Source organism: Sphingobium sp. D43FB (genome assembly GCF_002312805.1).
Taxonomy (GTDB): domain Bacteria; phylum Pseudomonadota; class Alphaproteobacteria; order Sphingomonadales; family Sphingomonadaceae; genus Sphingobium.
Map to the genome: position 1 here is coordinate 228,347 of NZ_NMUA01000001.1, position 115,343 is coordinate 343,689.

96 protein-coding genes and 4 tRNA genes (2 of these 100 running past the window's edge) are annotated in these 115,343 nt (G+C 63.7%); 39 read left to right on the forward strand and 61 right to left on the reverse strand.

Features of this window, described 5'->3' with window-relative positions; translation table 11 throughout:
• From mazG to SxD43FB_RS01115, 12 genes are all read right to left on the reverse strand, one after another.
• Positions 1-79, reverse strand: the 5' portion of a protein-coding gene (gene mazG, locus SxD43FB_RS01060; RefSeq protein ID WP_096060617.1) for a nucleoside triphosphate pyrophosphohydrolase. The gene continues 701 nt to the left of window position 1, outside the view; the window shows 79 of its 780 coding nt (coding positions 1-79); the start codon lies at positions 77-79; the stop codon falls past the left edge of the window.
• Between the two features lie 237 nt (positions 80-316).
• Entirely contained in the window at positions 317-1,735 is a 1,419-nt protein-coding gene (locus SxD43FB_RS01065) for an ISNCY family transposase (RefSeq protein WP_096060618.1), read from the reverse strand.
• A gap of 141 nt (positions 1,736-1,876) precedes the next feature.
• Positions 1,877-3,172: an MFS transporter gene (locus SxD43FB_RS01070; RefSeq protein ID WP_096060619.1), complete on the reverse strand. Its 1,296-nt coding sequence runs from the start codon at positions 3,170-3,172 to the stop codon at positions 1,877-1,879.
• On the reverse strand, positions 3,169-3,789 hold the full coding sequence (locus SxD43FB_RS01075; protein ID WP_096060620.1) for a TIGR02281 family clan AA aspartic protease: 621 nt from the start codon (positions 3,787-3,789) through the stop codon (positions 3,169-3,171). Before SxD43FB_RS01075 ends, SxD43FB_RS01070 begins: the two co-directional genes overlap by 4 nt.
• Positions 3,789-4,580 carry an MBL fold metallo-hydrolase gene (locus tag SxD43FB_RS01080; protein WP_096060621.1) on the reverse strand — a complete coding sequence of 264 codons (792 nt, stop codon included), beginning with the start codon at positions 4,578-4,580 and terminating at the stop codon, positions 3,789-3,791. Before SxD43FB_RS01080 ends, SxD43FB_RS01075 begins: the two co-directional genes overlap by 1 nt.
• Positions 4,577-5,350 (reverse strand): TatD family hydrolase, encoded by a 774-nt coding sequence (locus tag SxD43FB_RS01085; protein WP_069066696.1) that lies wholly within the window; start codon positions 5,348-5,350, stop codon positions 4,577-4,579. Before SxD43FB_RS01085 ends, SxD43FB_RS01080 begins: the two co-directional genes overlap by 4 nt.
• A gap of 5 nt (positions 5,351-5,355) precedes the next feature.
• Positions 5,356-6,918, reverse strand: a complete 1,563-nt coding sequence (gene metG, locus SxD43FB_RS01090; RefSeq protein WP_096060622.1) for a methionine--tRNA ligase — start codon at positions 6,916-6,918, stop codon at positions 5,356-5,358.
• Positions 6,919-6,962: 44 nt separating this feature from the next.
• A complete protein-coding gene (locus tag SxD43FB_RS01095) occupies positions 6,963-7,934 on the reverse strand; it encodes an AAA family ATPase (RefSeq protein WP_096060623.1) in 972 nt (323 codons plus the stop codon).
• Complete coding sequence (gene tmk / locus SxD43FB_RS01100) at positions 7,931-8,557, reverse strand: dTMP kinase (protein ID WP_096060624.1); 627 nt, start codon at positions 8,555-8,557, stop codon at positions 7,931-7,933. Before tmk ends, SxD43FB_RS01095 begins: the two co-directional genes overlap by 4 nt.
• Entirely contained in the window at positions 8,554-9,717 is a 1,164-nt protein-coding gene (locus tag SxD43FB_RS01105; protein ID WP_096060625.1) for a D-alanyl-D-alanine carboxypeptidase family protein, read from the reverse strand. Before SxD43FB_RS01105 ends, tmk begins: the two co-directional genes overlap by 4 nt.
• Positions 9,718-9,762: 45 nt before the next feature.
• Complete coding sequence (locus SxD43FB_RS01110; protein ID WP_255245571.1) at positions 9,763-10,599, reverse strand: SPOR domain-containing protein; 837 nt, start codon at positions 10,597-10,599, stop codon at positions 9,763-9,765.
• Between the two features lie 37 nt (positions 10,600-10,636).
• On the reverse strand, positions 10,637-11,686 hold the full coding sequence (locus tag SxD43FB_RS01115; protein ID WP_096060627.1) for a lytic murein transglycosylase: 1,050 nt from the start codon (positions 11,684-11,686) through the stop codon (positions 10,637-10,639).
• 134 nt (positions 11,687-11,820) lie between these two features.
• Between SxD43FB_RS01115 and SxD43FB_RS01120 the strand changes: the two genes are divergently transcribed.
• Positions 11,821-11,910: transfer RNA gene (locus SxD43FB_RS01120), tRNA-Ser, on the forward strand.
• A gap of 91 nt (positions 11,911-12,001) precedes the next feature.
• On the opposite strand, the gene SxD43FB_RS01125 is transcribed toward SxD43FB_RS01120, so the two are convergent.
• The 3 genes from SxD43FB_RS01125 to SxD43FB_RS01135 form a co-directional block, all read right to left on the reverse strand.
• A complete protein-coding gene (locus SxD43FB_RS01125; protein ID WP_096060628.1) occupies positions 12,002-13,069 on the reverse strand; it encodes a hypothetical protein in 1,068 nt (355 codons plus the stop codon).
• A gap of 36 nt (positions 13,070-13,105) precedes the next feature.
• Positions 13,106-13,804, reverse strand: a complete 699-nt coding sequence (locus tag SxD43FB_RS01130) for an SH3 domain-containing protein (protein ID WP_255245572.1) — start codon at positions 13,802-13,804, stop codon at positions 13,106-13,108.
• Between the two features lie 373 nt (positions 13,805-14,177).
• Positions 14,178-14,262 (reverse strand) — tRNA-Leu (locus SxD43FB_RS01135).
• 208 nt (positions 14,263-14,470) lie between these two features.
• On the opposite strand from SxD43FB_RS01135, the gene zwf reads away from it, so the two are divergent.
• The 5 genes from zwf (at position 14,471) to SxD43FB_RS01160 (ending at position 20,020) form a co-directional block, all read left to right on the forward strand.
• Complete coding sequence (zwf, locus tag SxD43FB_RS01140; protein ID WP_096060630.1) at positions 14,471-15,934, forward strand: glucose-6-phosphate dehydrogenase; 1,464 nt, start codon at positions 14,471-14,473, stop codon at positions 15,932-15,934.
• Positions 15,927-17,753: a phosphogluconate dehydratase gene (edd, locus tag SxD43FB_RS01145; protein WP_096060631.1), complete on the forward strand. Its 1,827-nt coding sequence runs from the start codon at positions 15,927-15,929 to the stop codon at positions 17,751-17,753. The genes zwf and edd overlap by 8 nt, the downstream gene beginning before the upstream one ends.
• Before the next feature lie 116 nt (positions 17,754-17,869).
• Complete coding sequence (glk, locus tag SxD43FB_RS01150; protein WP_096060632.1) at positions 17,870-18,850, forward strand: glucokinase; 981 nt, start codon at positions 17,870-17,872, stop codon at positions 18,848-18,850.
• Complete coding sequence (eda, locus tag SxD43FB_RS01155; protein ID WP_096060633.1) at positions 18,847-19,467, forward strand: bifunctional 4-hydroxy-2-oxoglutarate aldolase/2-dehydro-3-deoxy-phosphogluconate aldolase; 621 nt, start codon at positions 18,847-18,849, stop codon at positions 19,465-19,467. The genes glk and eda overlap by 4 nt, the downstream gene beginning before the upstream one ends.
• A gap of 40 nt (positions 19,468-19,507) precedes the next feature.
• Positions 19,508-20,020, forward strand: a complete 513-nt coding sequence (locus SxD43FB_RS01160) for a hypothetical protein (RefSeq protein ID WP_096060746.1) — start codon at positions 19,508-19,510, stop codon at positions 20,018-20,020.
• A gap of 7 nt (positions 20,021-20,027) precedes the next feature.
• Here SxD43FB_RS01160 and SxD43FB_RS01165 read toward each other — a convergent pair whose 3' ends face one another.
• The 3 genes from SxD43FB_RS01165 to SxD43FB_RS01175 all read right to left on the reverse strand — a co-directional run bounded on the left by SxD43FB_RS01165 (position 20,028) and on the right by SxD43FB_RS01175 (position 23,365).
• The gene (locus SxD43FB_RS01165; protein ID WP_096060634.1) at positions 20,028-20,603 is read right to left on the reverse strand and encodes a gamma carbonic anhydrase family protein; all 576 of its coding nucleotides are present in this window, start codon (positions 20,601-20,603) and stop codon (positions 20,028-20,030) included.
• Between the two features lies 1 nt (position 20,604).
• Positions 20,605-21,600: a porphobilinogen synthase gene (hemB, locus tag SxD43FB_RS01170; protein ID WP_096060635.1), complete on the reverse strand. Its 996-nt coding sequence runs from the start codon at positions 21,598-21,600 to the stop codon at positions 20,605-20,607.
• Between the two features lie 181 nt (positions 21,601-21,781).
• The gene (locus tag SxD43FB_RS01175) at positions 21,782-23,365 is read right to left on the reverse strand and encodes a M28 family metallopeptidase (protein ID WP_096060636.1); all 1,584 of its coding nucleotides are present in this window, start codon (positions 23,363-23,365) and stop codon (positions 21,782-21,784) included.
• A gap of 114 nt (positions 23,366-23,479) precedes the next feature.
• Between SxD43FB_RS01175 and SxD43FB_RS01180 the strand changes: the two genes are divergently transcribed.
• Both SxD43FB_RS01180 and SxD43FB_RS01185 read left to right on the forward strand, forming a co-directional pair.
• A complete protein-coding gene (locus SxD43FB_RS01180; protein WP_096060637.1) occupies positions 23,480-24,190 on the forward strand; it encodes a DUF2807 domain-containing protein in 711 nt (236 codons plus the stop codon).
• Positions 24,191-24,285: 95 nt separating this feature from the next.
• Positions 24,286-26,073, forward strand: a complete 1,788-nt coding sequence (locus tag SxD43FB_RS01185) for a cation:proton antiporter (protein WP_096060638.1) — start codon at positions 24,286-24,288, stop codon at positions 26,071-26,073.
• On the opposite strand, the gene SxD43FB_RS01190 is transcribed toward SxD43FB_RS01185, so the two are convergent.
• The 4 genes from SxD43FB_RS01190 to SxD43FB_RS01205 all read right to left on the reverse strand — a co-directional run bounded on the left by SxD43FB_RS01190 (position 26,070) and on the right by SxD43FB_RS01205 (position 32,858).
• Positions 26,070-27,014 carry a glutaminase gene (locus SxD43FB_RS01190; protein WP_096060639.1) on the reverse strand — a complete coding sequence of 315 codons (945 nt, stop codon included), beginning with the start codon at positions 27,012-27,014 and terminating at the stop codon, positions 26,070-26,072. The two genes, SxD43FB_RS01185 and SxD43FB_RS01190, sit on opposite strands and share 4 nt — an antisense overlap.
• A gap of 112 nt (positions 27,015-27,126) precedes the next feature.
• Positions 27,127-28,527, reverse strand: a complete 1,401-nt coding sequence (locus tag SxD43FB_RS01195) for an efflux transporter outer membrane subunit (protein ID WP_096060640.1) — start codon at positions 28,525-28,527, stop codon at positions 27,127-27,129.
• Between the two features lie 2 nt (positions 28,528-28,529).
• The gene (locus SxD43FB_RS01200) at positions 28,530-31,682 is read right to left on the reverse strand and encodes an efflux RND transporter permease subunit (RefSeq protein ID WP_096060641.1); all 3,153 of its coding nucleotides are present in this window, start codon (positions 31,680-31,682) and stop codon (positions 28,530-28,532) included.
• A 3-nt stretch (positions 31,683-31,685) separates the two neighbouring features.
• Positions 31,686-32,858, reverse strand: a complete 1,173-nt coding sequence (locus tag SxD43FB_RS01205) for an efflux RND transporter periplasmic adaptor subunit (protein WP_096060642.1) — start codon at positions 32,856-32,858, stop codon at positions 31,686-31,688.
• Positions 32,859-33,038: 180 nt separating this feature from the next.
• Between SxD43FB_RS01205 and SxD43FB_RS01210 the strand changes: the two genes are divergently transcribed.
• Positions 33,039-33,584: a TetR/AcrR family transcriptional regulator gene (locus SxD43FB_RS01210; RefSeq protein ID WP_176482649.1), complete on the forward strand. Its 546-nt coding sequence runs from the start codon at positions 33,039-33,041 to the stop codon at positions 33,582-33,584.
• 4 nt (positions 33,585-33,588) lie between these two features.
• Here the strand turns inward: SxD43FB_RS01210 and SxD43FB_RS01215 are convergent, their stop codons facing one another.
• From SxD43FB_RS01215 to SxD43FB_RS01230, 4 genes are all read right to left on the reverse strand, one after another.
• Positions 33,589-34,713 (reverse strand): glycosyltransferase family 1 protein, encoded by a 1,125-nt coding sequence (locus SxD43FB_RS01215; RefSeq protein ID WP_096060748.1) that lies wholly within the window; start codon positions 34,711-34,713, stop codon positions 33,589-33,591.
• Between the two features lie 84 nt (positions 34,714-34,797).
• On the reverse strand, positions 34,798-37,689 hold the full coding sequence (locus SxD43FB_RS01220) for a M16 family metallopeptidase (protein WP_096060643.1): 2,892 nt from the start codon (positions 37,687-37,689) through the stop codon (positions 34,798-34,800).
• A gap of 122 nt (positions 37,690-37,811) precedes the next feature.
• Complete coding sequence (locus tag SxD43FB_RS01225) at positions 37,812-39,197, reverse strand: DEAD/DEAH box helicase (RefSeq protein ID WP_096060644.1); 1,386 nt, start codon at positions 39,195-39,197, stop codon at positions 37,812-37,814.
• A 306-nt stretch (positions 39,198-39,503) separates the two neighbouring features.
• Positions 39,504-39,974: a pyridoxamine 5'-phosphate oxidase family protein gene (locus SxD43FB_RS01230; protein ID WP_069066658.1), complete on the reverse strand. Its 471-nt coding sequence runs from the start codon at positions 39,972-39,974 to the stop codon at positions 39,504-39,506.
• A gap of 95 nt (positions 39,975-40,069) precedes the next feature.
• Here SxD43FB_RS01230 and SxD43FB_RS01235 point away from each other — a divergent pair, with 95 nt between their 5' ends.
• The 11 genes from SxD43FB_RS01235 to SxD43FB_RS01285 all read left to right on the forward strand — a co-directional run bounded on the left by SxD43FB_RS01235 (position 40,070) and on the right by SxD43FB_RS01285 (position 49,333).
• Entirely contained in the window at positions 40,070-40,645 is a 576-nt protein-coding gene (locus SxD43FB_RS01235) for a NifU family protein (RefSeq protein WP_096060645.1), read from the forward strand.
• An 86-nt stretch (positions 40,646-40,731) separates the two neighbouring features.
• Positions 40,732-41,361, forward strand: coding sequence for a tRNA (adenosine(37)-N6)-threonylcarbamoyltransferase complex dimerization subunit type 1 TsaB (tsaB, locus tag SxD43FB_RS01240; RefSeq protein ID WP_096060646.1), 630 nt, complete (start codon positions 40,732-40,734; stop codon positions 41,359-41,361).
• On the forward strand, positions 41,358-41,837 hold the full coding sequence (gene rimI, locus SxD43FB_RS01245) for a ribosomal protein S18-alanine N-acetyltransferase (protein WP_037474564.1): 480 nt from the start codon (positions 41,358-41,360) through the stop codon (positions 41,835-41,837). Before tsaB ends, rimI begins: the two co-directional genes overlap by 4 nt.
• A 113-nt stretch (positions 41,838-41,950) precedes the next feature.
• A complete protein-coding gene (locus tag SxD43FB_RS01250) occupies positions 41,951-42,379 on the forward strand; it encodes a MucR family transcriptional regulator (RefSeq protein ID WP_096060647.1) in 429 nt (142 codons plus the stop codon).
• 136 nt (positions 42,380-42,515) lie between these two features.
• On the forward strand, positions 42,516-42,938 hold the full coding sequence (locus SxD43FB_RS01255; RefSeq protein WP_037474568.1) for a Fur family transcriptional regulator: 423 nt from the start codon (positions 42,516-42,518) through the stop codon (positions 42,936-42,938).
• A gap of 2 nt (positions 42,939-42,940) precedes the next feature.
• On the forward strand, positions 42,941-43,699 hold the full coding sequence (locus SxD43FB_RS01260; RefSeq protein WP_096060648.1) for a lysophospholipid acyltransferase family protein: 759 nt from the start codon (positions 42,941-42,943) through the stop codon (positions 43,697-43,699).
• Positions 43,700-43,708: 9 nt separating this feature from the next.
• Positions 43,709-45,058: a tRNA (N6-isopentenyl adenosine(37)-C2)-methylthiotransferase MiaB gene (miaB, locus tag SxD43FB_RS01265; protein WP_096060649.1), complete on the forward strand. Its 1,350-nt coding sequence runs from the start codon at positions 43,709-43,711 to the stop codon at positions 45,056-45,058.
• Between the two features lie 100 nt (positions 45,059-45,158).
• A complete protein-coding gene (locus tag SxD43FB_RS01270) occupies positions 45,159-46,163 on the forward strand; it encodes a PhoH family protein (RefSeq protein WP_096060650.1) in 1,005 nt (334 codons plus the stop codon).
• Between the two features lie 125 nt (positions 46,164-46,288).
• The gene (gene ybeY / locus SxD43FB_RS01275) at positions 46,289-46,804 is read left to right on the forward strand and encodes an rRNA maturation RNase YbeY (RefSeq protein WP_096060651.1); all 516 of its coding nucleotides are present in this window, start codon (positions 46,289-46,291) and stop codon (positions 46,802-46,804) included.
• A gap of 8 nt (positions 46,805-46,812) precedes the next feature.
• Positions 46,813-47,757: a hemolysin family protein gene (locus tag SxD43FB_RS01280; RefSeq protein WP_096060652.1), complete on the forward strand. Its 945-nt coding sequence runs from the start codon at positions 46,813-46,815 to the stop codon at positions 47,755-47,757.
• A 133-nt stretch (positions 47,758-47,890) separates the two neighbouring features.
• Positions 47,891-49,333 carry a DUF2142 domain-containing protein gene (locus SxD43FB_RS01285; RefSeq protein ID WP_255245560.1) on the forward strand — a complete coding sequence of 481 codons (1,443 nt, stop codon included), beginning with the start codon at positions 47,891-47,893 and terminating at the stop codon, positions 49,331-49,333.
• On the opposite strand, the gene SxD43FB_RS01290 is transcribed toward SxD43FB_RS01285, so the two are convergent.
• From SxD43FB_RS01290 to SxD43FB_RS01305, 4 genes are read right to left on the reverse strand one after another with little or no spacing between them, the layout of a single operon-like run.
• Positions 49,313-49,945, reverse strand: a complete 633-nt coding sequence (locus SxD43FB_RS01290; RefSeq protein WP_096060654.1) for a phosphatase PAP2 family protein — start codon at positions 49,943-49,945, stop codon at positions 49,313-49,315. The two genes, SxD43FB_RS01285 and SxD43FB_RS01290, sit on opposite strands and share 21 nt — an antisense overlap.
• The gene (gene lpdA, locus SxD43FB_RS01295; RefSeq protein ID WP_037474584.1) at positions 49,923-51,338 is read right to left on the reverse strand and encodes a dihydrolipoyl dehydrogenase; all 1,416 of its coding nucleotides are present in this window, start codon (positions 51,336-51,338) and stop codon (positions 49,923-49,925) included. Before lpdA ends, SxD43FB_RS01290 begins: the two co-directional genes overlap by 23 nt.
• Before the next feature lie 22 nt (positions 51,339-51,360).
• Positions 51,361-51,762 (reverse strand): acyl-CoA thioesterase, encoded by a 402-nt coding sequence (locus SxD43FB_RS01300; protein WP_037474587.1) that lies wholly within the window; start codon positions 51,760-51,762, stop codon positions 51,361-51,363.
• The gene (locus SxD43FB_RS01305) at positions 51,762-53,057 is read right to left on the reverse strand and encodes a pyruvate dehydrogenase complex dihydrolipoamide acetyltransferase (RefSeq protein ID WP_096060655.1); all 1,296 of its coding nucleotides are present in this window, start codon (positions 53,055-53,057) and stop codon (positions 51,762-51,764) included. The genes SxD43FB_RS01300 and SxD43FB_RS01305 overlap by 1 nt, the downstream gene beginning before the upstream one ends.
• A gap of 186 nt (positions 53,058-53,243) precedes the next feature.
• On the opposite strand from SxD43FB_RS01305, the gene SxD43FB_RS01310 reads away from it, so the two are divergent.
• Complete coding sequence (locus tag SxD43FB_RS01310) at positions 53,244-53,699, forward strand: universal stress protein (RefSeq protein WP_069067086.1); 456 nt, start codon at positions 53,244-53,246, stop codon at positions 53,697-53,699.
• 322 nt (positions 53,700-54,021) lie between these two features.
• Here the strand turns inward: SxD43FB_RS01310 and rnr are convergent, their stop codons facing one another.
• Entirely contained in the window at positions 54,022-56,322 is a 2,301-nt protein-coding gene (gene rnr / locus SxD43FB_RS01315) for a ribonuclease R (protein ID WP_096060656.1), read from the reverse strand.
• A gap of 105 nt (positions 56,323-56,427) precedes the next feature.
• Here rnr and SxD43FB_RS01320 point away from each other — a divergent pair, with 105 nt between their 5' ends.
• The gene (locus SxD43FB_RS01320) at positions 56,428-57,492 is read left to right on the forward strand and encodes a PA0069 family radical SAM protein (RefSeq protein ID WP_096060657.1); all 1,065 of its coding nucleotides are present in this window, start codon (positions 56,428-56,430) and stop codon (positions 57,490-57,492) included.
• On the opposite strand, the gene dnaE is transcribed toward SxD43FB_RS01320, so the two are convergent.
• Positions 57,493-61,038, reverse strand: a complete 3,546-nt coding sequence (dnaE, locus tag SxD43FB_RS01325; protein ID WP_096060658.1) for a DNA polymerase III subunit alpha — start codon at positions 61,036-61,038, stop codon at positions 57,493-57,495.
• Between the two features lie 46 nt (positions 61,039-61,084).
• Positions 61,085-61,225 carry a hypothetical protein gene (locus tag SxD43FB_RS25080; RefSeq protein ID WP_176482637.1) on the reverse strand — a complete coding sequence of 47 codons (141 nt, stop codon included), beginning with the start codon at positions 61,223-61,225 and terminating at the stop codon, positions 61,085-61,087.
• A 1-nt stretch (position 61,226) separates the two neighbouring features.
• Between SxD43FB_RS25080 and SxD43FB_RS01330 the strand changes: the two genes are divergently transcribed.
• Positions 61,227-62,339, forward strand: a complete 1,113-nt coding sequence (locus SxD43FB_RS01330) for a Yip1 family protein (RefSeq protein ID WP_255245561.1) — start codon at positions 61,227-61,229, stop codon at positions 62,337-62,339.
• A gap of 40 nt (positions 62,340-62,379) precedes the next feature.
• Here SxD43FB_RS01330 and SxD43FB_RS01335 read toward each other — a convergent pair whose 3' ends face one another.
• Positions 62,380-63,057, reverse strand: coding sequence for an ABC transporter ATP-binding protein (locus SxD43FB_RS01335; protein ID WP_069066643.1), 678 nt, complete (start codon positions 63,055-63,057; stop codon positions 62,380-62,382).
• Positions 63,050-64,300: a lipoprotein-releasing ABC transporter permease subunit gene (locus tag SxD43FB_RS01340; protein ID WP_096060660.1), complete on the reverse strand. Its 1,251-nt coding sequence runs from the start codon at positions 64,298-64,300 to the stop codon at positions 63,050-63,052. The genes SxD43FB_RS01335 and SxD43FB_RS01340 overlap by 8 nt, the downstream gene beginning before the upstream one ends.
• 519 nt (positions 64,301-64,819) lie before the next feature.
• On the opposite strand from SxD43FB_RS01340, the gene SxD43FB_RS01345 reads away from it, so the two are divergent.
• Positions 64,820-65,293 carry an Hsp20 family protein gene (locus tag SxD43FB_RS01345; RefSeq protein ID WP_171899275.1) on the forward strand — a complete coding sequence of 158 codons (474 nt, stop codon included), beginning with the start codon at positions 64,820-64,822 and terminating at the stop codon, positions 65,291-65,293.
• Positions 65,294-65,349: 56 nt separating this feature from the next.
• On the opposite strand, the gene SxD43FB_RS01350 is transcribed toward SxD43FB_RS01345, so the two are convergent.
• The 8 genes from SxD43FB_RS01350 to ccmC form a co-directional block, all read right to left on the reverse strand.
• Positions 65,350-67,275, reverse strand: coding sequence for a potassium transporter Kup (locus tag SxD43FB_RS01350; RefSeq protein WP_037474617.1), 1,926 nt, complete (start codon positions 67,273-67,275; stop codon positions 65,350-65,352).
• A 127-nt stretch (positions 67,276-67,402) separates the two neighbouring features.
• Positions 67,403-68,044 carry a cytochrome C biosynthesis protein gene (locus SxD43FB_RS01355; protein WP_096060661.1) on the reverse strand — a complete coding sequence of 214 codons (642 nt, stop codon included), beginning with the start codon at positions 68,042-68,044 and terminating at the stop codon, positions 67,403-67,405.
• Positions 68,041-68,451 carry a cytochrome c-type biogenesis protein gene (locus SxD43FB_RS01360; RefSeq protein WP_096060662.1) on the reverse strand — a complete coding sequence of 137 codons (411 nt, stop codon included), beginning with the start codon at positions 68,449-68,451 and terminating at the stop codon, positions 68,041-68,043. The genes SxD43FB_RS01355 and SxD43FB_RS01360 overlap by 4 nt, the downstream gene beginning before the upstream one ends.
• Positions 68,448-68,975 carry a redoxin family protein gene (locus SxD43FB_RS01365; protein WP_096060749.1) on the reverse strand — a complete coding sequence of 176 codons (528 nt, stop codon included), beginning with the start codon at positions 68,973-68,975 and terminating at the stop codon, positions 68,448-68,450. Before SxD43FB_RS01365 ends, SxD43FB_RS01360 begins: the two co-directional genes overlap by 4 nt.
• Positions 68,972-70,900, reverse strand: coding sequence for a heme lyase CcmF/NrfE family subunit (locus tag SxD43FB_RS01370; protein ID WP_096060663.1), 1,929 nt, complete (start codon positions 70,898-70,900; stop codon positions 68,972-68,974). The genes SxD43FB_RS01365 and SxD43FB_RS01370 overlap by 4 nt, the downstream gene beginning before the upstream one ends.
• Positions 70,901-71,060: 160 nt before the next feature.
• Positions 71,061-71,507, reverse strand: coding sequence for a cytochrome c maturation protein CcmE (gene ccmE, locus SxD43FB_RS01375; RefSeq protein WP_069066639.1), 447 nt, complete (start codon positions 71,505-71,507; stop codon positions 71,061-71,063).
• Complete coding sequence (locus SxD43FB_RS25775; RefSeq protein ID WP_255245562.1) at positions 71,504-71,635, reverse strand: hypothetical protein; 132 nt, start codon at positions 71,633-71,635, stop codon at positions 71,504-71,506. The genes ccmE and SxD43FB_RS25775 overlap by 4 nt, the downstream gene beginning before the upstream one ends.
• Before the next feature lie 5 nt (positions 71,636-71,640).
• Positions 71,641-72,369, reverse strand: a complete 729-nt coding sequence (ccmC, locus tag SxD43FB_RS01380) for a heme ABC transporter permease CcmC (protein WP_037474633.1) — start codon at positions 72,367-72,369, stop codon at positions 71,641-71,643.
• A gap of 196 nt (positions 72,370-72,565) precedes the next feature.
• Here ccmC and purF point away from each other — a divergent pair, with 196 nt between their 5' ends.
• Together purF and SxD43FB_RS01390 are read left to right on the forward strand one after the other, a co-directional pair.
• The gene (gene purF, locus SxD43FB_RS01385) at positions 72,566-74,044 is read left to right on the forward strand and encodes an amidophosphoribosyltransferase (RefSeq protein WP_037474635.1); all 1,479 of its coding nucleotides are present in this window, start codon (positions 72,566-72,568) and stop codon (positions 74,042-74,044) included.
• Positions 74,045-74,188: 144 nt separating this feature from the next.
• Positions 74,189-74,914 (forward strand): SDR family NAD(P)-dependent oxidoreductase, encoded by a 726-nt coding sequence (locus SxD43FB_RS01390; RefSeq protein ID WP_096060664.1) that lies wholly within the window; start codon positions 74,189-74,191, stop codon positions 74,912-74,914.
• Between the two features lie 46 nt (positions 74,915-74,960).
• Here SxD43FB_RS01390 and SxD43FB_RS01395 read toward each other — a convergent pair whose 3' ends face one another.
• Together SxD43FB_RS01395 and SxD43FB_RS01400 are read right to left on the reverse strand one after the other, a co-directional pair.
• Positions 74,961-76,226 carry a cyclopropane-fatty-acyl-phospholipid synthase family protein gene (locus SxD43FB_RS01395; RefSeq protein ID WP_096060665.1) on the reverse strand — a complete coding sequence of 422 codons (1,266 nt, stop codon included), beginning with the start codon at positions 76,224-76,226 and terminating at the stop codon, positions 74,961-74,963.
• Positions 76,227-76,262: 36 nt separating this feature from the next.
• On the reverse strand, positions 76,263-77,645 hold the full coding sequence (locus SxD43FB_RS01400; RefSeq protein ID WP_255245563.1) for a deoxyribodipyrimidine photo-lyase: 1,383 nt from the start codon (positions 77,643-77,645) through the stop codon (positions 76,263-76,265).
• Between the two features lie 187 nt (positions 77,646-77,832).
• On the opposite strand from SxD43FB_RS01400, the gene SxD43FB_RS01405 reads away from it, so the two are divergent.
• The 7 genes from SxD43FB_RS01405 to SxD43FB_RS01435 all read left to right on the forward strand — a co-directional run bounded on the left by SxD43FB_RS01405 (position 77,833) and on the right by SxD43FB_RS01435 (position 84,601).
• On the forward strand, positions 77,833-78,318 hold the full coding sequence (locus tag SxD43FB_RS01405; RefSeq protein ID WP_096060667.1) for an RNA pyrophosphohydrolase: 486 nt from the start codon (positions 77,833-77,835) through the stop codon (positions 78,316-78,318).
• A gap of 89 nt (positions 78,319-78,407) precedes the next feature.
• A complete protein-coding gene (locus tag SxD43FB_RS01410) occupies positions 78,408-79,307 on the forward strand; it encodes a DUF481 domain-containing protein (RefSeq protein ID WP_096060668.1) in 900 nt (299 codons plus the stop codon).
• Between the two features lie 46 nt (positions 79,308-79,353).
• Complete coding sequence (locus SxD43FB_RS01415; RefSeq protein ID WP_096060669.1) at positions 79,354-80,565, forward strand: hydrolase; 1,212 nt, start codon at positions 79,354-79,356, stop codon at positions 80,563-80,565.
• 18 nt (positions 80,566-80,583) lie between these two features.
• Positions 80,584-81,600 carry an arginine N-succinyltransferase gene (locus SxD43FB_RS01420; RefSeq protein ID WP_176482643.1) on the forward strand — a complete coding sequence of 339 codons (1,017 nt, stop codon included), beginning with the start codon at positions 80,584-80,586 and terminating at the stop codon, positions 81,598-81,600.
• Positions 81,597-82,856: an N-succinylarginine dihydrolase gene (locus tag SxD43FB_RS01425; RefSeq protein WP_096060671.1), complete on the forward strand. Its 1,260-nt coding sequence runs from the start codon at positions 81,597-81,599 to the stop codon at positions 82,854-82,856. The genes SxD43FB_RS01420 and SxD43FB_RS01425 overlap by 4 nt, the downstream gene beginning before the upstream one ends.
• Positions 82,857-82,887: 31 nt before the next feature.
• Positions 82,888-83,106, forward strand: a complete 219-nt coding sequence (locus tag SxD43FB_RS01430) for a hypothetical protein (protein WP_043151364.1) — start codon at positions 82,888-82,890, stop codon at positions 83,104-83,106.
• A gap of 46 nt (positions 83,107-83,152) precedes the next feature.
• Positions 83,153-84,601, forward strand: coding sequence for a cobyric acid synthase (locus tag SxD43FB_RS01435; RefSeq protein WP_096060750.1), 1,449 nt, complete (start codon positions 83,153-83,155; stop codon positions 84,599-84,601).
• A gap of 19 nt (positions 84,602-84,620) precedes the next feature.
• Here SxD43FB_RS01435 and SxD43FB_RS01440 read toward each other — a convergent pair.
• Both SxD43FB_RS01440 and SxD43FB_RS01445 read right to left on the reverse strand, forming a co-directional pair.
• Positions 84,621-84,697, reverse strand: a tRNA-Arg gene (locus tag SxD43FB_RS01440).
• Between the two features lie 56 nt (positions 84,698-84,753).
• Positions 84,754-84,830: transfer RNA gene (locus tag SxD43FB_RS01445), tRNA-Arg, on the reverse strand.
• A gap of 140 nt (positions 84,831-84,970) precedes the next feature.
• On the opposite strand from SxD43FB_RS01445, the gene SxD43FB_RS01450 reads away from it, so the two are divergent.
• The gene (locus SxD43FB_RS01450) at positions 84,971-85,450 is read left to right on the forward strand and encodes a hypothetical protein (RefSeq protein ID WP_096060672.1); all 480 of its coding nucleotides are present in this window, start codon (positions 84,971-84,973) and stop codon (positions 85,448-85,450) included.
• Between the two features lie 53 nt (positions 85,451-85,503).
• Here SxD43FB_RS01450 and ppdK read toward each other — a convergent pair whose 3' ends face one another.
• From ppdK to SxD43FB_RS01465, 3 genes are all read right to left on the reverse strand, one after another.
• Complete coding sequence (gene ppdK, locus SxD43FB_RS01455; protein ID WP_096060673.1) at positions 85,504-88,206, reverse strand: pyruvate, phosphate dikinase; 2,703 nt, start codon at positions 88,204-88,206, stop codon at positions 85,504-85,506.
• A 138-nt stretch (positions 88,207-88,344) separates the two neighbouring features.
• Positions 88,345-90,882, reverse strand: a complete 2,538-nt coding sequence (gene glyS / locus SxD43FB_RS01460; protein ID WP_096060674.1) for a glycine--tRNA ligase subunit beta — start codon at positions 90,880-90,882, stop codon at positions 88,345-88,347.
• A gap of 112 nt (positions 90,883-90,994) precedes the next feature.
• Positions 90,995-91,894: a glycine--tRNA ligase subunit alpha gene (locus SxD43FB_RS01465; RefSeq protein WP_096060751.1), complete on the reverse strand. Its 900-nt coding sequence runs from the start codon at positions 91,892-91,894 to the stop codon at positions 90,995-90,997.
• Positions 91,895-92,030: 136 nt separating this feature from the next.
• On the opposite strand from SxD43FB_RS01465, the gene SxD43FB_RS01470 reads away from it, so the two are divergent.
• The 4 genes from SxD43FB_RS01470 to pth all read left to right on the forward strand — a co-directional run bounded on the left by SxD43FB_RS01470 (position 92,031) and on the right by pth (position 95,481).
• Entirely contained in the window at positions 92,031-92,936 is a 906-nt protein-coding gene (locus SxD43FB_RS01470; protein ID WP_096060675.1) for a TraB/GumN family protein, read from the forward strand.
• 6 nt (positions 92,937-92,942) lie between these two features.
• On the forward strand, positions 92,943-93,830 hold the full coding sequence (locus SxD43FB_RS01475) for a TraB/GumN family protein (protein ID WP_096060676.1): 888 nt from the start codon (positions 92,943-92,945) through the stop codon (positions 93,828-93,830).
• A 247-nt stretch (positions 93,831-94,077) separates the two neighbouring features.
• Complete coding sequence (locus SxD43FB_RS01480) at positions 94,078-94,701, forward strand: 50S ribosomal protein L25/general stress protein Ctc (protein WP_069066626.1); 624 nt, start codon at positions 94,078-94,080, stop codon at positions 94,699-94,701.
• Positions 94,702-94,911: 210 nt separating this feature from the next.
• Positions 94,912-95,481 (forward strand): aminoacyl-tRNA hydrolase, encoded by a 570-nt coding sequence (pth, locus tag SxD43FB_RS01485; RefSeq protein WP_096060677.1) that lies wholly within the window; start codon positions 94,912-94,914, stop codon positions 95,479-95,481.
• A gap of 83 nt (positions 95,482-95,564) precedes the next feature.
• Here pth and SxD43FB_RS26285 read toward each other — a convergent pair whose 3' ends face one another.
• The 6 genes from SxD43FB_RS26285 to alaS all read right to left on the reverse strand — a co-directional run bounded on the left by SxD43FB_RS26285 (position 95,565) and on the right by alaS (position 106,749).
• Positions 95,565-98,777 carry a M10 family metallopeptidase gene (locus SxD43FB_RS26285; RefSeq protein WP_096060678.1) on the reverse strand — a complete coding sequence of 1,071 codons (3,213 nt, stop codon included), beginning with the start codon at positions 98,775-98,777 and terminating at the stop codon, positions 95,565-95,567.
• Positions 98,778-99,079: 302 nt separating this feature from the next.
• On the reverse strand, positions 99,080-99,250 hold the full coding sequence (locus SxD43FB_RS25085) for a hypothetical protein (RefSeq protein ID WP_096060679.1): 171 nt from the start codon (positions 99,248-99,250) through the stop codon (positions 99,080-99,082).
• A 191-nt stretch (positions 99,251-99,441) separates the two neighbouring features.
• The gene (locus tag SxD43FB_RS01500) at positions 99,442-100,746 is read right to left on the reverse strand and encodes an HlyD family type I secretion periplasmic adaptor subunit (protein ID WP_096060680.1); all 1,305 of its coding nucleotides are present in this window, start codon (positions 100,744-100,746) and stop codon (positions 99,442-99,444) included.
• On the reverse strand, positions 100,743-102,470 hold the full coding sequence (locus SxD43FB_RS01505) for an ATP-binding cassette domain-containing protein (protein WP_096060681.1): 1,728 nt from the start codon (positions 102,468-102,470) through the stop codon (positions 100,743-100,745). The genes SxD43FB_RS01500 and SxD43FB_RS01505 overlap by 4 nt, the downstream gene beginning before the upstream one ends.
• The gene (locus SxD43FB_RS01510) at positions 102,467-103,852 is read right to left on the reverse strand and encodes a TolC family protein (RefSeq protein ID WP_255245564.1); all 1,386 of its coding nucleotides are present in this window, start codon (positions 103,850-103,852) and stop codon (positions 102,467-102,469) included. Before SxD43FB_RS01510 ends, SxD43FB_RS01505 begins: the two co-directional genes overlap by 4 nt.
• Before the next feature lie 242 nt (positions 103,853-104,094).
• Positions 104,095-106,749, reverse strand: coding sequence for an alanine--tRNA ligase (alaS, locus tag SxD43FB_RS01515; RefSeq protein WP_096060683.1), 2,655 nt, complete (start codon positions 106,747-106,749; stop codon positions 104,095-104,097).
• 149 nt (positions 106,750-106,898) lie between these two features.
• On the opposite strand from alaS, the gene SxD43FB_RS01520 reads away from it, so the two are divergent.
• The gene (locus SxD43FB_RS01520; RefSeq protein ID WP_096060684.1) at positions 106,899-107,963 is read left to right on the forward strand and encodes an SDR family oxidoreductase; all 1,065 of its coding nucleotides are present in this window, start codon (positions 106,899-106,901) and stop codon (positions 107,961-107,963) included.
• A 25-nt stretch (positions 107,964-107,988) separates the two neighbouring features.
• On the opposite strand, the gene rsgA is transcribed toward SxD43FB_RS01520, so the two are convergent.
• The 5 genes from rsgA to SxD43FB_RS01545 all read right to left on the reverse strand — a co-directional run.
• On the reverse strand, positions 107,989-109,014 hold the full coding sequence (gene rsgA / locus SxD43FB_RS01525) for a ribosome small subunit-dependent GTPase A (protein ID WP_255245565.1): 1,026 nt from the start codon (positions 109,012-109,014) through the stop codon (positions 107,989-107,991).
• 175 nt (positions 109,015-109,189) lie between these two features.
• The gene (locus SxD43FB_RS01530; protein WP_096060686.1) at positions 109,190-110,605 is read right to left on the reverse strand and encodes a TolC family protein; all 1,416 of its coding nucleotides are present in this window, start codon (positions 110,603-110,605) and stop codon (positions 109,190-109,192) included.
• An 11-nt stretch (positions 110,606-110,616) separates the two neighbouring features.
• Positions 110,617-113,805, reverse strand: coding sequence for a multidrug efflux RND transporter permease subunit (locus SxD43FB_RS01535; protein ID WP_096060687.1), 3,189 nt, complete (start codon positions 113,803-113,805; stop codon positions 110,617-110,619).
• 24 nt (positions 113,806-113,829) lie between these two features.
• On the reverse strand, positions 113,830-115,101 hold the full coding sequence (locus tag SxD43FB_RS01540; protein ID WP_096060688.1) for an efflux RND transporter periplasmic adaptor subunit: 1,272 nt from the start codon (positions 115,099-115,101) through the stop codon (positions 113,830-113,832).
• 131 nt (positions 115,102-115,232) lie between these two features.
• A protein-coding gene (locus tag SxD43FB_RS01545; RefSeq protein WP_255245566.1) for a hypothetical protein crosses the window boundary here: on the reverse strand, positions 115,233-115,343 show its final stretch. It continues 150 nt past the right edge of the window; only the last 111 of its 261 coding nucleotides appear in the window; its start codon lies off the right edge, out of view — the gene reads right to left on this strand; the stop codon is at positions 115,233-115,235.

The window sequence follows — 115,343 nt, forward strand, 5'->3', positions numbered from 1 at the left end:
GGCAGCCGGTGTTCGGGTCACGCAACCGCGCCATGACGGTGGCAAGCGGCATGATGTCGGCGGGACTGGCTTGGGACATGGGTGGTTCCGGCTATTGGAGAGGTTGATCCAGCCGATAGGGCGTGTGGCGAGCTATGGCCAGCCTTGATCATTGTTCCTGCCATTTAGAGAAGTCACAATTTCTGCCATATAGAAATGTCACACGTTGAGGAAAGCAGGGGCTGCGTGGAGCCCTCGGGATAGCGCAGCGCAGACCCTGCTGATGCGCTGATCTTGGGGTAGTGGCCATGGACCCGCTGCCCTGCAGTGGGCCCGGTCATGTCCTCTGCACGAACCTGAGCGTGCCGCGTTCGTGCAACGCCTCATCACTGAGCCTGGGACCGCGCTTGAGCTTCGAGCCGCCCAGTTTGCGGCGATCGATCTTCGCGGGTGGTTCCGGCTCGGGGAACAGATGCATGGGTTGGTCACGGCGGGCAGGGGGGTCATTGTTGCGTTTGCGATGATGCGGCATGATCGCCTGCATCTGCCGGGCCAGCAGCAACGCTGCGTCCAGATGCTTGTTCTCGACAATGGCAGGCTGGTTCACCTGCCGCATCTTGTCGAACTGACGATAGGGCAGGACATGGCCCTCATGCTCGATCTCCAGTCGACCGTCGGGATATTCGCAGACCGTCACCCGCTTGCGCGCCAGCTTTTCGCTGACATCGTTCGGCTCCAGGATGAACATCGCCTTGTTGTAGTGCAGCGTCAGCGCTGCCGTCACCGTTCGCTGCTCCCGCCAGACCATGATCGAGCGCAGATCGTCATGCGGTGCAAGCGGGCGGTGCAGATCGCGGACATCGAAGGCAGGGCGGGCAAACCGCTCGTTGTGCCTGGCCATATAACTGTCGAGGAAAGCGTTTGCGTCCGCGATCGACGAGATACCCTCCAGTCGCATCGCTTTCACCAGGCGATCCTGCAAGGTGGCGTTGGCCCGCTCGACGCGGCCCTTGGCCTGTGGCGAGTTGGCGCAGATGATCTCGATGTTCAGGGCATCCAGCGCACGGCCAAAATGCGTCATCCCGTCGCCACGCGCGGCGCTGGCCCGCGCGTTCCGGAAAACACTGTGCTTGTCGGAATAAAAGGCCACCGGCTTGCCGTGCCGTTCGATATACGCGCGGGTCGCCTCCATGTAAGCGAAGGTGCTCTCGCTCTCGACCATCCTGAGGTGCATCAGTTCGCTGGTCGCGTCGTCGATATAGACCAGCAATGTGCATTGCGGGCCGCGGTCTTCGAACCACCAATGTTTTGAGCCGTCGATCTGGATCAGTTCGCCCCGACAATCCCGGCGGTAGCGCGGCTGATATGGGCGAGGACGGCGAGCCTGACGATCCTTCCAAATCCCGGCCTCGATCATCATCTGCCGCAGCTTCTCACGCGAAATCCGGAGATCATGCCGTTCGGCCAAATACTCCGCAGCCAATGTAGGCCCAAAATCATGATAATGGGTCCGAACCAGTGCGACAATCTGATCTCTGATGGCATCATCCAAGCGCCGGTTACTTGGTCGACCACGGCGGCGCGACAAAAGCCCGGATGATCCATCGTCAAGGTAACGCGTCAGCAGTCGATGGGCGTGGCGGCGGCTGACGCTCATCAGCCTTGCGGCCTGGGTGACGGTCATGCGACCTGAAACCACATGCATCAGCGTCTCGACCCGCGAAAGCTCCTCGGTACTCATACGCAACACCGCCATGCTCAATACCTCCGAACAGCCGGAGGGCACGGTAGCCCAAGTGAGACATCTCTACTTTGCGCAACTGTGACATTTGAACGTTGCTGCTACAATCATAAAGTCTGATAATAAGGATTATGTTAAATATGGTGCGACGTTGTCTCAGTCTTCCTGGATCTGGCTATGCGCCTGGGTGTCGCGCATCCGTACATAGACCACGAGCGAAATGGCGATCATCACCGTGACATAGATGTAGAAAGCTTGCTCCATGCCCGCCTGTTTGAACCACAAGGCGACGAACTCCGCCGTCCCGCCGAACAGCGTATTGGCCAAGGCATAAGGCAATGCCACGCCCAGCGCCCTGATGTGCGCCGGGAACAGTTCGGCCTTCACCACGGCGTTGATCGACGTATAGCCGGTGACGATGATCAGCCCCGCCATCACCAGCAGACCGGCGATCAGCGGGTCTTTGGTCACGGCCAGAGTCGCGAAGATCGGATAGGTGCACAGGACTCCCATGACGCCGAAGCCGATCATCAGCGGCTTGCGCCCGATCCGGTCGGACAGAGCGCCCGCGACCGGCTGGAGCAGCATGAAGGCGAACAGGGTCACGGCGTTGATCTGCGAGGCCGTTTCCCGGCTAAGGCCACTGGTGTTGACCAGGAATTTCTGCATGTAGATTGAATAAGCGTAAAAGGCGATCGTGCCGCCAGCGGTCAGCAGCATCACCGTCAGCGTTTCGCGCGGATGATTGGTGATGAGTTCGACGAAGCCGGATTTGGGCGCACCTGCCGCTTTCGCCACGGCAAAGCTCTGCGTCTCGGCAAGGCCACGCCGCAGCCAGAAGACGATCACTGCCAGTCCGCCGCCGATAAAAAAGGGTATGCGCCAGCCCCAGGCGTCCAACTGCGCCTCGGTCAGCGTCGCCTGCAACAGCAGCAACACGCAGATGGCGACCAACTGTCCGGCGATCAGCGTGACATATTGGAAACTGGAAAAGAAGCCGCGCCGGTTCTTGCCCGCCATCTCCGATAAATAGGTCGCGCTCGCGCCATATTCGCCGCCGATCGACAGGCCCTGCATCAGGCGCGCTAATACGAGCAGCAGCGGCGCGGCGACGCCGATCGTCTCATAGCCCGGCGTCACCGCGATCAGCAGCGACCCGGCGCACATCAGCGCGACCGACAGCGTGAGGCCGCTCTTTCGGCCATGCCGGTCGGCATAGACGCCCATCAGCCATGCGCCGATCGGCCGCATCAGGAAACCGACGGCGAATATCCCGGCGGCGCTCAGCAATTGGGCGGTGCGATCCTGGCTGGGGAAGAAATGCGGCGCGAAATAGAGGGTGAAGGCGGCATAGGCATACCAGTCATACCATTCGACCAGATTGCCGGTGGAGCCGCCGATAATGGCCTTGAGCCGCTGGCGCTGGGTGGGTGGTGCAAGCGATGGCGTCACGGCGTCAACACCATCTCGCCATTCTGCACACCCCAGCTTTTGAGGCGGGAGAGCATGTTCATGCCGATGACATTGATCTCTCCGAACGCGGGCGAGACGACAACGGGCAGGTCGCTGGCCGTCACCGGGCCGATGGCCAGCGTGGCGATGCTCGATCGGCGCGCTGCGACCTTGCCGTTTGCGGTGGTCATGACGACACCGGGCTCGCCGATGTCGTAATTGAGGCCTGCCGCACGGGCGGTCGGTTCCGACAGCGCGGTGACGGTCGCGCCGCTGTCGATCAGGAAACGGGCGGGCGTGCCGTTGATGCTGGCTTCGACCCAATAATGGCCATCACGGGCCACGGGAATACGGATGGCCTGTCCCTCGGCGCGGACGGGAGGTAGCGTGGGCGGTGCATCGCTGACCGGCCCGCCCTCCTCCGCCCAGCGGCCGGTGAGATAGCCCTGCTGCTGCGCCAGGGTGAACAGCCCGAACAGCCCCGCGAAGATCGCGACCCATAGCAAAGCCAGGCGCAACAAAGATCCCCAGGCCAGCCTTCGCCCGATCAGCGCTGATCCGACCAGCACGAGCGCCAGCACATACCAGAGGGTTGATGCTGCCTGATCGCCGTCCATCAATCCCCCTGCTCTGCCGTCGCCAGTTCCACGGTCATGCCGTCATAGCCGGGTTCGACGCCTGTGGGGAGTGTCCGCCGCAGCGTCGCATAATCCATACTCTGGTCCATATGCGTCAATATGGCCTGGCCGGGCTTGGTTTGTGCGATGCCGTCCAAAGTAAGGGCAAGGTGCGGATGGGTCGGGTGCGGCTTTTCGCGCAGGGCATCGACCACCCAGACATCGAGCCGGTCATAGAGCGCTAGCATGGCGGGCGTCAGGTCATGGAAATCGGTGGCATAGCCGATCGAACGGCCGCCATGGGTGAAACGAAAGCCGGTGGACCAGATGTCGCCATGGGGCTGATCGACGCAGGCAATGTCGATGTCACCGATCCGCAGGCTGTCGGGCAGGATATGCGGCGTGATGGTCGGATGATAGCCGTTGCGCCCTTCAAAGGCGTAGGCGAAGCGCTGCGCCAACAGGCGAAGCGTCTGTTCGCGCGCATAGCCGGGCACGGGCGAACGGCGATGGTGGAAGAGTTGGCGGACATCGTCGATGCCATGACTGTGATCGGCATGATCGTGCGTCCACAGGATGGCGTCGATCTGGACCACGTCGGCGGCGAGCAATTGCGCGCGCATGTCGGGCGAGGTGTCGATCAGGATACGGGTTGTCGGGCTTTCGACCAGGATGGACACGCGGCTGCGGCGGTTTTTCGGCTCGGTCGGGTCGCAAGTGCCCCAATCATTGCCAATGCGCGGCACACCTGACGAGGTGCCACTGCCCAGGACGGTCAGTTTGAAGCTCATGCCACCTTCTTGAACAAGGTGCGGAAATTGGCGGAGGTGGCGGCGGCCAATTGCTCGATGCTTTCGCCGCGCAGGGTCGCGAGGAAGCGCGCGGTGTCCGCCACGAAGGCCGGTTCGCACGGGCGACCACGATGGGGCACCGGGGCGAGGAAGGGCGAGTCGGTTTCCACCAGCAGCCGATCGAGCGGTAGACGCGCCGCCGTTTCCTGCAGATCCTTCGCGCTCTTGAAGGTCACGATGCCCGAAATGCTGATGTAGAAGCCCAATTCCATCGCCGCATCGGCAAAGGCGCCGCTGGCGGTGAAACAGTGGATGACGCCAGGATAGGCCCCCTTCCCCATTTCGTCGCGCATGATCGCCAGCGTATCCTCCTCCGCATCGCGGGTATGGACGATCAGCGGCAGGCCGGTGTCGCGCGACGCGGCGATATGCGCGCGAAAACTCTTCTGCTGCCGGTCACGGTCGCTATGGTCGTAATAATAATCGAGGCCGGTTTCGCCGATGCCGACGACGCGCGGATGCGCGGCGCGCTCGACCAGCTTGGCGGTATCGACATGCGGATGCTCGTCGGCTTCATGCGGGTGGATGCCGACCGTCGCCCAGACGTCGGGCGCGCGGATCGCGGTGTCGAGAACGGCGTCCCACTCGCTTTCGCGGGTGGCGATATTGAGCATCAGGTCGATGCCGGCCGCGCGGGCGCGTTCCAGCACATTCTCCTGATCCTCGATCAAGCCCTTGTAATTCAAGTGACAATGGCTGTCGATCAGCATGGCGATCAGGCGTCCGCTTCGGTCAGTTCGAGACGGGGGAAGAGCGGTTTAGGGGCGGCAAGGGTGAAGCCGCTCGCGCGAAGGGCGGCATACCAGTCGCTGCCGATGATCGCGTAACCGCGCTGTTCGGCCGACAAGCCCATCTGGTCCAGCAGGTTCGTAGCGCTGCTGGGGATGATGGGCTGGACCATGATGGCAAGGCTGGCGATGGCGTCGTACAAGGTCGCCAGTACGGCCTCCATCCGGGCGGGGTCGGTCTTGCGCAGCGCCCAGGGTGCCTGCGCGTCGATATAGGCGTTGCAGGCGAATACGGCGCGCATCCAGGCTTCGATCGCGACCGATGGCGCGAGGTCGGCCATGGCGGTCTGGAATGTCGCGGCGGCTTCGGCGATGGTCGCGAGCAGGTCGCTATCCACATCTTGCGGCGCGGGCTGGGGCAAGCGGCCTTCGAGATTCTTCGCGATGAAGCTCAGCGTTCGCTGCGCCAAATTGCCGAAGCTGTTGGCCAGGTCGCTATTGGCGCGGGCGACGATCGCTTCGGCGCTGTAGCTGCCATCATTGCCGAACGTCACTTCGGACAACAGGAAATAGCGCAACTGATCGACGCCGAAACGCTCCGCCAGCGCGATCGGATCGGCAACATTGCCAACCGACTTGGACATTTTCTCGCCGCGGTTGAGCAGGAAGCCGTGGCCGAATATCTGGCTGGGCAAGGGCAGCTTCGCACTCATCAAGAAGGCTGGCCAGTAAACGGTATGGAAACGCACAATATCCTTGCCGATGATGTGGGTGATATCACCCCCCTCGGCCCAATAGCGCGCCATTCGCGCCGCATCGTCGGGATAGCCGCAACCAGTCAGATAGTTGGTGAGCGCATCGACCCAGACATACATGACATGGCCATCGCTGCCCGGCACCTTCACGCCCCAATCGAAGCTGGTGCGCGAGATGCTGAGGTCGCTCAGGCCGCCTTCGACGAAGCGCAGAATTTCGTTGCGGCGGCTGTCGGGCTGGATGAAACCGGGCTGGCTTTCATAGAGGGCCAGCAGCCGATCCTGATAGGCGGACAGGCGGAAGAACCAGCTCTCCTCGACCGTCCATTCGACCGGCGTGCCCTGGGGCGAGAGTTTGATACCCCCTTCCCCTTCGACGATTTCCTTCTCGTCATAAAAGGCTTCGTCGCGGACCGAATACCAGCCCTCATAGCGGCCAAGATAGAGGTCGCCATTGGCCTCCATCGCCTGCCAGATCGCCTGGCTGGCGCGGTGATGATCGGGTTCGCTGGTGCGGATGAAGCGATCATGACTGATGTTAAGAACCGAGGCCATGTGCTGGAAATGCGCGGCCATTTCATCGGCAAGCGCGCGCGGCTCGATACCGCGGGTGCGCGCCGCCTGGTCCATTTTCAGGCCATGTTCGTCGGTGCCGGTCTGGAAAAACACATCGCGGCCCATCATCCGCTGGAAACGGGCGATCGCGTCGGTGGCGATCACCTCATAGGCGTGGCCGATATGCGGACGGCCATTGGGATAGCTGATGGCGGTGGTGATGGTATAGGGTTTGGACATGGCGCCTTCCCTAGCGGCTGTTCGCCTGCGCGCAAAGTCGCTTTTCAGGCGGCGCGCGGTGCCAGCGCCGCGACATGGCCCGCCAGTTCGAACACGACCGCCGCCGGATCGAGCGACAGGATGATCGCCCCGCCCGCCAGCCGCCGCGCTTCCTCCCAATGGTCGAGCGCCACGCCAAGGGCGGGACCATTGCGATGCCGTGCCGCTTCGGCGAGGAAAGCGGGCGCGCGTTCCAAGAAGGCCTCATAGCGGGGACGGGCTGGCTTGGTCGCCAGTGTCTTGGCGAGCAGGAGCCGCTCCCGGTTGCCGGGATCGCCATCGGTCGCGATCAACGTCAAAGCGGCTTCGATTTCCGCCAGATTAAGCCCGGCATAGCGCAATGCCTTGCCCGGCGATCCTTCCCCTGCCCGCACCAGCGCGTCCATTTCCGCAGGCGACAATTCCCCCTCTCCCGCGCGCAATACCGATCGCATCGCCGTATCGTCCAGCGGATCGAAGCGCAGCGTGCGGCAGCGCGAGCGGATGGTCGGCAACAGGCGGCCCGGTGCATGGCTGACCAGCAGGAACAGCATGTCGGCGGGCGGCTCCTCTAGCGTCTTGAGCAGCGCGTTGGCAGCGCCGCGTTCCAGATCGTCGGCGCTGTCGATCACCACGATGCGGCGCGTCGACAAGGACGGGGCCGATTGAAGCAGCCGCCCCAGTCCGCGCACCTGATCGACGCTGATATTGCGCGCGGTGACGCCATCCTTTTCGAGCGGCGCAAGTTCGGCATAGTCGGGATGGGCACCGGCGTCGATCAGATGGCGAACCCGATGGTCGTCGGGCACGGCGAGCCCCTCCCCCTCGACCTTCGGCCCGGCGGCGTCGGCAAGCAGGCGCAGGGCGAGCGCGCGCGCGAAGCTGCCCTTGCCGATGCCGCGTGGGCCGCTCAATATCCAGCCATGATGCATCCGCCCGCTGGCCGCCGCGCCGATCAGCAAACGGGCCTGCGCGTCATGGCCAATCAGTGACGTCATGGCAGCAGGTCGGCCAGCGCTTCGAGCAAGCGGGCGGTGACGGCATCCGCTGCGCCCGATGCATCGACAGGCCGGAAACGGCCCGGTTCTTCGACGGCGAAGCGGGTGAAGGCGTCCGCGACGGCGCGATGGAAGGTGCGATCCCGCCCGCCGATCCGGTCGGACATGTCGCCATCGCGGGCGCGCGCGCGGGTTTCGGCTTCCGCTTGCGGCAGGGTCAGGAACAAGGTCCGATCGGGCAGAAACCCGGCGCTGCCGATCCGATGTAGCGCCACTATGTCGGCGTCGGTCAGGTCGCCCTGCCCCTGATAGGCGCGGCTCGAATCGAGATAGCGGTCGGACAGCACCCACCCGCCCCGCGCCAAGGCGGGACGGATCGTCTTTTCGCCATGGTCGGCGCGCGCGGCGGCAAAAAGCAAGGCTTCGGCGCGCGGGCTCCAGCGATCAGCGCCGCCCGTCAGCAGTAGCGCGCGGATCGCTTCCGCGCCTTCGCTACCGCCCGGCTCCCGGGTTTCGACAACCTCCAGCCCGCGCGCGCGCAGGGCAGCCGCGAGCGCGCGAAGCTGGGTCGATTTCCCCGCGCCCTCTCCGCCTTCCAGCGTGATGAAGCGGCCCGGACTCACCCGAACAGCGACTTCATGCCATTCCAGATGCGGCCGAACATTCCGGCTTCCGCCACATCTTCACCCGCGACCAGTGGCATGACCTGCGGCGGCGTGTCGGGCGTCTGCACGATGAGCTGGGCGATCTGCTGGCCCTTGGCGATCGGCGCCTTGATAGGCCCTGTATAGACGACCTTGACCTTGACGTTGGCCGACGCGGTGCGGGGCAGCGTCACCGCCATATTATGCGGCGCGACCAAGGGCACGGTCGTCGCGCTGCCCAACTGGACCTCGGCGGTTTCCACCACCGCGCCCTTCTTGAACAAAGGCTGCGCCTTCCAGGCCTTGAAGCCCCAATCCATGAAGCGCACCGATTCGCCGATGCGGCCATTGAAGCTGGTCAGGCCGGCGACGACCATGACCAGGCGGCGGCCATCCTGTTCGGCCGACCCGGTAAAGCCATAGCCCGCTTCCTGCGTGTGCCCAGTCTTGAGGCCGTCGGCACCGGCGATCTTGCCCAAAATCGGGTTGCGATTGCCCTGGCTGATGTCGGCCCCACCCATCGTCTTGCCCCAGGTGAAGGAGCGCGCGGCGTAGAAGCGCTTGTAGAGGTCGGGCGTTTCCTCGATCGTCGCCTGCGCCAGGCTGGCGAGATCTTCGGCTGTGACATAGGTCACGCCTTCGTCCGGCCAGCCATTGCTGGTGCCGAAATGGCTGTTGGCGAGGCCCAGCCGCTTCGCTTCCTCGTTCATCTGCGCGACGAACGCCTGTTCGGTGCCGGCAATCCCTTCGGCCAGCACGACGCAGGCGTCATTGCCCGAGAGGGTGACGATGCCATGCAGCAGATTTTCCACCGAGACTTGTTCGCCTGCCGACAGGAACATGGTCGATCCGGCCTGCGGTCCGTGCCACTGTTTCCAGGTTTCCGGGCGCACGGTGAACATCGTGTCGAGCTTCAATTCGCCGCGCTGGATCAGGCGGAAGGCGACATGCGCCGTCATCATTTTCGCCATGGAGGCCGGCGGCATGCGCGTCTGGCCGCCCTTGTTATAAAGCACCGCGCCCGACGACAGATCCTTCATATAGGCGATCGGTGCTTCGCTGCTGTAAGGCGGCGCGGCGGCAGTCAGGGGCTGGGTCAACAGCCCGGCGAAGAGGAGGACTGCAACGGACTTGTTCATGACACTGCCTTCAATGGAATGGAATCGTGCGGCGCTGCGCCGGGTCTATCGGGCGTCATTAGCGATGATGGGCGCATTCTCAAAGCCCCCTGCTGCGGCCGCCCGGACGCCCGCCTGCGCCGCGGTTCGGGTGGGATAGGGACCAAAGCGCACGCGCCACAGGCTGCCGCCCTCGATGGCGGTTGCGCCGATGCGTTTGGCGAGCGTTTCTGCGCGGTTGCGGGAAGAGAAGGCGCCTACCTGCACGACATAGCCGCCCTTGGTCGTGACGGGTGGCGCGGGGGACGTCGGGTGCGTTTTGGGCGATAGGGGTGCGCTGGCGACTGGCTGGCGCGGCGGCAATTTGGCCCGCAAAGGCGCCAGCAGCGCGGCGGGCGTTTCCAGTCGTTCGGCGGCGCGTTGTTGGGCGCGAAGCAACGCGCGATCCTGTTCCGGTGGATTGACGCGGCGCACCCGTACGGGCACTGCACCCGCCCCGATGATCCCCAATTGCTCCGCCGCGCCGCGCGACAGGTCGATGAGGCGATCATTGGCGAATGGCCCGCGATCATTGATGCGCACCAAAATGGTTTTGCCGCTATCGAGCGCCGTCACCTCGACATAGCTGGGCAAAGGCAAGGTCTTGTGTGCGGCGGTGATCGCCAAAGGCATGAAGGCTTCGCCGTTGGCGGTCTTGTTGCCCTGCAATTCTTCCCCATACCAACCGGCATAGCCGACCGCGTCATAATTGGGCGCGTCTTCGGGCGTGTAGGTGACGCCCGCCACGGTGTAAGGTGCCCCGATCGTGACCGGCTCGTCGGCGACCATCGGCATCTGTGGCACCGGGCGCGGCGTGGTCGTTGGCGGCGCCAGTGGTGGCTCTGCGCCACAGGAGGCCAGCATCAGCAGCATTCCGACTGCCGCTGACGGCGCGCCTGCCCTATTGTTTGACCGCATCGGCCAGCAACCCCACGGACAGGGCGTAGAAATTGGAGCAATTATAGTCGAGGATCGCCCGGTAATTGCCGGTCAGCAAATAGGCGGTCTTGCCCGGCCCATCCGGCTCCAGCAGCGTCGCCATCACATTATCGGCCGGCCAACTGTCCCGCGCCAAGGACATGCCTAGCCTGCGCCATTCCCCGATAGTCAGCCAACGGCTATGCCGGTTGAACACGCGCGGGCAGCGCGCAGGCTGCGTCCGGGCCGTAACGGCTGCGCGGTTGAAACCGCTCGGCACATTGACCGCCACGCCCCAGGGTTGCCCGGCGCGCCAGCCCGACTGCACAAAATAATTGGCGATCGACGCCAGGGCATCAGCCTCGCTGGTCCAGATGTCGGCCTTGCCATCGCCATCGCCATCGCGCGCCAGGCGCAGATAGACGCTGGGCAGGAATTGCGGATAGCCCGTTGCGCCCGCCCAACTGCCGACCAGGCGGCTGCGCGGCACACCATTGTCCAGCATCTTGAGCGTCGCCAGCAATTCCGGTTCGAACAGCGTCCGCCGACGCCCTTCCCACGACAGGGTCGCGAGCGAACGGATCAGATCAAAGTCGCCGGTATAGGAGCCATAATTGGTCTCATGGCCATAGATCGCGACCATAATCTCTTCAGGCACGCCGGTTTCCGCCTCGATCCGGGCGAGACGCGCGCGATTGTTGCGATAGGCGATCCGGCCGCGATTGATCCGCGCGGAATCGACATGTTTCACCCGATAGGGCTCGAAATTCGGGATCGGCGAATAGGCGCCGCCACCCGGTTGGCTCTGGTCGAGTTCGATGACGCGCGGATTGGGGGTCAGCGTGGCAAACACGCTATCAAGCGTCGCATCCCGGATTCCCATCCCCCGCGCCTTGGGCCGGATGCTGTCGAGATAGGCGCGGAACGCCGGGCTGTCCTGCGCGACAGCTTGGCTCGGCGCGACGCTACAGGCGGCGACGCCAGTCAGACCAAGCAGCAGCGAAAATATGGATGTACGCAAAGAATCTCCCATGGCCCCGTTGTTGCACAGGCAAGAGGCGAGGTGAATCCCTTAATGGCGCTTCGGCCCCAAGAAAGGGATGAACCGATCGATCGACGATTTTTGCGCTTGGCAACGGCGTCCGGCGCGTTAGGAAGCGGGATAACGGAAGTGTGGCCGAGTGGTTTAAGGCAGCGGTCTTGAAAACCGCCGTGGGTGTAAGCTCACCGTGGGTTCGAATCCCACCGCTTCCGCCAAGGCGCGGTCGCATTGGATTGTTCTGGATATCATCGAGCAGTTACGCGTCAGACCCTTGTGTCATATCCAGTCTATGCCGTGCGACCACCCCTAGCCGACCGGCCGATCCGGGCTCGCGCTGGAGGCCACTACACCATCATATTCCAGTTCATCGTCGTCCGGTGCGTGTTCTTCGTCCTCGGCAGGGTCGGCTGCGGCCTTAAGGGTCGCAGCATTTCCGCTGGAAATGGAGGGTGTACTGCCATGGCTCGACGCGCGCGGAGCCGAGGTGGACCCGGTCATGTCACGCTCATTCTGGGCTTTTCCAGCGGGCGCAGTGGTCGGGGGTGTCGCCCGCTTTCCAGCCAATCCGATGCTCGACAGGAAATCGGCCGCCAAGCGCTCGGTGAAACCGGCGGCGAACGCAATGATGAACAACCCTTCCGAACTTGTTCGGACGGCGGTATTGGAAAGCGAGACTTCCACGAACTGCCCCAGGAACAGGGCGGTCAGCAAGGTAGCGGAGGTCGCCCCTACAAAAACACGCAGGACGGCATCGCTGATATTGTCCCATGGCTGCGTGTCGACGCGAACCTCGCGCGCGCGCAGTTGCAGCGCTATCGAGAACAGGGCTCCCAATGCACCGACCGCCGCCGCATTCCAATATTTCGGCCACCCGCCGCCGATTTTTGGAATGCCAAAGGCGTTCACGAACCATGAACTGCCGATGATCCAGGCGAGGATGATCGTGGCGAACGTCGCCATTGCGGCCCACAGCAGATACCAGGTGCGCGTGTCGGACGCGCGATCTTCCGTCAGATTGACCAATATTTTCTCCAGGTCGGACGTCGCCCGCGGCAAGTCCCCCTGCATCGCGACCACGAGCGCCCGACCCAGTTGATCGGTGTATTTGCTGACCTTCGCCTGCTGATAGGAGGAAGGGTCGAGCGCAAGATCCGCCAAGATCGCCGAAATCTCACTGCGCAACGACGCCAGGGGTGTGAGCGAACTACGCTGGTTGACGCCTTCACCGTCATCGTCGGCGAACTGGATCATGACCTGCTTGGCGTTGCGATAAACGGCAAAGCGCGTCGAGACTTTGCCATAAATCTCCAACACGGTCTGTCCCGCAAAGTCAGGCTTTCCAACTTCTGCATCCTGCACCCTGAAATCGCTCATGGATGTCCCCTTCCCCGCACCCCAGCGGTAACCATGTCAGGCAGGTGCCAAATAGGCACCGAAGACAAAGCCGTCATACAGCCCGTCATTCTGTAGATCGATCCGCCACCAGGCGTTCGTGCGCTCAAGCGGATCGCACCAAACATGCATGCCTGCCGCGAGCTTTCCGACGATTGGAGCCTCCGTGCTGGGACCAGCGCGCACGTTGAGGCCACCGCGCGCCACCACGATATGCGCCGTGCTGGATGGCATTGCCGGACCCGAACGCAACGGCGTATCGAGCGGCGCCAGGGCTTGCCCTCGCCGTGCCCTGCCTTTCGCAAAAGCATCACGCAGCCATTTCGGGGCTGTTCCAAGCTTGCCGCCCGCGCCCCATACGGCCTCTGCGCCATAGCCGACATGGATCGTCAACGGCCCCATATAGTCCACGCCCGCGCCAATGCCGGTCGCGCCTGATTGGCTGGCATAACTCACGAACGCCTCAAAAAATGGGAGGTCCGCCGACTTCACGAAAGACAGGGATCGTCCGTCAATCTCCAATTGCAGATCGGCGGCCCAGCCCAGATCGTGCCGGGTGGACCCCGTGCGACGACCCGCTGTCCCTTTCGCAGCCTGACCACCGGAGATGACGCGAACGACGTCGATGCCGCAATGACTGGCGCAGTCTTTCAAAAGATCTGCCAGCTTGGGTTGGATCGGCAGGGAGCGAATCTTGCCAGCGGTCGCATCGATCACTTCGGTCAACGCAATGCCTCCCTTGTCAATCGTTCGATATTACAGCACAGCGGAATCTCATTATAATGAAAGCAGATAGTGCCAATAACATTGGTACCATTTTCATAGAAAATAGCAGATCAATATTGAATAATCGGCACATATGCGCTCGATTACTTCACTATTCATGAGTGTGAAGGGCAGTTGGATTATCGTCTACCGGAAACTGATCTAAAATGGACCAAATCATCCTGTGAATGTCGTGAAGTCCAACAATGCGGCCTTCCGATGACACCCGCTTAACCCAAAAGGGTGGAAACGGTGGAGCGCAACAAGGCACTGGCAGCGCGCAGGTGGCAGCGCCTTGAACATCGACGATCATTTTGTTGGAATATGGTGCGGGCGGTCGGAATCGAACCGACACTCCTTGCGGAACCGGATTTTGAGTCCGGCGCGTCTACCAGTTTCACCACGCCCGCACGGCTGGGAGAGGCCAAATGGCAAAATCCGACGCGGGCGTCCAGCCGAAAATGGCTTTGGCTGTCGCCAACATCAATTGGCGACGGTTTTCGGCATATGTTGCGATGCGGGCCAAGGGGCGATAGCCTGACTTGCGCTATGATCCGCCCGCGTTATAAGTGCCGCTTCGTGCAGACATAGATAATTTCAACGGAGAAGGACCATCCTTTGACCGAATCGTCTGCCACGTTCCTGTTATTTGGTGCCACCGGTGATCTGGCGCGCCGCATGATCTTCCCCTCGCTTTACAATCTGTTGGCGGATGGCCTGCTGCCCGACGATTTCCTGATCGTCGCGTCGGCACGGTCGCCGATGAGCGACGAGGGTTTTCGGGCCGATGTTGATGCCGCATTGCGCCAATTTCTGGCGTCGGATCGCTATGATGCCGAGACCGCCGCGACATTTGGCCAGATGATCGTCTATCAACCGGTCGAGGCGGGCAAAGCGGACCAGTTCACCGCGCTAGCCGAGCGGATCGACGGGCGGTTGGAGCGCGGCCTGTCGGTCTATCTTTCCACCCCCCCGTCCCTGTTCGCGCCCACCGCGCAAGGCCTAGCCGAAGCGGGTCTCATCACGCCGCTGACGCGGATCGCGATGGAAAAGCCGATCGGCAAGGACCTGGCTTCTTCCAAGGAGGTCAATGACGGCATCGGCGCGATGTTCGCCGAAGAGCAGATTTTCCGCGTCGACCATTATCTGGGCAAGGAAACGGTCCAGAACCTGCTGGCGCTGCGCTTCGGCAATGTCATGTTCGAGCCGCTGTGGAATGCCACCGCGATCGACCATGTCCAGATCACGGTGGGTGAAACCGTGGGGCTGGAAGGCCGCGTATCCTATTATGACGGCGTCGGCGCGCTGCGCGACATGGTCCAGAATCACATGCTGCAGATCCTGTCCATCATCGCGATGGAGCCGCCCGCGCGCATGGACCCGACCGCCGTGCGCGACGAGAAGGTGAAGGCGCTGCGGTCGTTGCGCCCCATGACGGCGGAAACGGTCAAGACGCATAGCGTGCGCGGCCAATATACGCCGGGCGCCGTCGGTGGCCAGATCGTGACCGGCTATGCCGATGAACTCGGCCAGCCATCGGACACCGAAACCTTCGTGGCCTTGAAGGCGCATATCGACAATTGGCGCTGGCAGGGCGTGCCCTTCTACCTGCGCACCGGCAAGCGGATGCCCGCGCGCCAGTCCGAAATCATGATCCAGTTCAAACCGGTGCGCCACTCCATCTTTGGCCGTGACGGGCATGGCACCGGACTGGAGCCCAACACGCTGATCATCCGGTTGCAGCCGGAGGAATATATCCGCCTGCTCATCATGTCGAAGCGGCCGGGGCTGGAGCGGCAGGTTCTATTGGACGAAGTGACGCTCGACGTATCACTGACCGCCGCCTTTGCCGGGCAGCGTCGCCGCATCGCCTATGAACGGCTGATCCTGGACCTGCTGGCGGGGGACCAGACCCTGTTCGTGCGCCGCGACGAGGTGGAGGCGCAATGGGCCTGGATCGATTCGATTATTGGCGGATGGAAGGACGCCAATATGAAGCCCGCCGCCTATTCATCGGGGAACTGGGGGCCGTCATCGGCCATTGCCCTTATCGAACGTGACGGAGCAAGCTGGCATGAGTGAACTACACCCCGTAATCGCCAAGGTGACCGAGCGCATCGTCGCGCGCAGTGCCAAGCGGCGGCGCGCCTATCTCGACCTGATCGAGCGCGGCCGCGAAGCGGGCACCAATCGCGATCAATTGTCCTGCGGCAATCTGGCGCACGGCTTTGCCGCAAGCGGCGAGGACAAGCCCGCGATCCGCACAGGCCAGGCGATGAATATCGGCATCGTCACCGCCTATAACGACATGCTGTCGGCGCATCAGCCCTATGGTCGCTATCCCGAACAGATCAAGATCGCCGCGCGCGAAGTGGGCGCCACGGCGCAGGTCGCAGGCGGTGTGCCCGCCATGTGCGATGGCGTGACGCAGGGCCAGTCGGGCATGGAATTGTCGCTGTTCAGCCGCGACACCATCGCGCTGTCGACCGCCGTGTCGCTCAGCCATGCGATGTTCGAGGGCGTTGCGCTGCTCGGCATTTGCGACAAGATCGTGCCGGGTCTGTTGATGGGGGCGCTGCGCTTTGGCCATCTGCCCACCATCCTGATCCCCGCCGGGCCGATGCCATCCGGCCTCGCCAACAAGGAAAAGGTCCGCATCCGGCAGCTTTACGCCGAAGGCAAGGTCGGCCGCGACGAATTGCTGGAGTCCGAAAGCGCCAGCTATCATGGCGCGGGCACCTGTACTTTCTATGGCACGGCCAACTCTAACCAGATGATGATGGAAGTCATGGGCCTGCACATGCCCTGCGCCTCCTTCGTCAATCCGGGCACGAAGCTGCGCAGCGAACTGACCCGTGCGGCCACGCATCGGCTGACCAGCATCGGGTGGGACGGCGAGGATTATCGTCCGCTGGGCCATTGCGTCGATGAAAAGGCGATCGTCAACGCCATCATCGGCCTGATGGCGACCGGCGGATCGACCAATCATGCGATCCACTTGCCCGCAATCGCGCGGGCCGCTGGCATCAGCATCGATTGGACCGATTTTGCGGAAATATCGGACGTCGTGCCGCTGCTGGCGCGGGTCTATCCCAATGGATCGGGCGATGTGAACCATTTTCATGCGGCAGGCGGCATGAGCTTCATCATCCGCGAGCTGCTCGACAATGGCCTGCTCCACCGTGACATCCTGACCGTCGCGCGCGGCGATCTGACCGATTATGGCAAGGAGCCGGTGCTGGAGGATGAAGCGCTGCAATGGCGCGACGTGCCCGCGTCGCGCGATGAGAATATGCTGCGGCCGGTTTCCAATCCGTTCAGCGCGGATGGCGGCATGCGTTTGCTGGCGGGCAATCTTGGCCGTTGCGTGATGAAGGTCAGCGCGGTCGATCCGGCGTTGTGGACGATCGAAGCGCCTGCCGCCGTCTTCCATACGCAGGACGACGTGTTGCGCGCCTTCAAGGCGGGCGAACTGGAGCGGGATGTCGTCGTCGTCGTCCGCTTCCAGGGTCCAAAGGCGAACGGCATGCCTGAGTTGCACAAACTGACTCCGGCGCTGGGCGTGCTGCAGGATCGCGGGTTCAAGGTCGCGCTGGTGACCGACGGACGCATGTCCGGCGCATCCGGCAAGGTGCCCGCCGCCATCCATCTGTCACCCGAAGCCCTGGGCGGTGGCGCCATCGCCAAGCTGCGCGATGGCGACATGGTGCGGGTCTGCGCGCAGCAGGGCGTGATCGAGGCGCTGGTCGATGCGGCGGAATGGGACGCGCGCGATATGCCGCCTGCCCCGCCCGCGCCCTATGATACCGGCCGGGAGCTGTTCGCCCTGTTCCGCCATCATAGCGACCTGGCGGAACAAGGCGCATCGCCGCTGCTGGCGGCGATGGAAACCGAAATCTAAAATCCACCGTCATGCCAGCGAAAGCTGGCATCTCCCTTCTTCCCCCTTGCGGTGACCGAAGAAAGGGAGATCCCAGCTTTCGCTGGGATGACGGATAAAAAGAGTGGGATGCCCAGATGACCGACATCATCGCCGCCGACATTGGCGGCACCAATGCGCGCTTTGCCCGTGCATCGTTCGACGACCGCGGCGTGCCTACTCTCGGCACCGTGCGCAAATATAAGGTCGCCGACTATCCCAGCCTGCAATCCTGCTGGCAGGCGTTCGTCGATGACGAGACGGCGGCCGACCCCACGCCGCTGCCGGACGCCGCCGCCATCGCCTTTGCCACTGCCATCGGGCGGGACGTCATCAAGCTGACCAACAGCAATTGGGTGATCCGCGCCGACACGCTGGCCGAAGATCTGGGCGTAAGCCATGTGCAGTTGGTCAATGATTTCGAGGCGGTGGCCCATGCCGTGTCCCGTCTGCCCGACGAAAACTTGCCGCTGCTGTTCGGCGAGGACCGGCCCTTCCCGCGCGATGGCGGGGTAACGATCCTTGGCCCCGGAACGGGCCTTGGCGTCGCGATGATCGCCTATGACGAGGGTCATCCCCATGTCATCGCGACCGAAGGCGGGCATCTCGACTTCGCGCCGCTCGACCATATGGAGGAGAAAATCCTCTCCTATCTGCGCGACAAATTCCTGCGCGTATCGACCGAGCGGATCGTGTCGGGGCCGGGCCTCAACTATATCTACAAGGCGATGGCGACGATCGGCCACGATCGCGTCATGCTGATGGAAGACCCCGAATTGTGGCAAACTGCGCTCGATGGGACCGATCCTTTCGCCCGCGCCGCGCTTGAACGCTTTTGCCTGTGCTACGGGTCGGTCGCGGGCGACCTGGCGCTGGCGCATGGCCCCCATGCCGTCGTGCTGGCGGGCGGGCTGACGCAGCGGATGCGCGACTTCCTGCCGCACAGTGGTTTCCATACCCGTTTCAAGGCCAAGGGCCGGTTCGAAAGCCTGATGGCGAGCGTGCCGATCCGCCTGGCCGTCCATGATGAAATCGGCCTGTTCGGGGCCGCCGCCGCCTTCAGGGAGATGAAGAAATGAGCAAGCTGACCGTCGAACAGGTGATGGAACTCGCACCGGTCATTCCGGTGCTGGTGGTCGATCGGGTGGAAGATGCGCTCACGATCGCGCGCGCGCTGGTCGCGGGCGGTCTGCCCGCGCTGGAAGTGACGCTGCGCACCCCCGCCGCGCTGGACGTCATCCGCGAGATGAGCAAGGTCGAGGGTGCCATCGTCGGCGCGGGCACGGTGCTGAACCCTGCCGATCTCGATGCCGCGATGGAAGCGGGCGCGCGCTTCATCGTCAGCCCCGGCCTCACCAAGCCCTTGGGCAAGGCAGCGATCGGGGCGAAAATCCCCTTCCTGCCCGGCACGGCAACGGCGGGCGACATCATGCGGGGGCTGGACATGGGGCTGACCCATTTCAAATTCTTCCCCGCCGAAACATCCGGCGGCCTGCCCGCGCTCAAGGCCTTGGCCGCGCCGTTGCACATGGCGCGTTTTTGCCCGACCGGCGGCATCACCGCCAAATCCGCGCCCGAATGGCTCGCCCAGCCCTTCATCAAATGCGTTGGCGGCAGCTGGATCGTGCCCAAGGGGCCAGTCGATGGCGCAAAGATCGAGGCGCTGGCGAGGGAAGCCGCTGCGCTTCCCCGCTGACGCCATTGCGCCTGCCCGCCCGCCTGCCTAGATGGATGCCATGAACCCGCGCCGCCTTCTTGCCACGCTTGCCCTGCTGCTGTCTGGTTGTACCGGATCGCAGCAGGCCTATCCTTCGCTCGCCAAGCGCGCAGTAGAAGGGGCCCCGATGGCGGAGATTGCGCCGCCCCCTGCCCCGATCGCGGCTGATGCGCCGCTGACAGCGGAAATCGCCCGCTATGTGGCGCAGGCGGACAAGGGGCGCAGCGCCTTCGATGACGCCTTTGTCCGGGCTGATCGGGCAACAAAGGCCGCGTCGGGCACAGCCGTATCGAGCGACGCATGGGTTGCGGCGCAAGTCGCGATCAGCGCGCTCGAATCGGCGCGCAATGACAGCGTGTCGGCGCTCGCCAGCCTCGATACCCTCTATGTCCAGCGCAGCAATGCCATTGCCGATGGCCGGGAACGGGGCGGCCTGGCGGAAATCGACACGGCCCGCGCCGCGACGCTGGCGATGGTGGACAGCCAGAATGACCGGATCGACGCAATGAAGGGCCGCCTCGCGCAGCCCTGACCAGCCGTCAGTCCAGGGCGTCCTTCACCGCGCCCCTATGCGCCTTGGCATAATGGACATAGCGGTCCGCGCCGCCGCGCAACTGCACCAGCGCATCATCCGACAGGTCGCGCATATATTTGGCCGGACGCCCCGCCCATAGCTGGCGATGGGGTAGCGTCTTGCCGGGCGACAGCAACGCGCCCGCCGCCAGCATCCCGTCGCTTTCGATCGTGCATCCGTCCATGACGATCGCGCCCAGCCCGACGAAGGAGCGATCCTGCAGGGTGCAGCCATGGACCATCGCCATATGGCCGATCAGCACATCTTCACCGATAATCGTCGGCCAGCCTTCGGTCGGGCGACTGATGCCGTCACCGGGGCTGTCGCAATGGATCACGCTGCCGTCCTGCACATTGCTGCGCGCGCCGATGCGTATTCGGTTCACGTCGGCGCGGATGACACAATTATACCAGATGCTGGCATCCTCGCCGATCTCGACATCGCCGATGATGCGACATCCCGGCGCGATGAAGGCGCTGGGGTGGATCAGCGGTGTCTTTCCGTTGAACGGGATGATGGAGACATCGGGATAGTCGCGCATCTTATGCTCCCAGCAGGCGTGCGGCGTGCAGCGCATGATAGGTCAGCACGCCCGAACAGCCCGCCCGCTTGAACGCCATCAGCGTTTCGAGGATCAGCGCATCGCGATCGCCCGCACCAGCAGCGGCGGCATGTTCGATCATCGCATATTCGCCCGACACCTGATAAGCGAAGACCGGCACTTCGAACCGTTCCTTCACCCGTCGGACGATGTCGAGATAAGGCAGACCGGGCTTGATCATCACGCTGTCCGCCCCTTCGGCGAGGTCGAGCGCCACTTCGCGCAAGGCTTCCTCGCAATTGGCCGGGTCCATCTGATAATTTTTCTTGTCGCCTTTTAGCAGTCCGCGCGATCCTACCGCGTCGCGGAAAGGGCCATAAAAGGCACTCGCATATTTGGCGGCATAGGCCATGATCTGGACATTGGCGTGGCCGCTTTGCTCCAGCGCCGCGCGGATCGCGCCGACCCGGCCGTCCATCATGTCGCTCGGCGCGATAATGTCTGCGCCCGCCGCCGCCTGGTTGAGCGACTGGCCGATCAGCACATCGACTGTGGCGTCATTGACGACATAGCCGGTGCCGTCGAGCAACCCGTCCTGGCCATGGGCAGTATAGGGGTCGAGCGCCACGTCGGTCAGGATACCGATGTCGGGCACCGCATCCTTGATCGCGCGGATCGCCCGGCACATCAGATTATCGGGATTGAGCGCCTCGGCCCCATCGTCGCTGCGCCGGTCGGGCTGGGTGTTGGGGAATAGCGCAAGGCAGGGAATGCCCGCGTCGCGCGCGTCGCGGGCGCGGTCGACGATGCCGTCCACCGACCAGCGCGACACGCCGGGCAGCGCAGCAATCGGCTCTTCGACCTGCTGCCCTTCGGTCACGAACAGCGGCCAGATGAAATCGCTTGGCGACAACCGGTTTTCAGCAAACATCGCCCGGCTCCAAGCCGAGGCACGAGTGCGGCGCAAGCGCAGCGCCGGATAGGGGGCATGGGTCATGCCGCCGGTCTAGGCGCGGGACGGCAGGGGATCAAGGGCAAGCCGGGATCGGCGGCGAACCGGTGGTCGATTGGAAAGTCGGACGCGATGGCAGGAAGAGCGATTATCCTTTGAACGACCCTGGGCGGCCTTATTCCCCCTCCCGCAAGCGGGCGGGGTAGAAAGCCGTCATCCCATCCCCCTATTTCGCGAACCGTTTGAAGAAACTATCCTCATTCCACGTCGGCCGCTCCGCCGCGTTCGCCACCTGCAACGTCACCGCCGTCACATAGGCGTTCAGTTTCGCCGTTTCGGCAGGCATCACCGGCTGGTTTAAATCATCGAACGGCGAATGATAGAGGTTCGCGCGCCAGGCTTTTTCCGTTTCGGCTTCGGGCGTGCCCGCTTTGAAGCCATATTTGAAGAAGAGCGCGGGGATGCCTTCGCGGATGAAGGCATATTGGTCGGAGCGGATGAAGACGTTGCGGTCCGGGAAGGGATCGGGCGTGATCGGGAGGTTCATCGTCGCGCTGACCGTCTGCGCCACGCCCCCCAGCGAGCTTTGGTCATAGCCGACTGGCGTTACGCTGGTCAGCGGGAAGATGGGCAGCGCCATGTCGAAATTGAGGTTTGCGACGATGCTCTTCTGCGGCACGGTCGGTCGCCGCGCGAAATAGCGTGATCCAAGCAGGCCCTTCTCTTCGGCCGTGACGATGGCGAAGAGGATCGACCGTTTGGGCTTCACCTTGCTCGCCTTGAGCGCCTTGGCGATTTCCAGCAGGCTGGCGACGCCCGACGCATTGTCGAACGCGCCATTATAGATGGCGTCGCCCTTCATCGGCGTGCCAATGCCATAACCGTCGAGATGTGCGGACATGACGACATAATCATTGCGCAATGCAGGGTCGCTGCCGGGTAGGACCGCGACCAGATTTGGCGAAGACAGATCCCGCCGGGTTGCTACGACCTGCGCCTTGAGCCGCAAGGCGAGCGGGAAGGACGCCATTGGCGCGGAGGCATCGGCGGCGGCAGCGATGGTTGCGAAATCCTGTCCCGACCCGGCAAATAGGGCAGCGGACTTGGCGGGATCAAGCTGCGCGCCCAGGAACGGCGTCCGCGTCTCACGCAGCGCCGCATCGCGATAATAAAGCGCCGGCGCACCGGCCAGCGCCACCCGCCGCGTCCAGGGTATCTCGACCTGTTTGGGCGTGACCAGCATGATCATGCCGACCGCACCCTGCGCCGCCAGCCATTGCGCCCGCTCCGACCGGGCATGGGATTTGAGCGCGCCCGAAATCGTCGTCGGCCCACCCGACAGGACGACCACCATCTTGCCCTTTAGGTCCAGTCCGGCAAAATCGTCATGGCCAACTTCCGGCAGATGCAGACCATAGCCCGCGAACACCATCGGCGCGTCGATGCTTTCGGGAACCGGCCCACCGCCGCCGGAGAAAATGAGATCGCCCGGCACCGCCAGCGGCACATCCCCCTGCGGCCCGACCAGCACGGCGCTGCTGCGGTCGGACTGAATCCGCTGCTCCACGAAATCGACGGGCTGCTTATACCCGTCCACGCCAGCGGGCTTCAGGCCAAGCGCCTTGAACTGGCCGATCACATAGTCGGCGGCGCGATCATAGCCCGGCGTACCGGTCCCGCGCCCCTCCATCGCATCGTCGGCCAATATCTGCACATGCGCCCACCAGGCCGCGCCGTCATCCTCCTGCGCCAGCACCGGCGCGGACAAGGCCAGCGAAAGAAGCGGGAGAGCGGAAAAAAGCGCGCGCATGACGGGATGCTCCTCTATGAACCAGGCGCTATCTTGCCCTATCTGGTGAGACGAACAAGGGGGTGGGAACCGCTAACGACCTGTGTTCCTTGCCGATAGACCATGATCCGGGAGATGATTTTGCCACGCCCCCTTTTGCTGATGCCCCTGCTGCTTGGCCTATCCTCGTTGGCCCTGCCCGCTCAGGCCGCGACGCGCGGCTTTACCATCACCAGTTTCGATGCGATCCGCGTGGATGCGCCCGTGACCGTGGTCGTCAAGACCGGCAGCGGCGCGTCCGCGCGGGCGGAGGGCGACCAGGGCGCGCTCGACCGGTTGAAGGTCGATGTGTCGGGGCGGCTGTTGATCGTCACCATGGCGCGGCCACGATCTGGCGAGAAGAGCGGCGGCGCGGCAACCTTGCGGCTATCCACGGGCATGATCGATCGCATCGTTCTGACTGGTGGCGGTTCGGTGACGGTCGACCGCATGAAGGGATTGCAGGGCCAGATCGTGCTAGGCGGCAATGGCGATGTCGGCGTGGCCGATGTCGCGCTCGACCGGATCGACGTGTCGCTGGCAGGCGGCGGTCGGGCGACGCTTGGCGGTCGGACGGGTGTGGCCAACATCCGGGTGAATGGACCTGGGGCGGTCGCCGCTGAAGGGCTGCGGGCGCGGCAGGCAAGCGTCGCCAATGATGGACCGGGCAGCGTCACGCTGACCGCCGAGGTGACCGCAAAGGTGGTATCGACGGGGTCGGGTGATGTGACCATCGGCGGCAAACCCGCCTGCACCGTGGACAATCGCGGCACCGGACGAATCCAATGCGGTGACGAAAGCCATTAGGCGCAATATTTGCGGACAGGGCAAATGCTGCGCTGCATCGCGATTTTTCAACCAAAAGACTGGATATTGCGCCGACTTGGCGCAATGGTGCGCGCATGGTTGGCGCAATAAATCCTCACAGTTTCAGCGACTCTCTCGTCATTCTCGGCGCGGCGGGGCTGGTCATCCCTGGCTTCTCGCGCTTTCGCATCAGCCCGGTGATCGGCTTCATCCTGGTTGGGCTGGCAGTGGGACCGAACGGCCTTGGCGCGCTCGTCGGGCAATATCCTTGGCTCTATCATGTGACGATCTCCAATCAGGAGGCGATCGAGCCCTTTGCCGAGTTGGGCGTCATATTATTGCTCTTCTCGATCGGGCTGGAACTGAGTTTCCGCCGATTATGGACGATGCGAACGCAGGTATTCGGCGTCGGCGCGGCGGAACTGATCCTGAGCGCCGTGCTGATCGCGACGGGCCTTTATCTGCTCGGTCAGCCCACGGCTGGCGCGATCGGCCTCGGCTTGGCCCTCGCGCTTTCATCCACCGCCGTGGTGCTGCCGATGGTGGGCACCCAGAGCGCGGTCGGGCGTGCCGCCTTTTCGATGCTGTTGTTCGAGGATCTGGCGCTGGTCCCGATCATCTTCATGCTCGGCGCATTGGCCCCTTCCGTCGCCGCCAGCCCGGACGGGGCGTGGAGCGCGATGGGCGACACGCTGCTGCGCGGCGGCATCACCATCGCCTTCATGCTGGTGATGGGCCGTTTCCTGCTGCCCCATGTGTTCAGTCAGGCGGCACGCACCAAAAGCCCCGAAGTGTTCCTGGCGGCTAGCCTATTGGTGGTCATCGTCTCCAGCCTCGCCACCTCGCTCGCGGGCCTGTCGCCGATCGTGGGCGCCTTGCTCGCGGGCCTGCTGATCGCCGAGACGGACTATCATGGCGAAGTCGAAGTGATGACCGCGCCGTTCAAGGGGCTGGCGCTCGGCGTCTTCCTGATCACCGTCGGCATGAGCCTGGACCTGCGCGTCATCCTCGCCAACTGGCAGAGCCTGTTGATGGCGGTCGTTGGCGTCGTGTTCGCCAAGACGCTGGTGACCTCGGCGCTCCTCTATTTCTCCGGCGCGCGCAAGGGCACCGCGCTGGAGGTCGGCGTGCTGATGTCCAGCCCGTCGGAAACCACGTTGATCGTGCTGTCCACCGCCGCGGCGGCGCAACTGATCCTGCCCTCCACCGCCGCCTTCTGGCAGATCGTGACCGCGATCGGCCTGACGATCACGCCGCTGTTGGCGCGTATCGGCCATGATGTCGCCCGGCGGCTGGAAATGGCACTGGGCGAGGATCGCGTCGATCCAACCGAAGATCATGCCGAAGCGGCGGCGGTCGTCATCGGCTTTGGCCGGGTCGGGCGCATGGTGTGCGACTTGCTCAAGACCCATAAGCAGCGTTTCATCGTCGTGGAGTCCGATCCCGACGTGGTCGCCGAAGCGCGGCGGGCGGGCTATCCCATATTGTTCGGCGACGTGTCGCGCGTGGAGATGCTCGACAAGCTGCGGCTGGGTCATGCCCGCGCGCTGATCCTGACGATGGACGATCCGGTGCTGTCGGTGCGCGTGACCCAACGGGTGCGCGGCTGGGTGCCAGACTTGCCGATCATCGCACGCGCCCGCGATACCGATCATGCCGCGCAACTCTATCGCGCTGGCGCAAGCGATGCCGTTCCCGAAACGCTCGAAAGCTCGCTGCAACTGGCCGAAACCGCGCTGGTCGATCTGGGCGTCGCGATGGGACCAGTGATCGCGTCGATCCACCAGACCCGCGAAGATCTCCGGATGGGGATCAAGGAAGCGGCGCAAATGGAAACCGCGCCTAAGCTGCGCCGCCTTCGTCCGGACGAAGAGGCTGCTTAATCCGATACCACGGGCGGGCTGAACACCGACCAGCCGGTGCGGCGCGCCAGTTCCTCCAGCGCCGCCGTGCCGATCTGGCTATTGCCGCTGGCATTCAGGCCCGGCGACCAGACGGCGATCGAGGCGCGGCCGGGCACGATTGCCATGATGCCACCGCCCACCCCCGACTTGCCGGGAATGCCGACGCGAAAGGCGAAGTCGCCCGACGCATCATAATGGCCGCAGGTCAGCATCAGCGCATTGATCCGCCGCGCCCGGCGGGGCGGCACCACCCTGCCCCCGCCCGGATGCTGGCCATCCAGCATGAGGAAGCGCCCCGCCAGAGCAAGTTGGCGACAGGTCATCTCGATCGCGCATTGATGAAAATAGCTGCCCAGCACCAGATCGACCGGATGGCGCACATTGTCGAAGGCGCGCATATAATTGGCGAGCGCCGCGTTGCGGAACCCCGTCGCGGTCTCGGACGCAGCCACCGCTTCGTTGATCGCAATGCTGTCGTCGCCGCTCACATAATGCAGAAAGCGCAGCATTTCGCCGATCGCCACGCGCGGCTCATGCCCGCCCAGATTGACGTCGGTCACCACGATTGCCCCCGCATTGATGAAAGGATTGCGCGGAATCCCCTGCTCATGCTCCAATTGGGTGATCGAATTGAAGGCATTGCCCGACGGCTCGCGCCCGACCCGTTGCCATAGCTGATCGCCGACCTTGCCGAGCGCAAGGGTCAGCGCAAAGACCTTGGAAATCGACTGGATCGAAAAACCGGTGTCGGCATCCCCGCCTGTGATCATGCGTCCGTCGGCGGTGGCGATCGCGATACCGAATTGCGCGGGATCGACCTTGGCCAGTTCGGGGATGTAGGATGCGACGGCACCACGCTCATCCGCCTGTGCCATCATGGCGATGATATCGCCGACAATGGCGTCGAGGTCAGGGGTCATGGGCGCTGCTACATATCCGCAATAACTATGACCTTAATCATAGGCGCTATTCCTGCCGGTTGGACAGATTATTCTGTCCCGCCCGATGATCCCCGACCTGACCCGCCCGCTGTTACTTCAACCCACCGCCCATGGCGCGGTAGAGTTCCACCATGTTGGAGGCGCGCGTCAGCCGCGTAGTGAGCAGGCTCTGTTCGGCATTGGACAACGCCCGCTGCGAATCCAGCGTCGTCAGGAACCCATCGACCCCCGCACGAAAGCGAGCCTCCGACAGCGTATAGGCGACCCGCGCGGCATCCCGCTGCGACGTCTGCGCCTCAAGCTGTTCCCCCATCGTGCCACGCCGGGCCAAAGCATCCGCAACTTCACGGAAGCCCGTCTGCACGCTCTTCTCATAGGTCGCCAGCATCGCGTCATAGGTCGCCTTGGCATAGGCGAGATTGCCCTTGTTCTTCCCGAAGTCGAATATCGGCAAAGAAGCGGTCGGCGCTACCGACCAAAAGCTGCTTCCCGATCCGAACAGGTTGGACAGGCCAAGGCTGAGCGAACCAAATGCCGCCGTCAGCGATATATTGGGAAAAAACGCCGCCCGCGCCGCGCCAATATTGGCGTTGGCGCTCAGCAATTGATGCTCTGCTGACGCGATGTCCGGGCGGCGTAGCAGCACGTCCGACGCGATATTGGTCGGCAGATTTTCGATCGTCGCGCTCGCCGTCGGGAACCCTTCGGGCAGGTCGGTCGCAGGCACCGTCGTTCCGGCCAGCAGGTTCAGTGCATTTTGATCCTGCGCGACCAACGTGGTCGTTTCGGCGATGGTCGATCGCGCCGCATCATAGCTGGTCTGCGCCTGACGCACTTCCAGCTCTGACGCGATGCCCTTGGCGAAGCGCGCCCGGTTGAGTTCCAGCGTCTTGCCGAATGCCTGTTCCAGGTCGCGGGCGATGCGCAACCGTTCCTGATCCGCCGCCATGGTAAGCCAGGCATTGGCCGTTTCCGCGATCAGCGCGGTTTGCGCCGCATTGCGCGTTTCGACGCGGGCGAAATATTGCTCCTGCGCCGCTTTGCTCAGATTCCGTACCCGACCGAACAGATCGACTTCCCAGGCGGAAATGCCGACCTGCGCCTGGTACAAATCGGTTCGCCCCGACCCCGCCAGCGAAAAGGGCGAGTCCTGATAGGTTGCGGTGCCGCCCGCCGAAACGCCGGGCAACAGGTCAGCCCGCTGCACCCGATATTGCGCCCGCGCCTGTTCGACATTGGCCAGGGCTATGCGCAGGTCACGGTTGTTCGCCAGCGCGGTCTCGATCACCCGCGCCAGCCGCGCATCGGTGAAGAAATCACGCCACGCCGTATCGGCCGGAACGATCGCCGCGCCGTTGTCGGCACCGTAGGCTGGTCCCTGCGGCGAAGCCGCCGGGACCGCCAGTTGCGGCCGCACATATTTGGGGGCCATGTCGCACGCGGCGAGCGCCAGCGACAGGGTGATGGCGCCCAGCGCCTTTAGATTATGCATGATCATGCCTCCTGCGGCGCGGCGGGCGTTGCCCGGTCGTCGGCCGCTTCATGAGTCTTATGTTCGCGGAACAGCCGCTTCACGACGGTGAAGAAGACGGGGACGAAGAAGATCGCCAATACCGTCGCCGACAACATGCCGCCGACCACGGCCCAACCGATCGCATTCTGACCACCTGCGCCCGCCCCGTTGGACAAGGCCAAGGGCAGCACGCCGAAAATGAAGGCGAAGCTGGTCATCAGGATCGGTCGCAGGCGCAGCTTGCCGGCCTCCAGCGCCGCCGCCGCAGGCGACAGCCCTTCGCGCATCTTCTCTTCGGCGAACTCCACGATCAGGATCGCGTTCTTGGCCGACACGCCGATGGTGGTGATCAAGCCGACCTGCAGATAGATGTCGTTGTTGAGGCCCGCCAGCGTCGCGGCGATGACCGCACCCAGCACGCCCAAAGGCACCACCAGCATGACCGCGATCGGCACCGACCAGCTTTCATAGAGCGCCGCAAGGCACAGGAAGACGATCAGCAGCGACAGCGCATAGACATAGCCTGCCTGCCCGCCGGACGTCCGCTCCTCATAGGAAATGCCGTTCCAGCTATAGCCGATGCCCGGCGGCAATTTGGCGATATGTTCTTCCATCGCCTGCATCGCCGTGCCGCTTGCGACGCCAGGTGCAGGCGCACCCATGATGTTCATCGACGGCACGCCGTTGAAGCGTTCCAGACGGGCCGGTCCCTGGGTCCATTCGGTCGTCACGAACGAAGACAGGGGGGCCATGACGCCACTGCTGCCCCGCACATGCAACGCGCCGATGGCATCGGGCGATGTCCGAAACGGCGCATCGGCCTGCACGAACACACGCTTCACCCGGTCACGATCGATGAAATCATTGACGTAGCTGCTGCCCATATTGGTGCTGATCGTGTCGTTGACGTCCGCCTGGGCAATGCCCAACGCGCCCGCTGCGGCCTGATCGACATTGAGTTTGAGCTGTGGTGTATCCTCCAGACCGTTGGGACGCACCTGCGCCAGCCGCTTGTCGGCCATCGCCATGCCCAATAGCTGGTTGCGCGCCTCCAACAGCTTTTCATGACCGACATTGGCATTGTCGAGCAACTGCAGGTCGAAGCCGGAGGCATTGCCCAATTCCTGCACAGCAGGCGGTACGAAAGCGATGACCATGCCCGACGAAATCTTGCTGAACGCCATGTTCGCGCGCTGGGCAACCGCCATGACGCTATTGTCCGAACCCTTGCGTTCCGACCAGTCCTTCATCCGGGCAAAGACGATGCCGACATTCTGGCCTTGGCCGACGAAGCCGAAGCCCGAAATGGTGAAGACCGCCGCAACATTGTCCTTTTCCGACTGGAGGAAATGGTCGCGCACCCTGGCCAGCGTGCGTTCGGTCTCTTCCAGCGAAGAACCGGCAGGCAAGGAGACCTGGCTGATCAACGATCCCTGATCTTCCTCCGGCAGGAAGCCGCTCGGCAAGCGCAGGAATATGAAGACCATCCCAACGACGATCGCGGCATAGACCAGCATGCTGCGGCCCCAACGATGCTCGATCTTTTCGACATTGCGGCCATAGCCCTTCACGCCCTTGTCGAAGGTGCGGTTGAACCAACCGAAAAAGCCCTTCTTGTCGGCATGGCCATGTTTGGCGGGCTTGAGGATCGTGGCGCACAAAGCGGGCGTCAGGATCAACGCGACCAGCACTGACAGGATCATCGAAGACACGATGGTGATCGAAAATTGGCGGAAAATGACGCCGGTCGATCCAGCGAAGAAGGCCATTGGCAGGAACACCGCCGACAGGACCAGACCGATGCCGATCAGCGCGCCGCTGATTTCGTCCATCGACTTCTTGGCCGCTTCCTTGGGGCTAAGCCCTTCGTCCTGGATCAGGCGCTCGACATTCTCGACCACCACGATCGCGTCATCGACCAGCAGGCCGATCGCCAACACCATGCCGAACAGGGTCAGCGTGTTGATGGTGAAACCGGCAGCGCTCAGGATGGCGAGCGACCCCAACAACACCACCGGCACGGCGATGGTCGGGATCAGCGTGGCGCGCCAATTCTGGAGGAAGAGGAACATCACGACGAAGACGAGCAACACTGCCTCGATCAGCGTATGGATGACCTGCTCGACCGAGAGGGCCACGAAGGTCGAGTTATCGACCGGGAAATCATATTTGACCCAGGACGGGAAGTTCTTGGACTGCGCCTTGATCTGTTCCTTGACGCCTTCCACCGTGTCCAGCGCGTTCGCACCGGGGGCCAGCTTGATACCGAAGCCGGCGGCCGGATGGCCATTGAACTTCGCACCGAAGCTGTAATTTTCCGACCCCAATTCCACGCGCGCCACATCCGACAGACGCACGACCGCGCCGTCGCTATTGCTGCGCAGACGGATCGCGCGGAATTGTTCGGGCGTCCGCAGGCGTGACTGGGCGGTGATGGTGGCGTTGAGCGCTTGGCCCTTCGGCGACGGCGTGCCGCCGATCTGGCCAGCGGAAACCTGGGCATTCTGGGCCTGGATCGCGGCTTTCACATCGCCGGTCGTCACGCCCAGATTGGCCATCTTATAGGGGTCGAGCCACACGCGCATAGCATATTGCGCGCCCAGCAACTGGGTGTCGCCGACGCCTTCCACACGGCTGATGGGATCTTGCAGGGTCGATGCGACGAAATCGCCCGCATCCTGCTGATCATGAATGCCATCATCGGCATAGACCGCCATGACGAGCAGGAAGCTGGACGTCGATTTCGTGACGCGTAGCCCTTGTTGCTGCACTTCCTGCGGCAATAGCGGCGTCGCCTGCGACAGCTTGTTCTGGACCTGCACCTGCGCAATGTCCGCGTCCGTCCCCTGCTCAAAGGTCAGGGTGATGGACAGGTTGCCCGCGCCGTCACTGGTGGAGGAGAAATAGCGCAGATTGTCGATGCCCTTGAGCTGTTGCTCGATGATCTGCGTCGTCGTGCTTTCCAGCGTCTGCGCGTTCGCGCCGGGATAGCTGGTGGAAATGCCGACCGAAGGCGGGGCAATTTCGGGGAATTGCGCCACGGGCAGCGTGCGAAGCGCAAGCAGGCCCGCCAGCATCATGACGATGGCCAAGACCCATGCGAAGATGGGCCTGTCGATGAAATAGCGTGCCATGGCTTAGTTCGCCCCGCCCTGCTTTGATCCCTGCGGCGCGCCTTGCGCTGCCGTCACCTGCTGCGGTGCGCCGGGCGTGACGACCGTGCCGGGGCGCAGGTTGAGCAGCCCTTCCACGATCAGTTTGTCGCCGGGCTTCAACCCGCTGGTAACGATCCACTTGTCGCCCACGGCGCGGGCTACCTGAACCTGGCGCATCTCGGCCTTATTGTCTTTCCCCAGCACCATCGCCGTGGCCCGACCACGCGCATCGCGGGTGATGCCCTGCTGCGGTGCCAATATCGCCTCGCTCTGCTGGCCTTCGACCAGCTTGGCGCGGACATACATGCCCGGCAGCAACATGCCGTCGGGATTGGGGAAGGTCGCGCGCAGCGTCACGGCACCCGATGTCGGATCAACCGACACTTCGGAAAATTGCAGCCGTCCCTCGATCGGATAGGTGCTGCCATTGGGCAGCAGCAACTGGATGCGCGCGCCGTCCGCTTCGCTGACGCCGCCCCGCTTCATGGCTTGTTTAAGGTCGATGATCTCGGCGGCGGACTGCGTCATGTCGACATAGACCGAATCGGTACGCTGGATCGTTGCCAGCGGATCGGCCTGGCCGGTCTGAACCAGCGCGCCGGGCGTGAACAGAGACCGACCGATCCGGCCCGAAATCGGCGCCTTGATGCGGGTGAAGCCTTGGTTGACCTGGGCGGCCTCTACCGCGCCACGCTGCGCTGCAACATCGGCACGCGCCTGCTGCGCTGCCGCATCGGCATTGTCATATTCCTGGCGGCTGACGGCGTTCACGCCGACAAGATCCTTGTAGCGCTGCGCCTGCAACGCCGTCGATCGGATCGCGGCGTTGGCGCGGGCCAGCGAGCCTTGCGCTTGTGCCAGCGCCGCGCGGTAGGGCGCGTCCTCGATTTCGTACAGCAACTGCCCCGCGCGCACCATGGCGCCTTCGGTAAACAGGCGGCGGCGAATGACGCCACTGATCTGCGGACGTACCTCCGCTATTTCGAGGGCCACGATGCGGCCGGGCAATTCATTCACCAATGGCACCGACTCGGTTTTCAGCGTGACGACGCCGACGGCCGGTGGCGGGGGCGCGGGCGGCGGGCTTTCCCCGCACGCGCTCAGCGCCAATGCCGACGCGCACGCCAGCAACCCGATGAATGTCCCCTTGTGCATCGCCTGAATTCCGTTCCGATGTAGATATCCATTCGGAATGAACGTTCATTCCGCTTGCCCCGCAATTAGGTTCGTGCCACAGGATATTCAAGAGACAAAATCGCAGGGGAGCAGAAATTGGTTGCGGTGCAGCATGGCAAGAGCGTGGTGAACATAGAGAAATCCGGCAAGGCCCGTATTCTGGCGGCGGCCCGTGACCTGTTCGACAGCCATGGGTTCCACCAGACCTCGATGGCGGAGCTGGCGACCGCTGCCCAAGTGTCGGTCGGCCAGATCTATCGGCTCTTCAAGGGCAAGGAAGACATTATCGAAGCCCTTGTCCATGCCGACGCCGACGAATGGTGCGACGATATGGCCATCCTGCGCGAACGGCTACATGCCGGTTTGTTGTCGATCGAACAGACGTTCGAACAATTGCTGTTGCACACGATCGACGAGAAGAACGAAGCGCTATCCTTCGACATATTGGCCGAAAGTTTCCGCAACCCCGCCGTCGGCGATACGATTGCGAATATGTGCATGCGGTTTCGTACGTACATTCGCGATTTCGCCTGCGCGGCCAATCCTGATCTTTCGGGCGAAGCGCTGGAGGGCGCGGAGGAAGTGGTGTTGGCCTGCATGTTCGGATTGGGCCATCGCAGCCTGTCGCGACCGCAACTGAGCGCCGCCGCCACCGCCACCCTGTCGGCACGGATGATCATCGCGGCGCTCCGCGCGATCAACTGATCCATCACCGCACCTTGCGGTAGACCTCTACCGTTTCGCGCGCACAACGATCCCAGCTATAGCGGGCCGCGACACGCAATCCGTCCGCGCGCGCCTGCGCCCGCCAGCCGTCATCGACCAGGGCCTGTTCCAGCCGCCGGGCGAAATCATCGACATCCTCCGGCGCGACCAGCATCGCCGCGCCGCCGGTGACTTCCGGCAGGCAAGACGCATTGGCGACAACCACCGGCACGCCGCTCGCCATGGCCTCGACCGGCGGCAGGCCAAAGCCTTCATAGACCGAGGGATAAACGAACAGGGCCGCACCCGCATAGAGCAGCGGCAGATCAGCGTCGGGCACGAAGCCCAGATAGCGCACCCACCCCTCACGCCCGCCCTTTTCCATCCGCGCCTGCACCGCATCGCTCAGCCAGCCAGCCCCGCCGGTCACCATCAAGGGCCAGCGGTTCCGCACGGCAGGCGGCAATTTCTCCCAAGCGCATAGCAATTCCGCGATCCGCTTGCGCGGCTCGACCGTGGAAACGCACAGGGCATAGCCCTGCGGCTGCAGGTCATAGCGCGCCAGCGTGGGCGCGATCGCATCGTTCGTGCGCGGATGGAAGTCGGGACTGGCCGCCAGCGGGACCGCCGTCACAAGTGCCGGATCGATCGAGAGAAAGTCCGCCACTTCCGCCCGCGTCGTCTCGCAATCCGTGATGATATGCCCCGCCCGTTCGACCGAAAGCCGAAAATAGCGCTCGAACTGCCGCAATCGTTCGACCGGGTGGGTTTCGGGATAGCGGAAGATGGACAGGTCATGGACCGTGATCACGCCGCCCTCCCCGCCCGGTGGCAGAAAATAATTGGGGCCATGAAACAAGTTCGACCGCATGATCGACGCATCGCGCAAATTGCGGGCCCATTTGCTGTGCTTGCGCAGCCAGCGCTGTACGATGTTCCGCCGCTTGCCGCTGCCTTGATCCACCAACAGAGTGGCCGGATCGACGATCCATTCGCCATTGCGATAGAAGCGAACCGCTTCGACCTCGTCCATATGGGGCAGGCGCTGCGCCAATTCCCAGCTATAGCGCCCGATACCCGACAGCCGGGGTTCGAGCGCTTCGACCGAAAGAATGATCCGAAGGCTCACGTCATTCTGTCCCAAGCCGTACATACCAGCGCGCGGCTATCGACGGACTGGGCAAAACCGCAAGGAAAATCAGTGGTCGGCCCTTTATTTCGCCGCCACGCCTTCCGGCAGGACGACTGCGGACCAGCTTTTGCCCGGCACCAGATATTTGGCCGCCAATGCCTGCAACTGCGGCGCGGTCACGGTCAGCATATCCTGGCCCATCCGCTGCATCGCCTCGACATAGCGCGGATCATGAGTCGCGCCCTCCATCTGGTTCATCCAGAAAGCATTGCCGGTGCTGGCGCGCGTCAGCAATTGCCGCATCGGCGCAACGGCCCGTTGCAATTCATCCTCGCTGACCGGATTTTTTACCAGATCGGCGGCGGTGCTTTTGACCACATCGTAAAAATAGGCGACGCGATCGGGCCGGACCTGACTGGTCACCAATATATAGCCGCCCGCATCATAGGAGAAAGGCCAGTTATTCTGGACGCTCGGCGAATAGGCAGCCCCCTCGGCCGACCGCAGCCGGTCGAACAGGCGGTCGTTGAAGATCTGGGTCAGTATCTCCAACTGGCGCGCTTCCTTTTGTAGCGTGAAGCCGCCTGCCGTCGGCCAGGCCAACACGGCCGCCGCCTGCTCCTTGTCGCCCTTATGCCGCAACACCACCGGCTCTTTCACAGGGGCGGGGAAGCGCATCGCGCGATTAGTCGCAGGCGCGGGCGTATCGGATCGCGGTGCCAAAGCGCCAAAGGTCGCGGCGACCGCCTGGATCGCTTCCTCCGCCTTCACATCGCCGAATATCTGCACCTCGATCGGCCCCGATGCCAGCACTGGCTCCCACACGGCGCGGAAAGCCTGCGGCGTCAGCGCGGCGATCTCTTCGCGTGACGGCGTGCGGAACCGCACATCCTTGTCATGCAGCAACCAGTTGAGATCGCGCCCCAACACCGCGTCAGCCGATTGCGACATGGCATCATAAGCCAAAATCGCGCCGGTCTTCACCCGCTCGATCGGCGCAGGATCCCAGCCGGGCGCTGCCAGCTTGGTCGCGAACAGGCGCAACTGGTCGCGATAATCCGCTGGCCGGGTCACGGCCTGCAATTCGAACGCATCATCGTCGATGCCGAACTCCATGCCCATGCGGCGGCCATTGGTCAGCTCGTCCAGCTCGCGCTGGCCCAGCTTGCCGATGCCGCTGGCGACCAGCGCATAGCCGCCTGCCCAACTCGCCACCGGCTTGGTCGGCGAAAAACTCTGCTGGCCATGACCAAAGCGGACGTTGATCCGCACCTTCTCCGTTTCGGCATCATTGGCGAACAGGGTCAGCTTCACGCCGTTGGAAAAAGTGATGCTCTCCATCCCCGGCAGACCAGTGGCCGTGCGCGACACGACCGTTGCCGGTGCGCCAAGCGCAGGCAGGTCATCCATCGTCACAGGCTTTTCAGCGAGCCGCACATTGGTCGCCGCCTTCACGGGGGCGGCAACGGCCGCGGCAAGACGGGCATCCGTGCCCGCCTCCACCTTGCCGGTCACCAGCAGGGCGCGGAAGACATCGGCCGAAAATAGCCTCCGGGTGGAATCCAATATCTTCTGCGGCGTCATGGCGGGCTTACCGGCGCGGAAAATGTCCACGGCGGCCTGCGGACTGACGGTTGTCTCACGAATATCCACCGCGCTGACCAGATCGCTCGCCTGCCGGGCGCTCGCCTCGGTATCGGCATTTTCGACCTGGATCGACAGCGCCGTATCCATCTGCGCATATTCGCGGTCGATCTCCAGCTGGCTGGGCGGGCTAGCCTTGGCATCTTCCACGATGGCGCGGACATCGGCCAGCGCCTTTTCCCAATCATCATTGGCGGGAATGATCGACATAAAGGTGCCGTCCGCTGAACGGCTCACATCCTGCTGCTCGACGCTCGCTTGCAGGAAGCTACCGCCAGCCCTTGCGGCCTGTTCCAACCGGCGGCTGATGATCTGCAGCGCCAACATGTCGGTCAGCTTGTCCTGATTATACAGGATCGTGTCGGCCCGCGGCTTCCACGGACGCAGCCAGGCCGCCGTCAGGCCGACGGGCGTGCCGGGTTCGACCAGCACCCGCGTCGCCGGGCTTTTGGGATCGGGCTTGCCGAAGTCGGGAATGGCCGCGCCCTTGCCCGTTGCGCTCCACGCCGCGAAATTGTCGCGGATCAACTGCTCGGCCTGCGCGGGGTCGATGTCACCCGCTATCGCGATCACCGTATTTTCAGGGCGATACCAGCGCTGGTGAAAGGCAGCCATGGCCTTGGCAGTCGCGGCGTTCAGAGTGGCGACGGTGCCGATGGGTGAATGATCCGCCAAAGGCTGCCCGGCGAAGAAATGCTGGCGGCTGGCATCCGATACCCGCATCTGGGTGCCCTCGCTTTCCCGCCGCTCGGCCAATACCACCGCGCGCTCGGCGGCGATGGCGCTATCAACGATGTTGGGATCAGCCATCATGCCCGAAAGAATTTTCAGACTTTCGTTCAGGCTTGCCTGTGTGGCTTGGGGCAAGTCGAGCGCGTAGGTTGTGCCCGTCGGCGACGTGACGGCGTTGCTGTCGCTGCCGAAGGTCACACCCAAACGCTGCCAGATACGTTTGGATTCGCCGTCCGGCACATGGCGCGACCCACGCATCGTCAGATGCTCCATATAATGAGCGTATCCCATTTCATCGGGTCGCTCCATCAAGGAACCGGCATCGATCCGCAACCGCACCGACACCTGCCCCGGCGGCACGCCATTGCGCCGGATGGCGTAGCGCAACCCGTTGGACAGCGTACCGAAATGCCAAGCGGCATCGATCGGCACATCGCTATTTTCATAGAGCCAGGGGCGCGTCTGCGCCTGCGCAGCGCCTGTCTTGGCAAGGGCGGTCGGGGATTGCGTCTGTGCGACAAGCGGCACGGACGACACCGACAGCAACAGGGCGAGAACGGAGAGCGAAGTGGCCGAACGGCGGGGGAAAAAATGCATAGGCCTGTCAGCCTAGCGGCACTTTCCTGAATGGCCACTGACAATCATCGTCAGGACGGGAGACTGTTGCCCCCATCAGGTGGAGCGCGCCGGAACCCCGTCCCGGCACGCTCGATCCTATTTTATACGCGCGGTGCGCCAGTGCGCTGGACGGCGCTCTTGTGCGCGCCGACCGGGCCGCCGCTGCGGCGACGACGGAAGGGACGCTTCTCGCCACCCTCGGAGTCGGGACGATGTGCCCGATCCGGCGTGCCGCGCGACTGCTTCTGGCCGTCCTGATATTTACGCTGACCATCGGCGCGACGGGCCTGCTGCTGGGGCGACTGGCTCGGACCCTTTTTCGGGGCGGCGGGCTTGGGCATGTTGCGCACCGCTTCCATGAAATTCTCAGGCAGCGTTTCGATTTCCAGCTTTACGCGGGTCGTCTTTTCGATCGCCTTGAGGAAAGGCCGTTCATCATCCGCCACGAAGCTGATGGCGATGCCTTCGGCCCCAGCGCGCGCGGTGCGGCCGATACGATGGACATATTGTTCCGCCACATTGGGGATTTCAAAGTTGATGACATGCGACACACCCGACACGTCGATGCCGCGCGCGGCGATATCGGTCGCGACCAGCAGCTTGACCTTGCCCTGGCGGAATGCCTGCAAGGCCGTGGTGCGCTGGCCCTGGCTCTTATTGCCATGGATCGCGAAGGCGTCGATCCCCGCGCCTTCCAGGAAGCGCACGACACGATCGGCACCATGTTTGGTGCGCGTGAAGATCAGGGCGCGGTCAATCTCTTCGCTCTTGAGCATCAGATGGAGCAGCGCCTGCTTTTCCGCCTGGTTCACGAAGATCGCGCGCTGACGCACACGTTCCGCCGTGGTCGATTGCGGCGCGACGCTGACCTTGACCGGATCGTTCAGGAACTGGGCGGCGAGCGCTTCGATTTCCTTGGGCATGGTGGCCGAGAAGAACAGATTCTGCCGTTCGCGCGGCAGCATCTTGGCGACGCGCTTCAACGGCTGGATGAAGCCCATGTCCATCATCTGGTCGGCTTCATCGAGAACGAAGATTTCCGTGTCCTTGATGGTCAGCGCGCGCTGGTCGATAAGGTCGAGCAGGCGGCCCGGCGTCGCGACGACGATATCGACGCCGCCAGCCAGAACGCGGATCTGCTTGTTGATCGGCACGCCGCCGAACACGGTTTCGACGCTCAGCTTGAGGAAACGGCCATAGTCGCGGAAGCTCTGCGCGATCTGCGCCGCCAGTTCGCGGGTCGGTGCCAGCACCAGCATCCGACAGCCCTTGAGTGGCGTAACCTTGGGATTGCGCGCGAAATAGTCGAGGCTGGGCAGCGCGAACGCCGCGGTCTTGCCGGTGCCGGTCTGCGCGATGCCGCACAGATCCTTGCCTTCCAGCAGCGCCGGAATGGCCTTTTGCTGGATCGGCGTCGGGGTAACGTAATTTTTGGAGGCGAGCGCCTTCATGATCGGCTCAGCCAGACCAAAGTCATTGAATTCCATGTGTAAACTCACAAGTGGGCCATGCGCCAACCTGATCTGCGGACGCAGCAAGGGCGCTAAGGCGGGTTACGAAACGACCCGCGTGAAAAGGGAAGCCTCAAGCTTGACGCAGACTCTCATTGGCCGGTCCGTGAGCCCTTTGTGACTGCTTCAGCCACCGTAGGTTTGCGGACGATCACGCTGCCAATCGCTGTGGAACCAAAATGGTCCCTCTGCTGCGCTGCAACGCATATGGCGAAGGCGCAGACAAAAAGCAAGCGGCCGCAACATGCTGTCGCGGCCGCTCATTTCTTCAGGCGAAAAGGCTCAGAGCGTTATTTCGACATGCTTGGTCTTCATTTCGTCACGCACATCGCCGCCGAACATCATCTTGAACACGCCCGTCAGCGACATGTCCGCGCGCCAGATTTCCGCCGTGCCCAGATCAAAGCGCAGCATCAACAGGTTCGGGTCGTTACGCCCACCCGGATACCAGGCCTCGACCTGCTTGGACCAATAACGATCGATGACCGCCGCATCCGTCTCTTCGGTCAATGTCCCGTCGATGCAGGCGAACAGGTCATGATCCTTGGCGGCATATTGCGCCATCGCCGGGCCGCCGGGGGCCAGCCGATTGTCGCGGCTGGTGTAGAACCAGAAGCAATGATTGGCATCGGGATCGAGCTGCGCCGTCATCGGCAAGCTATGCTCATGGCTGTTCTGCAGACCGATCATCACAAACGGGCTGCTTGCCAGATCGCTCCAGAAACGGTCGCGGATTTCGGATTCGGTGCTCATATGGGCTCTCCAATTGCTTCCCCCAATCAATCGACGGCAGCCAACGAAGTTCCCCGCCGCTTGATCTTGGGCCTGCTTGCCTCCACATAGCGTCCATGCTGATCGAGACCGAACTGACGCCCAACCCGGCGACCATCAAATTCCTCCCCGGCCGCACCGTCATGGGCGCAGGCACCCGCGATTTCGCGTCACCGGAGGAAGCCGAAGCCTCGCCGCTCGCCGATGCGCTGTTCGGCTTGGGCGACGTCACCGGCGTCTTCTTCGGCAGCGACTTCATTTCCGTCACGATCGCACCGGGTTCCGAATGGGCTTATGTAAAGCCGGATATTCTCGCGACCCTGCTCGAACATTTTTCCGCCAACATGCCGCTCTTCAAGGCAGGCTCCGCCGCCGAAATCAGCGTGCCCGGCGATGAAGGCAGCTTTGGCGATGATCCGGCGGATGCCGAAATCGTCGAACAGATTCGCGAACTCATCGATACGCGTGTGCGCCCGGCCGTCGCAAATGACGGCGGCGACATCATCTATCGCGGCTTTGACAAGGGCACCGTCTATCTCAAGATGCAGGGGGCCTGCGCCGGTTGCCCGTCGTCCACCGCGACGCTCAAGAATGGTATCGAACAATTGCTCAAACATTATGTTCCCGAAGTCACGGAAGTCCGCGCGGTCTGAACCGCGTATGTGATTTGGCAAAACGCGCCTGATCGACTAACCGCTAGGCGAATCCGCTCTTTTGCGGAGCCTAAAGGGAGTATCCTTTGCGCCTGCTGGTGATCGACACTGCGACACAGGCTTTGTCCGTGGCGTTGTTGGAAGACGGCGCGCTTATCGGCCGCCATCACGAAATCGTCGGGCGCGGCCATGCCGAAGCCTTGTTGCCGGCCATCGCCGCCCTGCCAGATGGCGGCCGCGCCGACGCCATTGCGGTGGATGTGGGGCCGGGCAGTTTCACCGGCGTCCGCATCGGGATAGCCGCCGCGCGCGCGCTGGCTTTGGCCTGGGCGCTCCCGCTCCATGGTTACAGCGCGCCATCGATCATCGCCGCCAGCGCCGCGCGACGGCATCAGGGCGACGATCCGATCATCGTCACTATCACTGGCGGTCATGGTGAGCTTTTCTGGCAAGCCTTCACCAGCGACGGCATGACGGCGACTGGCCCAGTCCAATCCACGCCCATCGCCCTCCTCGCGGATCAGATCAGCGCACCTATGATCTATGGCACGGGGGCCGAGGCACTGGTCACCGCGCGCGGCGCAGGCGCGGCGCTGACCCTTTATCCCGATGCGGCCGACTATCCGTTGATCGCCGACCTGCCCCCCCTTTCCTCGACGCCCCTCTATGGCCGGGGTGCCGATGCCAAGACGATCGCGGAGCGCGCAGCATCATGATGCCAGAGCTGATCTTCGACACTTATGACGAGGGCGAACGCAACGCCATTGCCGACGCCATGACGGTCATGGACGCCGCCTTCGATCCGGTTTTCGGGGAGGCCTGGACCTCTGCACAACTCGCAGGCGTCATGATGATGCCGGGCACGTGGCTGACAGTCGTGCGGATTGATGCGGCCCCGTTGGGCTTTGCTCTGGTGCGATCCGTATTGGACGAATGCGAACTGTTACTACTCGCGGTTGACCCGCTGTGGCGCGGTCGCGGTGTTGGCGAAGCGCTGTTGCGCGACAGTTTGATGCGTGCGCGCCGTAGGGGCATCACATCGATGAACCTGGAAGTACGCGCTTCAAATAACGCCATAAAACTATACGAAAAAACCGGCTTCGAATATGTGCATCGTCGCCCCGGTTACTATCGCGGCAATGATGGACAACTTCATGATGCTCTGAGCTTTCGTATTGACATGCGGATATGAGCCTATAGCCCCTTGCGAAATGAGGCTATACCGTCTAGCGGAAACCTACCGCTGCAGAAATCCATTTCCACCGGCGGGTCGCATTATAAAAAGCCTTCGTAGGAAATAGAAAAATGGAAACCGAATCGGCACAGAGCGAACTGCTCATTACTTTGACGTCCGACATCGTCGCCGCACATGTCTCCAACAATAGCGTTGCCGTCTCCGACGTCGCCACGCTGATCCAGAATGTACATGGTGCATTGGCGGCGCTCAACGAGCCGGTCGCTGCGCCTGAAGTCAAGCCGGAGCCTGCCGTCTCGGTTCGCTCTTCGATCAAGCCTGACTTCATCATCTGTCTGGAAGATGGCAAGAAGCTCAAGATGCTCAAGCGCCATCTGATGACCCATTATCAGATGACCCCGGACGATTACCGCGCCAAGTGGGGCCTGCCGGCCGACTATCCTATGGTCGCCCCCAATTATGCCGAACAGCGCCGCAATCTGGCGAAGAAGATCGGCCTGGGCACCAAGCGCCGCCGGACCACCCGCGTCGCAAAGTAAGTCTTTGCCCGCATGAATAAGGGAAGCCAGGGGCGCATCGACGATGCGCCCCTTTCCTGTATCTGGCCTTTCCTGTCCGCGTAAAAGCCGCTAGCCAATGGGCTTATCCCCGGACTTTCCATTTGAGCGAGCCTTCATGAACCGCAAGATCGACGTCGAAGCCCTGTGCCATGAAAAAGGCCTTCGCATCACCGAACAACGGCGCGTGATCGCTCAGGTGTTGAGCGACGCCATGGATCATCCCGATGTCGAGGAACTGCATAAACGCTCCGCGATGATCGATCCGGGCATTTCGATCGCCACCGTCTACCGCACCGTCCGCCTGTTCGAGGAAGCGGGTATCTTGGAGCGCCATGACTTTGGCGACGGCCGCGCCCGCTACGAAGCGGCACCGGAATCGCATCATGACCATCTGATCGATGTCGAAACCGGCAATGTCATCGAATTTGTCGATCCCGAACTGGAGCAGCTGCAAAAGCAGATTGCCGAGAAGCTCGGCTTCCGCCTGGTCGACCATCGCATGGAACTGTACGGCGTAGCCCTGGAACGGAAGAACTGACGCTGGCGCCTGTCCGCCGCACGGCCCGCATCGCAGCGCTGGTCGCCAGCCTGCTTGCCTGTCTTATCCCCCATCTGCTCTGGAAGCTGGTCCAGCAACGGTCACCCTGGCCACGCCGCTTCCTGGCGCTGGCGGCGCGCTCGATCGGCGCGCGCGTGGAGCGTGCGGGACAGCCGCATGATGGCGACATGGTTCTCCTCGCCAATCATGTCAGCTGGATCGATATATTGGCGCTCGGCGGCACGACCGGCGCGGCCTTCGTCGCGCATGACGGGATCGCGCGCTGGCCGGTGATCGGCTGGCTGGCAGCCCAGAACAACACGCTGTTTGTCGCCCGCGAACGGCGCGGCGCTCTGTCCCATCAACTCGATGCGCTGCGCGCCGCGATGCAAGGGCATCAGCCGGTCGCGCTCTTCCCCGAAGGCACCACCAGCGACGGCAGCGGCCTGCTGCCGTTCAAACCCTCGCTGCTCGCCGTCCTTATCCCTCCGCCCCGCGCCGTGCTGATCCAGCCGGTGCATATCGACTATGGCGCAGCGACCGGTGAGATCGCCTGGCATGGCGATGAACCCGCAGGCACCAACGCCTGGCGTGTGCTTGGACACAAGGGGCCGCTCGTCGTGACGCTCCGCTTCCTGGCGCCCTTCGACCCGGCAAGCTGCGCCGATCGCAAAGTGATCGCGGCAACCGCGCGCGACGCGATCGCCGCAAGTATCGCCCTGCACCAGCGCCCTTTCGCTTCTGTCCCGCCCTCTATATAGCTAGTGGCCATGAATCGTACCGATGCCCCCAAAGCGCCTGCCACCTTCCACGTCAAATCCTTCGGTTGCCAGATGAACGTCTATGATGGCGAGCGCATGGCCGAGATGCTTGGCGCGCAGGGAATGACGGCGGCGGCGGACGGGACGGATGCCGATCTGGTCATCCTCAACACCTGCCACATCCGCGAAAAGGCGGTGGACAAGGTCTATTCCGACATCGGCCGCATGACCCGCGAGGACGGCACCCGCCCGATGATCGCGGTCGCTGGCTGCGTCGCGCAAGCCGAAGGCAGCGAGATCAGCCGCCGCGCCAAGAACGTCGATATCGTCGTCGGCCCGCAAGCCTATCATCGCCTGCCCGACCTGATCGAAAAGGCCGGACGCGGGGAAGAGGCCGTCGATACCGACATGCCCGCCGCGTCCAAATTCGGCGCGCTACCCGCTCGCACCAAGCAGGCGCGCCCCACCGCCTTCCTGACGATCATGGAAGGGTGCGACAAATTCTGCACCTATTGCGTCGTGCCCTACACACGCGGGGCGGAGATCAGCCGGTCATGGACCGCCATCCTCGACGAAGCCAAGGCGCTGGTCGATGGCGGCGTGAAGGAAATCACCCTGCTGGGCCAGAACGTCAACGCCTGGTCGGGCGAGGATGACAAGGGGCGCATGCAGGGCATGGACGGGCTGGTGCGCGGATTGGCCGAACTGCCCGGCCTCCAACGCATCCGCTACACGACCAGCCATCCCAACGACATGAGCGACGGCCTCATTGCCGCGCATGGCGATTGCGCCAAGCTAATGCCCTTCCTCCATCTGCCGGTACAGTCGGGCAATGACCGCATCCTCAAGGCCATGAACCGCAGCCATGATGTGGCGAGCTATCTGCGCCTCCTCGACCGGGTCCGCGCCGTGCGGCCCGACATCGCCCTGTCGGGTGACTTCATCGTCGGCTTTCCCGGCGAAACCGACGCGGAGTTCGAAGATACGCTGCGCATCGTCGATGCCGTTGGCTATGCCCAATGCTATTCGTTCAAATATAGCCCCCGCCCCGGCACCCCGGCCGCCGACATGGAGGGCCAAGTGCCCGCCGCCGTCATGGACGAACGCCTCGCCCGGCTGCAAGCCGCGATCAACCGGCATCAGGTCGCGTTCAACAGCGCCACCGTCGGTCGCCGCACCGACATATTGCTGGAGCGCAAGGGTCGCTATCCCGGTCAATTGATTGGCAAGACGCCCTGGCTCCAGTCCGTCCACGTCACCGCGCCCGACAGTGCGATCGGCGACCTTATCGAAGTCGATATCATCAGCGCCGGTCCCAATAGTCTGGCCGGCGACTATAGCAGGAGGAAAGCCGCTTGAACCAAAGCCTCGTCATTCCCGCATGGGCGGGACGCCATCTCCCCGATCTTCCGCTGGGACGGATCTTCACGAGATGCATGACGAGCAAGGGAGGCTAAGCATGGGCAAGAAACCGAACCCCCACCATCGCAGCGAAGTCACCGAACGCGCAAAACTCGAAGTCACCTTCGACAAGCCGCATCTGCTCGGCACATTGTTCGGCCAATATGACCGCAATCTGGTTGCGATCGAAAATCGGCTGGGCGTCTACATCGCGGCGCGCGGCAACAAGCTGCAGATCGAGGGCGAGGCGCAGGCCGCCGCCCGTGCGCGCGATGTCATGACCGGCCTCTACAACCGAATCGTCGCGGGGCAGCAGATCGATACCGGCGCGGTCGAAGCCGTCATCGCCATGTCGTCCGAACCGACGCTGGACGGCATCATCCGCCACGATGTCGCCGAACCGCCCACGGTGATGATCCGCACCCGCAAGAAGACGATCGTCCCGCGCTCGGCCACCCAGGTCACCTATATGGAGGCGCTGAACCGCAACGACATCATCTTCGCCCTGGGGCCAGCAGGCACCGGCAAAACCTATCTCGCCGTGGCCCAAGCGGTCAGCCAGCTCATCACCGGCACGGTCGACAAGCTGATCCTGTCGCGCCCCGCGGTCGAGGCCGGTGAGCGGCTGGGCTTCCTGCCCGGCGACATGAAGGAGAAGGTCGATCCCTATCTTCGCCCGATCTACGACGCGCTCTACGACACGCTGCCTGCCGAGCAGGTCGAACGGCGCATCGCCAGCGGAGAGATCGAAATCGCGCCGCTCGCCTTCATGCGTGGACGGACGCTTGCCAACGCCTTCATCGTGCTGGACGAAGCGCAGAACACCACCATCGCCCAGATGAAGATGTTTCTCACTCGCTTCGGCGAAGGCAGCCGCATGGTCGTGTGCGGCGATCCCAAGCAAGTCGATCTGCCGCAACCCGGCGCCTCGGGCCTCGCCGATGCGGTCGCGCGGCTGGAAGGTGTCGAGGGGATCGCCATGGTGCCCTTCGGCATCGGCGACGTCGTCCGCCACCCCGTCGTCGGGCGCATCGTCCAGGCCTATGAGGGGCCGGATGCGTAAACGACATACTCGTCCGTTCGCACTGAGCGAAGTCGAAATGCCCTACCGAGCAGAGCGAGGTGCCTTCGCTTCGCTCTGGCACGGGCTTCGACTTCGCTCAGCCCGAACGGAAAGCAAGGCATATCATGATTGAAGTCGCTCTCCTCCACGAAGATGGCTGGCCCGGTGCGGACTGGGAACAGCTCGCCCAAAGCGCCGTCGCCGCCGCCATCGCCCACAGCCCCTATGCCGCCTTCGCGACCGACCAGGCGCTGTATGAAATCGCGGTCAAGCTGACCAGCGACGCCGAAGTGCATGCGTTGAACCGCGCCTATCGCGACAAGGACAAGCCGACCAACGTCCTGTCCTTTCCGATGGTGCAGGCCGACCTGTTGCAAGGCACCGCCAACACCGACGATGGCGAAGTCCTGCTCGGCGACATCGTGCTGGCCGAGGGGGTCTGCGCCGCCGAAGCGGCCGACAAGGGCATCTCCATCGCCGATCATGCCGTGCATTTGATTGTTCACGGGACTTTTCATTTGCTCGGATATGATCATATGGACGACAATGAGGCGCAGGCCATGGAAGCGTTGGAAATCGCCGCGCTGGCCAGTCTTGGACTTCCCGATCCCTATGGGGATCGCATAATGACAGGGGATTAGGACTAACTATGGCTGAGGGCAGCCCGAAGGACGGCAACGGTTCCAAGGAATCGGACAGTAGTAACGACGGCGGCTTATGGAGCGGCATCAAGTCGCTCCTGTTCGGCGATGGCGAATCCACCAGCCTGCGACAGGAACTGGAAGAAGCGCTCGACGAATATGACGAGGATAGCGAGGAAGTCGGCGCAGCCCCGCCTACCAAGGGCGACCTGTCGGCGATCGAGCGGCAGATGGTCCGCAACCTCCTCCATTTTTCCGAACATACGGTCGACGACGTCGCCGTGCCCCGCGCCGACATTATCGCGATCGAGGAGAAAGCGAGTTTCGCCGATCTCGCCGCGCTGTTCGCCGAAGCGGGCCATAGCCGCATCCCGGTCTATCGCGACACGCTCGATACCATCGTGGGCATGGTCCATATCCGCGACGCTTTCGCCATATTGGCGGGCAAAGACCCGGTGCCGGAAACGCTCGAACCGCTGATCCGCCAGCCGCTCTATGTGCCCGAAAGCATGGGCGCGCTCGACCTGCTCGCCGAAATGCGCGCCAAGCGCACGCATCTTGCCATCGTGCTGGACGAATATTCGGGCACCGAGGGGCTGTTAACCTTCGAGGATCTGGTCGAGGAAATCGTCGGCGAGGTCGAGGATGAGCATGACGATGCCCCCGAAGCGATGCTGGTCCCGCTGGAAGACGGCCTGTGGGAAGCCGACGCCCGCGCCGAACTGGAGGACGTTGCCGAGGAAATCGACGAGAAGCTGGGCGATATCGACGAGGATGTCGATACGCTGGGCGGTCTCGCCTTCGTCATCGCGGGCCGCGTACCCGAACCCGGCGAAATATTGATGCACGATCAAAGCGGCTGGAAACTCGAAATCCTCGCCAGCGACGGACGGCGCGTGACCCGGTTGCGGCTGCACCCGCCGATCAAGCGGGCAATCGAAGAAGACGGCTAGGCAATCCCAGCAAAATTGAGTTACGGACGGGAAATATTAAGGGCTGGGCTTTAGCATCGCGGTCATTGGGTAAAGTGCGGCGGCGATGCGAAGCGAACGGATCAGGACAAGAACAGGCGCCCGGAGCGCCGACATGCTGCTGGCCGCGCCATGGAGCAGGCTGGAAAAGCTGTTGCTGGCGGCCATCGCCATCGCCACCCTGTTCTGCACGCTGATCACGCCGCCTTTTCAGGCGCCAGACGAAAACCAACATTATATGAAGGCGCTGCTGCTGTCGGAGGGGCGTGTCCTGACCGAACAGCGCGGCGATCTGATCGGCGCGACTTTGCCGCGCGCGGCCGTGGACTTTCACGCCGTCGATTTCCCGACCGACGTTCCGCCCACGCTGCGCCGCTTCGATCGCGCCATGCTGGAACGGAGCGGTGATGCCGATGCGCAGCGGCCCGGCACTGCCTTCGCCGACTTTCCCAATGTCGCGAGCTACGCGCCCACCCTCTATGCCCCCGGTGCACTCGGCCTGTATCTGGGCGAAGCGCTCGACGTGTCGCGGCGCGACGCCTTCTATGTCGGTCGCCTCGTCAACGCGGCGACGGGACTACTGCTGCTGATCGCCGCGCTGCAACTCCTCCCCTTCGGCCGCAACGCCCTGCTGGCAACCGCCCTACTCCCGACCTTCGCCTATCAGACCGGATCACTCTCGCCCGATGCGGTCATCAATGGCCTCGGCTTTCTCGGCCTAGCGCTTGCGCTGCGGATCGGCTTCATGGGCGCAAGCCCCGCCCGCGCCGCCGGATTGTTCATCATCGCCCCGCTTCTGGCCCTCGCCAAAGGCGTCTACCTCCCCATCATGGCGGCAGGCCTGCGCTGGCCGCACGACCGGCGCGACTATCGGCCATGGCTGCTGGTCGGCGCGATGCTGGTCGGCGCCATCGGCTTCATCCTGTGGATGACATTGTCCGGCGGCAGCCAGGCGCTCTACCATATCCAGTCGCGCCGCACCGGCGAGACGATGATGACCGCCCCGCTCGCCGACCAACTGGCCGTCATCCTGCACGATCCGTTAGCCTATGTCCGCATCCTCGTCTCCAGCGTGACCGAACGCGCGCCGGTCTATGCCCTCCAGATCGTCGGCCGCTTCGGCTGGAACGCCATATTGCTGCCCCTGCTCGCCTATCCGATTGCCCTGCTCATGCTCGGCACAGGCATCGCAACTGGCACAGGCGCGCGTTTCGGCATCGCTCAACGGCTCTGGTGGCTGGCGGTCGCGGGCGGCATTGCCTTGCTGATCGAAACCGCCATGTATCTGACCGGCACGCCGCTGGGGGCCGACTATATTCAGGGGACGCAGGGCCGCTATTTCCTGCCGATCCTGCCCTTGATCCTGATCGCGCTCTCGCCCGACCGACCGATGCGCGGCGTACCGCGCCTGTTCGCAGGGACCGCCTTACTGCTGCTCGTCATCGCGGCCATGACGTTATTCGACAGTTTCTGGGTTCATGGCTTCATCACCACCGACGGCATGCCACCGCATGACAGCCTGGCCCGCGCCTTGCTGCTACCCTCGCCGCGCTGGTAACCACACCCGGCACAGCAGCAGCCAGCCGAAGCCGGTGACCCAACCCGCCATCACGTCACTCGGCCAATGCACGCCCAGCCACACCCGGCTGATACCGATCAGTGCGATCATCACGCCCGCCGCCCAATAGACGCTACGCCGCCCGGCCAGCATCGCCAGTGCGCCGAACAACATCATATTGCCCGCCGCATGGCCGCTCGGAAAGCTGTAGCTCTGCACGATGTCCAGATGCGGCAACAGGTCGGGGCGCGGCGCGGCGAATATCTGCTTGAGGATCAGGTTGAGCGCCGTGCCCCCCGCCATCATCAGCGCCAGCCACAGCGCATCGGCCCGCCGACGTCCCCACAGCAAAAGGGGAAACACCACCGCCAATATCGCTAATCGGCCGATCGTGTCGCCGATCGCCGTTGCCAGCCGCATCAGCGCAATGGAAGGCCCGCCCCAAGCACTATCGCGTGCTTCGCCCGCCGCGCCCATCAGGCCGACATTCAAGCCATCCAGCCACCCCGCGCGCTGCATCCACGCAATGGCGACGACGCACAAAAGCGCGAGGACCATAGCCCCCGCGCCTTTCTCCCGTGTCCAGCGATCAGATATGGATCGCACGCCCATAAGCGGCCAGAACGCTTTCGTGCATCGACTCCGAAATGGTCGGATGCGGGAAGACCGTGTGCATCAATTCCGCCTCGGTCGTCTCCAGCGTCTTGCCGATCGTATAGCCCTGGATCATCTCGGTCACTTCCGCGCCGATCATATGCGCGCCCAGCAGCTCGCCGGTCTTGGCGTCGAACACCGTCTTGGTGAAGCCCTCGGCCTCGCCTAGCGCGATCGCCTTGCCATTGCCGATGAAGGGGAACATGCCGACCTTCACCTCATAACCCGCTTCCTTCGCCTTGGCTTCGGTCAGGCCGACGCTGGCGATCTGCGGGTGGCAATAGGTGCAGCCTGGAATGTTGCGCACGTCCATCGCATGGGGATGGACATCCTTGTTGCCCAGCGTCTGCGCAATCATCTCGGCGACGATCACGCCCTCATGGCTCGCCTTGTGCGCCAGCCATGGCGGCGCCGTCACGTCGCCGATCGCCCAGATGCCATCGACATTGGTGCGGCCATAGGCGTCGGTCTTGACGTGGAAACGCTGGTCCGGCTCGACGCCGACCTCTTCCAGACCCAGATTTTCGACATTGGGGACGATGCCGATCGCCACGATCACATGGCTATATTCGGCCTCGATCGCCTTGCCCGTCTTGTCCTTGATCGTCGCGGTCACGCCCTTGTCGCCGGTCGCGATTTTTTCGATCTTGGCCCCGGTCAGCACGGTCATGCCCTGCTTCTTGACCGCCTTTTCCAGGAAAGCGGACACATCGGCATCTTCGACGGGGACGATGCGGTCCATCATCTCGACCACGGTCACGTCCGCGCCCATGTCGTTGTAGAAGCTCGCAAATTCGATACCGATCGCGCCCGATCCGATGACCAGCAGCTTGGTCGGCATTTCCGGCGGCGTCATGGCGTGGCGATAGGTCCACACCCGCTTGCCGTCGGCCTTGAGCTGCGGCAAGTCGCGGGCGCGCGCACCAGTCGCGATGATGATATGCTTGGCCGTCAGTTCCTCGGTCTTGCCATCCTTGGTAACGGACAGCTTGCCCTTCGCCACCAGCTTGCCATCGCCCATATGGACGGTGATCTTGTTCTTCTTCATCAGGTGGGTGACGCCCTGATTGAGCTGCTTGGCAACGCCGCGCGACCGCTTCACCACCGCTTCGATGTCCGCCGTGATATTGTCCGCTGCCAGGCCATAATCCTTGGCATGCTGCATATAATGGAAAATCTCGGCCGACCGCAGCAGCGCCTTGGTCGGGATGCAGCCCCAGTTGAGGCAGATGCCGCCCAGATTTTCGCGCTCGACGATGGCCGTCTTGAGGCCGAGCTGCGCAGCGCGGATCGCGGCGACATAGCCGCCGGGGCCGGAGCCGAGGACGATGAGATCGTAGGTATCAGCCATGGGTCACACTCGCTTCTTGTAATTAGGCTTCCGCGATCGGCGGAACGGAACGGGGCTGGCGATCCTCTCCGATCGCCACGAAGGTAAAGGTCGCCTGGGTCACGCGATAGGATCGGTCGTCATGTCGCGCACGACGCCACGCTTCTACCGCAATCTTCATCGACGTGCGCCCAACGGATTTGAGGGTAGCGAACACCGAAACCTCGTCGCCGACGACGACCGGGCGCAGGAACGTCATGCCCTCCACCGCGATCGTCACGGCACGGCCATGGCTGTAGCGCGCAGCTACCGATCCTGCCGCCGAATCCATCAGGCTCATCAGCCAACCGCCGAAAATATCCCCATAGGGATTGGTATCGGCGGGCATGGCGATGACCCGCACCGCCGGGTGATGCTCCGGCGGCTGCTCGTCAACGAACGGCATCAGGCCAACATGCCGATCGGGTTTTCGATCAATTCCTTGAACGCCTTCATCAACCGCGCCCCATCGGCGCCGTCGATGGCGCGATGGTCGAAGCTGCCGGTGGCCGACATGACGGTTGCGATCTGCAGGCTGTCATCGACCACGAACGGCCGCTTCTCGCCCGCGCCGATCGCCATGATCATGCCCTGGGGCGGGTTGATGACCGCCTCGAACTGCTTGATGCCGAACATGCCCATGTTGGAGAGCGAGGCGGTGCCGCCCTGATATTCTTCCGGCTTGAGCTTGCCGTCCTTGGCGCGGCTGGCGAGATCCTTCATCGCGTCGGAGATTGCGGCGACGCCCTTGCTGCCTGCGTCGGTGATGATCGGGGTGATCAGGCCACCGGGGATCGACACCGCGACCGAAATGTCGGCGCGCTTGAACTGCAGCATCTGGTCGCCCGCAAACTGAACGTTGCATTCCGGCACTTCGGCGAGCGCCACGCCCAGCGCCTTGATCAGCAGGTCGTTGACCGACAGCTTGACCTTGCGGCTGGCAAGCCCCGCATTGAGTTCGCCGCGCAGTTTGAGCAGCTTGTCGAGCTGGATATCGACCGTCAGATAAATGTGCGGCACTTGCTGCTTGGATTCGGTCAAGCGGCGCGCGATCGTCTTGCGCATGCCGCTCAGCTTGACGACCTCGTGTGGAATGCCGAAATCCTGCGCGCCGGTCGGCGCAGCCGGTGCCGGGGCCGCAGGAGCCTTCTCCGCCGGGGCGGCAGCAGGCGCAGCGGCCGACTTGGCCGTGCCTGCCTTCGCCCCGTCCAGATCGCCCTTCACGATGCGGCCATTGGGACCGGAACCGGTGACCGCCGCCAGATCGATGCCCTTGTCCTGGGCCAGACGGCGCGCGAGCGGGCTGGCCTTGACCCGACCCTCGGCGGGGGCAGCAGCGGCGGGCGCAGCCGCAGCCTTTGGCGTTGCGGCAGGCGCTTCGGCTTCCGCCTTGGCAGGTGCCGCCTCGGCCTTGGGTGCAGCTTCGCCACCACCGGCAGCGACGGCCGCGACGTCCTCGCCTTCTTCCGCGATGATCGCGATCACGGTGCCGACTTTCACGCCTTCGGAGCCTTCGGATACCAGGATTTTGGCGATCACGCCTTCATCGACCGCCTCGAACTCCATCGTCGCCTTGTCGGTCTCGATTTCCGCCAGCAGATCGCCGGACGATACCGTATCCCCTTCCTTGACCAGCCATTTGGCCAGCGTCCCTTCCTCCATGGTGGGGGACAAAGCGGGCATCTGGATCGTCTTGCTCATGCGTTCTGGGCCTCTTCTTCAATTATGCGGCACGCGCCATTTGCTGTTCGTTTTCACGCATTCGCCGGAACGGTCAAGGGACGCCTTGCGCCAAAGCCGATTATGGCCCACATTTCACCCCTATGGTTCGTTCGGTCCGATTGACCGAACGGCATGGCCATCAAATCTTTGCAGGGGCAATATTCAGTGCGGGCATATCTGGTTGTCGTGGACGAATCGCCGGAGGCTGAAACCGCGCTGCGCTTCGCCGCACGGCGCGCAGCCAAGACCGGCGGCACCGTCCGCATCCTCGCCCTGATCCCGCCGGCCGAATTCGTCCAGTGGGGCGGCGTACAGGCGACGATGGAGGATGAAGCGCTGCAACGCGCCGAGGCGCTGGTCACCAGTGCAGCCGGAACATTGATGGATGAATCCGGTATTCGTCCCAGCATCACCGTGCGCCAGGGCGAAGCCGTTGCTGTCGTGCGCGAAACTCTCGATGAAATGGACGATGTCGCCGCACTGGTATTGGGTGCCGCCGCCAGCGGCCCGCCCGGCCCTCTGGTATCGCATTTCGCCGGAGCAGATGCGGGCCGAATGCCCTGCCCCATCATGGTCATCCCCGGCGCGCTCGACGCGGAATCGATCGACCGCCTGAGCTGACGCTCGATCCACGCGCCGTCATTCCCGCGAAAGCGGGAACCCATCTCCCACCCAAGTGCCCCGGCACCAAGTCGAGAATGAAGCACCACCATTGCGGGCAAGCTAGAGCGTGATGACTTTACTCAGAACCGTTCGTCCTCAGTAGCCCCTTCGACTGCCTGCCAAGGCAGGCGCTCAGGACAGGCATTGAGCGAAGTGGAAATGGCGTATCGAAGGATGTAAGCGCAGCCGACCCTTCGATACGGGTCTTCGACAAGCTCAGCCCCTACTCAGGGCGAACGGAGTGATCCGACTTAAAGTCATCATGCTCTAAACAGTACCCTTACCGCTTATGCTTGCCCCGCGTCGCCCCCATATGCCGGATGTTGACTGGCCGCCCGCGATGGCTACCCGGCCGTGTCCGGTCGCGCTTCATCGGCCCGCCGCGCGGCGCGGGATGATCGGGCAGTTCGAAGCGTAGCGAGCCGTTGATCGGGTCCGCCTCGGCCAACCGCAGTTCCAGCCGCTGACCGACCGTATAGCGATCGCCGCTCTCGACCCCTTCCAGCGCTTTGCCCGCCTCGTCATAGAAAAAGCGTTCAGCGCCCATGGTCGATACCGGCACCAGCCCATCACCGCCCAGGCCATCAACCGTCGCGAAGAAGCCGAAATTCTGCACCCCGGTAATCCGCGCCTTGACCAGTTCGCCGACATGGGCGGCCAGGAACGCGGCGACATAGCGATCGACCGTATCGCGCTCTGCCTCCATCGCGCGCCGTTCATGGCCGGAGATCATCTCGCCGACCTTGCCCATATTCTCATAATCCTCCTGGCTCAGCGAGGATCGGTCGGGGATGATCCCGCCCTTGGGCGCGGGCAGTTCCAGCCCATAAGCCCCCACTAGCGCGCGATGGACCAAAAGGTCGGCATAGCGGCGGATCGGCGAGGTGAAATGGCCATAGGAGCCAAGCGCCAAGCCGAAATGCCCCATATTTTGCGGGCTGTAATAGGCCTGCGTCTGGCTGCGGAGGATCTGCTCCATGATCTGCGGCTTCGCTTCCGCTTCCCCCACCCGCTTGATCAGATGGTTGAAGGTCGCGGGTCGGATCACCTGCCCCAGCGCAAATTCGATGTCGAAGGTCGCCAGATATTCCTTGAGCGCCACCAGCTTGTCGCGGCTTGGCGGTTCATGGACGCGGTACATGACCGGCGCCTTCTTCGCTTCCAGCGCCTTGGCCGCCGCGACATTGGCCGCGATCATATAATCCTCGATCAGCATATGCGCGTCGAGCCGTTCGCGGACAGCGACGCTGACGATCTTGCCCCATTCGTCCAGCACCACCCGCCGTTCGGGCAAGTCGAGCGCCAATGGCTCACGCGCCAGCCGCGCCTTGTGCAACAAGGCCCAGCAAGCCCAAAGCGGCTTGAGCGCCGTTTCGAGCAATTCATGCTCGCCCGTGCCGTCGATCGCCGCCTGCGCATCCTCATAGGCCATGACCGACGCGACGCGGATCACCGCGCGACTAAAGCGCCAGGCGGTCACCTTGCCCTGCGCGTTGATGGTCAGGTGGCACGCCATCGCCGCCCGGTCCTGTCCGGCCCGAAGCGAACACATGTCCGACGATAGCTGATGCGGCAGCATCGGCACGACAAGGTCTGGAAAATAAACGCTATTTCCTCGCTTGCGCGCTTCGCGATCGAGCGCGCTGCCGGGGCGTACATAGTAGCTGACATCGGCAATCGCGACGATCGCGCGAAACCCGCCACTATTGTCCGGGTCGCTGTCCGCTTCCGCCCACACCGCATCATCATGGTCGCGCGCATCCACCGGATCGATGGCGACGATCGGCAGGTGGCGCAGGTCTTCGCGCTTCTCCTCATGCAGCGGCAGAGCGGCGGCGACCAGCGCCTCTTCCTCCGTCGCTTCGGGAAAGACATGGGGGATGCCATGTTTGTGGATCGCGATCAGGCTGAAGCTGCGCGGGGCGAAGGGGTCACCCAATATGTCGGTCACCCGCGCCGAAATGCGCGGCGGGCGACCGGATGGCTCGGCCAGGACGAGATCACCCTTCTTGGCGGCGCCCGCATCGCTGATCGGCGTATCCTTGCGGATGCGCTTGTCTACCGGGCGCAGCCATAATTTGCCGTCGGCCATCTCCTCGACCACGCCCAGCAACATCTCGGTGGCCTTGGCGAGCTTCTTCATCGGATGCGCAACCCAGCCGCGCCCCGCCTCCTCAGTCCGCGCCAGGATGCGGTCGCCGATGGTCAGCGCGCCGCGCTTGCCGCGCTCCACGATGCGCAGGCGCGGCGCGGGCTGGCCCTCGGCCTCCCACCGTTCCGGGGTCGCGATCAGCGTCGTGTCATCGACATCGATGATCCGCAGCACCGTCACCTTAGGCACACCGCCCAGCTTGTGGAAGGCCCTCGCCGGGCCAAGATCGATCAGCCCTTCGTCGGCCATATCCTTGAGCAGCGCCTTGAGCGCGATCTTCTCCTGCCCCTTGAGGCCGAAGGCCTTGGCGATCTCCCGCTTGCCCGCGGGCTGGTCCGATGTGGTGATGAAGTCCATCACCTGATCGCGCGTCGGGAAGCCTGCGGGGCGGACCTTGTCCGGTGTCTTGTGCTTTTGGGTTGATGCCATGCACTTAGCTATAGGGACGCCGCCCCTGCGACGCCAGTGCCCCCATTCCGAACCGGCACTCGACCGTCCTGTTGCCATTGTTCCTTATTTGTTCTATTCTTGGTCATGGCAATCGAAAAGGGCAGAGGCGCGACCGTCAACGGCGAAAGCCAACGCTTCAACCTGCCGCAGCGATCGGTGGACGGCGACTGGCTCGATCTGGCCATGCAGGAAGGCGCGCTCCCGCGACTCCGCACCGAAGTCACGGTCGAACGGCCGCGCACCATCATCGCCCGCAATGCCTCACCCGACATCGGCTTCGATCGCTCGATCAACGCCTATCGCGGCTGCGAGCATGGCTGCATCTATTGTTACGCGCGGCCGAGCCACGCCTATCATGACCTGTCGCCGGGGCTGGATTTCGAAACCAAACTGTTCGCCAAGCCCGACGCCGCCGCTTTGCTGCGGGCCGAGTTGGGCAGGAAAAATTACAGCGTCGCGCCGATCGCGATGGGCACCAATACCGATCCCTATCAACCGATCGAGAAGGATTGGCGGATCACGCAGCAAGTGCTGGAGGTGCTGGTCGAAACGCGGCACCCGACCTTCATCACGACCAAGTCCGACCGCATCCTGCGCGACATCGACCTGCTCGCGGACCTGGCGCGCGACAATCTGGTGGCGGTGATGCTCTCCGTCACCACGCTCGACCCCAAGGTCGCCCGCACACTGGAGCCGCGCGCGCCGCACCCGGAACGGCGGCTGGAAGCGATCGCGCAACTGGCGCAAGCGGGCATTCCCGTGACAGCCAATATGTCGCCGATCATTCCGGCCATCAACGACCATGAAATCGAAAGCGTGGTCGCCCGTGTCGCCGCGGCAGGCGCGCGAGACGTCAACTACATCCTCGTCCGCCTGCCCCATGAGGTGGCACCACTATTTCGCGCCTGGCTCGATGCGCATCATCCCGACCGCGCGGCCAAGGTGATGGCCATCATCCGCAACCTGCGCGGCGGGCGCGACAATGACCCTAATTTCGGCAGCCGGATGCGCGGCCAAGGGGTATGGGCCGATCTGATCCGAAGCCGCTTCGTCAAGGCGCGGCGAAAGGCGGGCTTTGGCGACGAGCGGCTGACCTTGCGCACCGACCTGTTCCACCCACCCGAAGGCGCGCAGCCGCGGCTCTTCTGATCAGCCGACCAACCGCATGCCCGACCGGCGGGTGCGCGTCTTATAGCCGTCCGCCTTCACGTCCATCCGCTCGAAGCGATGGATGGTCAGACCCCGGATAGCCCCGATCGCATCGACCTGATCCGCCCCCAGGCTGAACCTGTCGCCCAGGAAGACGCGCGCCGCCTGGCCATCGCTGACCGGCGCGCGCAGGAAAATTTCGCTGCGGCCGCCCTCGGCCTGCCCTAATATCTCGGCCAGCTTGGCAACCGCCTCGGCCGTTTCCACATCGACCGTCAATTCCATGCGCGAAGCACTGGCGATCTGGCGGAAGGGTTCGACGCCGCGCACCGTGACGCGCGGGGTTTCCTCGCCCGGCAGCCGATCCAGTTCGACGACCAGCAGGGCGCAATCACCGTCGCGCGCCAATTCCTCGATCGCCTTGCACGCATCCTCTTCGAAACAACTGGCCTGAAACTGGCCGCTACTGTCGGAGAAGGTCGCATTGGCATAACGCGCACCGCGCTTGGTTTCGCGCCAGCGCACATCTTCCACCATGGCCGCCATGATGGTCATCACCCGGCCTTCCTCGTTCGGCATGCCCACCGGCTGCTGACAGACCGCGCCATAGCTGCGCGCGCCACGCGCATCCGCCAGATGGCGGTAGCGATCGACCGGATGAGCGGAGAAATAGAAGCCGAACGCTTCCTTTTCCTGCGCCATGCGATCCGACACGGTCCAGGCCTGATGCGGCGGAATCCGGACATCGGCATGGGGCGTCTCAACGTCGCCGAACAGGCCACCCTGCCCGCTCTCACGCGCCTGCGCCGCACTGACACCAACGGCCAAGATCGTTTCTGCGGCAGCATGGACCCCGGCGCGGTCGGGATGCACATCATCGAACGCCCCCGCCGCCGCCAGGCTTTCCAACTGCCGCCGGTTGAGCAGGCGCGGTTCGATGCGGTCGGCAAAATCATCCAGCGATTTGAAAGGCCCGGCCGCATCGCGCTCCGCGACCAACTGGTCCATCGCCTTCTCGCCCACGCCTTTGAGGCCACCCAGCGCATAGCGCACGGCAAAGCCCAAACGCGGGTCTTCGCCTTCATAAGGGACAGCCTCGACCGAAAAGTCCGCCTGGCTTCGGTTGATGTCGGGCGCAAGGCAGGTCAGCCCCATGCGCCGCATATCATCGACGAAGATCGTCAGCTTGTCGGTCAGATGAATATCGAAAGCCATCGACCCGGCGTAGAATTCCGCTGGATAATGCGCCTTGAGCCAGGCCGTCTGATAAGCGAGCAGCGCATAGGCGGCGGCATGGCTCTTGTTGAAGCCATAGCCCGCGAATTTGTCGATCAAATCGAACAGTTCGTTCGCCTTAGCCTTGGGAATTTCGCTCTTGGCGGCGCAGCCCTCGACGAAACGCGAGCGCTGCGCGTCCATCTCCGCCTTGACCTTCTTGCCCATGGCGCGGCGCAACAGGTCGGCGTCGCCCAGACTATAGCCCGCCAATATCTGCGCGGCCTGCATCACCTGTTCCTGATAGACGAAGATGCCATAGGTTTCTTCGAGGATCGGTTTCAGCAATATGTGGGGATATTCGATCGCCTCCTGCCCGTTCTTGCGGCGGCCAAACATGGGAATATTGTCCATCGGGCCGGGCCGGTAGAGTGAGACGAGCGCGATGATGTCGCCGAAATTGGTCGGTCGGACCGCGGCGAGCGTCTTGCGCATGCCTTCGGATTCCAACTGGAACACGCCGACCGTGTCGCCACGCTGGAGCAGGTCGTAGACCGCGCTATCGTCCCAGGCGAGCGTATCGAGATCGACCGTCACCCCGCGCGCCGCCAGCAACTGGACAGCCTTTTGCAGCACCGACAGCGTCTTCAACCCCAGAAAATCGAACTTTACGAGGCCTGCGCCTTCGACATATTTCATGTCGAACTGGGTGACGGGCATGTCGGATCGAGGGTCGCGATAGAGCGGCACGAGCTGCTGCAAGGGCCGGTCGCCGATCACCACGCCCGCTGCATGGGTGGAACTGTGGCGCGGGAAGCCCTCCAGCTTCATCGCATAGTCGATCAGCCGTTTGACCTGCGCATCATTGTCATACTCGGCGCGGAACTCGGCAACGCCGTTCAACGAGCGTTCCAGGGTCCAGGGGTCGGTCGGGTGGTTCGGCACCAGCTTGGCAAGGCGATCGACCTGGCCATAGCTCATCTGGAGCACGCGGCCGGTGTCCTTGAGCACGGCGCGGGCCTTCAATTTTCCGAACGTGATGATCTGCGCGACATGGTCGACGCCATATTTTTGCTGGACGTAGCGGATCACCTCGCCACGTCGGGTTTCGCAAAAGTCGATGTCGAAGTCGGGCATCGACACACGTTCAGGGTTCAGGAAGCGTTCGAACAGCAAGCCCAGTTGCAGCGGATCGAGGTCCGTGATCAGCAGCGCCCATGCCACGACCGACCCGGCACCCGAACCACGGCCCGGACCCACCGGAATATCATGATCCTTCGCCCATTTGATGAAGTCGGCGACGATCAGGAAATAGCCGGGAAAGCCCATCTGGATGATGATGTCCGTCTCGAACTGGAGCCGGTCCAAATAGGGCTGACGGGCGGCACTGTCGATGATACCGAGTTTGGCGAGCCGCGCGTCGAGGCCAGCGCTCGCCAAGTCGCGCAGCATCCGCGCTTCGCCCTCAATGTCACCTGCCAAACTCGGAAGGATCGGCTTGCGCTTGGGCGCGGCGACGGCACAGCGTTGCGCCACGACCAAAGTGTTGGCGAGCGCTTCGGGCAGATCCTCGAACAGCCGCTTCATCTCGCCTGTCGGTTTCATCCAGGCGTCGGGCGAACTGGTGCGCCGGTCGGGCATATCGACATAGGCGCTGTCGGCGATGCAGAGCATGACGTCATGCGCCGCGTGGAAATGCGGCTCGGTAAAGCAGGTCGGATTGGTCGCTACCAAAGGAAGGTCGCGCGCATAGGCCAGATCGAGCAGATGCGGTTCGGCCTTGCCCTCGACGGGGTCGAGACGACGACAGAGTTCGATATAGAGCCGGTCGGGAAATAGTGCCTGCAGCCGGTCGGCATAGGCGAAGGCCGCGTCGGGCTGATCCTCGGCGAAGAGGCGGGCCAACGCCCCCTCCCCGCCTGCGGTCAGCGCGATCAAGCCCTCGGTGCGGCCCTCCAACACGTCGAGGCCGACATGGGGCACTTCTTCCAAGGGCCGGTCGAGATGCGCCATCGAAACGAGCGCGCAGAGATTGTCATAGCCCGTCGCATCCTGCGCATAGAGGGCGAGCCAGTCGTGGACCGCCGACGCATTGGCCGGACGGCCGGGCCGCAAGATGCCGAGCATGGCGCCGATGATCGGCTGCACCCCGTCGCTCTTGCAGGCGTCCGAAAAGGCCATCGAGCCATAAAGGCCGTTACGGTCGGTGATGGCGGCGGCGGGAAAGCCCAGCGCCTTGGCCTGTTTGGCGATGACCTTGGGATCGATCGCGCCTTCCAGCATGGTGTAGGAGGAGAATATGCGGAGGGGAACGAAAGCGGCATGAGGCATGGCCCCAATATGCACCTGCCGCGATTCGACGCCAGCCCCCTGCCCATCATTCTTCCAAATCGCACAATGATCTTGCCTTCGCGGCGTCCTGCTGGTCAAATTCCGCGACAAACAGGGAGAAGGCCATCATGACGGACATGAACCCGGTTTCCACGCCCCCCGGACTGATCGACAGGGCGAAATCCATATTGATCAAACCCAAAAGCGAATGGGAAGTCATCGACGCCGAACCTGCCAGCATCGGCAGCATCTTCATCGGCTATGCGATGATCCTGGCCGCGATACCGCCGCTGGCCGGGCTGATTGGTGGCCAGATGTTCGGCTATGGCGCGCTTGGCATAAGCTTTCGGCCATCGCTGGTCGGCGCCGTTGGCAGCGCCATTGCCCAATATGTCTTTTCACTGATCGGCCTGTTCGTGCTGGCCTGGCTTATCAACATGCTGGCACCCCGGTTCGGCGGCCAGAAGGATATGGTCAAGGCAGTCAAGGTGGCGGCCTATTCGGCGACGGCAAGTTGGCTGGCCGGAATATTCCTGCTGCTGCCGATGCTCGGCATATTGCGTATATTGGGGCTCTACAGCCTCTATCTCCTGTATCTCGGCTTGCCACGATTGATGCGGGCACCAGCCGACAAAGCCATGCCTTATACGATCGTGACGATCGTCGCCGCCATATTGCTGTCGCTCCTTGCCGGTGCCGTCGCCGCGCCCTTTTCGCGATTTGCAGCGCCATCAGTGGGGGACTCCGCAGTCGATGGGCAAATGACCATTCCGGGTGTCGGCACGGTCGATCTCGGCAAGCTCGACGCCGCCGGCAAGAAGATGGAGGAAGCCGCGCGCAAGATGGAGGACGCGGCCAAGACTGGCGCGCCCGCCGTCGCCCTGTCCCCGTCCGCGCTGCAGGCGTTGTTGCCTGAACGAATCGGTCGGTTCGAGCGGACCGAAATCGAGAGCGCGGGAATGGCTGGCGGCGCGCAGGCGAGCGCCCGCTATCAGGCAGGCGACGACGATATGAAGGTGGAAATCATCGACATGGCGGCGATGGGCGCGATGACCGGGATCGGCGCAGCGTTCAACGTCCAGTCCAACCGCGAAACAGCGACCGGCTATGAGCGTACGCAGACGGTCGATGGACAGTTGGTCAACGAAAGCTGGGATAAGGAAAGCCGCGACGGCAAATATGCGACGAGCATCGCCAATCGCTTCATGCTGTCCGCCAGCGGCACCGTGGCCAATATCGACGAACTCAAGTCTGCAGTCCAGACGATCGGCCCGGAGAAGCTGGCCGCGATGGCGCAGTGACAGACAAGGCGCGACATCCATGTTGGTGTCGCGGCTTGCCTTAATGTTGTTCGAGCCGTCCTTCATGCAGGCGAACCACCCGGTCCATCTTCTGCGCCAGCCGTTCATTATGCGTGGCGACCAGCGCGGCGGAGCCTTCGCCACGGACTAGCCCTAAAAATTCCGCAAGCACGATGTCGGCGGTGCGCTCGTCCAGATTGCCGGTCGGTTCGTCGGCCAGCACCAGCGCGGGGCGGTTGGCCAGCGCGCGGGCGACGGCGACGCGCTGCTGCTCGCCGCCTGACAATTGGCTGGGGCGATGATCGAGCCGGTGGCCGAGACCAAGCGCGGTCAGCAGCGATTCGGCACGCGCCTTGGCTGCACCCATGTCCACGTCGCGGATCACCTGCGGCAGGATCACATTTTCAGTTGCGTTGAAATCGGGCAGCAGATGGTGGAACTGATAGACGAAACCCAATGCGTCGCGACGCAGGCGGGTGCGGCCGTCATTGTCGAGCTTGGCCGCTTCCTCGCCGCCGATGCGGATCGAACCATCGAAGCCACCCTCCAGCAGGCCGACGGCCTGGAGCAGCGTCGATTTGCCCGACCCCGATGGCCCAAGCAAAGCCACGATCTCGCCCGGCCCCACATTGAGGTCGACGCCGCGCAGCACGTCGATAGTGACGCCGCCCTGGGTGAAGCTGCGGGTGAGGCCCGTGACCTTCAATATGTCATTCATAGCGCAGCACCTGGACCGGATCGGTATTGGCGGCCTTGAAGGCCGGATAAAGGGTAGCAAGGAAGCTGAACACCAGCGCCATGATGCAGATGCTGGCGATCTCCACCGGATCAGGCTGCGATGGCAGTTCGGTCAGGAAGCGGATCGAGGGATCCCAGAGATTTTGCCCCGTCACGAACTGGATCGCGTTGACGATCCCCTGGCGGAAGAAGAGGAAAGTGAAGCCCAGCACCATGCCCGCCACCATGCCCAGCGTGCCGATGGTGACGCCGACGGTCATGAAGATCTTGACCAGGCCGATCCGGCTGGCCCCCATCGTCCGCAGGATGGCGATGTCGCGCGTCTTGGCGCGGACCAGCATGATGAGCGAGGAAAGGATATTGAACACGGCGACCAGCACGATGATCGACAGGACGACGAACATCGCGATGCGCTCGACAGCCAGTGCCTCGAACAGCGAAGCGTTCATCTGTCGCCAGTCGGTGACGACAGCGCGCCCGGCGACTTTGCCAGCGAGCGGCTCCAATATCTGACCGACCCGATCGGCATCGACGGTTTCAACCTCGATCATGCCGACCACGTCGCCGAGCAGGAGCAGCGTCTGCGCATCCTCCATCGGCATGACGACGAACGCCTTGTCATAATCATAGACGCCCACTTCGAAGATGGCGGCGACCTGATAGGCGACCTGGCGCGGCACCGTGCCGAACGGGGTCGAGCGACCGGCCGGATTGATGATGGTCAGGCTGTCGCCCAACTGGATGCCGAGATTTTCCGCCAGCCGCGAACCAATGCCGATCCGGCTGCTATTGGCAGTCAGATTGTTGAGCGTCCCCGCCAGCACCTTGCCCTTGAGCGTCTTGTTGGTGCGGATGTCGGGCACCGTCATGCCACGCACCAGCACGGCTTCGACCCGGCCGTTGAAGGTGGCGAGCAAGGGCTGCTCGATCATCGGCGTGGCGTTGGTGACGCCGGGCGTCGCTCTGGCCTGCGCCAGCACCGATTGCCAGTCCGGCAGACGACCGCCATAGCCCTGCACCACCGCATGGCCGTTCAGGCCGACGATCTTGTCGAACAGTTCAGCGCGGAAGCCGTTCATGACGCTCATCACGATGATGAGCGCGGCGACACCGAGCATGACCGCGGCCAGGCTGATGCCGGCGACGAGGAAGATGAACCCTTCCCCCTTGCCGGGCAAAAGGTAGCGCTTGGCGATCATGCGTTCGTAGCGGGAAAGAATCATGTGGCGCGGACGGCCTCTGTGGAAGGATAGGCTGATCGTCTAGGCATGGCGGGACCGAACGGCAAGCATTGCCAGATTGTTGCATCACGGCCACAGGGCGCACCGCAAAATCACAGACGTCCGATTTTGCCCGTGACTCCGGCCCGCCGCAGTCGTAGCAAGACCCTAGAAGCACAGGTAAAAGGCCGTGGTTCAGGGATACTGCATCCCGCTTCGAGCTTAGGGGGCTGAGAAGCGGTTGAGGCAGACCAAGGGGGAGACGAGCAATCGTCTATGAAGCGCCCGGATCGTGAAAACACGATCCGGGCGCTTTTTATTTGTCCTTCGCGCCCAACGATCGCCATTGGACAAAAGGTCCAAGGTCGGCATTTTTCCGCGCGCGCCATGCCCGTTTCGCCCCCTTGAAACCGTCGGGCTCAAAACCATATCCACGCTGTCCAGCCGCCTTATGGGGTTGGGCGCAGTATCGCCGGACGCCTGTTTCGGGTCCGGCCCGTTCATTTTGCTCTTTGGGAGATTATGACAATGCGTGCATTTGACCTTACCCCCTATCGCCGTTCCACCGTGGGTTTCGATCGTCTGTTCGACCTGATCGAAAACAACGCCCGGTTGAGCCAAGGTGACAATTATCCCCCGTTCAACATCGAGCGCCTGTCGGAGGATCGCTATCGCGTGACGCTGGCCGTTGCCGGTTTTCGTCCCGATGAGATCGACATCACCGCGCAGCAAAACCTGCTCCAGGTGATCGGTCGCAAGGATGAAGGGTCGGCATCGGATCGGTCCAAATATCTGCATGTCGGCATCGCCAATCGCAGCTTCGAGCGGCGGTTCGAACTCGCCGATTTCGTGCGGGTGGAAAAGGCGGATCTGGCCGATGGCCTGCTGGTGATCGACCTGTTGCGCGAAGTGCCCGAAGCGATGAAGCCCAAGAAGATCGCTATAAATGGCGGTCAGCTTGTGGAGATCACCGCCAAGGACCGCGACGCCGCCTGAGCGGTGGAATGACGTAAGCCTGTGGGGCGCGGCCTTTGCGAAGGCCGCGCCCTTTTCTATATCTCGACCTGGCTGCCCAGTTCGACCACGCGGTTGGTGGGCAGGCGGAAGAATTCCATCGCGCTTTCCGCGTTGCGCAGCATCCAGGCGAAGATTTTTTCGCGCCAAAGCGGCATGCCGGGTTTGGACGACGGCAACAGGGTCTGACGGGCCAGGAAGAAGCTGGTGTCCATCATCTTGAACGCCTGACCACAGCCCGACACATTCTTAAGCGCGGCGGGCACATCGGGTTCCTGCATGAAGCCATATTGCAGGACCATACGGAAGAAGCCGCGTCCCAGATCCTCCAGCTTGCAGCGGCCGTCATCTTCGACCACCGGTACGTCCTTGATCTTGACCGTCAGCAGGATGACTCGCTCGTGCAGCACCTTGTTATGCTTGAGATTGTGGAGCAGCGCATGGGGCACGCCATCGGGCGTCGAGGTCATGAAGACCGCCGTGCCCGGCACGCGCACCGCGCTGTTGGCGGCCGACGCCACGAACACCGGGATCGGCATCGCGGCTTCGCGTAACCGATCCTGCACCAGGCGGCGACCGCGCGACCAGGTGGTCAGCAGGGTGAAGATGATGAAGCCGATCAGCAGCGGGAACCAGCCACCATCGGGCACCTTGGTCAGGTTGGCCGCGAGATAGGCACCATCGACGATGTAGAACACCGCCAGCACCGGCGCGGCATAATACCATTTCCAGTTCCACAGCCGGTACAGCACGACGGTCAGCAGGACGTTGTCGATGAACATCGCACCCGTGACCGCGATGCCATAGGCGGCGGTCAGGTTGGACGAGGTCTTGAAGGTCAGCACCAGCAGGATGACCATCACCATCAGGCCCCAGTTGATGAGGGGGATGTAGATCTGGCCCGCGGTCGCGGCGCTGGTGTGGGCGATGCGCAGGCGCGGCATGAAGCCGAGCTGGATCGCCTGTTGCGTGACCGAGAAAGCGCCGGAAATCACCGCCTGCGACGCGATGATCGCGGCCATGGTGGCGAGTGCGATGAGGGGCAACTGCGCCCATTGCGGGGCGAGATTGTAGAAGGGACTGTCGAGCGCTGCGGCCCCCTCTCGGAACAGTAACGCGCCCTGCCCCATATAGTTGAGCATCAGCGCGGGCAGCACGAAGGCGAGCCAGGACACGCGGATCGGATTGCGGCCGAAATGGCCCATATCGGCATAGAGGGCTTCGGCCCCCGTCACCGCCAGCACGACCGAACCGAGCGCCAGGAAGGCGGGCAGCGGATCGGTGACGAAGAACATCACCGCCCAATAGGGGTTGAAGGCGTAGAGGATGCCGGGCGTCTTGATGATCGAGAGGATGCCCAGCGTCGCGATCGTCACGAAATAGAGCAGCATGATCGGACCGAACAGGGTCGCGACCTTGTTGGTGCCCAGCCCCTGTATCCAGAACAACCCGACAAGAATCAGGATCACCACTGGCAGGATCGCAGGGGCCAGCACCGGATTATAAACGGCAAGCCCCTCGACCGCGGACAGGACCGAGACGGCCGGTGTGATCATCGAGTCGCCGTAGAAGAGCGCCGTCGCGAAGACGCCCAACAGGACGATGCCGCGCGACCAGCGCTGCGTCTTCGTCTGGCCGTTGATCAGCGCCAGCAGCGCCAGGCTGCCGCCCTCACCCTTATTATCGGCGCGCATGATGATGCTGACATATTTCAGCGTCACCACCAGCATCATCGACCAGAACATCAGGCTGATGACACCCAATATATGGTCGGGGTCGAGCGTCAGTTCATGATGCCCGGCGAAGGTTTCGCGAAAGGCGTAGAGCGGGCTGGTGCCGATGTCGCCAAAGACGATGCCGATCGCGCCGACCACCAGCTTGACGGTGGCCTTCTGCCGGGCATGGCCGTGGCCGGATTCTTCCTCGCCGGACGTCGGCGCTGTGTTGGGAAGCAGGTCAGCCATGCAGGAAAAACGCAATGGTCATACTGTGTCGACATCCGAAGAGAAGCGATGACGGACGATGCTGTCACCCCACAAACCGCCGCGCCCTACCATGCCCTCCGGAGGCGTGCAATGCGACGCTGCGTGCCTAAGGTGCGGCCGTTCCATCCTGAGCCAGAAGGGCGTCGATACGCGCGATATTGGCTTGAAGTTCCGTCTTCATCCGGCTGTCTTCCGGCGCGCTCTCCGCCAGCGGAGCCCAGATGCCACGGGCAGCCTGCAACTGGTTGTTGCGTGCCAGCGCCAGGCCATAGAAATAGCGCGGCGCAAGACCTTCGGCATCGAGCGCCATGGCCCGCCGGAACGCGAAATCCGCGCCCGGCGACAATATGCCATCGGCATGGGCTACCAGCGCATTGCCAAAGCCGAGCCAGAGCGTGGCGTCGTCGGGCCGCGCGCGCAAGCCGGACAGCAGGATGTTGGCGGCATCCTTCGTCTTGCCCTGACGGCCCAGGCCATCGGACAGAATCAGCCATTGCCCGGTCGGGCCGAAACGTTCGCCGAGGCTGCGCCGTTCTTCCGCCAGCTTCTCGTCGAACTGGCCCTCGACCGGCTTGGTCGACCGCGGCGCACCGGCCAAGCCGGGATTGCCCTGCCAGGCATAGCCCGCCAGTCCCAACAGCAGCGCGGCTGCGCTGATCTCCCGCGCGGACCGGGGGATGCGGCCAAGCAGCAGCATGGCGAGGAACGCCAGCGCGGCGAGGCCGAAGGCGAGGAACCAGCCGGTCATGACCGCACCTTTCGCTTGATCCGGCCGCGCAGAAGCAGCAGGCCAAGGCCAAGCAGCAGCAAGGGCGCGCCCCAGAGCGGCCAGAGGATGGGGGCGGCGGTAGGTTCGTAGCTGACCCAGTCGCCATAGCGGGCGATCAGCCAGGTGCGGATCGCTTCGGGCTGCTCGCCCGCCATGATCCGTTCACGGATTTGCGAGCGCATGTCCCCCGCCATGCTGGCATTGCTGTCGGCGATCGACTGGCTCTGGCAGGTAAGGCAGCGGATGGTTTCCATCAGCGCCTTGGCCTTGCGCTCCTGTGCGGGGTCGGCGAGTTGGCGATCGGCCCAAGGCGCGGGCGGCAGCGCGGTCTGGGCAGCGAGCGGCGTCGCGATCAGCGCGAGGAGGAAAGCCATGATCAGTCTCATTGCGCGGCCCTCAGCTTTTCGAGGATCATCGGCACATCATCGGCGCGGATGTCGCCGATATGCTGGTAGGCAATGCGCCCCTTGCCATCGATGACGAAGGTTTCAGGCACCCCGGACGAGCCTAGCGCGATCTGGACGGCGCTGCGGGCGTCGAGGCCGATGCGGGCGTAGGGATTGCCATAGCGGGCGAGGAAGGCATCGACATCGGGCCGGGCGTCGCGGATGGCGATCGCGTCGATCGGGACGCCTGCCGCCTTGAGCGTTTCGAGTTGCGGGGCTTCGGCGGCACAGGGAACGCACCAGCTGGCAAAGATGTTGAGCAGGCGGGGCTGGCCGGTGGCCATCTGTGCGCTGGCGAGCGGCGGGCGGTCGCTGGCGGCGGCAGGCAGCGTGAAAGCCGGGAGCGGCTGGCCGATCAGGCGGGAGTGGATGACGCGGTCATCGGGCTGGAACAGACCGCTGGCGAACAGGGCGATGAAGCCGAGGAACAGCCCAAGCGGCAGCCAGATCAAAAGCTTTCTCATGCGGTTGCCGCCCTGGCGCGCCACTTCATCAGCCAGCCGCGCCGTTCGCGACCGAGTAGGGCCAGGAAGCCGCCCAGCGCGATCAGGATGCCGCCCAACCAGATGAGAGTGACGAAGGGCTTCCACCAGATGCGCAGTTGCCAGCGGCCGCCTTCGACCTCTTCGCCTAGCACGACGTACAGCTGGCCGTTCCAACGGGTCAGCAAAGCGGCCTCGCTGGTCGTGGTCGGGGGCGAGGCGAAGAAGCGGGACTGGGGGTGGATCATCACCGGGCGGCCACCGCGACGGACTTCCATGTCGGCCTGGAGCGCGGTCCAGTTATCACCCGCTATGGGTTGGATCTGTACGAAACGAAGCTGCCAGCCTGCGGTCTGGATCATGTCGCCGGGGCGGGCGGCGACCAGCTTCTCGACCGTGAAGGCGGAGTCGCTGGCCATGCCGCCTAAGCTGACCGCGCAGCCGAGATGCGCGATGACCATGCCATAGGTGAAGAGCGGGGTGCGGCGCAGATTGCGTTTCCACAAGGGCGCAAGGCTGGCGACGCCGACCGCTCCGGCGATAACGAGGCCAAGGAAAGGCAGGATACCGATGCGGCCCCAGGCCAAAACGGACAGCCAAGCGGACAAGGATAGCGCTATGAGAAAGGGGATTACCAAACGTTTGGTCACCACCCGCCCATCGTCCCTGCGCCAGCGCACCAGTGGGCCGACGGCCATGGCGATCATCAACGCGAGCGCGATCGGCCCGGCGATCCGGTCGAAATAGGGCGCGCCGACCGACACCTTGTGGCCGAAGGCTTCGGTCATCAGCGGATAGAGGGTGCCGATCAGGACCAGGCCCAATATGACCGTCAGCAGCAAGTTATTGATAACCAACATAGTTTCGCGACTAACCAGCTCGAACGGCGCGCCTTCGCGTACAGCACCGATGCGCCAGCCGAACAAAGCAAGCGCGCCGCCGATATAGAGGGCGAGCAGGCCGAGGATGAAACTGCCGCGTTCCGGGTCTACCGCAAAGGCATGGACGCTGGTGAGGATGCCCGAACGCACAAGGAAGGTGCCGACCATCGACATCGAGAAGGCAACGACCGCCAGCATGACCGTCCAGGCGCGCAGGGCGTCGCGGGTCGCCAGCACGGTAACGCTGTGAAGCAAGGCGGTCGCGGCGAGCCAGGGCATGAGCGATGCGTTTTCGACCGGATCCCAGAACCACCAGCCGCCCCAGCCCAATTCATAATAGGCCCAGTAGCTGCCCGCGGTGATGCCGAGCGTCAGCATCACCCAGGCGGCCAGCACCCACGGGCGCATCGCACGCGCAAAGGCGGCATCGACCTGCCGTGTCAGCAGCGCGCCGATCGCGAAGGAGAAGGCGACCGAGAGGCCGACATAGCCGATATAAAGCGTGGGCGGATGGAAGGCGAGACCGGGGTCTTGCAGCAGCGGGTTCAGCCCCTGCCCGTCCGCTGGGGCCGGGGCGAGGCGGGCGAAGGGGTTGGAGGAGAAGAGCAGGAAGGCGTAGAAGCCGAGAGAAATCGCGGCTTGGCCGCCCAGCGTCGCCATATGGGTGTCGCGGCGCAGCGCGCGCTCGAACAGAGCGACGGCGGCACCGGCGACGCCCATGACCGTGACCCAGAGCAGCATCGAGCCTTCATGATTGCCCCATGTGCCCGCGAATTTATAGAGCCAGGGCTTGGCCGAATGGCTGTTGGTCGCGACGAGCAGCACCGACATGTCCGAGCGCAGGAACAGCGTGACGAGCGCGATGAAGGCGATGGCGGTCAGCACGCCCTGCGCCACGGCGGCGGGACGCACGGCGGCGAGCAGGTCGGGCTTGTTGCCCTTGAGGCCCGTGAAGGCGAGGACAAGTTGCAGCAGCGCCAGCGCAGCGGCGAGCCAGAGCGCGGCGAGGCCGATTTCAGCGATCATGGGGCCTTATCCACGCAAAAATGATCCTCCCCCGGTGGGGGAGGTGGCTGGCCGCAGGCCAGACGGAGGGGTGTCCCGCTATCGAGAGGGTGACACCCCTCCGTCAACGCTTCGCGTTGCCACCTCCCCTGCAAGGGGAGGGTGTAAATATCGCGCAGCCTCACTGGTCCACCTCGATCTCGCGGGTGGTTTCGTTGTAGCTCATGCCTTCCAGCTCGCGCGGCATGTAGCGTTCGTCATGTTTGGCGAGCAGGTTGGTGGCGACGAAGGTGCCTTTGGTATCGAACGATCCTTCGGCGACGACGCCGCTGCCTTCCTTGAACAGGTCGGGCGCGATGCCGCTGAAGGTGGCGGGGACGGTGGCTTTGCCATCGGTGACGTCGAAAGTGATGGTGACGCCATCGGGCGCGCGCTTGAGGCTGCCCTTGACCACCATGCCGCCCAGACGGATCGGCTTGCCGGGTTCGACGCCCTTGGTCTTCACATCGCCCGGCGCGTAGAAATAAGCGGCTTCATCCTTGAGCGCGGAGGCCGCGAGCAGCCCTGCGCCGATAAGCGCCACCAATGCAGCGAGCGCGAGGATCAGCCGTTGATGCTTGGCCTTCATGCGCGGTCCGCCAGTTGCTCGGCCTGGGCCTCGGCACGGCGCATCGTGCGCCAGCTGAGCCAGCTGACCGCCGCCGTACCCAGCAGCGTGACCGCATAGGCGGCGATGACGAAGGTCCATTGCTGCATCGGGGTCACCCTCTCGCGAGACGCTGCATGCGCGCCTCGACCTTGTTCTGCGCCAGGATCGCGCGCATCCGCATCAGGACGATCGCGCCGAACCAAAGCGTAAAGCCGAGCAACGTCAGGCCCAGCGGCCACAGGATCGCCATGTCGATGCTGGACCCGCGCATCGTGATGGACGGCCCCTGATGCAGGCTGTTCCACCAGACGACCGAGCGGTTGATGATCGGAATATTGACCGCGCCGACAAGGCCGAAAATGGCGGTGACATTGCTGACGCCGCCCTGCCCGGCCCCCTGTCGCGCGCTGGCATTGGCGAGCGCGATATAGCCGAGATAGAGGAAGAGCAGGACCAGCATGGAGGTCATCCGCCCGTCCCATTCCCACCAGGTTCCCCAGGTCGGGCGACCCCAGATCGATCCCGTGGCCAGGCATATAGCAGTGAACAGCGCGCCGGGCGCGGCGATCGCGCGGCCTGCCACGGCGGCGAGCGGATGCCGCCATACCAATTGCATCAGCGCGGCGATGGCGATGCCCGTCCAGCCACCCATGCCGAGCCAGGCGGCGGGCACATGGATATAAAGGATGCGCACCGTCTGCCCCTGCAAATAGTCGGCGGGCGTCAGCCACAGGCCGCAGGCGCAGCCCGCCAGCAACAGGGCAAGCCCCGGCCAGAACAGCCAGCCCGTCAACGGGCGCGCGATCTTGAGGAAGCGGGCGGGATTGGCGAAACGATGCATCAGGGCTGCGTCTGTAGCGGGGCGCGCGGGGCAATGCCAGTGGGGCGTTTTGCGGATAGCGGGCCAGCTGAAACGCTGCGTTGCGACACGCCTCGACGCTTTTTTATGACAGGAGGGCGACAAAGCGGCTTCGAGTGACTATATGCGCGCTCAACGACGACCCTTGGATATTCCTTATGGGTTGTCAGGAACGGCTATGGAACCGCTCGCACCCATGATGACTACGAACCCCTTCGACGACGACAAGTTGCGCGAGGAATGCGGCATTTTCGGCGTTTCGGGCGCTGATACGGCGTCCGCTATCGTCGCGCTTGGCCTCCACGCGCTACAACATCGGGGGCAGGAAGCCGCCGGTATCACCAGCTGGGACGGGCATGATTTCCATACCCACCGGGCCATGGGCCATGTGGCGGGGAATTTCGACCGGGACGAGGTGATTCGCGGATTGCCGGGCGACGCGGCCTGCGGCCATGTGCGCTATTCGACCACGGGCGAGACGTCGCTGCGCAATGTGCAGCCGCTCTATGCCGAGTTGAATTCGGGCGGATTCGCGATCGCCCATAATGGCAATATCTCCAACGCGATGAAGGTGCGGCGCGAACTGATTCGGCGCGGGTCAATCTTTCAGTCGACGTCGGATACCGAGGTCATCATCCATCTGGTGGCGACGTCCAGCTATCGCACGCTGCTCGACAAGTTCATCGATGCGCTGAAGCAGGTCGAGGGTGCCTATTCGCTGATCGTCATGACGCCCGAAGGCATGATCGCGTGTCGCGATCCGCTGGGCATCCGGCCGTTGGTGATGGGGAAGCTCGGCGATACGACGATCTTCGCGTCCGAGACGGTCGCGCTCGACGTGGTGGGTGCCGAATATCTGCGCACGATCGAGCCGGGTGAACTGGTGATCGTTACCAACGAAGGCGAGATTCGGTCGCATCGGCCGTTCGGCCCCGTCCATCCGCGCCCCTGTATCTTCGAGCATGTCTATTTCAGCCGCCCCGATTCGATCGTCGACGGGTCGAGCGTCTATTCGGTCCGCAAGGCGATCGGCGCGCAGCTGGCGATCGAAAATCCGGTCGAGGCCGATTATGTGATTCCGGTGCCCGACAGCGGCGTGCCCGCCGCGATCGGCTATGCCCAGCAATCGGGCATTCCGTTTGAACTCGGCATCATCCGCTCGCATTATATCGGGCGGACCTTCATCCAGCCGGGCGACAAGGTGCGCCATCTCGGCGTGAAATTGAAGCATAATGCCAACCGCGCGCTGATCAAAGGCAAGCGGATCGTGCTGATCGACGATTCGATCGTGCGGGGGACGACCAGCTTGAAGATCGTGCAGATGATGCGCGAGGCGGGCGCGGCAGAGGTGCATATGCGGATCGCATCGCCGCCGACCAAGCATAGCTGCTTCTATGGCGTCGATACGCCCGAACGCACCAAGCTGCTGGCGCACAAGCTGGACGTGGGCGGCATGCAGGATTTCATCCATGCCGACAGCCTATCCTTCATCTCGATCGACGGCCTGTACAAGGCACTGGGCGAAGCGAAGCGAGCCGACACGCGGCCGCAATATTGCGACGCCTGTTTCACCGGCGACTATCCCACCGCGCTGACCGATCAGGATGATGTGGTGGTGACCAATCAGTTGGAATTGCTGGCTGAGCGGGTGGCCTGACGGGCTTTCCTTGCGCTTTTCTCCGAACCTAAAAGATCCGTTCGGGCTGAGCCTTTCGAAGCCCCTTCCTTGTGCAGGAAGTGAGGCCCTTCGACAGGCTCAGGGCGAACGGAACATAAATCAGTTTGAAAATGACGAGATGCTATGACTGACACTTCCTCTCGCTCCGGCCCCCTTTCCGGTAAATTGGCGCTCGTCACCGGGGCCAGTCGTGGCATCGGCGCAGCGACGGCCGAGGCGCTGGGCCGGGCGGGCGCGCATGTCGTGCTGACCGCGCGGACGACCGGCGGGCTGGAAGAGGTGGAGGAGCGCATCCACGCCGCAGGCGGCAGCGCGACGATCGCGCCGCTCGACCTAATCGATGGCGAGAGTATCGGGCGGTTGGCGCAGGCGATCGGCGGGCGCTGGGATGCGCTCGACATATTGGTGTTGAATGCCGCGACGCTGGGCGCGCTGGCGGCGGTGCCGGCGATCGACGCCAAGGAATTTGCGCGACTGTTGACGCTCAATATCGCTGCCCCCCAGGCGCTGATCGCGGCGTTCGACGGGATGCTGCGGGCAAGCAAGGATGCGCGGGTGGTGGTGGTGACGTCGTCGGTCGTTAGTCCGCGCGCTTATTGGGGCGCTTATGGCGCGTCAAAGGCGGCGCTGGAAACGCTGGTTGGCGCCTATGGCGAGGAGATGAAGAATATCTCGGCCATCCGCACCCATATCGTCGATCCCGGCGCGACCCGCACGGCGATGCGGGCGCGGGCTTTTCCAGGGGAAGATCCCGCAACGCTCAAGGGGCCGGAGGTCGTGGCCGATGCGATCGTCGGGCTGGTCGCGGCGGATACGCCGACCGGGCATCGGATGCGGGTCGAAGGCTGAGACCTGCGCGGGCGTTTCTCGACTGCGCTCGAAACGAACGGCGGTTTTAGGCGGGCTTCACCAGCGTCACTTGTGCCACGTCGATGCCGCCGCCGCGAAATCCGCCTTCGCAATACATCAGATAATAGCGCCATAAGGCCACGAAATGTTGGTCGAAACTGGCGGGTAACAGGCCTTGTTCGATCGCTTGGTCGAAGCGTAAGCGCCAGCGGCGGAGTGTCTGCGCATAATGCTGGCCGAAGCGGTGGACGTCGCGCCATTCCAGCCCCTGTTGCTCGGCCAGCGTGCGGAAGCGGCTTTCCGACATCAGCATGCCGCCGGGGAAAATATAGGTCTGGATGAAGTCCGCGCCGCGCGCGTAGCGGTCGAAAATGGCGTCATCGATCAAGATATATTGTATCGCGGCGCGGCCGCCGGGCTTGAGCAAGCCGTGGATGGTGGCGAGATAGGCGGGCCAATAGCGCTGGCCAACGGCTTCGACCATTTCGACGCTGGCGATGGCATCATATTGGCCCTGCGCATCGCGGTAGTCGGTCAGGCAGATTTGCGCGCCGGAGCCGAGGCGATCGCGGGCATAGTCGGCCTGCTCGGTCGAGAGGGTGAGGCCGGTATAGGCGATCACCTGCCGCTCCATCGCCTGCTCGGCGAGGCCACCCCAACCGCAGCCGATTTCGAGCAGGCTATCGCCATCCTTGAGCGCGAGCCGGTCAAGAATCGCATCGACCTTGCGCCGCTGGGCCTGTTCCAGAGTCTCGGTTTCGCTGTCAGGATCGATGAATAAGGCACTGGAATAATGCATGAGTTCATCCAGCCAGAGCTGGTAGAAATCATTGCCCAGGTCATAATGATAGGCGATGTTATGGCGCGACCCGGTGCGGCTGTTGCGCCGTGCCCAGTGGATCGCGCGGCCGATCCAGCGGGTCGGGCCATTGGCGCGCGCGACGCGGCCGAGCGCGACGGCATTGGTCATGAACAAGGCGAAGAGCGGCACCGGGTCGGGACTGGTCCATTCGCCCGCCGCCCAGGCACGATACCAGCCCGCCGATCCGCCAGTGGCCAAGCGGATCAGCGCGCGCCAGTGGACGAGATGGACTTCGCAATGCGGCCCCGGCGTCCGACCGCCCAGCATCCGGCGCGCGCCATCGGGCAGGATGGCATCGAGCGATCCCTGATCCAATCCCCGGTCGATCCGGTCGAGCAGGCGATGGAAGAGCGGTCCCAACGCGCGGCCCATCCGGCTGGGCTTGCCGGAACGGGGCGGCTGGCGCACGGAAAGCGCGCGGCGGCCGCGGCGTGGATCGACTGCATTCATGGCGTCATTCCTGCCCGAAGCAGGCGGGCGCTGCAATCACCCCTTTGCGTGGCGATAGGCCGCTAAGGCGCGCTCGCGGCCTTCACGATGCTCGATGATCTTGGGCGGATAAGCGGCGGGGCGCGCGCCATGGGCGTCAGGGTCGTGGATAACGCCGTCGTTGAGATCGGCCAGTTCGGGCACCCAACGGCGGATATAGGCGGCGGCGTCGAATTTTTCCGACTGGCTGAGCGGGGCCATGATGCGGGTGAACAGATTGGCGTCAACGCCGCTGCCCGCCACCCATTGCCAATTGACGCTATTATTGGCGTAGCTGGCATCAACGAGCGTGTCCCAGAACCAGCGTGCGCCGTGGCGCCAGTCGATCAACAGATGTTTGATGAGGAAGCTGGCGGCGATCATGCGGACGCGGTTATGCATCCAGCCGGTCGCCCAAAGCTGGCGCATCCCTGCATCCACGATCGGATAGCCGGTGCGCCCGGTCTTCCAGGCGGTAAAGTCCGACCCGGCGCTGCGCAGGTCGCGCCACTGCAGCGCGTCGAAATCCGACCGGGCATTTTCCGAACCATAGGTCGGCATCTGGCAAATCTGCACATGGGCATAATCGCGCCAGATCAATTCCTTGAGGTAGATAGTTGCATCTTGTCCTGAAGATGCGACGCGGTGCCAGACAGTGGCGGGCGAGATTTCGCCGAAATGAAGATGCGCCGACAGGCGCGAGGAGCCTTCGACCGAGGGCAGGTTACGCGCGACCGGATAGTCGCCGACTGCATCGAGAAAGCTGTTGAGGTGCGCGCGCGCGCCTGCTTCGCCGGGCGTCCAGTCTTCGGTAAAGCCGCTCGCCCAATCGGGCTTGGTGGGGAGCAAGGCCCAGTCGTCCAGCGCGTCGCTGGCTGGCCATTGGTCCGGCGACGGGATGGCCGCAGGCGCGCGGGTCGGCGTGGGCGGTGGCATATGCTCCATCACCGCGCGGGAAAAGGGCGTGTAGATGCGATAGATGCCCCCTGCCCCGGTCCGCACCGCGCCCGGCGGCAACAGCAGACCGCCGTCGTGAAGGCAAAGATCGAGCGTCTTGGCCACCGCCTTTTCCGCGTTGCGCCACCAGGGTTCATAATGGTGCAGGGCATGGACGCGGCGCGCGCCGGTTTCTTCGGCCAGTTGCGCCAGCATGTCGGCCGACGCCCCGCGCCGCAGGATGAGGCGCGACCCCTTTTCGCGCAGCCGCTCGTCCAGGCTGGTCAGGCTGTGGTGCAGCCACCAGCGCGACGCGCCGCCCATCGCCCAACTGCGCGGCGTGTCATCGTCCAATATATAGACCGGGATGACCGGCCCCTCCTGCACGGCAGCGGAGAGCGCGGCCTGATCGGACAGGCGCAGATCCTGGCGGAGCCAGAGGAGGACGGGGGCGTTGCTGGACATGATGGGGCAATGCGCGGCACGGGGCCGGGTTCCAACCACCCTATCGGGCATATTGTGGACCAACGGCCCGTCGCAAATCAGGCCATGCGCGATTCGATCCATGGACGCACGCCGCGGCCGCGCTTATCCTTATGTTCGGTGCCCTGCTGGGGTGTGTGGCACCATATGAGAAAGATTCAGGGGATTTATGGCTTCCACGCCCAATGAACGGGAAATGGCATATCGGCCGTGCGTCGGCATCATGCTGGTCAACAGGGATGGCAAGGTTTTCGTCGGCCAGCGGCTCGATAATGTCGTGGAAGCCTGGCAAATGCCGCAGGGCGGGATCGACGAGGGCGAAGACGCCAAGGCGGCGGCGCTGCGCGAACTGGGCGAAGAAACCGGCATCGGGCCGGAGCATGTCGAGATCATCGCCAAGGCCAAGGACGAGCATTTCTACGATCTGCCGCCGGAATTGCTGGGCAAGCTCTGGGGCGGCAAATATCGCGGCCAGCGCCAATATTGGTATCTCGCCCGTTTTCTGGGACAGGACAGCGACGTCAATATTCAGACCAAGCATCCCGAATTTCGCAGCTGGAAATGGGCCGAGCCTGAAACGCTGCCGGAACTGATCGTACCGTTCAAGCGCAAGCTGTATCGCGATATCCTGCAGGAATTCAAATCGTTGATCTGAACCGTTGCGATACCGTTCCTGCGGCAGGCCGTGCGCGATACAGGCACTTAGGGGCTTAAATTTTGCGGTCGAGCGGGTATGACGGAGACATGCGTGCCTGTTTGATCCTGATGTCGTTCCTGTTTGCCGCCCCTGCTTTGGCCGCCGACCCCGTGTTACTACCGTCATCGGTGCGCGAAATGCTGGAGGCGGCAATCGCCAATGGCAGCGAGACGGAGATCGCCACCGTCGCCAAGATCGCACGGCAGACCAATCCGGCGTCGGGTGACGAGATCCAGCGGATGGTCAATAGCTGGAAGGAACGCACCAAGGCGACCCATGACACGGTGATTCGCGAGGCGCGCTTCACCGAATTATGGACCGGGCGGGTCGAGGCGGGCGGGGTCCGCTCGACCGGCTCGACCAGCGAATTGGGCCTGAGCGGCACGGCCACGGCGACTCGCGCAGGCCTTCAATGGACGCACAAGCTGAGCGCGACGGCGGATTATCGTCGCGCCAATGGCGTGACCTCGCGCGAACGCTATCTCGCCAGCTATGAGCCACGCTATCAGTTCGATCCGCGCGGTTTTGCCTATGGGCTGACCCAGTTCGAGCGGGATACGTCGATCGGCTATGACGAACGCTATACCGGGTCGGTCGGTATCGGTTACAAGCTGATCGTCAGCCAACCGCTGGATTTGCAGGTCGATATCGGTCCGTCGGTGCGACACGCCAAATATCTGACCGGGGAGCGCGAAACCAAGCTCGGCGCGCGTGGATCGATGGCGGCGGTGTGGCGCTTGTCGCCGACGCTGACGCTGAAGCAGACGGCGGCGGGCTATGCCGAGAGCGAGGTTTATTCGCTCAACTCGCTGACCGCGATCGAAACGAAGGTGGCGGCGCGGCTGTCGGCCGCCCTGTCCTATAACGTCCAATATGAGTCGGAAACGCTGTTGAGCGCCCGCGATCTGGATACGCTGAGCCGGTTGACGCTGACCTACGACTTCTGACGCGGTGGGGGTGGAGGCGCGCGGCGCGCTCTGATAGACCCTTGCCATGAACCCCTTATCATCGATCGAAGCCGCCCTGCTGGAGCGGGCCGCCGATGCGCCGATGCTGGCGCAGGTGCAGGATTGGGCGGCGATCAATAGCGGATCGCGGCATCTGGACGGGCTGGCGCGGATGGCCAGCGCGCTGGCGGATAGCTTTGCCGTACTGCCGGGCGATGTGACGCTGATCGACGCTGTGCCGGTCGAGACGATGCGCGCCGACGGACGGGTCGAGACGATCATCCATGGGCAACATCTGCATCTGTCGGTGCGGCCGCAAGCCCCGGTGCAGATTTTGCTCACCGGGCATATGGATACGGTCTTTGCCGCCGATCATCCGTTTCAGGCGCAGCGCTGGATCGAACCGGGCGTGCTGAACGGGCCGGGCGTCGCCGACATGAAGGGCGGGATCGCGGTGATGCTCTCGGCGCTGCAGGCGATCGAGGGAACGGACGCGGCGCAGATGCTAGGCTATGACGTCGTCATCAATAGCGACGAGGAAGTGGGCAGCCCCTCCTCCGCTGGCCTGTTGCGGACGATGGCGGCCGGCAAGGTCGCGGCCTTCACCTATGAGCCTGCCCTGCCCGATGGCACGCTGGCGGGCGCGCGGGCGGGGAGCGGCAATTTCTCGATCGTGGTGAGCGGGCGCAGTGCCCATGCCGGGCGCAATCCCGATGACGGACGCAACGCGCTGCTGGCGGCGGCCGACCTAGCGCTGCGGCTCAAGGCGGGGAGCGGCCCCGGCTGTTCGTGCAATCCCGCGAAGATCGAAGGCGGCGGGCCGAATAATGTCGTGCCCGACCATGCGGTGTTGCGGGTCAATTTCCGGCCCCGGACACCGCAGGATGAGGCGGCGGCGCGGGCGCTGATCGAGCGGGCGATGACCGCTGTGGCGCGCGACCATGACGTCAGCCTGCATCTGCATGGCGGTTTCGGACGGCCGCCAAAGCCGATGGATGACAAGGCCGAGCGCCTGTTCGGGCTGGTCAAGCAATGCGGAGCCGATCTGGGGCTGGAGATTGGCTGGCGCGATACCGGCGGGGTGTGCGATGGCAATAATATCGCCGCTTGCGGTGTGCCGGTGGTCGATACGATGGGCGTGCGCGGCGGGAGTATCCATAGCGATGCCGAATTTCTGATCGCCGACAGCCTGCCCGAACGGGCGCAATTGTCGGCGCTGGCGCTGCTGCGGATCGCGCAAGGCAAATATAAGATATGAAGAAGAGAGGGTAAGCGCTTGAGTTTCATCATGCGAACCGCACGGGCGGAGGATTTGCAGACGCTCTATGAAATGGCGAAGCTGACCGGGGGTGGCTTCACCAACCTACCGCCTGACCGCAAGTCTTTGGCGGCCAAGCTGGAGCGGACCGAGGCGGCGCTGGCGCGGGCGGAGGATGGCATTGCCGACGAGCTGATCGTCATGGTGCTGGAAAATGTCGAGACGGGACAAGTGCGCGGCACATGCCAGATTTTCTCGACTGTGGGGCAAAGCTGGCCTTTCTATTCCTATCGGTTGGGGATGCTGACCCAGCATAGTCGTGAATTGGGCCGGACATTCCGGGCGCAGATGTTGTCGCTCACGACCGATCTGGAGGGATCGGTCGAGGTCGGCGGGCTGTTCCTGCACCCGCGCGAACGGGCCGAGGGGCTGGGCCTGCTACTCTCGCGCAGCCGCTATCTCTATATTCGCGGGCATCGGCAGCGCTTTGGCGACAAGGTGATCGCCGAATTGCGCGGGGTAATTGACGAGGCGGGCGGATCGCCCTTCTGGGACGGGTTGGCCGGGCGCTTCTTTGGCATGAGCTTTCAGGAGGCGGATGAGTTCAATGCCGTCAACGGCAACCAGTTCATCGCCGACCTGATGCCCAAGACGCCCATCTATACCGCGATGCTGACCGACAGCGCGCGCGCGGTCATCGGCCTGCCCCATCCCAATGGCCGGGCAGCGATGCGGATGCTGGAGACCGAAGGGTTCGACAATGCGGGCTATGTCGATATTTTCGATGGCGGGCCGACGATGGTGGGGCAGATCGACCAGTTGAAGACGATTGCGGGCGCGCGCGACGTGACGCTGGGCGCGACGCATGAAAAGGGCGGCGACAAGATGCTGATCGCGACCGGGCGGCTGACCGACTATCGCTGCACCTGGGGTTTCGTGCAGGAAGCGGACGGCGTCGTGTCGCTTGATGCGGCGAGCGCGGCGCGGATCGGGCTGGAACCGGGGGTCGAATTCACCATGGCGGGGCGGGCATGAGCGTTACCGAGATTAATTTCGACGGGCTGATCGGGCCGAGCCATAATTATGCGGGCTTGAGCGTCGGCAATCTGGCGTCGGCGCGCAATGCGGGCGCGGTGTCGCATCCGCGCGCGGCGGCGTTGCAGGGTATCGAGAAGATGCGCGGCAATATCCGGCTGGGGCTGACACAGGGCCTATTCCTGCCGCAATGGCGGCCCGATGGGGCGTGGCTGGCGCAGTTGGGGACCGATGTCGGGGCAGCCGAGCCGCATATCCGAGCGGCGGCGATGTCGGCCTCGTCCATGTGGGCGGCCAATGCGGCGACGGTGTCGCCCGCCAGCGACACAAGCGACGGGCGCACCCACCTGACCGTCGCGAACCTGGTGACGATGGCGCATCGCAGCCATGAATGGCCGCAGACGCTGGCGCAGTTGCGCGTCGCCTTTTCCGACCAGAGCGTCTTTGCTGTGCATGGCCCGGTGCCGCCGCCCTTTGGCGACGAGGGCGCGGCCAATCATATGCGGTTGGCCGAACGGCATGACCAGCCGGGAGTCGAGATATTCGTCTATGGCCAGTCGAGCGGCCCCTTCCCCGCGCGCCAGCATGTCGAGGCGAGCAAGGCCGTGGCGCGTCGGCATGGACTGGAGCCGGCGCGGACGCTGTTCGTGCAGCAATCCGAGGAAGCGATTGCGGCGGGCGCTTTCCACAATGATGTGGTGGCGGTGGCCAATGAGCGGGTGTTGTTCACGCATGAACTGGCCTTTGCCGACAAGGAAGGCTTCTATGCCGATCTGCGCGCTGCCCTGCCCTGCGTCGAGATTGTCGAGGTGCCTGCCAGCGCGGTGAGCCTGGCCGATGCGATCAAAAGCTATCTCTTTAATGCGCAGTTGGTGACGCTGCCGACGGGCGAGATGGCGCTTGTGCTGCCGACCGAGGCGCGGGAGACGCCTGCGGTGTGGCAATGGCTGGAGCAGATGATCGCGGGCAATGGGCCGATCCGCCGACTCGTGCCGGTCGATGTGCGCCAGTCCATGGCCAATGGCGGTGGTCCCGCCTGTCTGCGGCTGCGCGTCGTGGCCGATCCGGCGACGATCGATCCGCGCTTCCTGGTGGATGAGGCGAAGCTGGATGCCATCGCGGCCATCGTCGCGGCCTATTGGCCCGAAGATATCGCGCCCGATGGCCTTGGCGACACGACGTTGATCGCGCGGATCGAACAATCATGGTTAACGCTTGTTGACCATTTGCAGCTTTCGGGCGATCTCATGCCGTGATGGCGGGGGCCAAACGCCGGATGGAATCGAAATGGAACGGATCAAGCGTCTTTTCATCGTCAAGACCAAGTTCGAGGCGTTTCTGATCATCTACGCGCTCGCCCTTGGCGCGACCGAGCGCGGCGTCGCCTATATGCAGCAATATCCCGGCACCGGCGGGCAGCTATTGGCGCTGGCCTGCACTGGCGCGGTCTTCATGGGTGGCGGCATGATATTGGACACGCTCGAATATCGGCGCACCTACGGATAGCTCAAGGGCTTGCGCTGACGGCACCCGCCGGTCAGGGATGATGGCCATGGGTGCCATCATGTTGCAGGGAACCGGATCGGATGTCGGCAAGTCTGTGCTGGTCGCCGGGCTTTGCCGGGTACTGGTGCGGCGCGGCTATCGGGTGCGCCCGTTCAAGCCGCAAAATATGTCCAACAATGCCGCCGTGACCGCCGATGGCGGCGAGATTGGCCGGGCGCAGGCGTTGCAGGCGGTCGCCTGCGGGGGGCCGCTGCATACCGACATGAACCCGGTGCTGTTGAAGCCGCAGGCCGACCGGACATCGCAACTGATCGTCCATGGCCAGGTGCGCGGCACGCTTGGATCGGGCAATTTCCGCGCCGCGCGGGGCGAATTGCTCGGCGCGGTGCTGGAAAGCTATGCGCGGTTGCAGGGGCAATGCGACATCGTCGTGGTCGAGGGTGCGGGATCGCCCGCCGAGATCAACCTGCGTGGGGGCGACATCGCCAATATGGGCTTTGCCCGCGCCGCCAATGTGCCGGTCGTCCTGGTCGGCGACATCGACCGGGGCGGCGTGATCGCGGCGGTGGTCGGCACGCGCACCGTGATCGACCCGGAGGATGCAGCGATGATCCAGGGTTTCCTGATCAACAAATTTCGCGGCGATCCGGCTTTGTTCATGGATGGCTATGCGCAGATCGAGGCGCTGTCGGGCTGGCGTGGACTGGGCGTGGTGCCGTGGCTGGATGCCGTAGCGCGACTGCCGAGCGAGGATGCGGTCGTGCTGGAGCGGCGGCAATTTTCGGTCGATGCGCCGCTGGTGGTCGCCTGTCCGGTGCTGCCGCGCATTTCCAATTTCGATGATGTCGATCCGTTGAAGCTGGAGCCGGGGGTGGACCTGCGCATGGTCGGGCCGGGCCAGGTTATCCCCGCCGAGGCGGCGCTGGTCATCCTGCCAGGTTCCAAAGCGAGCGTCGCGGATATGCGGGCGATGGTGGCTCAGGGGTGGGACATCGACATTCGCGCGCATCATCGGCGCGGGGGCGCGGTGCTGGGGATATGCGGCGGATACCAGATGCTGGGGCGGACGATTGCTGACCCGGACGGGCTGGAGGGACCGCGGGGGTCAGTCGCGGGGCTAGGGCTGCTGGATATCGAGACGGTGCTCGGCGGGACCAAGACGCTGGAAGCGGTGCGTGGCCGGGCGCTGGGGGCCGAATTTGGCGGCTATGAGATGCATATGGGGCGGACAGATGGGCCGGATCGTGCACGGCCGTTCGCGATGCTGGGCGATCGGCCGGATGGGGCGATCAGCCGCGATGGGCGGGTGATGGGCAGCTATGTGCATGGGCTGCTCGCCAGCACGGATTTGCGCGACGCCCTGCTGCAGCGGCTGGGCAGCGCGTCGGCGGGGCAGGATTATGACCAGTCGGTCGAGGATGCGCTGGACGAGGTCGCCGCGCTGCTCGAAACCCATGCCGATGTTGATGCCATGGTCGCGCTGGCGATGGGCTGATCGTTATTTGATGGGAAAATGGTGCACCCAGAGCGATTCGAACGCCCGACCCTCAGATTCGTAGTCTGATGCTCTATCCAGCTGAGCTATGGGTGCAGAAGAAAGACCGGCGGCGAGGCTGGAAGCCCGACCGATAAAGCCCTTCGGAAAAATGGTGCACCCAGAGCGATTCGAACGCCCGACCCTCAGATTCGTAGTCTGATGCTCTATCCAGCTGAGCTATGGGTGCATTTGGAGAGGCGCAGATAGAAGCGCCCGGCCATTTGGGCAAGCCCCTTTTTTGCACTTTTATGGCCCGTTTCCGAACCGGAACGAGGAAAGGGCAACTTTTGCCGCGCTGCACCGTTCGGATGGGCAGGAGGACCCGCCATGAGCTTTACCCTGAATGACATTGCCTTGCTGCTGATCGCTTTGGTCATCGGCCTGATATTCGGCCTGATGATGAGCGGGCGCGGCAAATATCGCCGGGCCTGGCGCGACGAGCAATTGCTGCACCGGCAATCGGTGAAGGAACGCGATGCGCGGATCGAGGCGGCGGAAACGCGCGTGCGCGAGCTGGAACGGCAGGCGGTGCCGGTGGGTGCCGGTGCGGCGGGCGTGGCTGCGGCCAGCGCCACGCATGAGCGCGATGACCTGAGCCGCATCAACGGGATCAGCCAGGCGCAGGAAGTGTCGCTCAACGAGGCGGGCTATCAGCGCTTCGAGCAGATCGCGGCCTTGGGTGCCGAGCAGGAAGCGGCGCTGGAAGCGCGGCTGGGGTTGCGGCCCGGTACGATCGTTCAGGAGGATTGGCGCGGTCAGGCGCGCACGCTGGAGACCAAGCCCGCCAAGCGTGGCCTGTTCGGCTAAGCCCAGGCTTCGACGTCAAAGAGAAAGGGCGGGGATTGCTCCCCGCCCTTTTCTTATGCCTTCTTAGCCAGCGCGGCCTGCGCCGCCGCGAGGCGGGCGATCGGCACGCGATAGGGCGAGGCCGAGACGTAATCGAGGCCTGTCGCCTCGCAGAAGGCGATCGAGGCCGGATCGCCGCCATGTTCGCCGCAGATGCCGAGCTTGATGCCGGGGCGGGTCTTTCGCCCGCGTTCGGCGGCGAGCTGGATCAGTTCGCCCACGCCCTCGACATCGATGCTGACGAAGGGATCGCGCGCGAAGATGCCCTTGTCGACATAGGTGCCAAGGAACCGGCCCGCATCATCGCGGCTGATGCCGATGGTAGTCTGCGTCAGATCGTTGGTGCCGAAGGAGAAGAATTCGCCCACTTCCGCGATTTCCCCGGCCTTGAGCGCGGCGCGGGGCAGTTCGATCATCGTGCCCACGAGATATTCGACGCTGTCGCCCTGTTCGGCGAAGACTTCGGCGGCGACGCGATCGACGATCGCCTTCATCAGTTCCAGTTCCTTGCGCGTCGCAACGAGCGGGATCATGACTTCGGGGATCGGCGCTTCGCCGCCGCGCTGCTTGACGATCAGTGCCGCTTCGAAGATGGCGCGGGCCTGCATCTCGTAGATTTCGGGATAGGTGACGCCCAGGCGGCAGCCGCGATGGCCGAGCATCGGGTTGAATTCATGCAGTTCGTTGGCACGGCGCTTGAGCACGTCGACCGACACGCCCGCCGCCTTGGCCACTTCCTCGAATTCCGCTTCGGCATGGGGCAGGAATTCGTGCAGCGGCGGATCGAGCAGGCGGATGGTGACGGGCAGGCCCGCCATGACCATGAAGATCTGCGCGAAATCGTCACGCTGTTCGGGCAGCAGCCGTTCGAGCGCGACGCGGCGGCCCTTTTCGCTGTCGGCCAGGATCATTTCGCGGACGGCGGTGATGCGGGCCGCGTCGAAGAACATATGTTCGGTGCGGCACAGGCCAACGCCTTCCGCGCCGAATTCGCGCGCGACCTTGCAGTCCTGCGGCGTTTCGGCATTGGCGCGGACCTTGAGGCGACGGACCTTGTCGGCCCAGACCATCAGCGTGCCGAAGTCGCCCGCCAGTTCGGGCTGCACGGTGGGCACTTCGCCCGCCATGACTTCGCCGGTCGACCCGTCGAGGGTGAGGATATCGCCTTCCTTCAATTCCCGACCGCCAATACGCAGGACTTTCGCCTTGCTGTCGATCGAGATGCCACCCGCGCCGGAGACGCAGGGGCGGCCCATGCCGCGCGCCACCACGGCAGCGTGCGACGTCATGCCGCCACGCGCGGTCAGGATGCCCTTGGCCGCGTGCATGCCGTGAATATCCTCCGGCGATGTTTCGACGCGGACGAGGATAACGGCGTCGCCCATTTCATTGCGACGCTCGGCGGTGTCGGCGTCGAACACGATCAGGCCAGACGCGGCACCGGGGCTGGCGGGTAGCCCCTTGGTCAGCACATCGCGCGGTGCCTTGGGATCGAGCGTGGGGTGGAGAAGCTGATCGAGCGCGGCGGGATCGACGCGGGCGACGGCTTCTTCCTCGGTGATCAGCCCTTCATGCGCCATGTCCACGGCCATCTTGAGCGCCGCCTTGGCGGTGCGCTTGCCAGAGCGCGTCTGCAGCATCCACAGCTTGCCCTGCTGGACGGTGAATTCAATGTCCTGCATGTCGCGATAATGGGTTTCGAGGATCTGGAACACCTTGGCCAGTTCGGCATAGGTTTCCGGCATCGCCTCTTCCATCGACAGCGGCTTGGCCCCTGCCCGTTCGCGCGCGGCGAGCGTCAGATATTGCGGGGTGCGGATGCCGGCGACGACATCCTCGCCCTGCGCGTTGATCAGAAATTCGCCATAATAGACATTCTCGCCGGTCGACGGGTCGCGGGTGAAGGCGACGCCGGTGGCCGATGTTTCGCCCATATTGCCGAACACCATCGCCTGCACATTGACCGCCGTGCCCCATTCGCCGGGGATGTTGTTGAGGCGGCGATAGACTTTCGCGCGCTCCGACTGCCAGGAGCCGAACACGGCGCTGATCGCACCCCACAGCTGGTCATGCACATCCTGCGGGAAGGGCTTGTCCCACAGTTTCTTCACGAGCGCCTTATATTCGGCGACCAGGGCCTTCCAGTCGTCGGCGGTCATTTCGGTGTCGAGGCTGTAGCCCTGATCTTCCTTGGCGACTTCGAGCGCTTCCTCGAATGCGCCATGGTCCAGTTCCAACACAACGTCCGAATACATCTGAATGAAGCGGCGATAGCTGTCCCAGGCGAACCGCTCGTCGCCCGACGTGTTGGCGAGGCCGATGACGGTTTCGTCGTTGAGGCCGAGATTGAGGACCGTGTCCATCATGCCGGGCATCGACGCGCGCGCGCCGGAACGGACCGAGACGAGCAGCGGATCGGCGGCGTCGCCGAATTTCTTGCCGGTGATCCCTTCGATATGGGCAAGGCCAGTGGCGACTTCCGCCTTCACGCTGTCGGGATAGACGCCGCCATCTTCATAATAGCGGGTACACATTTCCGTGGTGATGGTGAAGCCCGGCGGCACCGGCAGGCCGATCGCGGCCATGCCATCGAGGTTCGCGCCCTTACCGCCCAGAAGGTTGCGGTCCCCCTGCCCGCCATCATCCACGCCGCCGCCAAAACGATAGACATAACGGGTCGAGGTTGTGGTCATGATGGCCTCTTGTGTCTCAGTCATTCCCGGCTCTCCCTGCACTGATTGCCGATTATATTGCGTTGCAACAATCCAGCAGCAATAGCGGGATGATGCGCGATCGAATAGGATTATTACGCTTTAACTTCGCACTTTTCCCGCTGATTTTGTCATTTCGTTGCGTTAGCCCGTAATTTTCGAAAAGTCGGCTACGCTATGAACGGCGTCACGCACCCGCGCCAGCAGCGCAAGGCGGGCCGCGCGCTTGGCGGGATCAGCGTCATTGACCGTCACGCTTTCAAAGAAGGCGTCGATGGGCGCGCGGAGCGTGGCGAGGGCGGCCATCGCGCCCTCGAAATCCTCCGCCGCCACCGCCTGCGCCGTGCGCGGTTCCGCCACGTCGAGCGCGGCGATGAGCGCAGCTTCGGCTATTTCGGGCGTGTAGGACAGCGGGAAAATGCTGTGTTCCTTGAGATTGCCCTCCCCCTCAAGGGGGAGGGTTGGGTGGGGGTGTGCCACATCGAGAGCCGGACGCTCGCCTGCGGCTCGCTCCCCCTCTCCCCGGCCCTCTCCCCGCTGGGGAGAGGGAGTCTGTGGCGCGTCCTTCTTGAGGATGTTCGCGGCGCGCTTGTAGCCTGCGAGCAGGTTTGCGCCATCGTCGGTCGCGACGAAGGATTGCAGCGCATGGACGCGGGCGAGCAGGCGGACGAGATCATCTTCGCCACCCAGCGCGAACACTGCGTCGATCAGGTCGTGACGGACACCGGCTTCGCGTTGTTGGACCTTGAGGCGGTCGGCGAAGAAGTCGAGGACAACCTTTTCGGCAACGGCATCCGCACGCAGACGTATCAACGACGGTGTAATAGTCGAATCCCAAGCATTTTCCGTTTGCTTAGCTTGTATTACTACTAGCCATTGTGGCGCGTTTAGGAATTTCTCTGGCCAGTCAAAATCTGACTTACGGTAGAAGGATACGACTCTCCAAAGCCCTTCCGATTGCACCACGTTTTCGTTATCAGAAAAAGGCAATCCAAAGGCACCTCGCGCCAAGAACGCATTTCGCTCTTCTTGTTGCGAGTAAACATCAGCGACAATTGAAAGATATTTCGTCCAAAGCAGGCTGAGAGAAAACCGCAGACCGTTGGTCAAGGTAATCCTATTAATACCCAAAACAGCGCGCCGTAATGCGAAAGGATCGCGCGAACCCGTGGGAAATTCTTCGATGCCAAAGAAGCCAAAGAAGGTATCCAGCTTATCCGCCAAACTCACTGCCACGGTGACTGGCGCGGTGGGGACGTCATCGCCCTGCCCGACCGGTTTGTAGTGGTCGCGGATGGCGTCGGCTACGGCGTCGGGCAGGCCTTCGGCGCGGGCGTAGTAGCCGCCCATGACGCCTTGCAATTCGGGGAACTCGCCGACCATTTCGGTGACGAGGTCGGCTTTGCAGAGGCGGGCGGCTTGTTCGGCGAGGGTGGCCAATTGCTCCCTCTCCCCTGCGGGGAGAGGGCTGGGGAGAGGGGGTTCTACGCCAGTGTCGCGCGCACCATTAGCGTCGAGCACCCTCTCCCTGCCCTCTCCCTCAAGGGAGAGGGTTCCAGAAGTCACGATGCCCTCTTCCACCAGCCAGCGGGCCAGTTTCGCGACGCGTTCGACCTTGTCGGCTACCGTCCCCAGTTTCTCGTGGAAGGTGATGCGTTCGAGTTTCTTGGCGTGGTCTTCCAGCCGCGTCTTGCGGTCCTGTTCCCAGAAGAAGCGCGCATCGCTCAAGCGCGCGGCCAGCACCTTGCGGTTGCCTGCGATGATCGCCGCGCCGCCATCCTTGGCGTCGATATTGGCGGTGCAGATGAAGGCGGGGGCGAGTTTGCCCGCGCCGTCGCGCAGCACAAAATATTTCTGGTTAATGCGCAGGGTTAGCTGGATGACTTCAGGCGGCACCTCAAGAAAGACGGGGTCGAAATCGCCGAGCAGCGGCACCGGCCATTCGGTCAGGCCCGCATTTTCCGCGACGAGTCCCTTGTCCTCGATGACGGTGTAGCCATGGGCGGCGGCGGCTTGCGCGGCCTTGTCCGCGATGATCGCCTGGCGTTCCTGATGGCTGACGATGACATGGCAGGCGCGCAGCTTTTGCGCATAGTCGCCCGCCCCGCCGATGGTGATTTCGGCCGGGTGGTGGAAGCGATGGCCAAGCGTCGCATAGCCGCTGCGGATGCCATCGATCTCGCAGTCGATCAGTTGCTCGCCCAGGATCGCGACGATGCCCTGCAACGGGCGGACCCAGCGCAGGCTTTCGGTCGTCTGCGACGCGGTGCCCCAGCGCATGGATTTGGGCCAGGGGAAGGCGCGGATGATGGCGGGGATGGCTTGCGCCAGCACGTCTGCGGTGGCGCGGCCGGGCTTGTTGACCACGGCGAACCAGATGCCGCCCCGGTCTTCGAGCTGATCCTGGGTCAGGCCGGTCTTGCGCAGGAAGCCTTCGAGCGCTTGCGGCGGCGCGCTGGTGCGCGGGCCTTTATGCTCTTCGCTGACGGCGGCGGTTTCGAGCGGCAGCTCGCGGGCGATGAGCGCCAGGCGGCGGGGCGTGACGAAGCTGTCGATCGCGCCCGGCGTCAGGCCGGATTTCGCCAGTTCCTCGGTAAAGAGGCGGGCGAGATCGTCGCTGGCCTTGAGCTGCATGCGCGCGGGGATTTCTTCGCAGCGCAGTTCGAGGAGGAAGTCGGTCATATTTCATTCTTCCGTTCGTCTCGAGCGAAGTCGAGAGACGTGGAGGACAGGTCGCGCGAGCGTGTCTCGACTTCGCTCGACACGAACGGATGTAGGGTGCAGCTCACAAGGCTCACACCACCCACCCCGGAAATTTCGCGCTCCAAGCATCGCTATTGCTCGCGATCCATGCTTCGCAGCTGCCCTTCGCCATGTCGCGGACCTGGCCCATATAGCTGGCGCGTTCCTGGACGGAGATCACGCCGCGCGCTTGCAGCAGGTTGAAGACGTGGCTGGCCTTGATCGCCTGGTCATAGGCGGCGAGCGGCACGCCATTGTCGATGCAGCTGCGCCATTCGGACTGGCAATCCTTGAACCAGCGGAACAGCTTTTCGGTGTCGGCGACCTCGAAATTCCATTTCGACATCTGCTGTTCATTGGCCAGGAACACGTCGCCATAGGTGACACCGGCATCATTGAATTTCAGGTCATAGACGCTGTCGACGCCCTGAATATACATGGCCAGCCGTTCGAGGCCGTAGGTGAGTTCGCCCGCGACCGGCTTGCAGTCATAGCCGCCCATCTGCTGGAAATAGGTGAATTGCGTGACTTCCATGCCGTCGCACCACACTTCCCAGCCAAGGCCCCAGGCACCCAGCGTCGGGCTTTCCCAGTCATCCTCGACAAAGCGGATGTCATGGACCAGGGGATCGATGCCGATTTCCACGAGGCTGCCGAGATACAGCTCCTGCAGATTGGCCGGGCTGGGCTTCATGATCACCTGATATTGGTAATAATGCTGCAGCCGGTTGGGGTTTTCGCCATAGCGGCCGTCCGTGGGTCGGCGGCTGGGCTGGACATAGGCGGCGTTCCACGGCTGCGGCCCAAGTGCGCGCAGCGTGGTGGCGGGGTGGAAGGTACCCGCGCCGACTTCCATGTCATAGGGCTGGAGGATGACGCAGCCCTGTTTCCCCCAATAGGCATGGAGGGTCAGGATGAGGTCCTGGAAGGAAAGCGCTTTGCCTTCGGCCACGAATAGTCCTTCGCGAAATGGTCGGTTTTGCTGGCTCGCGCCTTGGCGCATGGGGCCGATAGGGTCAAGGGCAGGACGGAGCGAAACAGGGTTAAGTGGCTTGCCCTTGCGCCATCCGCCCCGCATGGTCGGGGCTATGAAGATGCTTGCTTATCTGGCCCATGGCCTTGCCGCCGCGCTGTTGCTGACCAGTGGCCCGGTCGCCGCCCGCCCTGCCCCGCCCGCGACCAATGTCGCGACGCCCGCGCTGTGGCGGGTGAAGGATGCGGACACGACTCTTTATCTGTTCGGCACGGTGCATGTGATGAAGCCGGACGTGGACTGGTTTCGCGGCGGGGTGAAGGCCGCGTTCGACGGGTCGGACGAGTTGGTGCTGGAAATTATCGAGCCGGACGATCCCAATGTGATGGGTGGCGTGATGATGGCCAAGGCGCTGGCCAACGATGGCGTGGCGCTGTCCGACCGGCTGACGCCGGAGGCGCGGGACAAATATCGCGCGGCGATGGCGGCGAATGGCCTGCCCGTTCCGGCCTTTGACCGGATGAACCCGTGGATGGCGGGCATGGCGCTGGCCGTCGCGCCGCTGGCGAAGATGGGCTATCAAGCGGACCTTGGAGCGGAGAAGATTCTGCGCGGTGCGGCGGTGAATGCGGGCAAGCGGGTCGAGGCGCTGGAGACGGTCGAGCAGCAGATCGATTTCTTCGCGACGCTGCCGATGGAACAGCAGGTCGCTTTCCTAAACGCGACCGTCGACGGCTTGCCGGAGATGGAAACGGAGTTTGCCGCCCTACTGCGCCACTGGCAGGCGGGCGACCCGGACAAGCTAGGCAAGTCGATGAACGAGTCGCTGGAGGCGACGCCTGAACTCGCGCAGGTGCTGTTGATCGGGCGCAACGCGAGCTGGGCGCAATGGATCAAGGCGCGGATGGCGACGCCGGGGACGATATTCGTCGCGGTGGGCGCGGGGCATCTGGCGGGTAAGGGCAGCGTGCAGGATCAGTTGAAGACGCTGGGCATCACCGCCCGGCGGATCAAGGAGTAAGCGACGATGCGGCGGTTCACCCATTTCCTGGCGCTGTGCGCGCTGACGCTTGTCGCGGCCTGCGGGCAAGATAGCAGCCCCAAGCCGGAGGCTGCGCAGGGTGGCCCGGCGCTGTGGCAGGTGTCGCGCGGCACCATGAAAGGCTGGCTGTTCGGCACCATCCATGTGCTGCCCAAGGGGGTGGCGTGGGAGACGCCGACGATCAGCGAAGCGATGGCGCAGGCGGATCGGCTGGTGCTGGAAGCGGCGGATTTGCAGGATGAGCAGAAGACGCTGGCATTGTTCGAGCAGATGGGTCGCAGTCCCGGCCTGCCCCCGCTCGACCAGCGGGTGCCGGAGGAAGATCAGGCCGCGCTCGTCAAGGCAGTGGCGGATGGCGGCACCAGCACGCAAATGCTGTCGGGCTATGAAAGCTGGGCGGCGGCAATGCTTTTGTCGGCGGCGAGCCAGCAGGCGCTTAAGGTGAGCCAGGATGACGGCGTCGAGCCGGTACTGATCGCCGCCTTCAAAAAGGCGGGCAAGCCGATTGGCGGGCTGGAGACGGTAGAGCGGCAATTCGCTGCCTTCGACACGTTGCCTGATTCCGCGCAGGCGAAGCTGCTGGTGCAGACGGTGCGCGAGACCAAGGATATGAAGGCCCTGTTCGACCGCATCCTGACCGCCTGGCGCAAGGGCGACATGGAGGCGATCGCGAAAGAGGACCAGAATGGCGAGCAGCCCGATCCGGTGGTCGAGGAAGCGGTGCTGGTCGCGCGCAACCGCGACTGGGTGAAGGCGATCGCGCCGATGACGGGGCGGCCCTTCATTGCGGTGGGCGCGGGACATCTAACGGGGCGGGAAAATCTGATCGAGCTGTTGAAGGCCAAGGGCTTTACGGTGACGCGGGTGCAGTGATTGCAAATGTCCGTTCGTCCTGAGTAGCTATTGAGCGAAGTCGAAATAGCGTATCGAAGGACCGGCTCACGCGCATCCTTCGATACGAGGCTTCGACAAGCTCAGCCTCTACTCAGGACGAACGGACATTGTGTCGCGCCCCACCTTGCAATCTTGCCCTTTTCTGCTAAAGGGCGCGCTCCCGCGATGGTCATCCCTGGAGGCGTGGCGGGAAAATGTAACTCAAACCAGCTTTTGGAGACACGCAATGAGCGAGCAGCTTACGCTGTCGGCCGAGGCACGCGATCGGGCAGGCAAGGGAGCCTCCCGCGCCCTCCGCCGTGAGGGCCGCGTACCCGCCGTCATCTATGGAATGAACGAAGAACCCCAGTCGATCCACGTCGAGGAAAAGCTCCTCAACAAGTTGCTGGGCACCGGTCATTTCTTCAATTCGGTCGTCATGGTGGAAGTCGGTGGCAAGTCCATCCGCACGCTCGCTAAGGACGTGGCCTTCCACCCCGTCTCCGACCGTCCGCTGCACGCCGACTTCCTGCGCGTTTCGGAACATGCCAGCGTCACCGTCGCGGTGCCGGTGCGCTTCGAAAATGAAGCCGCTTCGCCGGGCCTGAAAAAGGGCGGCGTGCTGAACATCGTTCGTCATGATGTCGAACTGATCGTCGATGCCGCGGACATTCCCGAAGATGTCGTGGTCGACCTGACCGGCTTTGAAGTCGGCGATTCGATCCACATCAGCGCGGTCAAGCTGCCCAAGGGCGCGAAGGCGGCGATTGATGATCGCGACTTCACCATCGCGACGATCGTGGCCCCGTCCGCGCTCAAGAGCGCCGAGGGTGGCGAAGGCGACGCCGAGGCAGAAGCTACGGCCGAATAAGCCTCTAACACTTCAAACTCTCAAACCTCCGTTCGTGCTGAGTAGGGACTGAGCTTGTCGAAGGCCCGTATCGAAGCATTGGTCCCAGGGACTGATCCTTCGATACGCCATTTCGACTTCGCTCAATGCCTGTCCTGAGCGACTGCCTTAGCAGGCAGTCGAAGGGGCTACTCAGGACGAACGGAGGTTTTTGATTCGGGAAGAAAAGCCATGCAAATCTGGGTGGGGCTCGGCAATCCGGGCACGCAATATGCGATGCACCGGCATAATGTCGGCTTCATGGTCGTCGACCTGATCGCCGACCTGCATCGCTTTTCGCCGCCCAAAAAGCAGTTTCAGGGCTGGGTGCAGGAAGGGCGGATCGGCACGGAGAAGATCCTGCTGCTCAAGCCCGCGACCTTCATGAACGAAAGCGGCCGGTCGGTGGGTGAGGCGATGCGCTTCTACAAGCTGACGCCGCAGGACGTGACCGTCTTTCACGACGAACTCGACCTGGTGCCGATGAAGGTGAAGGTGAAGCGCGGTGGCGGCAATGCCGGGCATAATGGCCTGCGATCGACCGACGCGCATATCGGCGCGGACTTCCGCCGGGTGCGGATCGGCATCGGCCATCCGGGCCATAAGGACAAGGTCCATGGCTATGTGCTGGGCAATTATGCCAAGAGCGAGATGGACGCGCTCGCCGCGATGCTGGGCGCGATCGGCGCCGAGGCGGAGTGGCTGGCCAAGGGCGACGATGCGCGCTTCATGAACGAAGTCGCGTTGCGGCTGGCGGACTGAGCGCCAAAGGCAAACGGCGTCCGACAGGGTGCCGGACGCCGCTTCCTATGGGCAGGAGGGGTTGGCCCCCTGCCCTTGCTACATCAGACGATCACGAACTCGGCGTTGGTCATCGCCAAGCCCGTAGAGATGGAGGCGAACTGCACCGCAGCCCCCGCCCCATTGCCATCGGCATCGAACAGCAGCGCGCCGGTGGCGCTATTGTAGATGATCCGATCGCTGGCATCGGCGGCGCCTGCCCCGATGCGGAACGCCGCAGCGGTCAGTACCCCGACCGGCAGACCACCAAAGGCCGCCGAATTCAGCCTGAACTGGTCGTTCGCCACTGAATAATCAGTGATGGTGTCGAGATTGGCAGTCAGACCATTCATGAAGGCGAAGATGTCGTTGCCGGCACCACCAACCATCATGTCGTTGCCCGACCCGCCGCTCAGCACATCATTGCCGCCGCCGCCTTCCAGCGTATCATTGCCGCCACCGCCGATCAGTTCGTCGTTGCCAGCGCCGCCCTTGATGACGTTATTGGCGGAGCTGCCGGTCAGCACGTCGTTGAAGGCCGAGCCGTTGATATTTTCCATCAACGCGACGGTGTCCGTACCGGCACCGCCGGTCACCTGCGCGACCGCGATCGACAGGCTGACCGTGACGGCCGAGGTCGCATTGACATAGCTGAGCGTGTCGATGCCATTGCCGCCATTGATGATGTCATCGCCAGCGCCTCCTTCGAGCAGGTCATCCCCGTCGAAGCCGAACAGGATGTCGTTGCCGTTTTCGCCGGTCAGCTTGTTATTGCCGCTGTTCCCGTTCAGCGCATTGTCGAGGGCGTTCCCGGTGAGGCTGGACCCCGCCGTCCCCGTCAGGGTCGCATTTTCGACCGCGCGACCGACCAGCGTGTAGGTCACGGACGAATAGATCAGGTCCGTACCGGCACCCGACGATTCGATGACATTGTCGCTCGCCGTATCGACATAATAAATGTCGTCGCCAGCGCCGCCATTCATGACGTCGACGCCCGTGCCGCCATCCAGAATGTCATTGCCGTCGCCACCGATCAGCGTGTCGGCATCGCCCAGGCCATAGAGCGCATCATTGCCCGTGCCCCCATTGAGGATGTTGACTTCGCCGGACCCGGTGATGCTGTCATTGCCATTGCCGCCGACGACATTCTCGACGCTCGATAGCGCGATCGCGCCGGAACCGACGAACACAGCATCAACCGCAGTTCCATCCACCAGGCTGACGAGGGCATTGAAGCCGTTGGTGCCAGAGAAATCGAACGTGTCGATGCCAGCGCCGCCCGCGAAAATTTCGCCATAGCCGCCATTCCAGCCATTGACGATGCGCAGCGTATCATTGCCCTCCTCACCGTAGAAGATATCCACGCCGCTGCCACCGTCGAAGATGTCGTTGCCAGCACCGCCGATCAGCAGGTCGTTGCCGCTGCCGCCGTTCAGCGTATCATTGCCCGCCTCGCCATAGAGCGTATCATCTCCAGCATTGCCGTTGATGACGTTGGCGGACGCATTACCGGTGATGGTGTCTGCCAATTGCGTGCCATCGACATTTTCGACGGCTGTAATCGTCCAGGGACCGCCATAAAGCGGGTTATACTGCCAGCTTCCCGACGTCAGATTGACGGTCGAGCCATAGATTGTCGTGATCTGGCTGAGGTCCAGCCGATCGACGCCGGAGCCGCCGTCGATATTGTCACCAAATTCCGTCGCTGAACCCGTCTGGCGAACGATGAAGACATCATTCCCCGCCTCGCCATAAATCGAATCGCCGAAATAGCCGCCATAGATGGTGTCATTGCCATTGCCGCCATAGACGACGTCGGTGCCGTCGCCAGCATCGAGTATGTCGTTCCCGTCGCCGCCATAGAGGGTATCGTCGCCCTGACTGCCATCCAGCACGTCATCGCCCGAGCCGCCATATAGCGTATCATTGCCCAATCCGCCGTTGAGCAGGTCGCTGCCGCCATTGCCGTTGAGCACATTGTCGGCCTGGTTGCCGGTGATCGTGTCGTTGCCCGACCCGCCATTGGCGTTTTCGATCAACGATGCGGTGTTGCCGCCGAACAGCAGCGCATTGAAGATGTTGCCGCGGGCATAATTGCCATCGCCCAGATAAGCGATCTGCGCGCTGCTGAACGTCGAATGGCCGCCGGGGTTGAGGTCCAGCGTCAGATTGGTGGTATAGTTGGACAGATTATAGGTATCGATGCCGCCACCGTCCCAGATGGTCGCGAAGATGCGGTTGCCGCCCGGATCGATGGCCACCGACCCATTGATCAGGGTTTCGCCGCCGGTCTGGCTCCAGGTATAGACAGTGTCGCCCGAATTGACCGAATAGTCGGCCCCGTACATCGTTTGCAAAGCCAGGATGTCGAGCATCATATAGCTTTGCGGCGCACCCCATTGTTCATAGGAATAGCCGCCGGTCAGCGGATCGCCGATATAGCTGCGATAGGTCATGACCGTAAATTCGATCGAATCCCAAGCCGTTGGCAGTGCGCCATAGGCACCGCCGGTCTGGCCATGCGCCAGACCCAGCGAATGACCGAGTTCATGGAACATGGTGTGCCAGGCATAGTTGCCCGCCGTCGGCGTCTTCAGCGAATTGACAGTGCCGTCATAGGCGTTGCCGAAGAAGGTATCGCCGCCATAGATGCTGTTGCTGGGATAGTAAGCATAAGCCGTGCCAGGGTCGCTGGAGTTGGCACCGCGGATCGTGGCTGCCGATGACCCGGCGCCATCATAGTCGAGCGTCAAATTCGTGAAGGATTCGACACCAAAAGCGGTGGCTGCGCTGGATTGCGTATAAGCAAAGGAATTGAGCGCGGTGTGAAAAGCAAGCGTCTGTTGCGCGGTGAATTGTGAAAAGCCTTCATTCTGGGCACTGATGGTATCGCCGTCAGCGTCAGAATTATAGCCAGCCTGATAATCAGCGGCGGAATCCGTGTCGCTATAGTAGATTGTCTGGGCGGGATCCCATTTGATGCCGCTGAACAAGCCGTCGATGATCTGGTTGCCCGTAGCCGCCTGCGCTAGCGTCGTGTTGCCATTGCCATTTTCCTGCGGCGCGTCGAGGTCGCCCGGCGCGCCGGTGCTGACCGGTTCGGGCATGACGTCCTGCGGATAGAGCAGCCGGATTTCGCTGCGCACTTGTTCGTTGTTCGAAAGAGACCAGATGTCCGATACATCCGTGAAAGAGGACGGCGTGTCGAATGGCGACACTATGTCATCTTCGTCTCTCAACTTGGCCATTAGGGGGCCGCCCTCGGTGATCCTAAGCATACATCCTCCTGCAAAACTGCGTTGGATGACACGTTCACTGTGCCTTTTTTAGGCGACCACTATGGAGCGACGTAATGGCACCATTATAGGCAACTTCCAAGCGATAGATTTCTCAATCATTACAATATGATGCTAATTCAATATTTCTATGCTATTGAAATTCAACCTATTATTTCAAGGGCATGACCCGCCGAAAATGGAATTTATTTCAAAGATGTTGGGCGCGACTGGACCATGATGGGTCACTTCCGAAAACGGATAATGATCAGGATCGAAAACCGCGGGTGATGACGTGGCGAGACCTAATGCGGTCCGTCCTGGCGCAGACGCTCCGCCCGCCGTTCGGCTTCGCGCGCCAAGGCATGGCCGGGGTGCCGTTCGGCAAAGAGGCGATAGGCTGCCTCGCTATTGCGCCGTTGTGCGTCGTCAAACTGTTCGCGAACGGCGACTTCCGGGTCTCCGGGTGGTCGCATGATACCGCCTGTGCCAGGCGGCGCTTCATAGGATTGCTGGCGTGGGGCAGCCGGTCGCGCTGCGACGCAAGCGGACACGCTCAGGCATCCCGCTATCAAAGCGACACGAGCAATAGGATGACTCATAGGAAAATCCCTCGACAAGGGAGTGCAGCTTTACCAGATTTCCGCGCCGCGCTCAATGAACGCCCCTATTCACGAAACGCCGTTTCGCTCAAGCGGGTGATGGGGGTGAAGATATAGGCGAGGATAGACCGTTTGTCGCCCAGCAGATTGACTTCGGCCCCCATGCCGGGACCGATAGGCAGGTCGCGCCCGGCCGAATCCTTCATCCCCGTCGCGGTGGTGCGAACGCGCACGACATAATGGCTTTCACCCGTGCGTTCGTTCACCACCGCGTCGGGCGACACGGCAATGACGGAGCCAGGCATCGATCCATAGACCGCGCTATCATAGGCGGAGATATGGACCTTCGCCCGCTGGCCGAGCTTGACCGACGCGATGTCCTTGGCCGCGACCATGGCCTCTACGATCAGCGTATCGCGCGCGGGCACCATTTCGAGCAGCGGGTCGCCGGGGCGCACGCTGCCGCCGACCGTCGTCACGAAGACGCGGTTGATGCGTCCATCCATCGGCGCCTTGAGCGTCGTGCGTTCGAGCCTGTATTTGTAAGCCGGCATCGTCGCCTGCCGCACCGACATTTCCGCGCGCGCGGCGGTCAGTTCCCCGGCGGCACGGGCCAGCCAGTCGCGCTTTTGCTGGAGCGCGCTGGCCTGCGCCTCGGCCAGCAGCGAATGGGCGCGGCTGAGTGCCGCAGCGGCCCCCTGCGCGTCGCTGGTCGACATGCTGAAGGCATTTTGCGCCTGCAACAAGGTGCGGCGCGGCTCGATCCCCTCCTGCACCAGTGGCCGCACCAGGTCGAGATCGGCACGCGCGGTTTCGCGGGCGGAGATGCGCGCGTCCTGCGCGGCGCTGGCTTCGGCGATGGTGCGCGACGCCTGTGCGATGCGGGCGGTGCCGACGCTGGACAGGGCGGCGAGTTCGGCCATGCGCGATCGGTAGAGGCTTTGCTCGACCTCGATTTGGCTCGCCATCTGGGCGTTGCGCGGCTGCGGGAAGCGCGGCGGGCGGCCCATAATCTCGGCTTCCAGGCGGATGATCTTGAACTGCAGCGAATCGCTGCTGGATCGATTGCTTTCCAGCTCCGCACCCGGCTGGATCGGGCTGAGCCGGACCAACGCCGTGCCCTGCTTCACATCCTGGCCCGTGCGCACCATGATCGATTCGACCACGCCACCTTCCAGATTGGAGATGATCTGCAATTGCGAGCTGGGGATGACCCGGCCATTGGCGCGGACGGTCCGGTCGATTTCCGTGAGCCAGGCCCAGAGCAGAAATATCAGCACGAAGGCGGCAATGGTCCACAGGATGATGTTCGCCGGCACCCTTGGCTTGATATAGGTCGCAGGCTCCTGCGTCAGCGCCCGGCCGGTCATGCCGCTTTTCCTCTGGTCAGTTTTTGCAGCACGGCATCGCGCGGACCATCCGCCACGATTCGGCCCTTGTCGAGCACGACGATCCGGTCGACCAGTGCCAGCAGCGAGGTGCGATGGGTGATCAGCATCAGCGTGCGCCCCTGCACTTCGGGATGCAGGCGGGTGATGAGTTCCGCTTCGGTCTGCGCGTCCATCGAACTGCTGGGTTCGTCGAAGATCAGGATTTGCGGGCGCCCCGCCAGCGCGCGGGCGATCGCGATCGACTGGCGCTGGCCACCCGACAGCCCATCGCCCCGATCGGTCAGGCGCAGGTCATAGCCGTTGGTAATCGGCCCCATGAAACGATGCGTGCCGCTGATCTCCGTCGCGCGGATCATCTCGTCCTGATCCACGACGGCGCGGTCCAGGCAGATATTCTGGCGCACCGTTCCGGCGATCAGCACATTATCCTGCATCCCCGCGCCGATCAGGCGGCGCAATTCGATAGGGTCATATTGGCGCACGTCGATGCCATCGATCATGACGACGCCATCTTCGGGTTCGTAGAGGCCAAGGACCAGCCGGGCGAGCGTGGACTTGCCGGACCCGACCCGCCCCAGAAAACCAACCCGTTCGCCCGGCGCGATCGTCAGATTGACCTGCTCCAGCGCCTTTTCGGGCGAACCGGGATAGCGGAAGCCGACATTGCGCAATTCTATCTGCCCGCGCAGCACGCCGGGGTGCAGCGCATCGCCCTGCGGCCCTTCGCTCGGCGCATCCATCAGCGCGTTGATCTGCCGATAGGCGACGCGCGTCGCGGACAGGCGCGACAGCAGCGTCGCGATCTGCGCCAGCGGCGCAAGCGCACGGCCACACAGGATGGAGCAGGCGAGCAGCGCCCCGGTCGTAATCTCGTTACTGCGCAGCAGGGCGACGCCGACGATGATGATGCCGCAATAGGCAATGGTCGATGCGCTGTTGGCGACCGTCATCGGGATGGAGGAGATCAGCCGCTGGCCAAGCGAGCTTTCCGAATGGCTGATCAGTGCCTTGCGCCAGCGCCCGCTCAGCATCGGTCCGGCCCCGATCGCCTTGACCGTTTCCAGGCTGCCGATGGTTTCGACCAGCACCGATTGCTTGAGCAGGCCATCGCCCAGGCTGCGCGACGACATGCGGTCGAGCGCGGGGGTGGTGACGATGCCCGACAGGATGACGAGCGGGATCATCGCCAGCGGCAGCACCACCAGCACACCGCCCAGCATGGCGATCACCGCGAGGGTGACGAAGATGAAGGGCACATCGATCAGCGCGGTCAGCGTCACCGAGGCGAAGAAGTCGCGCAACGTCTCCAGTTCGCGCATCAGCCCGGTGAGCGCGCCGGTCGATCCCCGCCGATGGTCGAGCCGCAGCGCAAGCAGCTTGGCGAACAGCGTTTCGCCGACATCATGGTCGATATTGGCGCCGGCGACATCGACGAAATAGACGCGCAGCAAGCGCAGTACGAAGTCGAAGATGATGACGAAGACCAGGCCGATGCTCAGCCCCACCAGCGAGGCGGCACCATCATTCGGGACGATCCGGTCATAGACGGTCATGGTAAAGAGCGCCGACACGAGCGCGAAGATGTTGATCAGCGCAGCAGCGACCGCGACCTTCATATAGATGCCGCGATTGCGCATCATCGGTTCGATCAGCCAGGGGGCGAAGCGGCGCTTGCCGGTGGCGAGCAGAGGCTCTTCATTCATGGTCTGGCGGCCCCGTCGGAGGAAACGACCGCGATCGACAGTTCGTCCAGCAACTGGCCCGCTCTGGCCAGCAGGACGAAGCGCGACAGGTCGCGCTCCGCCAATGTCTGCACATAGGTCGCGATGGATGCGAAATAATTGTCTTCGGACGTGATGACATCGAACAAGGTGCCGCCCGACGATGCGAAGCGTGCGGCATAGACGTCGCGGCTGTCGCGGCTGGCGAGGTAGGTCGCCTGCGCCGCCGTCAGTTGCGCGTCGAGCCCGCGCATGTCCCCCCACGCCATCTCCGCGTCGCGCAGCGCCTCGCGCCGGACCCGCGCGGTATAGGCGTCGGCGGCATCGGCACGGGCGGTCGCCTGATCGGCCTTCGCATTGATCCCCGCGCCAAGCTGGGCACGAATAATGAGGCGGCCGCGAATGTCATAGTCGCCGGGATTTTCGAACACGCCATAGCGGCCCGCATCCACCCCGGCGGCAATCGTCGGCAGGCGGTCGGATCGCACGGCCCGCGCATCCTGCCGCGCGGCGCGCGCTTCGGCCTCGGCCTTCAGCACGGTCGGCGACCGCAGGATCAGCGTTTCGAGCGATTCGCGCGTGCCGACGTCCATGGGCGGCACGGGCGCGCGCATCAGGTCAGCGGGGGCGTCATGCCCGGCCAGCGCGCGATATTGCGCTTCGGCACTGGCCCGGTCACGCTGATACATGGCGAGCCGGGTCTGGACCGAGGCGATCGAACTGTCGATGCGGGGCAGGTCGCCGCGCGCGGAGAAGCCCTGCTCGATGCGGCGCTCGACCGCGGCCCGCAGGCGCATTTGCCGCACGCCATAATCGATCGCGGCCCGCTCCATCAGCCGCTGCGCCAGGATGGAATACCAGGCGGTCACGGTGCGCAACGCGACATCGGTGCCATAGCCCATGATGCCGGACCGCGCCGCTTCGACCCGCGCATTGCCCGCATTGATACGGCTCGACGCTGCGCCGAAATCGAGGAGCCTTTGCCGCAGCGAAGCCGTGGCGTCGGTACGCCCTTCGGGGCGGGATCGTTCGACGATATTGCCGGGATCATTGGAGAAATTGCGCGCGAACGAGCGATGCGCGTCGACGCTGAGGTCGAGCGTCGGGAAGATGGCCGAACGCGCCTGCACCCGCGCCGCCTGCGCCTCGCGCTCGCCCGCGCGGGCTTCGTCCATCAGCGCATTGGTCTGGACCGCCGATTCGATTTCCGCGCGAAACTGGCCCGGCGGCCCGACACGATCGACCAGGTCGATCAACGGATCGGCCTGCACCGGATTGCTGAAAGGCGTGGGATTGGGCGGGAGGATGAGACTGTCCTGCGCCCATGCGGCGGACGAACAGCCGCAGCAAGCCAACAACGCCATGCGCGTCATCATGCCCCTATGCCACCGACCAAACAGGTTGGACCGCCCCCCAGGCAGCCTAGCGATCGACAAAAACCCCACCCCAAAATCACATAATGGTTATCCCAACATGAGCTTTGCGACCCCAGTTAAGACCATGTTCGGGTGTAGTGCGACGCTATATGCCTGATGTGACGATTCCGCGCAACTTGGATCGCCAGCGAGAATAGCCGGTAATTATGCGGCTATTCAGGGGCTATTCGTCAGGCGGCCACCTTCTCCAGCGCCACCTTGACCGCCTCCAGCGCGGCCTGCGCCTTGTCGCCATCGGGACCACCACCCTGCGCCATGTCGGGACGCCCGCCGCCGCCCTTGCCGCCCAGCGCCTCCACGCCGATACGGACGAGATCGACGGCGCTCAGCGTGCCGGTCAGGTCGTCGGTGACGCCCACGGCGATGGTCGCGCGACCGTCGACCACGGCAAGGATGGCGGACACGCCGCTACCCAGGGTCTTCTTGTTGCCATCAACGATGCCGCGCAATTCCTTGGGATCAAGGCCGTCGATAACTTGGCCAAGGAAGCTGACAGCGCCCACCTTTTCGGGACCGGCGGCCTGCGCCGCCCCGCCGCCGCCCAGCGCCAGTGCCTTCTTGGCTTCGGCGAGTTCGCGTTCCAGACGGCGGCTTTGTTCGACCAGCGCGGCGATGCGCGCGGGCACATCTTCGGGCGTCGTCTTGAGCGCGGCAGCGGACTGGCGCAATTTGTCGTCGCGGTCGGCCAGCCACAGGCGCGCGGCCTCGCCGGTCAGCGCTTCGATCCGGCGGACGCCGCTCGACACGGCGCTTTCCGACACGATCTTGAACAAAGCGATGTCGCCGGTCGCGCGGACATGGGTGCCGCCGCACAGTTCGACCGAATATTGGGCGTCATCGCCGCGTCCCATGGAAAGGACGCGAACCTCGTCGCCATATTTCTCGCCGAACAGCGCCATCGCGCCCGCGCCGATCGCATCGTCGGGGGTCATCAACCGGGTGGTGACTTCCTCATTATGGCGGATCTGCGCGTTCACGTCCGCCTCGACCTGCGCGATCTGCGCGTGGGTCAGCGATTCGGGATGCGAGAAGTCGAAGCGCAGCCGGTCGGGCGCGACCAGGCTGCCCTTTTGCGTGACATGGCCGCCCAAGCGATGGCGCAGCGCGGCATGGAGCAGGTGGGTGGCGCTATGGTTGGCGCGCACGCGGTCGCGATGATCCACATCGACCGTCAGTTGCGCAGTGTCGCCGACCTTGACGCTACCCGCCTCGATCGTCGCACGGTGCGCGTGGAGGCGGCCGAGCGGCTTGGCGGTATCCTCGACGCTGGCGATCAGGCCGCCCTGCGTGCTGATACGGCCGGTATCGCCCATCTGCCCGCCGCTTTCGCCATAGAAGGGCGTCTGGTTGGTGAGGATGATGACGCTGTCGCCAACGTTTGCGCTGTCGACCCGCGCGCCGTCACGGACCAGCGCCAGCACTTCGCCTTCGCCCACGGTCGAGGCATAGCCGATAAATTCGGTGCTGCCGGTGGTTTCGGCAATGTCGAACCAGACATCGTCGGACGCCTTTTCGCCCGATCCCTTCCAGGCGGCGCGCGCAGCGGCCTTCTGTTCGGCCATCGCGCTGTCGAAACCGGCGCGATCGACGCCCAGCCCACGCGAACGCAGCGCATCTTCGGTCATGTCATAGGGGAAGCCGAACGTGTCGTAGAGCTTGAACGCGGTTTCGCCGGGCAGCGTGCCGCCCTCGGCCAGATCGACCGTCGCTTCGTCGAGCAGGCGCAGGCCGTTTTCGAGCGTCTTGCGGAAGCGGGTTTCCTCGCGCAGCAAGGTTTCCTCGATCAGCGGCTGAGCGCGCACCAGTTCGGGGTAAGCCGCGCCCATTTCGGACACGAGGCTGCCGACCAGGCGATACATCAGCGGGTCTTTTGCGCCAATGATATGCGCGTGGCGCATGGCGCGGCGCATGATCCGGCGCAGCACATAGCCGCGCCCTTCATTGGCGGGCAGCACGCCATCAGCGATCAGGAAGCTGGTCGAGCGCAGATGATCGGCGATGACGCGGTGGCTGGCCTGATGATCACCGTCGGTCGCGGTGCGGGTGATCGCGCCCGACGCTTCGATCAGCGCCTTGAACGTGTCGATGTCATAATTATTATGCACGCCCTGCATGACGGCGGCGATGCGTTCCAGACCCATGCCGGTGTCGATCGAGGGCTTGGGCAGTTCGCTGACGATCTCATTGGCTTCCTGCTCATATTGCATGAAGACCAGGTTCCAGATCTCGACGAAACGGTCGCCATCCTCTTCGGGCGAGCCGGGAGGGCCACCCCAGATATGGTCGCCATGGTCGTAGAAGATTTCCGAACAGGGACCGCAGGGGCCGCTGTCGCCCATTGCCCAGAAATTATCCTTGGTCGGGATGCGGATGATGCGGTGATCGGGCAGGCCCGCAATCTTCTTCCACAGGGCAAACGCCTCATCATCGGTATGATAGACGGTGACGGTCAGCTTATCGGCAGGCAGCCCCCATTCCTTGGTCAGCAAAGTCCAGGCATGGGTGATCGCCTGTTCCTTGAAATAATCGCCGAAGCTGAAATTGCCCAGCATTTCAAAGAAGGTGTGATGGCGCGCGGTATAGCCGACATTGTCGAGGTCATTATGCTTGCCGCCCGCGCGGACCGACTTCTGGCTCGACGTCGCGGTCTTGTAGGGGCGCGTCTCAAGCCCGGTGAAGACATTCTTGAACGGCACCATGCCCGCATTGACGAACATCAAGGTGGGATCGTTGTGCGGCACCAGCGGCGCGGACGGGACGATGGTGTGGCCGTTGGCCCCGAAATAGTCGAGGAAAGAGCGGCGAATGTCGTTGGTCGAGGTCATGGAGGCGATTTAGGGGGAAGCGGCCCGTCGCACAAGCGGGGCTTTTCATGGCATGGTGAACATCCTGTCATCGGGTACACCAATCTCGATCGCTGGTATCGAGCCCCTGGAGTTCCTAGTTGAATGCGGAACAGACAGGAGTTTAAAATATGCACGATACAGCTTTGGTGGTTGGAGCGAGCGGCATCGTCGGTAGTGCGACGGCAGCTTTGCTCGTCAAGGAAGGCTGGACCGTCAAGGGTCTGGCGCGACGTCCCACCCAGCAGCCTGGCGTCGAGCCGGTTATTGCAGACCTTCAGGATGCGGAGGCGACCGCGGCCGCCCTTGCTGGCATCAATCCCTCAGCGGTGTTCATTACCACCTGGCTACGTCAGGAGAGCGAAGCGGAGAATATCCGCGTCAATGGCGCGATGGTCCGCAATCTGCTGAACGGTCTGCGCGAGACGTCTACGCCCGCGCGCCATGTCGCTTTGGTCACCGGCCTCAAACATTATCTTGGGCCGTTCGAGGCCTATGGCAAGGGCGCGCTGCCGCAGACGCCGTTTCGCGAGGAACAGGGCCGGCTCGACGTCGAGAATTTCTATTATGCGCAGGAGGATGAGGTGTTTGCCGCTGCCGCCCGCGATGGTTTTAGTTGGAGCGTGCATCGGCCCCATACGGTCATCGGCAAGGCGGTCGGCAATGCGATGAATATGGGCACGACGCGGGCGGTCTATGCGACGCTCTGCCGCGAGACGGGGCGGCCGTTCCGCTTTCCGGGCTCCGCTGCCCAGTGGGACGGCCTGACGGACATGACGGATGCGGGCATGTTGGCGCAGCATTTGCTGTGGGCTACCGAAACGCCCGCCGCTGCCAATCAGGCGTTCAATATCGTCAATGGCGACGTGTTTCGCTGGAGCTGGATGTGGGGCCGTATTGCTGACTGGTTCGGGCTAGACCCCGCGCCGTTCGACGGCAGCGTCCAGCCGCTGGAACAGCAGATGGCCCAGGATGCGCCCGTGTGGCGCGCCATTGCCGAGCGCGAGGGGTTGGTGGAGCCGGATCTCGATCGGCTGGCCTCGCCCTGGCACACCGACGCCGATCTTGGCCGACCGATCGAAGTCGTTACCGACATGTCCAAGAGCCGTCGCATGGGATTTACAGCCTATCAGCCGTCCGACGACGCCTTTGTCGCTTTGTTCGAGCGGCTACGTGCGGATCGGCTGATCCCCTGAGGAAGCGGCGGCATGTCGGCGAACGCTATTTGCGTTTGCCGGCAGCCGTACCGGCGATGCGGTCGAGCGCGCGGCGTTCGGCGGGGTCGGCACTGTTATAGGCTTCTTCCGCCACCAGTTTGCGCCAGCGATCGAGGCGGGCGGCGGTGATCCTGCCATCGGCGATGGCGGCCCGGACCGCACAATTCGGCTCGGTCTGGTGCGCGCAATTGTTGAAACGGCAATCCTGCGCTGCGGTAACGATGTCATCGAAGACATCGGCCAGGCCCGATGCCGCCTGCGTCAGCTGCAATTCCCGCATGCCGGGCGTGTCGAGCAGCCAGCCGCCCTGGTCCAGCCGATGCATTTCCCGCACGGTCGTCGTATGCCGCCCCGTATCGTCGGCTTGTCGGATCGCTTGGGTAGCGATGCTGTCGGAGCCTCTGAGCGTGTTGACGAGCGTCGATTTGCCGACGCCCGAAGAGCCGAGCAGAGCCACCGTCTGCCCCCTGCCGCACCAGGCGGCCAGCCGTGCGACGCTGGCGCGGTCGCGCGCATCGACGGATTCGACCACCAACCCCGGCTGTAGATCACGCGCGGCCGCCATGAACATATCCAACTCGTCCGTCAGGTCCGTCTTGGTCAGGACGACGATCGGCTCGACGCCGACCTCGCGCGCCAGGATCAGATAACGTTCGAGCCGGGGCACGCTGAAATCCTGATTGCAGGATGCGACGATGAAGAGTGTATCGACATTGGCGGCGATCAACTGAGTCTTTTGATCCGGTCCCGGCGCGCGCCGTTTGAACAGATTTTCGCGGTCGAGAATGCGTCTTATCTGGCCCGTCTCCTGCTCGACCAGCAACCAATCCCCGACGGTGGGATGATCCTCCGCGGCGGCGGTTTCCACATTGACGGGGGCGACATGATCGATGGCCCCCGCCCCCGCGACCACGGTTTTGCCGCGATGGACGGCCATCACGCGAACCGGCTGGCAGTCCGCATCGTCATCGTCTGCAATCTGCGCCGCGAAGAACGGCCGCCAGCCGAGGTCGTTCAGAATGTCGTCCACGATTGCCCTATGTCCATCTGGTTGCGACTGTCTCAGCATTCCGCCCGAACAGGGACGTCGATGCCGATCGGGCCTGGCTTCATGCTTTCTGTTAGCCCCGATAGGCCGGCTTGAGAACAAGCGATTGGGTGACGAAGGTCGAAACGACCCGATGTTGCAACCCTTCCGCGTCGCGCTAACCCGCCATGGGCGATTGCCACCCCCCGCCCAAGGCGCGGAAGAGATCGACCTGGGCGAAGGCTACCGCGCGATCGGCCGAGGCGAGGTCCGCTTCAGCCGCTGCGAGCGTGCGTTGGGCGTCGAGGACGGTCAGGAAATCGATCTGCCCTTCCCGCTGGCGGGCGAGGCTGATGCGGGCGGCGCGATCGGCGGCGTTGCGCGCGGCCTGCAACGTGTCGCGGCGTTCCATCGCATGGGCATAGATGGACAGCGCGGTTTCGGTCTCCTCCAGCGCGCGCAATACCGTGCCATCGAAGGTCGCCAGCGTCGCCGCGCTGTCGGCACGCGCCGCGCCGATGCGGGCGCGGATCGCTTCCTGATTGGGGAAGGCCCAGTTGATGAGCGGCCCCAGCACCCAGCGGAGCGGACCGCCGCCCAATATGTCGCCGCCGCCGATCGCGGTCGTGCCGATCGCGCCGCCCAGCGAAATGCGCGGATAAAGGTCCGCCGTCGCCACCCCGATCCGCGCCGTATCGGCAGCGAGGCGACGTTCGGCGGCGCGGACATCGGGCCGCCGGGCCAGCAGTGCGCGACCGTCGCCCACCGGGATAGGCTGAGCCAGGGTCGGCGTGGTGACGCTGGCGCGGATATCGGCGGGGAAGTCTTGCGGCGTCCGCCCGGTCAGCGTCGCGAGTCGGAACAGGGCGGCATCCCGGTCAGCGGCAAGGCTTGGCACCAGCGCCTTTTGCTGGTCGCGCAAGGCTGTCACGCGGATCACGTCGAGCCGATCCGATCGGCCCGCGTCGAAGCGCGCGCCAGTGATGCGGATCGAGCGATCGAGCAGGTCGACCGTGCGCTGCGCCACGGCCAGCCGCTCGGCCGAAGATGTGGCGTCGACATAGGCGCGCACCGTATCGGCGACGACCGCCACGCGGACGGCATCGGTATCCGCCTCGGCCGCGCCGAGATCGCCGCGCGCCGCCTCGATGGAGCGCTTCACCCGGCCGAACAGATCGACTTCATAGCCGACGCTGAACCCCGCATCGACGGTGCGATTCTCCCGGTCGAGGCCGGGGAAGCTCTGCGCCGCTGCCGTGCGGCCATAGGTCACGGTGCCATCCAGGCCGGTCGAGGGCAGCCGATCCGATCGGGCGCCGCGCAGGGTGGAGCGTGCCCGCTCCAGCCGCGCCACCGCGACGCGGATGTCGATATTGGCGCGCAGTGCATCGCCCACCAGCCGGTCGAGTAGCGGGTCTTCATAGAGCCGCCACCAATCGCCCTGCGCCTCCGCCGTGCTGACGGCGGGGGTTGCCGTGCCGATGAAGGGCGCGGCGGCGGTGGGGGGCGTGACCGGCGGCCGATAGTAGGGGCCAGCGGCGCAGGCGGTGAGGGCAGTAGCTGCCAACAGGGCAGCGAACAGGGATTTGGTCATGGCGTGGGTTCCTATTCGGCCGGTTGCAGCGCGGGAGCCTGGCCGCTCCGCCCGCGACGGGCGAAGCGGTCGCCAAGCGCGCGGCAGACGACATAGAAAGTGGGGGTGAAGAGCAGACCGAAGGCCGTGACCCCGGCCATGCCGAAGAAGACCGCCGTGCCCAATGCCTGGCGAAGCTCGGCACCGGCCCCCTGCGCGATCACCAGCGGCACAGCGCCCAGGATGAAGGCGAAGCTGGTCATCAGGATCGGCCGCAGCCGGGTCCGTGCGGCCTGCACCGCCGCCTCGACGGGTGAGAGGCCCTGCTGTTCCTCGGCCTGCTTGGCGAACTCGACGACCAGAATGGCATTTTTGGCTGCCAGCGCGATCAGTACGACCAGGCCGATTTGGGTGAGGATATTATTATCCATCCCCCGCAGGTTGACGCCCAGCATCGCGGCCAACAGGCACATCGGCACGATCAGGATGATCGCCAGCGGCAGCGTCAGGCTTTCATATTGCGCGGCCAGCACCAGGAAGACGAAGAAGACCGCCATCCCGAACACCAGGCCCGCCGTATTGCCTGCCGTCGCCTGCTGATAGGCGATGCCGGTCCATTCCTGCGCATAGCCGGTGGGGAGCGCCGTTTCACCCAGCTTTTCGATGGTGCTGAGCGACTGGCCGGACGAATAGCCCGGTGCCGTATCGCCATCGACCTCAACCGCGGGCAGCAGATTATAGCGGACGACGCGATAGGGGCCGGTCTTGTCCTGGAAGGTCGATAGGGAACCGAGCGGCACCATCGCGCCCGAATTGGACCGGGTCTTGAGGTTGGCGATGTCCGCCGTCGATCCGCGAAACGCCTGATCCGCTTGCGCCGTGACGCGATAGGTGCGGCCCAGCAGGTTGAAGTCGTTGACGAAGGCGGAACCCAGATAGACCTGCATCGCTTCGAACACGCGTTCGGGTGGGACGCCCAGCAGGTCGGCCTTGCGCCGGTCCACATCGGCGAAGATGCGCGGGGTGGCGACGTCGAACAGGGTATAGACTTGGGCGAGGCCGGGGGTCGTATTGGCCTTGCCGATATAGTCGGTGGCGACCTTGTTCAGCGCGTCATAGCCGCGCCCCTCGCGATCCTCGATCATCGTGCGATAGCCACCGGCCGAGCCGATGCCCTGGATGACCGGGGGCGGCACGAGAATGATGCGCGCCTTGTCATAGTCGCCGATCGCCTTGCCGGCCTGCTCCATGATCCCGGCATAGGTCGCCCCCACTTCCTTGCGTTCGGCAAAACTGGTGAAGGGGAAGTAGATCGCCGCCGAATTGGGCGCGGCGGTCTGCGAAGGACCATGGAAGCCAGCGAACATCACCGCGCCGCGCAGGCCCTTGATCGGCAGGATCTTCTCCGCGACCTCGCGCGTCACCTTGTCGGTGCGTTCGAGCGACGCGCCGGGGGGAAGCTGGACCACGGCCAGGAAATAGCCTTGATCCTGCGCGGGGATGAAGCCGCCGGGGGTGACCCAGAATAGCGCGATGGTCGCCGCGATCAGGCCCACATAGGTCAGCAGCATCTTCTTGGGCCGGGCGACCAGGAAGCGGGTGAGGCTGGCATAGCGGTCGCTCATCCGTTCAAAGCCGCGATTGAAGGCATCGGCGCCCTTTTGCAGCCACCGCTTCCAGCGCGGGGTGTCCGCTGCTGGCGCGTCATGCCCGTGCTTGGGCTTCAGCAACAGGGCGGCGGCGGCGGGCGACAGGGTGAGCGAGAGCAGCAGCGAGATCACCGTCGCGGTCGAGATGGTGACGGCGAACTGCTGGTAGAAGGCGCCCGAAATGCCGGTGATGAACAGCGTCGGCACGAACACCGCGCACAGCACCAGCACGATCGCGACCAACGCGCCCGCCACTTCGTCCATCGAGAAGCGCGCCGCCTCCAGCGGGGACATGCCTTCCTCGATATTGCGTTCGACATTTTCGACCACGACGATGGCGTCATCGACGACGATGCCGATCGCCAGCACCAGGCCGAAAAGCGAGAGATTGTTGAGCGAATAGCCGACCGCCGCCAGCATCGTCGCGGTGCCGATCAGCGAGACCGGGATGGCGATGATCGGGATGACCGCCGCGCGCCAATTTTGAAGGAAGATGAGGATGACGAGGACGACCAGGATCACCGCCTCGAACAGCGTGTCATAGACCGCGTCGATCGACTGGCTGATGAATTCGGTCGGATTGTAGATGACGCTATATTCCAGTCCTTTCGGGAAGCGCTGGGACAGGCTGTCCATTTCCGCCTTCACCTTCTCCGCCGCGTCGAGCGCGTTGGAGCCGGGGCGCTGCATGACCGCGATGACGACCGTGGGCTTGCCGGACAAATAGGTGTTAATGCCATAATCCTGCGCGCCCAGTTCGACCCGCGCGACGTCGGCGACGCGAACCTGATGGCCATCGGCGTCCGTGCGGATGACGATATTGGCAAATTGCTGCGGTTCGTTCAGGCGGCCCTGCATCTCGACGCCAAGCTGGAAGGCTTCGCCGCTATCATAGGGCGGCTGGCCGATGGCCCCCGCCGATACCTGCACATTCTGCGCGCGCAGGGCAGCGACGATCTCGCCCGCCGTCAGGTTGAGCGCGGCGGCGCGACCAGGGTCGATCCACACGCGCATCGCATAGTCGCGCGCGCCGAAGAGTTGCACATCGCCCACGCCGTCGAGGCGCGCGAGGCGATCGCGCACTTGCGTCAGGGCATAGTTGGAGAGGTAGTTGCGGTCGAGCGAGCCATCGGGCGACTGGAGATTGACGACCATCAGGAAGTCGGGCGATGTCTTGCGCGTGACGACCCCTAAGCGCTGCACCTCTTCGGGCAGGCGCGGGATGGCAACCGCCACGCGGTTCTTCACCAGCACCTGCGCGGCATCCAGGTCAGTGCCGATCTTGAAGGTGACGGTGATCGTGACTTTGCCATCGCCGGTCGACTGGCTGATGACATAGAGCATGTCGTCGACGCCGTTGATTTCCTGTTCGATCGGCGCGGCGATGGTCTGGGCCACCGTTTCGGCCGATGCACCGGGATATTGCGCGCTGACCGTCACGGTCGGCGGCACGATGTCGGGATATTGCGCGACGGGCAGCCCGATGAAGGCCAGCGCGCCGACCACCGTGATGATCACGGCGATCACGGCCGCAAAGATCGGCCGGTCGATGAAGAAGCGGGAGAAACGCATGGGCGTTATCCTTGGGAAATGGGTTTAGCGCGCGAAGGTCGCCTGGGCGGCGGCGGGTGCGGCGGCCGGATCGACGGGCGTCACGGGCGTCGGCTGCGGCTTGATAGGCGCGGCGCGCACCGCGACCTTGGTGCCGGGCATCGCCGCCTGGACATTGCCGACGATGACGCGGTCCTGCGGCGTCAGGCCGGACCGGATGATCCGCAGGCCATCCACCACCGGGCCGAGTTCGACCGGCTTGGCAGAAACGCTGTCATCCTTGCCCACGACCAGCACCGTCTTGCGCGCCTGATCGGACTGGATCGCGGCGTCCGGCACCAGCAAGGCACGGGTCGTGCCGCCGCTGGCGAGGCGCATATTGCCGAACAGGCCGGGCGCCAGGAACATGCCCGGATTGGCAAAGGTGGCGCGCACCCGGATCGTGCCCGAACGCGGGTCGAGGCCATTGTCGGTAAAGTCCAGCTTGCCCTTCCACTTATAGTCGGTTTCGTCCTGCAGGCGGACCTCGACGGCGGTTGCGCCATCGCCATCCGCCCGGTCACGCTGCGCCTTGAGGAACAAAGCTTCGGACGCGTCGAAGGTGAAGTAGATGGGATCGAGCGCATTGATCGTCGTCAGCAATGTCGCGCTGGCGCCATCGCCGCCGGCCACCAGATTGCCGATATCGATGCGCCGGTCGGATACGCGGCCGCCGATCGGGGCGCGGACCTGGGTAAATTCCATGTCGAGCGAGCGCTGGCGCGCGCGCGCCTCGGCAGCGGCCAGCGCAGCCTGTGCGGATTGCAGCCGGGCGCGCAGGGCGTCGACTTCGCTCGCGGAAATGGCTTCGTCGCCGGTCAGCCGCTGGACGCGGGCATAATCGGAACGGGCGAGCGCCAAGGTGCTGCGGGCGGCGGCCACGTCGGCCTGCGCTTCGGCCAGTGCGGCGCGGAACGGACGCTGATCAATCGTGAAGAGCAACTGCCCCTTGCGCACGATATCCCCGTCGCGAAAGTGCAGCGCGGTGACCGCACCCGACACGCGCGGCCGTATTTCGACCGTCTGGCTGGGGGCGAAGCGACCGACATATTCGTCCCACTGCGTCACCTCGCGCGCGAGCGGCGCGGAAATGCCGACGGTGGCGATCGGCGTGGCCGCAGCCTGGGCATTGGGTTGGTCCAGCCATTTCCAGGCGGCACCGGCGACGAGGACCAGCGCGATCGCGGCCATCGCGCCGCCGCGCCGGGACAGGCGTCCACGCTTGGATAGCGAAACTTCGCTGGCGGTGTCGGCATGGATGGGGGCGAGCATGTTCATGGGCGAACCTTTCGTCCACGGGCACTGCGGCCCGCGCTGATGGTGGCGAGCAGCAGTTCGAGCTGGTCGGCGGTGAAACCGGCCTCTTGCGCGTCGGCAAGGGCGGAAGGGGTGACGGCATAGCCGCGATGTCAGGCCTCGACCGACAAACGACGCAGCGCCTCCAGCCGTTCGCTGGCCAGCACGGGGCTTGGGCGTGGGCCGAAAATCAGCGCGCTCCATGTGTCCCAGCTGCCGGCGCG

What these genes read in the sequence shown, in the direction of transcription:
- SxD43FB_RS01065 (WP_096060618.1), bottom strand. Translation starts at nt 1,735, where the DNA reads ATGGCGGTGTTGCGTATGAGTACCGAGGAGCTTTCGCGGGTCGAGACG.
- SxD43FB_RS01075 (WP_096060620.1), bottom strand. Translation starts at nt 3,789, where the DNA reads ATGGACGGCGATCAGGCAGCATCAACCCTCTGGTATGTGCTGGCGCTC.
- SxD43FB_RS01080 (WP_096060621.1), bottom strand. Translation starts at nt 4,580, where the DNA reads ATGAGCTTCAAACTGACCGTCCTGGGCAGTGGCACCTCGTCAGGTGTG.
- SxD43FB_RS01085 (WP_069066696.1), bottom strand. Translation starts at nt 5,350, where the DNA reads ATGCTGATCGACAGCCATTGTCACTTGAATTACAAGGGCTTGATCGAG.
- metG (WP_096060622.1), bottom strand. Translation starts at nt 6,918, where the DNA reads ATGTCCAAACCCTATACCATCACCACCGCCATCAGCTATCCCAATGGC.
- SxD43FB_RS01095 (WP_096060623.1), bottom strand. Translation starts at nt 7,934, where the DNA reads ATGACGTCACTGATTGGCCATGACGCGCAGGCCCGTTTGCTGATCGGC.
- SxD43FB_RS01105 (WP_096060625.1), bottom strand. Translation starts at nt 9,717, where the DNA reads ATGAACAAGTCCGTTGCAGTCCTCCTCTTCGCCGGGCTGTTGACCCAG.
- SxD43FB_RS01110 (WP_255245571.1), bottom strand. Translation starts at nt 10,599, where the DNA reads ATGCTGGCCTCCTGTGGCGCAGAGCCACCACTGGCGCCGCCAACGACC.
- SxD43FB_RS01115 (WP_096060627.1), bottom strand. Translation starts at nt 11,686, where the DNA reads ATGGGAGATTCTTTGCGTACATCCATATTTTCGCTGCTGCTTGGTCTG.
- SxD43FB_RS01125 (WP_096060628.1), bottom strand. Translation starts at nt 13,069, where the DNA reads ATGAGCGATTTCAGGGTGCAGGATGCAGAAGTTGGAAAGCCTGACTTT.
- edd (WP_096060631.1), top strand. Translation starts at nt 15,927, where the DNA reads ATGAGTGAACTACACCCCGTAATCGCCAAGGTGACCGAGCGCATCGTC.
- glk (WP_096060632.1), top strand. Translation starts at nt 17,870, where the DNA reads ATGACCGACATCATCGCCGCCGACATTGGCGGCACCAATGCGCGCTTT.
- eda (WP_096060633.1), top strand. Translation starts at nt 18,847, where the DNA reads ATGAGCAAGCTGACCGTCGAACAGGTGATGGAACTCGCACCGGTCATT.
- SxD43FB_RS01160 (WP_096060746.1), top strand. Translation starts at nt 19,508, where the DNA reads ATGAACCCGCGCCGCCTTCTTGCCACGCTTGCCCTGCTGCTGTCTGGT.
- SxD43FB_RS01165 (WP_096060634.1), bottom strand. Translation starts at nt 20,603, where the DNA reads ATGCGCGACTATCCCGATGTCTCCATCATCCCGTTCAACGGAAAGACA.
- hemB (WP_096060635.1), bottom strand. Translation starts at nt 21,600, where the DNA reads ATGACCCATGCCCCCTATCCGGCGCTGCGCTTGCGCCGCACTCGTGCC.
- SxD43FB_RS01175 (WP_096060636.1), bottom strand. Translation starts at nt 23,365, where the DNA reads ATGCGCGCGCTTTTTTCCGCTCTCCCGCTTCTTTCGCTGGCCTTGTCC.
- SxD43FB_RS01180 (WP_096060637.1), top strand. Translation starts at nt 23,480, where the DNA reads ATGATTTTGCCACGCCCCCTTTTGCTGATGCCCCTGCTGCTTGGCCTA.
- SxD43FB_RS01185 (WP_096060638.1), top strand. Translation starts at nt 24,286, where the DNA reads ATGGTTGGCGCAATAAATCCTCACAGTTTCAGCGACTCTCTCGTCATT.
- SxD43FB_RS01190 (WP_096060639.1), bottom strand. Translation starts at nt 27,014, where the DNA reads ATGACCCCTGACCTCGACGCCATTGTCGGCGATATCATCGCCATGATG.
- SxD43FB_RS01195 (WP_096060640.1), bottom strand. Translation starts at nt 28,527, where the DNA reads ATGCATAATCTAAAGGCGCTGGGCGCCATCACCCTGTCGCTGGCGCTC.
- SxD43FB_RS01200 (WP_096060641.1), bottom strand. Translation starts at nt 31,682, where the DNA reads ATGGCACGCTATTTCATCGACAGGCCCATCTTCGCATGGGTCTTGGCC.
- SxD43FB_RS01205 (WP_096060642.1), bottom strand. Translation starts at nt 32,858, where the DNA reads ATGCACAAGGGGACATTCATCGGGTTGCTGGCGTGCGCGTCGGCATTG.
- SxD43FB_RS01220 (WP_096060643.1), bottom strand. Translation starts at nt 37,689, where the DNA reads ATGCATTTTTTCCCCCGCCGTTCGGCCACTTCGCTCTCCGTTCTCGCC.
- SxD43FB_RS01225 (WP_096060644.1), bottom strand. Translation starts at nt 39,197, where the DNA reads ATGGAATTCAATGACTTTGGTCTGGCTGAGCCGATCATGAAGGCGCTC.
- SxD43FB_RS01230 (WP_069066658.1), bottom strand. Translation starts at nt 39,974, where the DNA reads ATGAGCACCGAATCCGAAATCCGCGACCGTTTCTGGAGCGATCTGGCA.
- SxD43FB_RS01235 (WP_096060645.1), top strand. Translation starts at nt 40,070, where the DNA reads ATGCTGATCGAGACCGAACTGACGCCCAACCCGGCGACCATCAAATTC.
- rimI (WP_037474564.1), top strand. Translation starts at nt 41,358, where the DNA reads ATGATGCCAGAGCTGATCTTCGACACTTATGACGAGGGCGAACGCAAC.
- SxD43FB_RS01250 (WP_096060647.1), top strand. Translation starts at nt 41,951, where the DNA reads ATGGAAACCGAATCGGCACAGAGCGAACTGCTCATTACTTTGACGTCC.
- SxD43FB_RS01255 (WP_037474568.1), top strand. Translation starts at nt 42,516, where the DNA reads ATGAACCGCAAGATCGACGTCGAAGCCCTGTGCCATGAAAAAGGCCTT.
- miaB (WP_096060649.1), top strand. Translation starts at nt 43,709, where the DNA reads ATGAATCGTACCGATGCCCCCAAAGCGCCTGCCACCTTCCACGTCAAA.
- SxD43FB_RS01270 (WP_096060650.1), top strand. Translation starts at nt 45,159, where the DNA reads ATGGGCAAGAAACCGAACCCCCACCATCGCAGCGAAGTCACCGAACGC.
- ybeY (WP_096060651.1), top strand. Translation starts at nt 46,289, where the DNA reads ATGATTGAAGTCGCTCTCCTCCACGAAGATGGCTGGCCCGGTGCGGAC.
- SxD43FB_RS01280 (WP_096060652.1), top strand. Translation starts at nt 46,813, where the DNA reads ATGGCTGAGGGCAGCCCGAAGGACGGCAACGGTTCCAAGGAATCGGAC.
- SxD43FB_RS01285 (WP_255245560.1), top strand. Translation starts at nt 47,891, where the DNA reads ATGCTGCTGGCCGCGCCATGGAGCAGGCTGGAAAAGCTGTTGCTGGCG.
- SxD43FB_RS01290 (WP_096060654.1), bottom strand. Translation starts at nt 49,945, where the DNA reads ATGGGCGTGCGATCCATATCTGATCGCTGGACACGGGAGAAAGGCGCG.
- lpdA (WP_037474584.1), bottom strand. Translation starts at nt 51,338, where the DNA reads ATGGCTGATACCTACGATCTCATCGTCCTCGGCTCCGGCCCCGGCGGC.
- SxD43FB_RS01300 (WP_037474587.1), bottom strand. Translation starts at nt 51,762, where the DNA reads ATGCCGTTCGTTGACGAGCAGCCGCCGGAGCATCACCCGGCGGTGCGG.
- SxD43FB_RS01305 (WP_096060655.1), bottom strand. Translation starts at nt 53,057, where the DNA reads ATGAGCAAGACGATCCAGATGCCCGCTTTGTCCCCCACCATGGAGGAA.
- rnr (WP_096060656.1), bottom strand. Translation starts at nt 56,322, where the DNA reads ATGGCATCAACCCAAAAGCACAAGACACCGGACAAGGTCCGCCCCGCA.
- SxD43FB_RS01320 (WP_096060657.1), top strand. Translation starts at nt 56,428, where the DNA reads ATGGCAATCGAAAAGGGCAGAGGCGCGACCGTCAACGGCGAAAGCCAA.
- dnaE (WP_096060658.1), bottom strand. Translation starts at nt 61,038, where the DNA reads ATGCCTCATGCCGCTTTCGTTCCCCTCCGCATATTCTCCTCCTACACC.
- SxD43FB_RS25080 (WP_176482637.1), bottom strand. Translation starts at nt 61,225, where the DNA reads ATGGATTTCGCCCTGTCGATCAGTCCGGGGGGCGTGGAAACCGGGTTC.
- SxD43FB_RS01335 (WP_069066643.1), bottom strand. Translation starts at nt 63,057, where the DNA reads ATGAATGACATATTGAAGGTCACGGGCCTCACCCGCAGCTTCACCCAG.
- SxD43FB_RS01340 (WP_096060660.1), bottom strand. Translation starts at nt 64,300, where the DNA reads ATGATTCTTTCCCGCTACGAACGCATGATCGCCAAGCGCTACCTTTTG.
- SxD43FB_RS01345 (WP_171899275.1), top strand. Translation starts at nt 64,820, where the DNA reads ATGACAATGCGTGCATTTGACCTTACCCCCTATCGCCGTTCCACCGTG.
- SxD43FB_RS01350 (WP_037474617.1), bottom strand. Translation starts at nt 67,275, where the DNA reads ATGGCTGACCTGCTTCCCAACACAGCGCCGACGTCCGGCGAGGAAGAA.
- SxD43FB_RS01355 (WP_096060661.1), bottom strand. Translation starts at nt 68,044, where the DNA reads ATGACCGGCTGGTTCCTCGCCTTCGGCCTCGCCGCGCTGGCGTTCCTC.
- SxD43FB_RS01360 (WP_096060662.1), bottom strand. Translation starts at nt 68,451, where the DNA reads ATGAGACTGATCATGGCTTTCCTCCTCGCGCTGATCGCGACGCCGCTC.
- SxD43FB_RS01365 (WP_096060749.1), bottom strand. Translation starts at nt 68,975, where the DNA reads ATGAGAAAGCTTTTGATCTGGCTGCCGCTTGGGCTGTTCCTCGGCTTC.
- SxD43FB_RS01370 (WP_096060663.1), bottom strand. Translation starts at nt 70,900, where the DNA reads ATGATCGCTGAAATCGGCCTCGCCGCGCTCTGGCTCGCCGCTGCGCTG.
- ccmE (WP_069066639.1), bottom strand. Translation starts at nt 71,507, where the DNA reads ATGAAGGCCAAGCATCAACGGCTGATCCTCGCGCTCGCTGCATTGGTG.
- SxD43FB_RS25775 (WP_255245562.1), bottom strand. Translation starts at nt 71,635, where the DNA reads ATGCAGCAATGGACCTTCGTCATCGCCGCCTATGCGGTCACGCTGCTG.
- ccmC (WP_037474633.1), bottom strand. Translation starts at nt 72,369, where the DNA reads ATGCATCGTTTCGCCAATCCCGCCCGCTTCCTCAAGATCGCGCGCCCG.
- purF (WP_037474635.1), top strand. Translation starts at nt 72,566, where the DNA reads ATGGAACCGCTCGCACCCATGATGACTACGAACCCCTTCGACGACGAC.
- SxD43FB_RS01390 (WP_096060664.1), top strand. Translation starts at nt 74,189, where the DNA reads ATGACTGACACTTCCTCTCGCTCCGGCCCCCTTTCCGGTAAATTGGCG.
- SxD43FB_RS01395 (WP_096060665.1), bottom strand. Translation starts at nt 76,226, where the DNA reads ATGAATGCAGTCGATCCACGCCGCGGCCGCCGCGCGCTTTCCGTGCGC.
- SxD43FB_RS01400 (WP_255245563.1), bottom strand. Translation starts at nt 77,645, where the DNA reads ATGTCCAGCAACGCCCCCGTCCTCCTCTGGCTCCGCCAGGATCTGCGC.
- SxD43FB_RS01405 (WP_096060667.1), top strand. Translation starts at nt 77,833, where the DNA reads ATGGCTTCCACGCCCAATGAACGGGAAATGGCATATCGGCCGTGCGTC.
- SxD43FB_RS01410 (WP_096060668.1), top strand. Translation starts at nt 78,408, where the DNA reads ATGCGTGCCTGTTTGATCCTGATGTCGTTCCTGTTTGCCGCCCCTGCT.
- SxD43FB_RS01415 (WP_096060669.1), top strand. Translation starts at nt 79,354, where the DNA reads ATGAACCCCTTATCATCGATCGAAGCCGCCCTGCTGGAGCGGGCCGCC.
- SxD43FB_RS01425 (WP_096060671.1), top strand. Translation starts at nt 81,597, where the DNA reads ATGAGCGTTACCGAGATTAATTTCGACGGGCTGATCGGGCCGAGCCAT.
- SxD43FB_RS01430 (WP_043151364.1), top strand. Translation starts at nt 82,888, where the DNA reads ATGGAACGGATCAAGCGTCTTTTCATCGTCAAGACCAAGTTCGAGGCG.
- SxD43FB_RS01435 (WP_096060750.1), top strand. Translation starts at nt 83,153, where the DNA reads ATGGGTGCCATCATGTTGCAGGGAACCGGATCGGATGTCGGCAAGTCT.
- SxD43FB_RS01450 (WP_096060672.1), top strand. Translation starts at nt 84,971, where the DNA reads ATGAGCTTTACCCTGAATGACATTGCCTTGCTGCTGATCGCTTTGGTC.
- ppdK (WP_096060673.1), bottom strand. Translation starts at nt 88,206, where the DNA reads ATGACTGAGACACAAGAGGCCATCATGACCACAACCTCGACCCGTTAT.
- glyS (WP_096060674.1), bottom strand. Translation starts at nt 90,882, where the DNA reads ATGACCGACTTCCTCCTCGAACTGCGCTGCGAAGAAATCCCCGCGCGC.
- SxD43FB_RS01470 (WP_096060675.1), top strand. Translation starts at nt 92,031, where the DNA reads ATGAAGATGCTTGCTTATCTGGCCCATGGCCTTGCCGCCGCGCTGTTG.
- SxD43FB_RS01475 (WP_096060676.1), top strand. Translation starts at nt 92,943, where the DNA reads ATGCGGCGGTTCACCCATTTCCTGGCGCTGTGCGCGCTGACGCTTGTC.
- SxD43FB_RS01480 (WP_069066626.1), top strand. Translation starts at nt 94,078, where the DNA reads ATGAGCGAGCAGCTTACGCTGTCGGCCGAGGCACGCGATCGGGCAGGC.
- pth (WP_096060677.1), top strand. Translation starts at nt 94,912, where the DNA reads ATGCAAATCTGGGTGGGGCTCGGCAATCCGGGCACGCAATATGCGATG.
- SxD43FB_RS26285 (WP_096060678.1), bottom strand. Translation starts at nt 98,777, where the DNA reads ATGCTTAGGATCACCGAGGGCGGCCCCCTAATGGCCAAGTTGAGAGAC.
- SxD43FB_RS25085 (WP_096060679.1), bottom strand. Translation starts at nt 99,250, where the DNA reads ATGCGACCACCCGGAGACCCGGAAGTCGCCGTTCGCGAACAGTTTGAC.
- SxD43FB_RS01500 (WP_096060680.1), bottom strand. Translation starts at nt 100,746, where the DNA reads ATGACCGGCCGGGCGCTGACGCAGGAGCCTGCGACCTATATCAAGCCA.
- SxD43FB_RS01505 (WP_096060681.1), bottom strand. Translation starts at nt 102,470, where the DNA reads ATGAATGAAGAGCCTCTGCTCGCCACCGGCAAGCGCCGCTTCGCCCCC.
- SxD43FB_RS01510 (WP_255245564.1), bottom strand. Translation starts at nt 103,852, where the DNA reads ATGGCGTTGTTGGCTTGCTGCGGCTGTTCGTCCGCCGCATGGGCGCAG.
- alaS (WP_096060683.1), bottom strand. Translation starts at nt 106,749, where the DNA reads ATGACCTCGACCAACGACATTCGCCGCTCTTTCCTCGACTATTTCGGG.
- SxD43FB_RS01520 (WP_096060684.1), top strand. Translation starts at nt 106,899, where the DNA reads ATGCACGATACAGCTTTGGTGGTTGGAGCGAGCGGCATCGTCGGTAGT.
- SxD43FB_RS01530 (WP_096060686.1), bottom strand. Translation starts at nt 110,605, where the DNA reads ATGACCAAATCCCTGTTCGCTGCCCTGTTGGCAGCTACTGCCCTCACC.
- SxD43FB_RS01535 (WP_096060687.1), bottom strand. Translation starts at nt 113,805, where the DNA reads ATGCGTTTCTCCCGCTTCTTCATCGACCGGCCGATCTTTGCGGCCGTG.
- SxD43FB_RS01540 (WP_096060688.1), bottom strand. Translation starts at nt 115,101, where the DNA reads ATGAACATGCTCGCCCCCATCCATGCCGACACCGCCAGCGAAGTTTCG.